The sequence below is a fragment of the Kaistia soli DSM 19436 genome (genome assembly GCF_900129325.1).
Lineage (GTDB): Bacteria > Pseudomonadota > Alphaproteobacteria > Rhizobiales > Kaistiaceae > Kaistia > Kaistia soli.
Genome location: NZ_FQUP01000009.1, coordinates 1 through 88,007 on the forward strand (window position 1 = coordinate 1; position 88,007 = coordinate 88,007).

The following is an 88,007-nucleotide window of genomic DNA, read 5'->3' on the forward strand; positions in this document are numbered from 1 at the left end:
GCTGCAGCAGGACCAACCGGACGATTATGTGCTGGCCACGGGCGAGACGCACACGGTTCGCTCCTTCGTCGAGAAGGCGTTCGCGGCGGTTGACGTGACGCTCGACTGGCAGGGCGAGGGTGTTGAGGAAAAGGGCATCGATACGAAGACCGGCAAGGTCCTCGTCGCGATCGACCCGCGTTACTTCCGCCCGACGGAAGTCGAACTTCTCATCGGCAACCCGGCCAAGGCCAAGGCCAAGCTCGGCTGGAGCCACGAGACCGGTCTCGATGCGCTCGTCGCCGAGATGATGGTCGAGGACCTCAAGGTCATGGCCCACGCCCCCGTCATGCACAACGCGTGAGGATAAGCCCAGCGCAGCCGCTTCGGAACGGGTGACCAGATGGCGATCTCCTGCAGCCTCATGCCTGGACCGACACGTCAAGAAGCGCCTGGACCTAGGGCCGCGCTGGCCAATGCTTCCGAGATCGCCGGCAAGGCCCTTGCCGGCGCTTTCGGCATTTTGAGTCGCGTCGTCCGCAGTTCGCTTCAAGCGAGCGGGCGCACGCGTCGATCGCCCCACGCCGGGGCATGGTTGTGAAACTGCCACAACTTGCCCATGTCGCCGCGGTCGGGCGGCTGGCGCAGCAGCAGTTCGGCAAGCGGTCCTCGCGGCTGGTCGCCGGCAATTTCATGCTGCTGCTGCTGGAGAAGTTCGTCCGCTTCGGCCTCAGCTTTGTCGTCGGCGCCTGGGTGCTGCGCTATCTCGGACCTACCCGCAGCGGTTCCATCACCTATGTCGCGGCCACCGTCGCGATCATGCTGCCGCTCGCCCGCCTCGGCCTCGATCCGCTGCTCTTGCGCGACAGCAACCAGAAGCCGGAGCAGCGCGGCACGATGTTCGGCTCGGCGATTGCCCTGCGCGCCATTGCCGGCATCGTCCTGTTCGCGATCTCGCTCGGTATCAGCGCCGTCGATGGCAATCTCGAGAGTAACGCGCTGCTCGTCGCCATCCTGTCGCTCGTGCTCATCTCGCAGCCCTACGAGGTGTTCGAGCTCTGGTTCCAGGCAAGCGGCCAGGTGCGCAAGCCGGTTACGGCGCGGCTGACGGCGCTGTTCATCCTCGCCGGGCTCCGCGTCGCCTCGATCCTCAGCGGCGCCGGCATCCTCGTCTTTGCCTTTCTCCAGACTCTTGAGAGCTGGATCACCAGCGCCATCAATTACGCCTTCTACCGCTCGTCGCGGCCGTTTCCCCTGACCCCACGGGCGAAAACCGGCCTCGCGATGCTGCAGGAAGGCTGGCCCTACATGCTCTCGGGCCTGATGATCATCGTCTATATGCGCATCGACCAGATCATGCTCGGCAACATGATCGACAAGCGCGCGGTCGGCATCTTCTATGCCGCCACCTCGCTGCTCGAGGCGGCCTATTTCATCCCGACCATGCTGAACGTCGCGCTGGTGCCGACCTTCATGCAGGCCGCGGCAAAGGACCCGTTCCGCTACCGTGCGATGATGTCGCTGCACATCAATTTCGCGTTGTTCTATTCGATGATCGCGGCGGTCGCGCTGCACTTCCTCGCGCCGTATATCATCCTCTTCCTCTATCACGAGCGCTTCGCCGACAGCATTCCCGTGCTGCAGGTCTATGCCTTCGCCTATGTCTTCGTCTGCGTGGGCCTTGCCCAGAGCAACTGGTTCGTCGTCGAGCGCAAGGGCCGGATAACCCTGCTGAAGTCCTGCATCGGCGCCGCCGTCAACATCCTGCTCAATCTCTGGCTGATCCCGCGCTATGGGGTCGTTGGAGCCGCCTACAGCACGATCGCAGCGCAATTCGCCGCCACCTATGGCTCGGCGATCCTGTTCAACCGCCAACTGCTTCACATCCAGTTCGTCTTGCCTTTCAGCACCGAGATGCGACAGCGCCTGAGGCAGTCCCCTGGCCAAGGGGCGGCTGACGATGCGATCTGATCAAAAGGAGCCAGTATCTGATGACGGAAGCCACAAGTATGAATAGCCCGGTGCTGCTCCTGATCTTCCGGCGCCCCGAGACCACACAGGCGGTCATGAACGCGCTCGCACTCTCGAAGCCGAAGCGGCTCTATATCGCCGCAGACGGACCGCGCAATGCGGCGGAAGCGGCTATCTGCGAGGCGACTCGGGCGGTCGCGACCAATGTCAGCTGGGATTGTGAGGTGCACACGCTGTTCCGAGACGAGAATCTTGGCCTCCGCAGGTCGGTTCAATCGGGCCTCGACTGGTTCTTCGAACATGAGATGAGGGGCATCATTCTTGAAGATGACTGCGTCCCAGCCCCTGATTTCTTCCAATTCTGCGACGAACTCCTCGAATATTATGCTGACGATACACGGGTGGGTGCGATTGCCGGCACAACCTATACAAGACCAGGGGATGTCTCGGACAGCTATTACTTCTCCCGTAATCTCAATGTTTGGGGTTGGGCAACATGGAGAAGAGCGTGGAAGTTAAACGACCCCGACATGAAGGACTGGCCTCATCTCCGGAAGACCGAATTTCTGCGTCGGCTGGCTTTCGGCAGGTTCGGGTTCGAGACCTTCTGGCGGTCGATTTTCGACACCTGCTATGCTGGCGGCTATCCGCAGTCCTGGGCCTATCGTTGGGTCTTTTCCTGCTGGAGTCGGGGTCTGTTGACTTGTGCTCCTGCCGCAAATCTTGTTTCCAACGTCGGCGACGACGATGCGGCAACGCACACGACCATCCACGATGCCACTATCCACGGCCGTGAGGCGCTTGGCTTGTCATTCCCGCTCCGGCATCCCAGGGATGTAGCGGCTGACGGACGTTTTGAGGTCAATCAGGACCGCGAGGTCTACAAGCTCTGGAAGGCCCCCTTCCGCCGTGCACGCATGGCGATTGGCCTGCCCGCTCCGTCCACCATTCCTAAACTGGTAAAGTCAGCCATCAAATAGCGATTCCTCGGCCGGCGACGGGTAGGCTGCGCAGCAGATAGAGTCCGGTCTGTCGACGCGCCAAAGCTGAAAAGCGACCGCCCAGAGAAGTACAGGAAACAGAGACGGATTGTCGTCTGGAGTATTTATGAAAGTTCTCTACGACTCCCAGGCGTTCGCGCAATATAAGCGTGGCGGTGTTGCGAAGTATTTCGCCACCCTTGCGCAGGGCAGCCCGAGCGGATCGTTCGCGGCGGAATTTGATTTCTGGGCGTGCTATAATTCGCATTACTTCGAAATGGGTGGCCATCGCCTGCTCCATGTGCCACCGGTGCGCGGCGGGCAGCGCATAGCCAAATTCGTGAACACGCTCGTTCCGCGCCGGCGACCCCGTTGCGATGTCTGGCACGCGACGAACTACGATGCGGCCTGCCTAGATGGCCGCTACGGCGCCATTCCGATGATCTGCACAGTCCACGACATGATCCCCGAGCTTCTGCCTGAATACTTTGCCTCGAATCCTCACTCGGGAAAGAAAGCCTATGTCAATCAAGCAACCGTCATCATCGCCGTGTCGTCACAAACAAAGAGCGATCTGGTAGAGCTTTACGGGATCGAACCGGCAAAGATCCATGTCGTTCATCACGGCATCGACCTCAACCATCAGCATGTCACGCCGCTTCCCGTGCCGGACCGTTACGTCCTCTATGTTGGCAGCCGGCGCGAATACAAGAATTTTGACAACGCTCTGCGCGCCTTCCATACCGCAGCCAGAGCCGACCCGTCGCTCTCATTGGTATGCACCCCTGGGGGCGCTTTGTCCGAGAGCCAGCGCGCGGCGCTCGACCCCGATATCGCCCAGCGAATCCACTTCGTCAGTTCGACTGACTCGCAGCTTGCCTATCTCTATTCCAAGGCGCTGATGTTCCTCTATCCGTCATTGTACGAGGGTTTCGGCATCCCGATCCTTGAAGCAATGATAAATCTCTGCCCGGTCGTGTTGGCCGACGCGAGCTGCTTTCCGGAAGTCGCCGCTGACGCGGCTCTCTATTTCGATCCTAACAGCCATGTCGAAATGGCGGAAGCAATCCAGCGCGTCGCCGCCGATGCCGGCCTGCGGCACAGCATGGTGGAGCGGGGTCGCACCCGTGTCCGTGACTTCTCGATCGAGGCGATGCTCGAAGCGACGTCGACCGTCTATCGGTTGGCGGCGGACGGCGCAGGCGGAGCGAGTCAGGCATGAACACGAAACGACCGAAGACGGCCCGGCCGCAGTCCTCCGATGACGGAAGCGACATCGCCACGTACGAGCGCGCGCTTCCGCTTCCTCCATTGTGCGCGTTGCCTGATGCTGAGCACGAAGCGGCCGCTGTCGCTCACAACAGAGCCTTCGCCGCCTTCGGCACGACCTTCCAGTCGATCCTCCACGAGGCGGCAACATGAGCGTGTCGCCCGCCACCGTGAGACAGAGCGAATCGAAGAAGTTTCGCAGCGACATCAACGGATTGCGGGCGATTGCTGTCGCGGCGGTCGTCCTTTTCCACTTCGAGATTGCTGGCTTCTCAGGCGGGTTTGTGGGTGTCGACGTATTCTTCGTCATCTCAGGGTACCTGATGACGAAGATCATCTTCGATCGGATTGATCGCGGCACCTTCTCAATCCTCGGATTCTTCTACGATCGCGCGCGACGCATAGTCCCCGCGCTGATTGTCTTATGCGCGGTCCTGCTTGGTGTGGCGTGGTTCGTGCTGATTCCGAACGACCTTCTTGTGCTAGGCAAGCACAGCGCTTCGGCCGTAATGTTTCTTTCCAATTTGGTTTTCTGGAAGGAATCTGGCTATTTCGACCTAGCATCGCGCGAAAAGTGGCTGCTCCATACCTGGTCGCTGTCAGTCGAGTTCCAGTTCTATCTGGTTTATCCTATCCTCGCTGTGCTTCTGGCTCGGTTTACGCCTCGGAAGATTGCGGTCGCGATCCTGGGCTTGATTGGCGTTGCCTCTTTCGGATTGTCGATCTACCAGACCGCGGTCGCGCCTACTGCAGCGTTCTTCCTCCTGCCGGCACGCGCATGGGAGTTGCTGGCCGGAGCGATGGTCTATTTCCTGCCGCTGCGCGCGTCGGCTTCAAGTCGTCGGCTCATCGAACTTGCCGGCCTGTGCCTGATCTTAGCTGCTATCTTCGTCTTCGGGCCAGAGGCACCGTGGCCGGGCTGGCGAGCGATCGTGCCGGTTGCCGGCGCCGCTTTCGTCATTCTGGCCGATCAGCCGGGCTCCGTCTGGGCTGCCAATCCGGTGACGACATGGCTCGGGAAGTCGTCCTATTCGATCTATCTTTGGCACTGGCCCGTCGTGGTCGGTCTGAATTACTGGCTCGTCAGTCCTGAACTGATCTGGATCTTGGTGGGCGTCGGGGCGTCGCTAGCTCTCGGTAGCCTGTCCTATCTTTTTGTCGAGATTCCCTCGCAGCGTTGGCTTGCACGCGACGACAATGCGTCCACCTTCCGCCGATATGGGATGCTCGCGTCTTTCCTGGCGGTGCTCATTGTGGTCGCCGGCGCAGGTGCGGCGGTCTGGATCAAGCGCGGCGTGCCGAGCCGGTTTTCGCCATTGGTAGCGATTGCGGATGCGGCCGCGCGCGACTTCAACACACAGGACACACGCTGCTTTGTGCGCGCCGGTCAGCCAGCGCCCCCCTGCATCATCGGGGGAGACGGCAAGACCGGGGTCGTGGAGATGATCGGCGACAGCCACGCCTCAAGTACAGTGACGGCGCTCGCGGCGGCCGTTCCGAAAGAACTGCAAGGCGGAGTTCGCTATGAAGCCTACGCATCTTGCCCGACCCTTCTCCACGGCGTCAGCCCCAATCCGGAAAATCTCTGCTTCGCCTTCAACCGCAAATTCCTGGACCCGGTCGTGAATGGGCCGGCGTCAGAGATTCCAATCGTCGTGATCAACAACTGGCGAAGCTACGCGGAAGCGGCCAGTCTGAGTTTCGCGACTGACGATGGATCACTGACGCCATTCAGCTTTGTGGGCTATCGCGGCGACCTTCAGACTACGCTCTGCCAAATGGCCCGGAAGCGTCCGACCTACGTGGTTCTGCCCCTTCCGGATTATCCGGTCCGCATTGCCCAGACGCTCGCCCGGTCCTTGACCCGCGATCCGAAGGCGCCGGACATCACGATGCCGATCGGCGAGTATCGTCAAAGACAGGGCGAGATGGCCGAGGTCCTGAAGGAGACCGCCAAATGCGGCGTGCACCTCCTCGATCCGGCACCATTCCTCTGTCCCGACGGTAAATGCATGGGCTCGTTGAACGGCCACCCGCTGTATTTCGACAACCACCATCTCAACGAATACGGCAACAAGTTCTTGACGCCGATGTTCGCGGAGATTTTCGCGTCGTCCGCTTCAAAAGCAGGCGCCGCTCCACTGCAAAACGTTGACTCGAACGTCCCTGATCCCTCGAAGAAGATGTGATCGTGACGATGCGGGGCGGCGACGTTGGCGACTTGAACAGCTGGGATGTGATGTGATGCCGAGCGTCAAGCTTGTTGTCCTGATGACCTGTTTCAACAGGCGGGCGCTGACTCTCGCGGCGCTTGAAGCCTTCTTCGTTGCGGCGCGGACGGCGGATCTCGAGGCCGAAGTCGTTCTTGTCGACGACGCCTCCACCGATGGGACGGCGGCGGCGGTCGCCGCGGCGATGCCTAAGGTTCGCATCGAGACCGGGACCGGCTCGCTGTTCTGGAACGGCGGCATGCGGCGGGCCTGGGAGACGGCACGGACGCTGCCGCATGACTATGTGCTCTGGCTCAATGACGACGTTCATCTCGAGCCGGACAGCCTCGTCCGCCTCCTCGCCTTCCAGAAGGAGCAGGAGGCGCAGCGCGGGCCGCGCGTGATCTCCGTCGGCAAGCTGCTCGACCCGGCGACCGGCGCGCTCACCTATGGCGGATACCGGATCGCGCCGGGGCTGTCGCGGCTGCGCTTCGTGCGCCTGCCCGCGGGCACGATCGAATGCGACACAATGAATGGCAACTGCGTCCTCATCCCGGCGATCGCCGAGGCCGAGGTCGGCATCTCCTCGCCGCACTTCACCCACGCCGTCGGCGATATCGACTATGGCCTGCGGGCCCGCGAGAAGGGCTACGCGATCCTGGAATGTCCCGAGCCTGTGGCGCGGCTGGAGAAGAACGCCGACTATGTGAAGAAGACGGCGGCGCTGACGCTTTCCAACTGGCGCTTCATTCTCTTCCACCCCAAGGGTGTTCCGGTGCGCGAGTGGTACCATTTCTGCCGCGCCTATGGTGGACCGTTCTGGCCGGTCAATTTCGGCGTCCGCTATCTGAAGATGATCGCGCGAGGCCTTTCGGGCGGCAATGGCAGCGCTGCGCGGCGCGGCGGTTGACCGTTGCCTGCGCGATTTGATGCGCCGCAGCATAGCGAGTACGATGCACCCTGCGGCGCGGTGGAAGCGCACAGGCTGCTGTTCGGCATACTGGGCGCGGCAGGGCCGCGGCGTCCTTCGACAGGCCGCGTGACAACAGGCAAGAGCACACTGATGCGGATATTGCGGGTCATAGCTTCAGTCGATCCCGAGCATGGCGGCCCCATCGAGGGCCTGAAGCGGAGCAGCGCCGTGCTGGCGGAGACCGGGCATGTCACGGAAGTCGCGTCCTGCGACGATCCCGCCGCGCGCTACGTCGCTGAATTTCCCTTTAGCGTGCATGCGCTCGGTCCGTCGCCGAGCCGGTATGGCTATACGCCGAGGCTGACGCCCTGGATCCGCGACAATGCCCACCGTTTCGATGCAGCCGTGGTGCACGGGCTCTGGAATTATGCGTCGATCGGCGCCTGGCGCGCGCTGCGCAACAGCCCCCTGCCCTATGTGATCTTCACGCATGGCATGCTCGATCCGTGGTTCAACACCGCCCAACCGGTCAAGCGCTGGGCGAAGCAGGCCTATTGGCTCGCCGGCCAGAGCTGGGTCCTGGCAAGAGCCCGCTCGGTGCTGTTCACCTCCGAAGAAGAGCGGCGGCTGGCACGAACGGCCTTCTGGGGACCGTCCTACACGGAGCGAGTCGTTTCCTATGGCGCCGCCGAGCCGCCGGAAGGGTCGGAGGCGCAACAGGCGGCGTTTCGGGACCGCGTTCCCGAACTCGGCGACCGCCCCTATCTGCTCTTTCTCAGCCGAATCCATCCCAAGAAGGGCTGCGACCTGCTGGTGACAGCCTTCGCGCGCGTGGCCGCCCTGCAGCCCGATCTGCAGTTGGTGCTCGCCGGTCCCGATCCGGTCGGCCTCAAGGCCGAACTGATCGCTGCCGCCCGGTCTGCGGGCATTGCCGACCGGCTGCATTTTCCGGGCATGCTCCGCGACGCGGCGAAATGGGGAGCTTTCCGCGGCGCGCTGGCCTTCGTACTCCCTTCGCATCAGGAGAATTTCGGCATCGTCGTCGCCGAGGCGATGTCCTGCGGCGTGCCGGTCCTCATTACCAACAAGGTCAACATCTGGCGTGAAGTCGCAGCGGCGGGAGCCGGGCTAGTCGCCGACGACACGGCAGAGGGCATCGAGGCTATGCTGCGCGACTTCCTTGGCGCGTCCGACACGCGCCGCGCCGCGCTTCGGAGCGCAGCGCGGCGCGGATACGAGGCACATTTCAGCATCGGCAGCGCCGCCGCCGATCTTGAGGCCGTGCTGGCTGGCCTGTCCGTTCGATGATGCACGGCCGCGTCACATGAAAGAGACCGCCGTGCCGTCCGCGTCCCTGACAACCAAGCATCGCGATCGGCTGAACCCGGGTCGCGCTTTCGCCGCATTGCGTTGCCAATTGGCGCTGCAGAGTGGCATCTTTCCGCCCAGCCGTCAGCGTGGCTTGCTTCTGGAAACGACCGATGCGCCCATTGTTCCGTAACCAGCCTGTCGTCCAAGCGCCCAGCCGCCCGCAGACGTCACCGCTGGTCTATTGGTTGGCCATCCTCATTGCAGCTGCCGCATTCCAGTATTTCGTCCCGGCGTTTCAATCTACGCGCGCCGGCAATGTGAACTATTGGGCGATCGATTCGGCCGATCTGGGCTTAGCCGGACCGTTCCGCTACCTGAAAGATATCACGGTCGTCCTGTTCGGCATCGCTTGGGTGGTGACGATCGGAAAAGGTGTGCACGGCCTCGGCCTTTATTTCCTGTGGATCCTGAGCATCGTCGCGATCGGCTTTGTCGGCTATGTCACAGGCGCCGGCTATTCAGGTTTCTTCAGCGCGGGCCTGCGATGGATCCTTCTCGTCCACGCCGGCTTCGGCATCTACCAGTTCCTGCAGCTCCGGCCCTGGACGGCGCGAGACGAACAGCTGCTGTTCCGGATGATCGCCGCCGTCTGCATTGTCGACGCCGCGCTCACCGCCTATCAGGTGCTTCTCCTCGCACGCTCGCTCGGCGCACTGGGTGCCTTACGACTGCCGGGCATGTTCAGCCTCGCCGCGACTTCCGGCTACTTCGCCGCCGGGATCGCGCTGATCTTCTCTGCCTTGAAGCGGGTTCCCGCGTCGCGCCGCCTGTTCATGATGGGGCTCTGCTTCTTCATCGCGCTTCTGTCCGGAACCCGCTTTGCCCTGTTCCTCACTCTGGCGCTGCTGGCACCGCTCTCGCTGCAGGTCATGCGGACGATGAAGTTCCCGGAAGTTTTCATCAGCTTCTACAAATTCTTCTTCATGCCCTTTGTGATGGTCGCCGCGGTCATCGCCGTTACGAGCTTCGTTGCCCGAGGCGACATGACAGAGCAGTTCGGAAGCAACGGGCGCTTCTCGAACTTCACCGACTACTGGAGCGACATCGCCGATTCAGACATCTCTGAACTGCTGTTTGGCTACGGTCTGGGTACGGGAACGAATACGGCTGTGACGATCGCCTATAGCAACAATGTCAGCTATGCGATGAATGTCACGACCGACAATTCGCTGCTGACGACGTTCTCGCAGGTGGGCGCCATCGGCAGCCTGATCTTCTGGTTGGGCATCCTCCTGGCGATCTATCCCGGGATGAGGCGCGCGCCCCTTTCCGTCGCGGCGATGTTCCTGCTCTGCCTGTTCGTTCAGAACATCGCTGAGCAGAACTTCCTGATCTTCGGCTTCGGATTCGTCTGGGGCAACGCAATGCGCGAGGCCACGGCCGCTTCAAGGGCCATCGCCGCCACCGGCGTCCTCGGACGCCGGCCGGTGGTCGCGCGGCGCTTGCCGCAACGTCCCTTCGCATGAGCAGGCTTGCAAAATCGGGCAGGCCGTCCGGGCGGATGTCGGCAACAGCGTGGTAGGACAATGAGTGCACAGCGCATTTCGCCTTTCTTGATCAGCCTGATCGCCGGCCCTGCTCTCCTGACGATGACCGGAGCGGCTGTCGCGGCGGGCCCTTGTGATCAGGCGACCGCCGATATCTATGTCGCACCCGATGGCAACGACGCGTGGTCCGGTCGGACCCCGTCCCGGCAAGGTAAGGATGGGCCTGTCGCTACCGTCGCGGCAGCGCAGCGGCTCCTCCATTCCGTCAAGCCCATTGCCGGCAAGCCGCGGATCGCCATGCTGCGGGGCGGCCGCTACGAACTGCCGGCCACCTTGAGCTTTGGTCCGGAGGACTCCGGTTCGCCCGAGAGCCCCGTCGTCTATTGCAGCTATCCTGCCGAAACGGCCGTGCTGAGCGGAGGCATCGTCCTCAAGGACTGGAACGTCCAGAGCGATGGCGCATGGTCGGCCACCGTTCCCCAGTTGGCGGATGGCGGCGGCTACGTGGCGCAGCTCATGGTTGACGGACAACGGCGTTATCGGGCCCGGCTGCCAAAGGAAGGAGTCTATCGCATTGTCGACGCGGCGCCGTCGGTCGGCACCGGCAAGTCGGTGCGCGATGCGTTCCAGTCCCGCCCCGGAGAACTCAATCCCGCCTGGGTTGCCGGCGGCGATGCAGAGGTTCTGACGCTCAATGTCTGGTCGGCGAGCCGCTACAAGCTCCTGGCAGTCGATACCAGCGATGTCGCGACCGTCGATGGCCATGCGCCGCTGCGCCCGCCGCATCAGCTCAACAAGAACCGCCGCTATTATCTCGAGAACGTGCCGGGCAGCGCCACCGATCCAGGCGAATGGGAGTTTGCGCATTTCAACGGTCGCCTGCGGTATCACCCGATGCCGGGCGAGACGCCCGCAACAACCAAGGTTGTCGTGCCGCGGCTGACGAGGCTCATGGAAATCGGCAACGGCGACGAAACCACGGCGAGGGTTCATGACCTCGTCTTCACGAACCTTACATTCTCGGACACCAACTGGGTGCTGCCACCGGGCGGCGCGCTCGTCAATCAGAGTGCGGCTTCGATCGACGCTGCCATCCTGGTACGGAATGCTGATCGCGTTACCTTCGACGGCGTCCGCGTCATGCACACCGCGGGCGCCGGTTTGGAGTTCGGGCCAGGAACAAAGGCCGGCCTCATCACCAACAGTGTCTTCTTCGATCTCGGAGCTGGCGCAATCAAGCTTGGAACCGGATCGGGCGCTGCGCCCGGCGATCCGCCGGGACCTGACCGTGTCCCGGCAGAGGCCGCCGACGGCAATCGCGTCATCAACAACCTGATCAGAAGTGGCGGCCGCGTCCATCCGGCAGCAGGCGGCATCTGGATGGGGCGCACCAGCGGTAATGTGGTCGCCAACAACACGATCGAGGACTTCTACTACACCGGCATTTCCGTCGGCTGGACCTGGAACAACAAGAACATCGATTCCAGCGACAACATCGTTATCGCGAACCGGCTCTACCGGATCGGCCAGGGACTGCTGTCTGACATGGGCGCCATCTACACCCTGGGCGCATCGCCGGGCACGATCGTTCGCGGCAACTGGATCAGCGATGTCCGTGGCAATACCTATGGCGGCACCGGCATAGGTCTCGACGAAGGCAGCTCCTATCTCACGATCGAAGACAATCTCGTCGTCGACACCAGCGGACCGAGCCTTTCGATCAATTATGGCAAAGACAATGCAGTCCGCAACAACATCTTTGCCCGCAGCAGCGAACACAATGTCACCGAAGGACCGCCGAAGGGCGGGCGGCCGCTGTTGCTTTCCCAGAATATCATGCTGGCCGAGGCCGGAAAGTCGATCTTCGACGAGAAATGGCCTCGCTCGATGTCGTGGTCCGATCGCAACCTCTATTGGTCTGCAAGCGGCGACCAGACCGAGATTGCACCCGGCGTGCTGCTTTCGCCATGGCGATCGAACTCGCCCAAGGACAGCAGTTCAGCCGTCGCGGATCCGCTGCTGGATGGCCTGGAGACCGGCAAAATCCACGTCGCACCCGCCTCGCCGGCCCTTGTGCTCGGCTTTGCCCCGTTTGATGTGAGCGGCGCCGGTGCGCATCTCGATACAGACGCCATTGCCAAGCTACCCGCTGCGCCGCCGTTCTTTCGTGACGCTGTCCTGACGCCGGGCTCGAGCGCCTCGCAATGATCCCGGCGCGGGACAACAAATACGGGGTGATCATGCCATAGAGGGCTTCCGAGCGACAGGCAGGCGCGCTGGGCGTGCGGATGACGACTACTTGATTGCAGTCTAGTTGCTTTTAGGCAAGTGCAGCTCTTTTTGGATGGTCAATAGTGAAACTGAACCCCCGTCTTGTCGCTGCATTGAACTGGGCGCGCTCTTTAGCTGCATTATACGTTGTGGTCCATCATGTTGCCAATGCAGGCGGATGGTCCCACGGCGCCGGAGCGGCACTTCGCTTTGGCCAAGAAGCAGTTATAGTTTTCTTCCTGCTAAGTGGATTTGTAATATTTGCCAACGAGCAAGAACGGGCCATTCGACCGGCGGGCTACTATCTCAGAAGGCTTCGACGCATCTATCCACCGCTGATAGCCGCCATGCTGATCTCTACCGCTGTCGCACTATTGAATGGCGACTTCCTAGCCAGGTTTCGTTGGGAGCAGTTGTTCGGAACCGTCTTCGCGCTCCAAGATATTTCATTCCTGAAGCCGGGAGTTATAGTAGACCCTTATTTGGGTAACGACCCGCTGTGGTCGTTATCCTACGAGATATTGTTCTATCTCATATTTCCGCCCATCCTCATGGCATGGCGCTGGAATGCGAGCGTTACGAACCATGCAATTGGAGCTGGCTGTGCTGCTTTGCTGGTGCTGTTCGCGATCGCTCCCAATCATTTTTCGCTCGTCGGCGCTTACTTCATGATCTGGTGGTCCGGTGCCATGGCCGCCTACACCTATACTCGCGGTGGCCGCAGTGTTCTTGCGCTGGGATCAAATTACGTGTGGCTCCTCGTGATCACTGTTTTGTCTGCAATCATCGTATATGTGAGGGGATTTGAAGGCCTCGGCTTTTATCCTTTCCTAATATTCCGCCACTTCGCTGTTGCGCTTTTGATGCTCACGCTTCTCTACGGACCGATCGGCAGGCTACTGAGTTTCCCTGCACTCCGGTTTTCGCGACTTGGCGGGGCGATCGCATCCATCTCTTACGGGCTGTACGTATTCCATTATCCGCTGCTGGTTCAGTGGAATATCGACGCGACTCCTTATGGCTTTGTTTTTGCCGCGCTTCTGCTTGTCGCGGTGGCGTATGCGACCGAGCATCTGCTTCCCCGCATATTGCCCGCCGCCCCCAGATCCTGACTACGCGCTCCTTTCCGAGCTTGGGATAGGGCTGTCGCACCTGCAACGGAGTTGCCGAGTTGAGCATCCGAGCCACGACCATCGCCGTGACCATCGCCCTCACCTCTGCCGGCGGTTTCGCCGCCCCGGCGTTCGGTGCCGCTGCCGATCCAGCCGCCGCCACGGCGGCGAAGGCAGAATGCGTCTGGCGCGTGGGCGACAGCCTGGTGGCGTCGTCGATCTTCAAGCGCCAGCTGATGCCGCGGCTACCTGGATGGTCCGATATCAATGACGGCCTCGGCAGCCAGACGAGCACGGAGGTCGCCGGGCGGGTCGGCGCCCGCAAGGTGACCGTCAGCGTTCCCGGCAACGAACTGCCCGGGACGGGGCGACCGGTTCCGGTAACATCAATCGATCCGCCCATTCTTACGTCCGTCGTGCGGCCGAATTCCATCAAGGGCAAGATCGGTGCGATCGACGTCAAGCTGCTCTGGGACGGCGAAGCCTATTCGATCCTGCCCCTCGTTCCCCTCGAAACCGATGCGCCGCTCACGATACCGGCAAACGCCGAGTTTCGCCCGCAGCCACGTCCCGGTCGTGAGAATTGCACCGTCCTCATCTGGATGGGCCGCAACAATCTCGGCCAGACGGACACGATTCTGGCCGACATTGCATCGGTGGTGGCGCTCGCCCGGTCAGGCGGCCAACCCTTCCTCATCATCAGCGTGACTAATGGCGAAGGTGAGGGAACGGGAACGTCGGGCTATGCCGCCGCGGTCAGGCTGAACACCGCGCTCGCCAAGATCTACGGTGATCACTTCGTCGATGTGCGGGCGCGCCTTGTGGCCGCCGACCCGGCCAGCAACGGTACGGTGACGAAGACTTTCCGCGGTGTCGATCGCATCCACCTGAACGACGCCGGGAACGCGATCGCCGCCGAAGCCGTTGCCGATGCCATCCTCTCCGGAAAGGCCCGCTAGGTCGGCCAACGCTCGGCAAGGCCGAGACAGCACATAGCACGAACCCGCCTGCGAGGCAGGGGCGCTCACGCCTCCGCGGGAACGAGATTGTGTCCCGTCAGCGCCGAGATGCGTGCGAGCTTGGCCGCCTTGCCGTCGAGAGCGACGATCTCATTCTCGAGTTCCTCGATCTTTGCGCCAACCAGGAAGCGGTACCAGTAGCCCTGAAGGAAATGATAGGCGAGGCCGGGGCCACCGTCGAGAAATCCCAACTGGATGAAATAGCGGTAGAGGAAATAGCCGAGGGTACTCAGCTGATACGGGAGCTGGTTGTAAACCCGCTCCTTGACGAAGCGCTTGACCTGAGCCTGGCGCGTTGAACTGTGCTGCAGCAGCGCGTCGTCGCGCGACAGCAGGTCGTATTTCCTGATCAGGACGTCGATGGCTTCGCGCGTCGCATATTTGTTGTGCTTGTCGGTGAAGAAGGTCAGGTCGTTGAGATTGTGATCGGCGAAGCCGCCATCGAAGACGACCGTCGTGCCGCCATCAACGACCATGTGCTCGTCCATCCAGCGATCCTCGATCCGGCCGCGACCACGGCGCCAGAGCCGGAGCAGCACGAGCGGATAGCGGCCGCCATGCCGGATCCAGCGGCCGAGAAAGATGTGCTTCCGCTTGAGGCTGATGCCCGTGACGTCGGCACCGAGCATCGGCAGCTTTGCATTGATTTCAGCCGCGAGGTCGGGCTCGATCACCTCGTCGGCATCGAGCCGCATCTGCCAGGCGGCCTCGGCAGGAACATTGTCGAGCGCCCATTGAAACTGCTTGGCATAGTTGACGAAGCGGTTCTGCAACACCGTCACGCCCATCTTCGTCGCCAGTTCCACAGTCCTGTCTTTCGAGAACGAGTCGACCACATAGATCGCTGACGAAATCTGCCGTGCCGACCGGATGCAGCGCTCGATATGGCGCTCTTCGTTGTAGGTCAGGATGATGACTGCGACGTCCGACACAAGTTCCCCCGTTGGGTCTGTCAGCTTCACGATGGCGGTTGTCGCCGGCTAGGATTTTCGCGGCGCTGCGGGCTGGTCACGCAGGACACGCTTCTTCAGGGGCTTTGCCGGGTTGCCGACATAGACCGTCCACGGATCGAGATCGCGGAAGGCGCAGCCACGCGCCCCGAGCACAGCCCCCTCGCCCACCGTGACGCCGGGGCCGACAAAGGCCTGGGCGGCCAGCCAGGCCCGCGCGCCGACGCGGATCGGCTTGGCCAGAATCTGGAAATCGGGGTCGGAGATGTCGTGTGTCCCTGCCGCGAGATAGACGCCCTGCGAAACGATCGAATACGGGCCGAGCGAGATCAGAGCCATCGAATAGGCCGTCGCCTTCGGCCCGATGCAGGCATAGTCCTCGAGTTCGAGATTCCATGGCGCCCAGATGCGGGCGCTGCTGTAGACCCTCGCCGTGGGCGCCATGCGCGCGCCGAAGAGGCGGAGAATCAGGCGCCTCCATCTATGCAGGAAGGGCGGCGTCCACGAGGCCAGCAGCAACCAGACGATCTGGAATACCGCGCGCGCCAGCCGGTTGGAGAAGGTGGTGCTGGGCCCTCCCTCCCAAGTCCTGTGTTCGGATGCGCGGACAAACCGCGTCCCCTGAACAGCCTTGTCTCCGGACGTGTCGCTCATGTCTGCCGCGCCTCGCTCCTGCCGACGAAGCGGCCCTTCGCCTGCATAGCCCGTCGCCCTAGCTATCCCTCGGGAGAGCCGATTTATATTGCTCCGCATCATAACAAGATTCTGATTTGGCGGTAGTGCGAGCCCTGGTCAATTCGGCGTTTTTGTCCGATTAGCGCCGGAAATAACAGCGGCCACGCCGATAAGTCATATTGACCCACACGAGATAATATCTATGCCTATAGCGGTCTATTTATAGTATATTATAATATACTTCATTCAATTTATTCGGCTTTGTCACCGGATAAATCATAGATTATACAGATTATTCATAATTATGTCGAGTGATATGACGTTGATTGCGACTCTCAATTCATACTCTTGGCACAATGAAACGTGAGCTCTGTGAACTGGTTATTATGAACAACGCGGACCACAATCATCCCATGAAGTCGCGACCGCCGCCCGTTGGGCTGACAAATCGCTTGCTCGGAACACTCACGCCATGCTGTAGAACCGGCACTTATGCTGCAGCGCACAGACGGTCTTCCCGCAAGCCCGGCCGGAGGCTCGGGCGGCACGAAGCGCTGCCCGCCGGTCACCGGCCGGACTAACGGCTGCTATGCCTGGGGTGGGAACCCGATGAGCCGCGCGCTGTCCTGGGAGCATCGCAAACGAGTGCGCAGAGCAACGCAAAAATCGAGGCGAGCGCCGTCGTTCGCAGCGGATAGTCCATCGTCGAGTGCAGCAGCACGGCAACGATCGATATCGTGGCGGCCTCGGCCAGTACATTCTGATAGCCGTCTCCGGTTGGGACTTTCCATGCGCTGTAGATCCGCCGGGCGAGCCATACCACGCCGGCAATGATGATGATCGCCACCGGCAGGCCGCCCTCGACCAGCATTTCCAGCCAGTCGTTGTGCGCGTGGTTGATATAATAATAGCGGATCGTCTCCGGCGCCTCGCCGATCTGGTAGACCTTGGCGAACGTGCCGAAACCCGAGCCAAAGCCGGGGTAGCGCGTGATGAGGTCGATGGTGTTGCTGAGCATCAGCACGCGCGCGTCGTCGACTAGGCCGCGCTCACCGAGAAGATCGAACGCATTGAGGACGAGCATGCCGACAACGGCGACCGCGGCAATCGCGCCGCCGATCAGCATCGGGCGGCTGAGATGCTGTCCCGAGCGCTCCCGTCGGACGATAATCAGGCACGCCATAATCGCGACCGTTCCGATGCCGATGCCAGCGCGCGAGAAGCTGATCAGCAGCCCCAACAGGAAGAAGACGAAGGACACGGCGCCGATGACGAAGAAACGCATTCGGCCATGCGTATGACGACGCGCGTCCAGCATCAGGGCGATGCTGAGCGGTGCCAGCATGTAGATCATCGCGGAAAAATGGTTCCGATTGGAAAACGATCCAATCGCATAACCGATATTGCCTAGCTGGTGAATGCTGATCGAGATCGCGCTCAGGGACACGATCTGCAACTGCGCCCAGATGACATTGAGCAGACCGCCGACCAGAACCACCGATATGACATACTGCCTTTGCTTCGAGCCCAGCGTGACTATCGACAGGAACACCGCGGCCGGCGCCAGCAGCGAGAGCAGCGAATAGACCGTCAGATGATATGACAGGCTGAGGCTCTGCCAGGTGGCCGGCACTCCCGCGAGTTCGAGGCTTTGGAGCGCGATAGCGCGCCCTGGCAGTCGCGTCCAGATCCAGGGTGGCAAGGGCACCAGTTGGAGAATCATGACAGCTGCCGTCGCCAGCATCAGGACGATAGGCAGTCGCGCCTGCGGCAGCGCGAATACACCGGACGACGGGCGGAGAGCCAGCATCAGAACCGGTATGCTTAGCAGTTGCAGAAGCATGTCGGATCGCAGTCCGACGGTCGCAGTGCCGCCGAGAACCATCGCCGCCGCGAGAAGAAGCGAAACCGGAAGGACCCGCATGTCCGCGACACCGTGAATGGCCTGCGTCGGCGAGGCTGCGCTGCGTACGCTCATGGGGATCGCCCGATCTTGAGATCGTCAAACCAGATCTTTCCACGCAGCTCCAGTTCGCTGCGAATGCGCGCAGGAACGACCAGTTGGAGCAGCTGGTAGTCGCAGCCGGCCTCGGGAATCACGACCGGAAAGCTGAAGTCGGACCAGTCGCTCGATCCGAGGAAAGCAGCCGACGATCCATTCGGCGTCAGCGCGCTTCCGCTGACGCAGACGAGCTGCCATTGGACGCCTCGTGCACCTTTTAGTTCCGACATCCGGACCTTTCCGGAGACCTGATAGGCACCGGGATCGAGGATCAGAACCTGCTGGACGTTCTGGAACTCCGCCGGAGCCACGAACGTCACCTCGAGCGATGTCGCGCCGCTAGCGCTCGTCGACGTGTCAAAGGCGATATCGGCGCCGGACGTTCCCTTGATCTGCCACCCAAAGGGCGGCAACAGCGCCGGATCCTCGAAATCGCCATTGTTCAGATACCCGAGCCGCTCCATAGCGTCGGCGGGTAGAAGGCTCGCCCATGTCGCAAAGGCTGCACGGCTCTGGCCGCTGCCGATCAGGCGCTGCAGATAGGCCTGCCAGGCCGAGCCTGCTGGGGGAACATCGCCCAGTCTGTCCGCGAGGTCGGGAAACGCCGTTCCGGGCCCCTTCTGGGCGAGCGCAGTGAGGAACGATCCGCGCCAAAGCGGGCGCCGCTGAAGACCGGCGACGATCAGATCGGCGTTGTCGGCCTCTCCCGAGAGGGAGACCAGATGGTCGATCAATGCGGCACGCAGCGGGATATAGGTGTTCAGGCTGTTGTCCGGTCCGACGATGATATTCAGGATCAGCGTGGCCGTCCGAATGGTCGCCTTCTGGTCGTTGTTCCGTATATAGCCGTCCAGGTCGTGGTACAGCGTCGTCAGGTTGCGGTTCGTTAAGTCCCTGACGTGCCGGTAGATCGCGTCGACTTCGGCGGTGCCGCCGCTCTGTGCCTTGATGGATGCGGTGTTCACCAGCGCGTCGACATTCAACGGACTGACGACCAGCGCCTGGCGGAGAAGATCGAGAGCGCCGGCCGGATCCGACTCCTTGAGATCCTGCGCGCCGTCGAGAAAATGCGCCGTTCCGTCGGCAGCGAAATAGGGACGATCCGGATCGGCCGGGACATCGCTGGCGTATTGGCGCGTGATTGCGAAGGCGGCGACAATCGTGAGCAGACCTGCGAGCAACGGCCAGATGAATCCGGCGGACCGGGTTCCTGAGGATCGCGATTTTCTGGACGACGAAGAACGGCGACGGCGGCTTGTGCCCGTCGCGCTGTGGTCGTTCAGTTCCGATGATGACATGGCACCGTTGCCAGCTAGACCGTCAAGGATCGCGGGTGCCGTGGCACCGGCATCATGAGTCCGACGAAATCAGTCTGCAGTGCGGCCGCACCCGCAACGCGCGCTCGCGCGGCGACAGCACGCATGGACGCCCAGCTGGCGAACCTCGAAATCAAAACCACCCGACCGCGACCGAACGAGAGAACTGCTGAAGTGCCGTCCAAATTAGTCATCCAGCGGCCTTTTTAGCTTCGAGCCTCGACGATGCGCCATGTTCGCATGCTGCGGTTTCAAGTTCAACGAAGCCCCGCCCGCCCACCGGCCTCGCTGCCGATGAATGCGCTCCAGGTAAGACCATCGCCGGTCCTGACGCGAGGAGCCGCTTCGAATTCCACAATCGCGCAACGCCCGATTCAGCGTTGCAAGGCCGCTGCATAATCGGCGCTCACCAGATCCTGCCGGGCGCGGACCATGCCAGCAATCAGGAATACATCGCGCAGGATGAAGACGAAGCCGAATTGGCGATGCGGGCATCAATCAGCAGTTTCTGCTCGGTTGCACGGCTCACAATTCCACCACCTTGCCGGCCTGAAGCGTGATCCGGCGGTCCATGCGTTCCGCCAGCTCCATATTGTGCGTCACAATGAGCGCCGCGAGGCCGGAGGCTCGCACCAGCGCCGCCAGCGCATCGAACACATAGTGCGCAGTCGTCGGATCGAGATTGCCGGTCGGCTCGTCGGCGAGCAACAGGCGCGGTGCATTGGCAACGGCGCGCGCGATCGCGACGCGCTGCTGCTCACCGCCCGAGAGTTCGGACGGTCGATGCTGGATACGGTCCCCAAGGCGCATATAGGACAACAGTTCCTTCGCGCGCCTGGCGGCCTCCGGTTTCGATAGGCCGCGGATCAGCTGCGGCATCATCACATTCTCAAGGGCCGAGAATTCGGGCAGCAGGTGATGGAACTGGTAGACAAAGCCGATCTTCATGCGCCGGATCGCCGTGCGCTCTGCGTCGCTGGCAACGCTCACCGGCACCTCGTCGATCAGCACCTCGCCCTTGTCGGGCTTTTCGAGCAGCCCCGCGATGTGGAGAAGCGTCGACTTGCCGGCTCCCGAGGGCGCCGCAAGCGCGACCAGTTCTCCTGGCGCGACGGCAAGCTCCGCGCCATCGAGAATGCTGAGACGGCCCGCGCCTTCGCGAAAATGGCGCTCGATGCCCTTGAGGCGCAGGACCGGCGGCGGGGCGGCGCGACGCTCGATGCGCCTGTCCGTGGTGGTCGTTGGCTGGCTCATTCGTATCGCAGTGCCTCAACGGGATCGAGCCGGGCGGCGCGCCAGGCGGGATAGATAGTGGCGAGATAGGAAAGGATCAGCGCCATCAGCACGATGCTGGTGACCTCGGTCCCGTCCATCTTCGCCGGCAGGCGCGAAAGGAAATAAAGCTCGGGCGAGAAAATCTCCGTCCGCGTCAGCCAGGACACGAACTGGCGGATGGATTCGACATTCCAGCAGACGATGGTCCCGAGAATGACGCCGAACAGCGTGCCAAAGGTGCCGATCGCCGCGCCTGTGATGAAGAACACTCTGAGGATTGCCCCGCGCGTCGCGCCCATCGTCCTCAGAATCGCGATGTCATGCCCCTTGTCCTTCACCAGCATGGTGAGGCCGGAAATGATGTTGAGCGCCGCGACGAGGACGATCAGCGTCAGGATCATGAACATCATGTTCCGCTCGACCTCGAGCGCCGAGAAGAACGTCATGTTGCGCTCGCGCCAGTCCGTCACGAGGACCGGCCGTCCCGCGGCGGTCTCGATTGCCGATCGCAGCGCGCCGGTCTGCTCCGGATCATCGAGATAGATCTCGACCGCCGTCGCCTTGTCGTCCTGGTTGAAATAGAGCTGTGCCTCGGAAAACGGCATGAAGACAAACGAGGAGTCGTATTCCGACATGCCGATCTCGAAGATGGCATTGATCGGGTAGGCCTTGACGCGCGGGGTCACGCCCATCGGCGTCACCGCGCCGCGCGGCGAGACCAGCGTGATCTTGTCGCCGATCGTCAGCCCGAGTGCTGTCGCGAGCCGCGTGCCGATCGCGACGCCGCCGGCGGTGTCAAAATTGTCCAGCGTTCCCTGCCGGATATTGGACGACATGCCGGGCAGGCTCGGCAGATCCTGCGCGCGCACGCCGCGCACCAGGGCGCCGCTCGAATTGCTGGCGCCGGATGCGAGCACTTGGCCCTCGACGAATGGAATCGCCGCCTTGACGCCTTTCACCATCGCGATGCGGCTGGCGACATCGGCGAAGTCAGTAAACGGCGTATCCGTCGGCTGGACGATCATGTGACCGTTGACGCCGAGAATCTTGCCGATCAGTTCGCCGCGAAATCCGTTCATCACCGCCATCACGATGATCAGCGTCGCAACGCCGAGCATGATGCCGATGAACGAGAAGCCGGCGATGATCGAGATGAACGTCTCGCGGCGACGGGCGCGCAGATAGCGCCCGGCGAGCATCCATTCAAACGGTGAAAACGGCCTCGTGCCTGTCGGCTCCGCCATCGCAATCCTGTCCAGAGGGGCGCGGGAATCGCACCTTGCAGCCGACGGATGCCCGTCGCGGATCAGCCCGCGACCAGCCGATTCACCGCAGCGTCGAGTGTAAGCGTTTCACGCTCGCCCGTCGCGCGCCGTTTCAGCTCGACCTCGCCATTCGCGAGACCTTTTGGACCGACGATCAGCTGCCAGGGCAGTCCGATCAGATCCATGGTCGCGAATTTGGCTCCAGCCCTGCCGTCGACATCATCGTAAAGGACTTCGATTCCGGCATTCATGAGGCGCTGATAAAGACCATCGCACGCCGCATCGGTATTGGCGTCGCCCGCCTTCAGATTGATGAGCCCGACCTGGTAAGGCGCGATGCTCGAAGGCCAGATGATACCGGCATCGTCATGGCTCGCCTCGATCACGGCAGCCACGAGCCGCGACACGCCGATTCCGTACGATCCCATATGGACGTCATGGTCGGCACCGTCGGGTCCGCTCACCTTGGCGCCGAGCGGCGTCGAATATTTGGTGCCGAAATAGAAGACCTGGCCGACCTCGATGCCGCGGGCCTCGAGCCGGCGATCTTCGGGGATCGCTTCGAACGCAGACTTGTCGTGCATCTCCTCGGTCGCGGCATATTTCGTCGTCCAAGCCGAGACGATCGGCGTCAGGTCGCCCGAGAAGTCCGTATCGGCGCCGGGGACGGGCGCGTCGAGCGCCTCCTTGTCGAGGAACACAGCGCTTTCACCGGTCGCGGCCAGCACGATGAACTCATGCGTTGCATCGCCGCCGATCGGGCCTGAATCGGCGCGCATCGGAATCGCCTTGACGCCGAGCCGGTCGAACGTGCGCAGATACGCAACGAACATGCGGTTATAGGAGCGGCGGGCGGCGGCCTCGTCGATGTCGAAGGAATAGGCATCCTTCATCAGGAATTCGCGGCCGCGCATCACGCCGAAGCGGGGGCGTACCTCGTCCCGAAACTTCCACTGGATATGGTAGAGATTGAGCGGCAGCTCCTTGTAGGAGCGCACATAGCTGCGGAAGATGTCGGTGATCATCTCCTCATTGGTCGGGCCGTAGAGCATTTCGCGCTCGTGACGGTCCTTGATGCGCAGCATCTCCTTGCCATAGTCGTCGTAACGCCCACTTTCGCGCCACAGGTCCGCCGACTGCAGCGTCGGCATCAGAACCTCGATCGCGCCGGCGCGATCCTGCTCTTCACGAACGATACGCTCGATATTCGCAAGCACCCGCTTGCCGAGCGGCAGCCAGGAATAGATGCCCGCGGCCTGCTGGCGAATGAGACCGGCGCGCAGCATCAGGCGGTGGGAGACGATCTCCGCTTCCTTGGGCGTGTCGCGCAGCGTGGGCAGGAAAGAGCGGGAAAGGCGCATCAGGAAAAGGCTCCGGGCGAGTCGAACGGCCGACATCAAGCAATAAACGACGGCGATTACAAGGAGAACCGGGCAAATGCGAAGGGTAACTGGCAAGGAATGCAGCAGTCTCCGCAGCTTGCCGCGACGCACTGGAATGAAGGCGCCGCACCATCCGAAAGCATGTTTTACTAAGGTCAGTCATGCTGTCGCAAAAAAAGTGGGCGACGGTTGCACAAATTGATGACAAGGCCTTCGGCATTGGATAACGTCCCGGACCATAAGAAAGGGATCGGCAAGTTTAAGCACGGTCCCACCAACAGGCATCGCGGTCTAAGTCTTGGGAGGAAGCTCCCCTTCTGGCGCGCCGTAAGGCTGCAGCCGCCGGGTTCGAATAATCAATTCGAATGCCCTCGGGCACAAAGCCCGGCACGGAAGGGGTAGAACGCGAACTATATAAAGCAAGGCTCGCGAGGGCCTTGCTTTTTTTATTGTCCGTTCGATGGCCCATCAACTTAACCTATCCTTCGGACTTGCTTGCGAGCCGCCGTCCGGGGCGCCCTGATCGTTCAGGAATCAGCCGGTTGTATCATCGGCGGAAGCCCGCCAGCCTTGCGCGCTCGATGGCCGCGGAAGGCCGGTTCGGACGACGGCTTCTTTCGAGGCAAACGCTGCCGAATATCTGGCCTTTGCAGCCTCTCGCCGCCATTCCATCCTCGCGATGCGACACGATGCGAATGGGATCCTTGAGACATGGCGGGTAATCGTTTTCACCTCGGCTGGTTCACGACCTTTGGGATCGACGAATGGAACGACCCATTCGCCTCCGGCGGGAAACCCTGGGACGGTGCCTTCTATGTCGAGATGGCGAAGGCGCTGGAGCGCGCCTGCTTCGACTACATCATGTTCGAAGACACCCTGATGCTGCCCGAAGCCTGGGGCGGGACCACGGAGGCCTATCTCAAATCCGCGATCATGGTGCCGAAGCACGATCCCCTGCCCCTCGCGGCGCTGATCTCGGCTGCGACCAAGCAGCTCGGCGTCGTCACGACAATGTCGACGCTCGCCTATCCGCCCTTTCTTCTCGCCCGCCTCGCGGCGACGATGGATCATATCTCCGGCGGACGCTTTGGCTGGAACATTGTCACGTCGGGCGAGGACACGGCGGCGCAGAATTTCGGGCTCGAAAAGCTCCCGCCGCGCGAACTGCGGTACGACATGGCCGACGAATATATGCAGCTGGTCGGCCAGCTCTTTGGTTCGTGGGATCCCGATTCGATCGTCATGGATCGCGAAACCGACACCTATGCGGATTTCAGCAAGGTGCGGCCGATCCATTTCAAGGGCCAGTATTTCTCATCGCGCGGGCCGCTGAACACCGCGCCCATGCCGCAGGGACGTCCGACTTATGTCCAGGCTGGCGGCTCTCCGAAGGGGCGGGCCTTCGCGGCGAAATATGCCGATTCTATCATCGCCACGGCTAACGGCATCGAGGGGATGAAGGCCTATCGCGATGATGTCCGCGCGCGGGCGGCTGCGATCGGGCGTAACCCGGACGAGATCAAGATCCTGTTCCTCGCCGCACCGATCCTCGCCGACACAGTCGAGGAAGCGCGAGCGAAAACAGAGCGGGCCGTGAACGCGCCTGGATTCGTCCAGCGGGTCCTGGCTCTTTTTGGTTCCTTCACGGACATCGACTTTTCGACCTACGACCTCGACAAGCCGCTGCCGGAAAAGCTGGTGACGAATGGCGAGCAGGGCTCGCTCGACAAGTTTCAGCAATGGGGGTCGGGCAAGACGCTGCGCCAGCTTGCCATCGATGGCGGTATGTCCGGATCGGTCGAACTGATCGGCACGCCCGAAACGGCGGCCGAACGCATGGGCGAGGTCATGGAGGCCGTCGGCGGCGATGGCTTCCTCATCACGGCACCGTTTCATCGCATAAGCCGCCGCTACATCACCGAAGTGACCGAGGGTCTCGTCCCCGCCCTACAGCGGCGTGGACTCGTCCGGACGGCCTATACGCAGCCGACATTGCGCACGACCTTGAAGGAATTCTGAGAGCGCGGCCGTGGATCGACCACGGCCGCCACACGCCCTGCCCTAGACGTCGCGGAAGCGGAACGCCGGAACGCCTGCGACAAATGCGCGGCCCTTGAAGACAGTGCCCGACAACGGATAGCGCGCGAGCTGCTCCTCCGAACGGCCGTCCCTGAGGCTTGTGACGAACAGCGACTGTCCATCCGCGCCGCCGAAGCACGGCATCGTCGGCGCGGCGGGCACGTCGAAGCTTTCGACGAGCTTGCCATCCGGCTGATAGCGGTTGAGCTTCCCGGCCGAGATTCCTGCGCTCCAGAAATACCCGTCCATGTCTGCGGCGCCGCCATCCGGCCGCCCGATGGAATCATCGGGCTCGGCGATGCGCGTGCGCTCGGAGATTGCACCGGTCGCCGGATCGAACCGCCAGCGATCGATCCAGGGGCCCCTGGTGTCGGTGTGAAACATCGTGCGTCCGTCAGCCGTGAAGGCGAGGCCATTCGACGCCTTGATGCCGTCCACCTTGGCCTCGACCGCACCCTGCGCATCGACCCGGTACAACACCGCGATCGCTGCGCGATCCGCCGCCTCGTTGATGCCGCCGACCCAGAAGGCACCGTCAGGGCCGACCTTGCCGTCATTGAGACGCACCGACGGCGTGTCAGCACCCACGGACGCCAGCGGCTGGCTCTGGCCGGTCGCCGGATCAAACAGCACCACGCTATGCTTCAACGCGACAACAAACCGTCCGCTCTCGCATAGCCCGTATGAGGCGACGAGCTCGGGAAAGCGCCAGATATGCTCTTCGCCAGCCTTGAGGTCGACGCCGTGGATCTCGCCCTCCGGGATGTTGCAGAAGAGGATACGGTCGGTGCGGTCGTCATAGACGGGGCATTCCGCCAGCCTGTGAAGCGTGGGAATCAGCGGGCTGAGGCCGAGATCGTGCATGGATCGGTTTCCTTGCGGGACAGGGGACGGACCATGCCATTTTGTCAGCCGGGCGTCGACCGCGGGCCACATTCTGCCCACGCACATATCGTTCGCCCGATTGACGCCGGACCATGCGAAGCCGCAAGCTCGGGAAGCCAAAGGCAGGGGAGAGGCGCCATGAAAACCGATCCGGTCGAGCCCGCCGATCTGGCGCGGTCCGTCATCAGCGTGCCGCCGCTGCCGCGCCTGGCCAGCGGATCACTATCCGCTGATGAGACGGCACGCCTCATCGACTGGCTCGTGGCCGGCGGTGTCTCGACATTCCTCTTCGGCGGCAACGCCAATCTCTACAATATGGGCGTTCGCGAGTTCGGCGCGCTGCTCGATCTGCTCGAATATGTCACGCCGGATGACGGCTGGACGATTCCCTCAATCGGCGCCGACTATGGCAAGGCGAGCGACCAGCTCGACGCACTCCGCGAGCGCGACTTTCCGACCGCGATGTTGCTGCCAGCTAGCGCGGCAACCACTCCGGCCGGTGTCGCGACGGGGCTGCGCCGCCTCGCCGATCGCTATGGGCGGCCGCTCGTCGCGTATGTGCGAAATGAGGGTTATCTCGCCCCGCGTGATCTCGCGGCGCTGTTCGAGGATGGCGCAATCTGCGCGCTGAAATATGCGATCGTACACACCAACCCGGCCGTCGATGCAACTTTGTCGGCGATGCTCGACGCCGTCGGCTCGGCGGAGCGGATCGTCAGCGGCATCGGCGAGCGGCCGGTGATCGCCCATCTTGGCGAGTTCGGCCTTGCAGGCTTCACGTCAGGATCGGTGTGCATCGCCCCGCACCTGTCGACCGCGATCCTGCATGCGCTGAAAGGCGGCGACAGTCACGCGGCGGCGGAACTCCGCGCCCATTTCCTGCCGCTCGAAGATCTGCGTGATGCTTATTCGCCGATCCGGGTGCTGCATGAGGCCGTCCGCCTCGCCGAGATCGCCGAAACCGGGCCGCTGGCACCGTTCCTCGCCAATATCGATGATGCATCGACGTTGGCCGAGATCGAGACGGCATCGAAGCGTCTTCGCGCTGTCAGCAAGCGGCACAGCGGCTGAACTCTTCGATCGTTCTGCCGCGCCGCACAAGTTCTTCTCAAGACTGTGTGCGTCCGCACAGCAAAAATCCTGCAGCGCAAAAGATACCCGCGCCAAATGGGTAGTTTATCATACGAATAACACCTTGGAATTTCTTGACCTCAACCGGAACGGCCGTTGCGGCACGCCAAACCCTTCAATATGCTGCGCCATCTCGGACGGGGAGGAAACGTCCGGGGATCTTTCGGGAGGAAAAGAATGACCAGGCTCATGAAGACGCTCGCGCTCGGCGCGGCCGTCTCGCTCGTCGGCACATACGCCTATGCCCAGTCCGGCTCGTTGGACAAGGCCGTGGGCGGCTACAGCTTCCAGGACGCGGCCAAGGAAGCGCCAGCCACAAAGGACTTTCATTCGAAGGACGGCAAGCTGACCTTCGCGATCATTACCCACACCGCCGGCAACGGCTTCTTCGACCCGACCTATGTCGGCGCCCAGGTTGCCGCCGATGCCTTCGGCATCAACCTCATCAAGCTCGGCTCGGAGGCGCCGGTCGATGATATTCCGCGCGAGATCGAGATCCTCAACCAGGTGATCAACGATCCGACGATCGACGGCCTGATCATGACGACGCCGCAGTCGGGCGCGTATGACGACATCGTCAAGAAGGCCTTCGCCAACGGCATTCCGGTCGCGACGACGAACTCGTTCGATCCGAAGATCCTGAACCGCTCGCAGATCAGCCACACCGGCCAGCTTTCGGCTGCGGCCGCGATCGGCGGCGAGGCGCTCGCCAAATGCGTGCTCGACAGCGGCGCCAAGGGCGGCTCGATCATCTTCCCGTCGACGACGACGCTCGGCAATGAGGAGGTCAACCGCCGCGTTACCGCCGCCTTCGAGGCAGCCGTGAAGGTGTTGAACGACGCCGGCCGGCTGAACGACTTCAAGGTTGACGCCGGCCCTGAAAATATCGGCATCGACGTCAACAAGGACGACATCACCAATTCCGTCGTCTCACTGATCGAGTCGCGCGGCGATGTCGTCGGCGGCTTCGCGGCCAACGGCTTCGTGACGCCGGCGCTCGGCGACGCGGTTGCGCAGCTGAAGCTCAATGGCAAGATCTGCGCCTTCGGCTTCGACCTTGGCCCCAAGCAGCAGGAGCAGATCCGGACGGGCGCCCTCACCGGCTCGCTCGGCCAGCAGCCGTTCCTGCAGGGCTTCTGGCCCGTGGCCCAGCTCTATCTGCAGATCGACCGCGGTGTCTCCGCCGCCAATCTCGACACGAGCGCGCAGCTTGTGACGAAGGACACGGTCGACCTGGTCGGCAAGCGCTTCGAGAACTGAGCATCGCCTTGGCGGCCCGCGTGCAGCGCGGGTCGCCACTGACTGCAACAGTCTTGTCATTGCTGGGCCTGGCCTGGCGATCCAGCCTATTCGCGCCAGCTCGGCCTCAATCGACACTTCCGGCTCGAGCCAGGGGATGCCGGGGAACCTGCCAGCGCATTCGAGACCGACAGATTCATGACAGCGATCAGCACCGCCCCGCCCCTTCGCCGACGCCTGCCGCTTGAACTGATCGGCGGCTGGGAGGTCGGGCTGCTCGCCTTCATGGTGCTGCTCTATGTGGCTGGCGTCTTCATCAATCCGAAATTCTTCGGCCAGGCCGACGCCTTTTCGGCGATCCTGCGCGACGCGGCCCGCTTCGGCGTGATGGCCGCCGGAATGACCTTCGTCATCGTCAACAAGGATCTCGATCTCTCGGTCGGCTCGACCTTCGGCCTCGTGGCCACGGTCTTTTCGCTCGCCTTCTCGCAGTCCTATTACGACCTCGGTGTCTGGCCGTCCCTGATCGCGGCGATCCTTGCAGGCCTTGCGGTTGGGCTGATCAACGGCTTCTTCGTCACCGTGCTGAGGGTGCCGTCCTTCATCACGACCCTGACAATGCTGTTCATCGGCCGCGGCCTCGTTCTCGGTCTGACTGGCGGCAAGACCGTCTCCTATAGCGAGAAGGCGGCGAGCCAGGCGGCGTGGTTCGTGCAGATCGGCGAAACCAACGCGCTCGGCTTCAACAATCAGATCCTGATCTTCATCCTCGTGACGATCGTCGGCATGGTGGTCCTCGCCAAGACCCGCTGGGGCTATGAGACCTATGCGACCGGCGGCAATGAACTGGCCGCGACCTATGCCGGCATTCCAACCCGGCGCGTGCGCATGCGCGGCTATGTGCTCTCGGCGCTGGCGGCGACGCTTGCCGGCCTGATGAGCGTCGCGCAGGACAAGGGCATCACCTCGCAATACGGCCAGGGCGCAGAGCTCATCGTGATCGCGGCGGTCATCGTGGGCGGCGCATCGATCCTCGGCGGGCGGGGACGATTGCTCGGCGGCGCCCTCGGCGCGATCCTAGTCACGCTGATCGATAAGGTGCTGCGCGAGGGCATTCCGATGACGCGCACCGTCAAGGTGGGCAATATCGACATGCAGGTGCAGGGCATGGCGCAGTTGCCGCCCGGCGCCGTGCCGGCCTTTCTCGGCCTGATCCTGCTCCTCTCGGTGCTAATCGAGCCGTGGATCATCCGCCGCAACGTCTTTCCGCGCCTCTTTGCCCGCATGACGGGCCGGCCCCTGCCCCCGATCATCGAGGTCGGCGGCGTCGCCATTGAGGGCGCGCAGACCAAGGGCTCGTCGGCATCCGATCGGTCGATGCGAGCCCGAGGCCCGATTGGCCGCTTCCTATCGCGCCGGGATGCCGCCGCCATCCTGCTCGCCATCGCGCTCTGGTGCGTCGGGCTTTATCTGAGGCCCGACTTCTGGGGCTCGATCGACAATTCTTTCAACCTGATGCTGTCCTTCACCGAGGTCGGACTGCTCTCGATCGGCATGACCTATGTCATCGCCAATGGCGACATCGACCTGTCGGTGGGCTCGGTGCTCGCCCTATCGGCGGCGACCTGCGCTTTCCTGATGAAGCAACTCGGCTTCGATCCCGCCACCGCGGTCTTCATCGCGCTCGTCGCTGGCGCGGCGGCGGGCCTCGTCAATGCCCTGCTGACGGTCGGGTTTGGCCTGCCCGCCTTCGTCGCGACGCTCGGCATGTTCTACATGGCGCGTGGCATCGGCGCCTGGCTGACGGCGGGGCGGCAGCTATCGTCCTTCCCCGAGGTCTTCAATCTGCTCGGACGCAAGCTGATCGACGCGCTGACCTATTTCGGCATCGCGCCAGCCAAGGGCACGCTCGTCTACGATGTCGCGGCGGCGCTCAGCGTCCAGACCATCTTCATGGTCGTCGTCGCGATCATCGCTGGCGTCGTGCTCGGCAAAACGCCGTTCGGTCAAATGATCTATGCGACCGGCGGCAATCGCCGCGCCGCCGAATATGCCGGCATCAGCACCGGACGGGTACGCGCCATCAGCCTCGTCTTCTCCGCGCTCTGCGCCGCCTGCGCCGGCGTCATTTATGTCGCCTTCCTCAGGAGCTTCAATCCTTCGGCTGGACAGCTCCGGGAACTAGACGCCATCGCGGCGGTCATCATCGGCGGCGGCTCGATCTTCGGTGGCTATGGCACGGTGCTCGGCGCGTTGGCCGGCGCTGCTGTGATCGCCCTGATCCGGGCCCTGCTCTCGCTGCAGTTGATCCTTGGCAATGGCCAATCCTTCGTGATGCCGCAGCACTGGGTCAATGTCTTCATCGGCCTGATCCTGATGGTCGCCGTCGTTGGCGATGTCTGGATCCGCCAGGGCGACCTCATCGGCTCGATCAGGCGACGCCTCGCGGCGCGCCGCGCCATCCATCCTCACGCCGCGTCCTGACGCCGGGAGCCTGCCATGTCAGACCGAAACTCCGCCCCGCTTCTCATCGAAATGCGCAATATCTCCAAGGCCTTCGGGCCGGTGCAGGCGCTGCGCAATATCAATCTGACGCTGGCGCCTGGCGAGATCCTCGGCCTCGTCGGCGATAATTCGGCCGGCAAGTCGACGCTGATGAAGGTGATGACCGGTGCCTATCAGCGCGATTCCGGCGAGGTGCTGGTCGACGGCCGCGAGACCCATTTCAAGAGCCCGCATGAAAGCCGTGAGGGCGGCATCGAGATGATTTACCAGGACTTCGCTTTATGCGGAAACATGGACATCGCGCAGAACATCTTCCTTGGCCGCTGGCCGAGAAAAGGCCTCTTCGTCGATCGTAAGCGCATGTATGCCGAGGCCGACGAGGTGCTGAAGCGGCTCAAGGTCGACGTCAATTCGGTGTTCCAGAAGGTAGAGAGCCTTTCGGGCGGCCGGCAGCAATCGGTTGCGATTGCCCGTGCCATCTCGTTCAATCCGCGCGTGGTGGTGCTTGATGAGCCGACGGCGAACCTTTCCGTCATGGCAACCGAACGCTTGCTGGAGACGATGGCGGAGTTGAAGCGCCACGGCGTCGCGCAGATCATCATCTCGCATCGCCTGACAGACATCTTCGAGGTCGGCGACCGCATCATGGTGATGAAGCGCGGCCAAAATGTCGGCGACCGCTACATTGCCCACACAGACGAGGCCGAAGTGCTGGAGTTGATCGTCTCAGGCACCCCGGAAACGGCGCTGACAGCCGATCAGGCGCTCGCGGCCCGCGCCGCCTGAAGGTTCGCGGCGAAGGTTCGACAGCGGCGGCTTGCCAAGCGCCCCAGGCCGCGCAATGGTCGGAGCTTCACCGCATCGCAGGAATCTATTTCCATGGCTCATCATGGCGCCCCGCCTCTGGCCGCGGCTCCGATCGAGGTCGGCTCCCTCGAACTCGCGACGTCGGAGGTCATGCTGGCGAAGCTCGAAACGCGGCGTTCGGTGCCGCTGCGGAGTTTCACGGATGACGCGGTCCCCGATCGCGATCTCGAGCGAATGCTGACGCTGGCCGCCCGCACGCCGGATCACGGACGCCTCGTGCCCTGGCGCTTCATCGTCGTCGCCGGCGCGGCGCGCGAGACGGTCGGTCGGCGGCTTGATGCACTTTATGCGGCGCGAAATCCCGATCTTGCACCGGCGAAGCAGGATATGTGGACCCTCTACATGCTGCGGGCGCCTGTGACAGTGATTGTCGTCAGCCGCGCCGACCCCGCCGCCAAGATCCCCGTCTGGGACCAGGAACTCTCTGCCGGCGCCGCCGGCATGAACCTCATCACAGCCGCCGCCGCGCTCGGCTATGCCGCGCAGTGGCTGCTCAAATGGCCCGGCCGCGATGGCGAGGCAGCCGCAATCTTCGGTGTCGTTGCCTCGGAGCGGGTCGCAGGCTTCATCCATCTTGGGCGGCAGAGCGAAAAGCCCGCCGACCGGCCGCGCCCTGCCCTTGCCGACGTCGTCACGCGCTGGACGGGCTGACCACGGCGACGCGCCGCTCGCGATGAATGCTGTAGAGGCCGGTCGCAACCACAATCAGAGTCCCGATGATCGTGTAGCTGTCGGGGATATCGCCCCAGACGAGATAGCCGATCGTGATCGCATAGAGGATCACGACGTAGCGGAACGGCGCGATCACCGCCAAAGAGCCGCCGCGCATCGCCAGAATCATGGTCCCATAGCCGATCAGCAGCAGGCAGGCGGCCCCTGACAGGATCACCCACTCATACGTTGAAGGGATGAGCCATGTCTCTCCAAGCGCGATCACGCCGCCGGTCAGCGTCACGGCGGCGGCGGTCACCGCCGTCACCAGCAGCGTCGGCATGCCCACCGGAAAGCTCCGCGTGACAAGATCGCGCATCGTGATGAACGCCATCGAGCCAAGCGCGGCCAGCGCATAGGCGTCGAAACCGGCGACGCCCGGCCGCATGACGATCATCACGCCAACGAAGCCGACCGCTATCGCCGACCAGCGCCGCCAGCCGACGACCTCGCCGAGAAACACCGCCGCTGCCGCCGTGGTCATCAGCGGCACGATCTGGTTGACGGCCGAGATGTTGGCGATCGGCATGTGGAAAAGGGCGTAAAGATAGAGCACCGTCGCGACGACCTCACCGACCGTCCGCCAGAAAACCAGCGGATTGAGCGCATGGCGCCAGTAGCGATGCGTGCCTGTCGCGAAGAGCACGACGAGGATCAGAACCAGTCCGACACCGCCGCGCATGACCAGAATCTGCCCTGTCGGCAGGCGAGCGCTCGCGAGCTTGATGAGCGTGTCATTGAGGATGAAGACGAGGCTCGACAGCAAAATCATGCTGATGCCCCGAATATTGGCCTGGAAGGAGGTCATGTCAGGTGGGTGCAGGGCGGCGTGCGGCGCCGCGGAGAATCCGGGCCGGACAGAATGGTCGCGGCAGAGGCAGCATGACCAATTACGTGGCAACGTGCAATGACGCCGCTTGATGAAGGATGCCTATCGGATGCCGGCTAGGCGGCCAGCCAGAGCCGCCCGAGGCCTCCTGCCTGACCCAGCACAGGATCGCTGTCCGGCCGTGGAACCGACGCGATCCGCTTACGCAGCGTGACCGCATCCCCCTCACCGGCCCTGACGAGGTCGTAGTCGGCGTCTGGCGGATAGGCGCCGACCACGAGGAGATCCGCGCCGGCTTCGATCAGCCTGTGGCCGGTGCCCGCTGGCAGGAGTACCGCATCACCGGCGACAACGGAGACGATCGGCCCGCTTTCGCCGCCGAACTGCACATCAGCCCTGCCCCGCGCGATGCCGAGCACTTCATGCGTCACAGAATGAAAGTGGGTGAACCGATAGATTCCGTTGCGAAAACCAACCGGCCAGCCATTCGCCTCGAACAGCGTGTCGAAGGCGTGGTCATCATCGGCCAGCGCCTCCACCGTCAGGGCGCCGCGATAGGCCAGCAAGGGCCAGTGAGGATGGTTGGGCGTCGCGCCTTCGTCGGCAAAAGCAAGAGGTTCGATCAGCATCGTCATGTCCCGGCCCGACCGGGACGGCTTCAGCCGCCGGTCATGCTCATATGTCGGCCAAGCGCCGGCCGATTGTGGTCCCTATCGATAATGAAATCGTGGCCCTTCGGTTTCCGGGCAATCGCCTCGTCGATGGCGGCAGCGATCAGGTCATTGCCCTCCGAGGCGCGCAGCGGCGTCCTCAGGTCGCGTGCATCTTCCTGGCCGAGGCACATGAACAGCGTGCCCGTGCAGGTGACGCGGACGCGATTGCAGGTTTCGCAGAAATTATGCGTCAGCGGCGTGATGAAGCCGATGCGGCCGCCGGTCTCCGCAACCGTGACATAGCGCGCGGGTCCGCCCGTCCGATAAGCGCTCTCGGTGAGTGTCCAGCGCTCGGAGAGGTCGCGTCGCACCTGCGACAGCGGCAGATACTGATCCGTCCGGTCACCATCGATCTCGCCGAGCGGCATTGTCTCGATCAGCGTCAGGTCCATGTCGCGGCCATGCGCCCAGCGGATCATCGCGTCATATTCATGCTCGTTGACGCCCTTCAGCGCCACGGCATTGATCTTGACCTTGATACCGGCAGCGAGCGCCGCATCGATACCCTCCTGAACCACCCGTAGGTCGCCGCGCCGCGTGATGGCCCGGAAGCGATCGGGATCGAGCGTATCGACCGAGACATTGATGCGCCGGACACCCGCGGCGGCGAGATCCTTTGCGTAGCGCGACAGCTGCGATCCATTGGTGGTCAGCGTCAATTCATCGAGACGCCCCGCCTCGATATGGCGCGAAAGGGACTGGATCAGGCTCATGATGTTGCGGCGGACAAGCGGCTCGCCGCCGGTCAGCCGGAGCCGCCGGACACCCTTCTCGATGAAAACCGAGCAGAGCCGGTCGAGCTCCTCGAGAGTGAGCACTTCCCGCTTGGGCAGAAAGGTCATGTCCTCGGCCATGCAATAGACACAGCGGAAATCGCAACGATCCGTCACGGAAACCCGCAGATAGCGGATTGATCGGCCGAACGGATCGACCATCGGGGCCGCGGCGCCCGTCGTGGACAGGATGGTGGTCATTGTCGTTTCCGATGGCGACTTGGCGGACGTCTCTGCAAACATGATGTAGAGGATGAACGGCGCGGATCAAAGTCCGAACGACCGCGCTCTCAGTCCCGTGACCGGAATCCGCATCCATGCCCGACACCGCGCAGACGCCCTGGCCGACCGAAATCCGGCTGTCGCCTGACAAGCATAGTCTTTCTGTCGCCTTCGACGATGGCAGCGCGTTCACCTTCAGCGCAGAATTCCTGCGGGTCACCAGCCCTTCGGCCGAAGTGCAGGGCCATGCGCCATCGCAGCGCCAGACCGTGCCGGGCAAGATTGACGTCAGCATCCGGTCGATCGACCCAGTGGGAAACTATGCCGTCCGGCTCAATTTCGACGACGGGCATCACACGGGTCTGTTCTCGTGGAAATACCTTGCCGAACTCGGCCGCGACCATGATTCGCTCTGGGCGCGCTATCTGGAGGAGATCGCGGCGAAAGGGCTCAGCCGAAGCCGCTGACGCGTCAGAGCCGCGCGAAGGGCTGGATCAGACGCCCGAGCAGGCCGCTCAGCCGGATCTGCCCGTCGAGCGCGACGACACAAAGACATGGTAAGTCCGAATCGACCATTGGGCGATGGTCCGTCGCTTCGTCCGCCTCCTCGAAGTCGCCAGGCCCGAACCGTCCGGCCTCATCGCGATAGGAACCGCTGAGGACGCAGGTCAATTCCACGCCTTCGTGGCTGTGCTGCGGCATGCGCCGGCCAGGATCGATCTTGAAGAGCAGCACCCGGCAATCGCCATCCTTGGGGACGCCGACGCTGCGCACACGCGTTCCTGGACCGAGCCAGCGCCACGGCCCGAGCGGAAAGCGGCGCAGCGGCTCCGGCAAGTCGGTCATTTCGTTGAGAGCGGTCTCGACGACGGATTCGCCCCCATCCGCATCGATCCGGGCCATGAGGTTGCGAAACGCATTCTCTCCAAGCCGTGTCGGCGGTAGCCGCTCGATCAGATGGCCGCCGACGCGCTGTAGCGTCTCGACGAGCCGCCCGGAGTCGGGACAAAGCGAGATATGGGCAGCAACGACGGCTGCCTCGGGTCCGCGCAGCGTCCCTGCGGCGTAGGCGAGAAGCGTTTCTTCGCTCGGTTTGTAGGTAATCGTGCTCATTGCGTCTCGCTCAGCAGGCCGCGCAGCCGGATGATGGCCAGCCGCAGGCGCGACTTGACCGTTCCGAGCGGGATGCCGAGTTCTCGTGCGATCTCGGCATGGGCCTTCTCGTGAAAATAGGACAGTGTGACGATACGGGACTGCTCGGCAGTCAGGGCCGCGAGCGCCGAACTGACCCGCGCGGCATCGTCCGCACCGGTGAGGATCGTGTCGGGCTGCTCGGGGTCATCGGGCAGTTCAGTCAGATCCGGCTCGCGCTGACCGAGCTTCTCGCGCCGCGCGGCATCGATGCGCAGATTGCGGGCGATGGTGAAAATCCACGTCGAGGCGCCGGCCCGGGCAGGATCAAACAGCGCCGCCTTACGCCAGACAGTCAGCATGGCCTCCTGGGCAAAGTCTTCGGCTGCGCCAGGATTAGCGCCGGCGCGCATCAGATAGGTTTTCAGCCGCGGCGCGAAATGGTCGAACAGCCGTGCAAAAGCCTCACGGTCTCGGTTCTGCCCGACCGCTTCGATAAGGCGGCCGAGTTCGGAAGGGTGGGAAGGCTGCATCAGCAACGCCCCCGCTGCCTTACCCGACCGGCCATGGCTGACATTTGGCTTCATGCTCCCTGATACGCGCGACAATCCTATCCGGATCACGCATCCAATTCTGCTGCCGATCCGTATCCATCTCCAGTGACCCGCAAATGAGCAGCGCGGCAGACCCCGCCGGACCAAGGATGCGCAGTGGTGAATGGAGAACGTCTGAGGATCGCAGTGATCGGTTCCGGCATTTCGGGCCTTTCGGCGGCCTGGCTGCTGTCGGGACGCCACGAGGTCACTCTCTATGAACGGGCTGAGCGGCTCGGCGGACATTCGAACACTGTGACGGCTAGGCTACACGATGCGTCCGTTGCCGTTGATACAGGCTTCATCGTCTACAATGAGCCGGCCTATCCGAACCTCACGGCGCTCTTCGCCCATCTCGGCGTCGCGACGAAGCCGTCCGACATGTCATTCGCGGTTTCTCTGCGTGGGGGTGAGCTGGAATATTCGGGTACTGGCCTCAGTGGCCTTTTCGCTCAGAAGCGCAATCTAGGCCGCCCGCGTTTCTGGTCGATGCTGCGCGACCTCACGCGCTTCTACCGCGAGGCGCCGCGCGATCTGGCGTTGATGAGCGAGCAAAGCCTGTCGCTCGGACAATATCTCGCCGAGCGCGGCTATGGCGCCGCCTTTCGCGACGATCACCTGCTGCCGATGGCGGCCGCCGTTTGGTCCGCGCCCGCCAGCGACATGCTGGACTATCCGGCCGCCGGCTTCATCCGCTTCTGCGCCAATCACGGCCTGCTGAAGCTCACCGATCGCCCCGTCTGGCGAACCGTCACGGGCGGCAGTCGCTCTTATGTCGAAGTGTTCGCTGCCGCGCTCGCCAACTCCATCCGTCTGTCGCGTGGCGCCGCGAACGTCACCCGGCATGGCTCGACGGTCAGTGTGCGCGACGACACCGGCGCTTCGGCCGATTTCGACCATGTCGTGATCGCGACCCATGCCGACCAGGCCTTGTCGCTGATCGAGCGTCCGACGGCGGACGAAGTGCGGCTTCTCGGCGCCTTCCGCTACAGCCGCAACCTGACGGTTCTGCATTCCGACGAGAGCCTGATGCCGAAGCGCCGCTCGGTCTGGTCCAGCTGGAACTATCTCGACAATGGCGACGGACTCTGCGTCACCTATTGGATGAACCGCCTGCAAGGTCTTCCCGGGCGCAATCTCTTCGTGACGCTCAATCCGCCGCGGCCGCCGCGCGCCGGCACGCTGCTGCACAGCGAGATTTACGAACACCCAGTCTTCGATGGCCCTGCATCGGCGGCGCAGTCCTCGCTTTGGTCACTGCAGGGCAAGCAACGCCTCTGGTTCTGCGGCGCCCATTTCGGTGCCGGGTTCCATGAGGATGGCCTGCAATCGGGCCTTGCCGTCGCCGAACAGCTCGGCGGCGTCCGCCGCCCATGGACCGTCGCCAATGAGAACGGGCGCATCCAGATCGAGGACCAGCCGCGCGGCAGGGAGCCGGTTCGTTGAATCCCGCATCCGGTCTCTTCAGCGGAACCGTCGTCCATCGACGCCTCAGACCCAAGCGCCACCAGTTGCGCTACCGCGTCTTCTGGCTGCTGCTCGATCTCGACGAACTCGACGCGTTGGACGGGCGGCTGCGGCTTTTCTCGCGTGGCCGCTTCAACATGTTGTCCTTCTACGACGGCGATCACGGCGCGAGCGATACGATGACGCTCCGCCAGCTCGTGACTGGCCAGTTGCACGCGGCCGGCATCACGCAGCCGATCGCCGCGATCCGCCTGCTGACCATGCCCCGCATGTTCGGCTACGCCTTCAATCCGATCAGCCTGTTCTTCTGTCACGCTCCTGACGGGCAACTCGCGGCGATCGTCTACGAGGTGCACAACACGTTCGGCCAGCGCCACAGCTATATCGCCGCGATCGACGGCCCTGCCGACTCTGACAACCTTTTCCGCCATGCCTGCCAAAAGCAGTTCTACGTCTCGCCGTTCCTCGGCATGGACCTCGACTACGACTTTGCGGTGCGCCCACCGGCAGACGCCGTGTCGCTTGCGGTTAACGGCTCGGACGAGGCTGGCATTGTCATCGCAACGTCGATGACCGGTGAGCGACATGCGATCACCGACCGATCGCTGCTCGGCGCGGTGTTCTCCCATCCCCTGCTGACATTGAAGGTCATCGCAGGGATCCATTGGGAGGCTTTGAAGCTTTGGCGAAAGGGCGTCCCGCTGACGCGGCGACCACCACCGCCCTCAATTGCCGTAACCCTGATAACCGAGAGACAGCGTGAGGAAGTCCATGTCGGCGCGTGATCCATCCATAACCTCGGGAGCCGGCCGAACCTTCCGCCTTGTGCCGGATGTCGGTGCGATCATCGTCCGTATGCTGCTGAAGCGTATCCGGCGCGGGCGCCTTGTCGTCGTGACACCGTCTGGGCGCCACATCGTCCAGATCGGCGCAGAAGCCGGGCCCGAAGCCATGCTGATCCTGCACAGTTGGCGGGCGCTTCGCCGCGTGATCACGGGCGGCGCAACGGGCTTTGCCGAGGGCTGCATGGCTGGCGACTGGACTGCGCCGAACCTGCCAGCGCTCATCGAGCTGCTGGCGCTCAACGGCGATCATCTCGGGCAGCTCGACGATGGCACGCCACTGAAACGGTTGCTTGACAGGCTGACGCATCGCGGCAATCGCAACACTCGCGACGGCAGCCGCCGCAACATCGCCTTCCACTACGATCTCGGCAACACGTTCTACAGGCGCTGGCTGGATAGTGGCATGCAGTACTCGTCCGCGATCCGATGCGGTCACGAGACGCTTGAGGAAGCGCAGCAGCACAAGCTCGACCGCATCGTCGAACTCCTCAAGCTGAACGGGGGCGAACGCGTGCTCGAGATCGGTTGCGGCTGGGGCGCCGTCGCTGAGAGACTGGCGATGAACGGCTGCGCCGTCACCGGCGTGACGCTGTCGGCCGAGCAACTGGACTATGCAACCGAAAGACTCGCGAGCGCCGGCCTTTCCGCCGATCTGCGGCTGGAGGACTATCGCGACGTCACCGGCGCCTTCGACCGGATCGTGTCGATCGAGATGATCGAGGCCGTCGGCGAGGAATACTGGCCAGCCTATTTCAAGACGGTGCATGATCGGTTGCAGCCGGGCGGCCGCGCGGTCATCCAGGCGATCCTGATCGCCGAAAACCGCTTCGAGAATTACCGTCGCAATCCCGATTTCATCCAGACCCACATCTTCCCCGGCGGCATGCTGCCGACGCGCGGCCTGATGCGCGAGCAGGCGGCAGCAGCAGGACTGGTGTTCCGACACGAGGAATTGCACGGCGACAGCTATGCCTGGACGCTCAACGAGTGGCGGAGCCGCTTCCACACCGCCTGGACCGCGATCGAGGCGCAAGGCTTCGACGACCGCTTCCGCCGCATGTGGGACTATTATCTCGCATATTGCGAAGGCGGCTTCCGCGCCGGCACGATCGATGTCGGGCTGTATGTGCTGGAGCGTCCGCGCAATCCATAAGGCTCAAGGGGCCGTTGCCATCCTGCAACGACGATCGTCAAACATTAAAACTCGGACAGTTGGATGCTTGCCTGCGGCACCCGACCTGATCTATCTCGCTCCTGTCTGACAGGAGTTTGGATGTCACGTTCGTCACAGTCCCGGTGATCCCCTGCCGTTAAGGCAGGGAACGAAGCCCGAGAGCGCTGCGCTCCCGGCCCGCTGAAATGCGGCTTCGATCACCCGATTCAGACGATCATTCCCATGAATATTTCCAAACGCGAGCAACGCGTGTTGCACGCGCTCGCCCAGGGCGGACTGATCCGCCATGTCAAAGACGAGACCGGCCGTATTGTTGCCGCCGACTGCCTCAACCGCGATGGTTGGGCGCTCACGGACTGCTCGATGAAGCTTTTCCAGCGGCTGCGACGGCGGCGCTTCGTCGCCTCGAGCGGCGGTGGGCCTTATCGGATCACGCGCCTCGGCCTTGATGCGGTGCGCGCGCAGCTCGACAACAGGTAAAGAGACGACCGGCGGCGACGCTTCAGTTGCCGCCGGTTCGCTCCGCGATTGCCTTACGTTCGAACGCAATGTTCCAATCGATCAGCTTCGACCACAAGCTGCGGGCAAGATCGGGATCAAGCCCCGCAGTGCCCGCACGCGCCGCGACATGGGACAACACTTCGTCAATCCGTGCCGGCACCACGGCCTCCTCGGGCGAAGCTTTCAGTTCCGCCATGCGGCGGACATAACCGAAGCGACTGGCCAGAAGCCCTATCAGTTCGCCGTCGAGCCGGTCGATCTCGGCCCGGATATCTTCCTTGGTCGCGCAGTCTGCGGGAGCCTTGGACATGCCGGACCTCACCACCAGCGAGCGGGTGTGAAGCTGCCCGCCGCGTCTTCGACGACATGGGCGAGACGAAACAGCGTCTCCTCTTCGAAGGGTCGGCCGATGAGTTGCAAACCGAGCGGCAGGCCGGTGCTGTCGAGCCCTCCCGGCACGGCGATCCCCGGCAGACCGGCCATGTTGACCGTGACCGTGAACACGTCGTTCAGATACATTTCGACCGGCGAGGCGAGCGCCATCTCCTGCAGCCCGAACGCCGCCGACGGTGTCGCGGGGGTCAGGACGGCGTCGACGCCGGCCTCGAAGGCGATGTCGAAATCGCGCTTGATCAAGGTGCGGATCTTCTGCGCACGCACGTAATAGGCATCGTAATAGCCGGCCGAGAGCACATAGGTGCCGATCAGGATGCGGCGCTTCACCTCGCGGCCGAAACCAGCAGCGCGGCTGTTCTCATACATCGAGACGATGTCATCTCCGGGAACGCGGAGCCCATAGCGGACACCGTCATAGCGGGCGAGATTCGACGAGGCCTCGGCGGGCGCCACGATGTAGTAGGCCGGAAGCGCATATTTCGTGTGTGGCAGCGAGATGTCGACGATCTCGGCACCGGCCGCCTTTAGCCATTCAATGCCCTGCTGCCACAGCGCCTCGATCTCAGCCGGCATGCCGTCGAGCCGATATTCGCGCGGGATGCCGATACGCAGCCCCTTGACCGACTGGCCGATCGCGGCCTCGTAGTCGCCAACGGGCAGGTCGACCGAGGTCGTGTCCTTCGGATCGACGGAAGCCATCGACTTCAAGAGGATGGCCGCGTCGCGCACGGTGCGGGCAATCGGGCCAGCCTGGTCAAGCGACGAGGCAAAGGCGGCGATGCCCCAGCGCGAGCAGCGGCCATAGGTCGGTTTGATGCCGACCGTGCCCGTGAACGCGGCAGGCTGGCGGATCGAGCCGCCGGTATCGGTCGCCGTGGCACCCGCGCAGAGCCTTGCCGCGACGGCCGCAGCGGACCCGCCCGACGAGCCGCCGGGCACCAGCGGCATGTTGGAGCCTTCGCGGCGCCATGGATTGGTGACCGGACCGTAATAGGAGGTCTCGTTCGACGAGCCCATCGCGAACTCGTCCATGTTGAGCTTGCCGAGCATCACCGCCCCATCGGCCCAAAGATTGGCCGTGACGGTCGATTCATAGGTCGGCTTGAAGCCGGCAAGCACGTTGGACGCCGCCTGCGTGTGGACGCCTTCCGTAGCGAAGAGGTCTTTGACGCCGATCGGTACGCCTTCAAGCGGTCGCTGCTCGCCGCTGGCAAGGCGGGCATCCGATGCTTCGGCCATGGCAAGCGCCTGCTCCGGCGTCTCGACAATATAGGCGTTGAGCGAACGTGCCGCCTCTATCGCCGCGAGATAGGACTTGGTCAGCTCGACTGCGGAAAATGCCTTGGTGGCAAGGCCGTCGCGGATCTCGGCGATGGAAAGGCTGGTCAGGTCGTCGGCACGGGTCATCGGATTCTCGCGTCAGAAGGCGGCGGATGCAGGGATCGAAGCGGCGCGCGGAATGAGCGCTGCCGGCGTTTTCACTCGATGACCTTGGGCACCATGAAGAAATCATCGTCGGAAGCCGGCGCGTTGGCGACGACCTTGTCGGCATAGAAACCGTCCGTCACCACGTCGTCGCGCATCTTCATCACCTGCGCCACCACGGAGGTGAGCGGCTCAACGGCGCTGACATCGACCTCATTCAGTTGTTCCGCAAAACCGAGGATCGCATTGATCTCGGACTGGAAGGCGACTGTCTCTTCGTCCGATATGGCGATGCGGGCGAGACGGGCGACGCGCTTCACGGTGGCGATGTCGACGGACATGGCGGAATCCTTCGGAACAACAGGCGGATCGGGCGGCAGGCGGCCGCCGCTCGCTATATCATCGTGCCTCGGCGCGCCGCAACCAAGCGCGGCAAAAGCCGGACGATTGTCGCGCCGTCGCCGTTTGGATAGGCTGGATCACATCCGATGAACCCCCTCGCCGCCCCATCACCGGGTTTTTGTCGCGACTGCCTCACCGGGGCCGCCGGCCTTGCGCGCTGCCGCGCCTGCGGCAGCCCGCGCATCGCCAGCCATCCGGAACTCTCCACGCTTTCGATCGCCCATGTCGACTGCGACGCATTCTATGCCTCGATCGAGAAACGCGACGATCCGAGCCTTCGCGACAAGCCGCTGATCATCGGCGGCGCGCGGCGCGGCGTTGTCTCCACCGCCTGCTATATCGCGCGCATCCGCGGCGTCCGCTCGGCGATGCCGATGTTTCAGGCTCTGAAGCTCTGTCCCGATGCGGTCGTCATCCGCCCGAACATGGAAAAATACGTCGCGGTCGGCCGGGAAATCCGCGAGCGCATGCTGGCGATGACCCCATTGGTCGAGCCGATCTCCATCGACGAGGCCTTTCTTGACCTCACCGGCACCGAAAGGCTGCATGGGGCGTCGCCGGCCCTGCAGCTCGCCCGCTTCGCCCGCAGCATCGAGAAGGAGGTCGGCATCACGATCTCAGTCGGCCTCTCCTTCAACAAATTCCTCGCCAAGATCGCATCCGACCAGGATAAGCCCCGCGGCTATTCCGTTATCGGCCGCGCCGAGGCGGTCAGCTTCCTGGCGCCGCAGAAGGTCGGCCTGATCTGGGGCGTCGGCAAGGCATTTGAGCAGAAGCTCGCCGCCGACGGCATCCGCACCATCGGCCAGATCCAGGCGATGGAGGAAGCGGAGCTCGCGCGCCGCTATGGCTCGATGGGCCTTCGCCTCGCGCGGCTGTCGCACGCCGACGATCGCCGCGCCGTCGATCCGCGCCATGATGCGAAGTCGATCGGTGCCGAGACGACCTTCAACACCGACATAGCCGCCCTGGCCGACCTCCGCCCGGTCCTTCGCCATCTGTGCGAGAAGGCCGCAGGCCGGTTGAAGCGCGCCAATCTTGCCGCGCATACCGTGACGCTCAAGCTGAAGACGGCCGACTTCCGCCTGCGCACCCGGGCGCGCCAACTCGCAGATCCCTCGCGTCTGGCCGACCGCATCTTCCGTGCCGCCGAGGAGCTTCTGGCCAAGGAGATCGACGGAACGCCGTTCCGCCTCATCGGGGTCTCGCTTTCGCATTTCGAGGATCCGGCGCTCGCGGATCCCGATGATCTCCTCGACCCGGCCGCCGCCAAGCGCGCCGCCGCGGAAGCCGCGATCGACAAAGTGCGCGAGCGTTTCGGCAAGACGGCGCTCGAACACGGGATCACGTTCCGCCGCGACGACTGATCGCCCTCTCCGCCGTCGGCCGGCGCGCGGCTAATCCAACACGTTGATATGCTGGGAAATCCGATGGTAGTCGTCGACGACCTGCTGCGTGCTCAGCACGAGAATCTCGGCCGTCGAATCGCTCGGCGTGGCGACCCAGTGTGGTTTTGAAGTCGAAAAATGCAGCGAGTCGCCGGATTGAAGCTCGTAGATGACGCCCTCGATCACATATCGGATCGTTCCACCTAGCACGTAGACAATGAGCTCGCCGTCATAGGAAAAGACCTTGGACCGCAATGCGGAAGGCAAATAGAGCTTCACGGCACTTAGCAGTTGCGTGGGGAAGCTGGTTGAGAGCCGTTCATAGGAGCCGGCTTCGTCCTTGATCTGGTAGGCGATCCGGCCCTCGCGACGCGAAACGGAGATCGGCAGGTCCGATTCCTGCAGCAGGCCGCTGACAGTCATTTCGAGAGACTGGGCTATGAGGGCGAGTGACGCCAGCGACGGCTTGGTGATGTTGCGCTCGACCTGGCTGAGAAAGCCAACCGACAGTCCAGTCATCGACGCCACTCGCTCCAGGGTCAGACGCCGCTGGCGGCGGGCATCGCGAATGCGTTTGCCGAGCTTCATATGATCCGTCATGCAACCGCGCCTTTGGTGGCACCGGCTGAATGACCAACGGCCGTCACGAACCCCTGCGGCATCGATCACCTTGTCGAGGGTCGGGAACTACCCACGGCAGCCCATCATTCGCTGCCATCCAGCGGGATTAAAGGCGGCGACCCCCGTAAACCCCGGCCCGACTCCCACTGAATCGCTCTCGACAGTAAGGATCGCCTACTAACTTGTCACCCATCGAACAATCGCGGTGCGGTTGTGCCGCGGGCTATACGCCCGCGGCCCCGGCAGGGATGATCAGCTCTTTAGGATGCTGCGGCCGGCATACTGACCCTGAATGCCGAGCTGCTCCTCGATGCGGATGAGCTGGTTGTACTTGGCGGTCCGGTCCGAACGAGCGAGTGAGCCGGTCTTGATCTGCCCGCAATTCGTCGCGACGGCGAGATCGGCGATCGTCGAATCCTCGGTCTCTCCCGAACGATGCGACATGACGGCGGTGTAAGCGGCCTTGTGTGCCATCGCCACGGCGTCGAGCGTTTCGGTCAGCGAGCCGATCTGGTTGACCTTGACGAGGATCGAGTTGGCGGTCCCCGACTTAATGCCGCGCGAAAGGCGCTCGGTGTTCGTCACGAAAAGGTCGTCGCCGACGAGCTGGACCTTCTTGCCGATCGAATCCGTCAGGCCCTTCCAGCCGGTCCAGTCGTCCTCGCTCATGCCGTCCTCGATCGAGATGATCGGGAACTTGGACGAGAGGTCGGCGAGGTAGGCGATCTGCTCGTCGATGGTACGGACGACGCCTTCGCCCTCGTAATTATACTTGCCGTCCTTGAAGAACTCGGTCGCCGCGCAGTCGAGGCCGAGATAGATGTCCTCGCCGAGCTTGTAGCCGGCCTTCTCGATCGCCTTGGCGACGAAATCGAGCGCAGCGACAGCCGACGGAAGATTCGGTGCGAAGCCGCCCTCGTCGCCGACATTGGTGTTGTGGCCCGCGTCCTTCAGCGCCTTCTTCAGCGTGTGGAACACTTCGGAGCCCCAGCGGACCGCTTCAGCCAGCGACGGCGCGCCGACGGGCAGGATCATGAATTCCTGGAAATCGATCGGATTGTCAGCATGCACGCCGCCGTTGATGATGTTCATCATCGGAACCGGCAGCACCTTGGCATTGACGCCGCCGACATAGCGGTAGAGCGGCTGGCCGGCGGCCTGTGCTGCGGCCTTGGCGAGCGCCAGGCTGACGCCGAGGATGGCATTGGCGCCGAGACGCGCCTTGTTCGGCGTGCCGTCGAGCTCAATCATCGTTGTATCGATGAGGCTCTGATCCTCAGCCTCCATACCGCCGATTGCGTCGAAAATCTCGGTATTGACGGCTTCGACGGCCTTCAGGACACCCTTGCCCTGATAAACCGACTTCTCGCCATCACGCAGCTCCACCGCCTCGTGCGCGCCCGTCGACGCGCCCGAGGGGACGGCGGCGCGGCCGAGCGAGCCGTCTTCGAGCAGGATGTCGACCTCGACGGTCGGATTGCCGCGGCTGTCGAGGATCTGGCGGGCGGTGATGTCGATGATGGCGGTCATGCAAAGGTCCTTCTTGAGCGCGGCGGAGGCTGAGGATCAGCTTCTAGCGCGGGAGGTCGGCCCGCGAAAGTCATCGCACGATAAAAGGGCCGGCTGCGCTGCCGCTAACACCGCAGCATGGCGGCGCCGTGACGCCGCCCGCGGGCTGGCTCAAAGATCGGCCGGCTCGCTGTGGCGTCCGGCGGCGCGGTCGCGCGCCTCGAGGCGACGGAACTGCCGCCAGCCAAGGGGAAGCGCGATAAGATAGGCGGTCGCCCCAGCCGCCAGCACGTGCCACGGATAGCTCAGCAACGAGGCAGCCGCGACAACCACCAGCACGAACAGCGGCAGCACCACCTCGCGCGGGATTCGCGCACCCATCTTCTTGCCCGACCATGTCGGCAGCCGGCTCACCATCAGCAAGCCGACGGCGACCGTGTAGAGAAAGACGATCGGCACGCCGACCGAAGCGATGGGTATGTCGAGATTCTCTAGATAGACCGGTAGCATCACGATCAGCGCGCCGGCCGGGGCCGGCACGCCTGTGAAGAAATTGCCATGCCAATCGGGTTTGGTCGGCCCGTCGATCGCCACGTTGAAGCGCGCCAGACGCAAGGCCGCACAGATCGAAAACACCAGCGCTGCGATCCAGCCCAGCGAATGGACCTGATCGAGCGCCCAGACATAGAGAATGATCGCGGGCGCCACGCCGAAATTGACGAAATCGGCCAGCGAATCGAGCTCGGCGCCGAAGCGCGAGGTCGAACGCAACAGACGCGCCACCCGCCCATCCACCGCGTCGAGCACGGCTGCGATGACGATCATGGCGATCGCCTCGCCATAGCGGCTTTCGATCGCCATGCGGATAGCCGTCAACCCCGCGCAGAGCCCAAGCAGCGTCACCAAATTGGGCAGGATCATCCGGATCGGCACCTGCCGAACCTGCCTGAGGCGCGGCCTGTTGGAGCTTTCGTCCGGATCAAACGGCGGAAAGATCGTTTCCATCAGTCGACCCTGACCGTGCGGTCAGCAGCGGCGCCAAAACGGGCGAGCACCGTCTCGCCGCCGACGGCGATCTGCCCTTCCGCCACCAAGGGCGCATAGCCCTCGGGCAGATAGACATCGAGCCGCGACCCGAAACGGATGAGGCCGAAGCGCTGGCCCGCCGAGAGAACTTCGCTTTCGCGGCTGAAACAGACGATGCGCCGCGCGACGAGCCCCGCGATCTGGACAACGCCGACCGTGCCGTGCTCGCCCTCGATCACCAGCCCGTTGCGCTCATTGTCCTCGCTCGCCTTGTCGAGCTCGGCATTGAGGAAGCGGCCCGGCTTATAAGCGATCTTGCGCACCCGACCCGAGACCGGCGCGCGGTTGATGTGGCAGTTGAAGACATTCATGAACACGGAAATGCGCATGCGCGGCAGCGGGCCAAGCTCGAGCTCGGGCGGCGGCAGCGCGAGGCCGACCTGCGACACGCGGCCGTCTGCCGGGCTGATGACGAGCCCAGGTCCAAGCGGCGTCACGCGCGGAGGATCGCGGAAGAAATAGATGCACCAGGCCGTCGCGATCAGGCCGATCCAGAACAAAGGCCCCCAGAGCCAGCCAAGGAACAGCGCCAGGAAGGCCAGAATCGCGATGAACGGATAGCCCTCGCGATGGATCGGCACCAGGGATGCCCGGATCGATTTCAGCACAGAATCCATGCTCACCCTGTCTCTCGCCGCGTGGTGCCCCGATAAAACACGGATCGGCGGGGCTGTGAAGCCGCCGCCGCCGATCAGGCCACAGGCTCGAGCCCGGCCTTCGGACCGCGCACGACGAGGCCAAGCGTATCGCTTTCCTCGACCTGGCGCAGCCGCTCGGCAGCCTCGGCAGCCTCGCGCTGCCGATTCCACATCGACGCATAGAGCCCGTCGGCGCGGATCAGCGCCTCGTGCCGGCCGCGCTCGATGATCCTGCCGCCTTCGAGCACGATGATCTCGTCGGCATTGACGACCGTGGAGAGTCGGTGCGCGATGACAAGCGTGGTGCGGCCCCTGGAAACGCGGTCGAGCGCGCCCTGAATCTCACGCTCGGTGTGGGTATCGAGCGCCGACGTAGCCTCATCCAACACCAGAATCGGCGGGGCCTTCAGGATGGTGCGGGCGATGGCAATGCGCTGCTTCTCGCCGCCCGATAGCTTCAGCCCGCGCTCGCCGACTTCCGTATCGTAGCCCTTCGGCAGCGTTTCGATGAAAGGCCCGATCTGCGCCATCGCGGCCGCTTCCTGAACCTCCGCCTCGGAGGCCGCAGGGCGGCCGTAGCGGATATTGTAGGCGATCGTGTCGTTGAACAGCACCGTGTCCTGCGGAACCATGCCTATGGCTGCACGGACGCTTTTTTGCGTCACGTCGCGGATGTCGGTGCCATCGATGGTGATGCGGCCGCCGGTGACATCATAAAAGCGGAACAGCAGGCGCGAGATCGTGGACTTGCCTGCCCCCGAAGGGCCGACGATCGCCACGGTCTTACCGGCCGGCACCTCGAAGCTGATGCCCTTAAGGATCGGCCGATTGGCGTCATAATGAAAGACGACGTCCTCGAAACGGACAGCACCCTCCGAAACGACGAGCACCGGCGCTCCCGGCTTATCCTGCACTTCCTCCGGAACTTCGAGGAGGTCGAACATCGCCTCGACATCGGCGAGGCCCTGCTTCAGTTCCCGATAGATCGTCCCGATGAAGTTCAGCGGGAAGGAGAGTTGGATCAAAAGGGCATTGATCATGACGAAATCGCCGAGCGACTGCGTCCCGTTCATGATCGCAAGGCCCGACAGCACCATGCAGGTCGTCATGCCGATGGTGAAAATCACCGTCTGGCCGATATTGAGCCAGGCAAGAGACGTCCAGGTCTTGACCGAGGCCGCCTCGTACCGCGCCAGCGATACGTCGTAGCGGTTCGACTCCATCTCCTCATTGCCGAAATACTTGACCGTCTCGTAGTTCAGCAGCGAGTCGACCGCCTTCGAATTCGCCTCTGTGTCCGACGCGTTCATGTCGCGCCGGAGAGCGATGCGCCAGTTGGAGGCGACGACCGTGAACCAGACATAGGCGCCGATCGTCGCAACGATGACGCCGAGATAGGTCAGGTTGAACTGCCACGCGATGATGATCGCCGCGAGCAGGAATTCGAGCAACGTCGGCAGCGTATTGAGGATGATGTGGTCGACAATGGCGTCGACACCCTTCATGCCGTGATCCATCGTGCGCGACAGCCCGCCGGTATGCCGCTGCAGGTGGAAGCGCAGGGACAGGCGGTGCATATGCACGAAGGAGCGGTGGCCGAGCTTGCGGATCGCGTGTTCGCTGACACGCGCGAACAGCGCATCGCGCAACTGATTGAAGAGATTGAGCAGAACGCGGCCGGCGCCATAGGCAATCACCAGCATGATCGGAACGGTCACGAGCGCCGCGACACCAGCAACGGCTGCGCCGGCCGGCTGGGAGCCGGACAGGGCATTGGTCGCCCATTTGTAGAAGAACGGCACGAAGACCGTGATGATCTTGGCGATTGCCAGCACCACCAGCGCTCCGACGACCCGGAGCTTGAGATCGGGCCGATCGTCCGGCCAGATATAGGGCCACAGCTGGCGAACCGTGTGGATCGCCGAACGCTCGTCGGCCTGCTTTTTCGTGGGTACCGTCGGCGTGGCACTCGTGCTTGCGGTCGTGGTCACGCCCGTCTCCTTGTTGCGCGCATGATGAAACGCACAAATGACCGTGCGCATCGCCTGACAAGAAGGTGATGCGACGGTCGTTTGGGCGCCTAGCGCGATGTCTTCACTTTAGATGGTGTCACGCCGTCACTGCGTCCAGCGGGCATCCCCGGCCGGCAGTACGAAAACCTGCCCCGGATAAATCCGGTTCGGGTCACGGATCTGGTCGTTGTTGGCCTCATAGATCGTCGAGAAACGGATTCCATGGCCGTAAAGCCGCTTTGAAATCGTCCACAGATTATCGCCGCGGCGGATGATGACGCTCTTCGGCGCCGGCACGTTGCTGGCGCTCTCGACACCGTCAGAGCCACCGCCTTCGGTCGTGACCGTCATCAGCGTCGCAACATCGCCATTCTGCTCGAAGGGCACCTCGGCGCGAGCGAGCACATTGCCGCTCGCCTTGTCGATACCGTCGGCGCGGATTGTGTGCTTGCCGGTTCCCGCGGCGCCCTTGGCCTCGATCTGCCAGCGTCCGTTCTCGTCAGCCGTCGCATCGCCGACAACGACACCATCAACATAGATACGAACCGTGCCCCCGATCGCGGCGGAGCCGGAAATGAACAGCTTGCCATCCTGAAACTCGACGGCATCCACGGTCACTGCCGGCTTTCCAGCCGCCGCGCTGCCATCAGCGGGCTCTGCGGCAGCGGGAACCTGAATAACCTTGCTAGCGGCGTCCGGCGAGTTGAGGACGACGAGCGGCCCGGCTTTCGGATTGGCCGGGACATCGACGGCGACGCTTTGCTCGGACAGCGTCTCGGTCTTTTTGTCAGACGACGTGGTACGGATCGAGAGATCATGCGAACCGGGCGCCAATGGTTTGTCCACCGTCAGGGCCCATTCACCACGATCATTGGCGGTGCCCTTGGCGATGGCGGTCGCACCATCCATCACCTCGACGGTTGAATTGGGCGGCGCCAAACCGGCAACGACGGCCTCGCCGGACGGCTCGACGCGCACGACGTCGAAACTCGGCGCCGCGGGCGTCGTTGGCGAAGCAGCCGACGCTGAGGGCGCGCTTCCGGCCGGGGCGGCGGCTTGTCCACCTGGAGCCGGACTGGCTGGCGGCGATGATCCGCCGGAAGCCGGCGCGGCATCCTTGGCGGCGGGAGGAACCACAGCGACGTTGACAGCCTGCTCAGGCTTTGGCCCCGGGCGTGTCGTCAGCGCGAAATAACCGCCGATGATCAGGATCATGACGACGATAACCGCTGCGATGCGGCCCGCCCAGCTTTGCCCCGCCCTACCCTGTTCAGCCATCGACGATCGGACCTGCTTCCTGCACGGCGAAGCCGCAGCCCCGCCCCCTACCCGTGCCGCGCTCCTTTGCCGGCGCCCCAATGCGCCTGCGAAACACAGCCATTCAAGGCTTGTTATACGCGCTTTCGCCCCGCTCACAAGGCCGTGAAATGGCGGGATTCCCTCGCCCATATGCGTCGCCCGCGCAGCTTGACGCCCCTCATTGCGGATGCGAGGAAGGTCGACATGACATCGCTTTCATCGATTTGCGTCTATTGCGGCTCCTCCGAGGGCGGCGATCCGGTTTATGCCGCGGCCGCGGCGGCGCTTGGCCGCTCCATGGGTTCAGCGGGCATCGGCCTCGTCTATGGCGGGGGCTCGATCGGCCTCATGGGCATCGTCGCGCGGTCGGTCATGGCCGCGGGTGGCCATGTCACCGGCATCATCCCGCAGTTCCTGCGCGAACGGGAGGTCATGCTCGAGACGGCGCATGATCTGGTGGTCACCGGCGACATGCATGAGCGCAAGCGCACCATGTTCGAGCGCGCCGACGCGTTTGTCGCGCTGCCGGGTGGCATCGGCACGCTGGAGGAACTGGTCGAGATCATGACCTGGGCCCAGCTCGGCCAGCACAAGAAGCCTGTGCTGATCGCCAATATCAACGGGTTCTGGGATCCGCTCGTCGTCCTGCTGCGCCACATGTCGGACGAGGGTTTTATCCGCAACGGCTTCGAGGTGAACTACCTCGTCGCCGACCGCGTCGAGGACATCGTTCCGAAGCTGCAGGCGGCCGCGTCGGCCTCGGCCACGCGGCAGAAGCCCGCCGCGCCGGCCCCGATCCCGCTCGCCGATCTCTAGGCCGGCTGCACGCCGGCCCGGATCAGCTTGTAGATGATCGAATCGATCAGCGCCTCGAACGACGCATCGACGACGTTCTCGGACACGCCGATGGTCATCCAGCTGTCGCCGCTGTCGTCGCGGCTCTCGATGAGCACGCGCGTCACCGCTTCGGTGCCGCCATTCAGGATGCGGACCTTGTAGTCGACGAGTTCGAGATCAGCGATCGCGTCTTGATAGACGCCCAGATCCTTGCGTAGCGCCCGGTCGAGCGCGTTGACCGGACCGTTGCCCTCGGCGACCGTCAAAAGGCGCTGGCCGCCGACCTCGAGCTTCACGACGGCTTCGGAAACCGAGACCAGCTTGCCGAGCGCGTTGTGACGGCGTTCCACGGTGACGTGGAAGCTCTCGACGGTGAAATAGTCCGGCACGGAGCCGAGCGTTCGCCGCGCCAGAAGCTCGAACGAAGCGTCGGCGCCTTCATAGGAATAGCCGACCGCTTCGCGCTCCTTCACCTCGGACAGGAGCGTGTCGAGCCGGCGATCGCCCTTCTCGACCGCAATGCCGAGCCTTGCGAGTTCCGCCAACAGATTGGAGCGACCCGCCTGGTCCGAGACGAGCACGCGGCGATGATTGCCGACCTGTTCGGGCCGAACATGCTCATAGGTGCTCGGGTCCTTGACGATCGCTGAGGCGTGGATGCCGGCCTTCGTCGCAAAGGCGGAGGCCCCGACATAGGGCGCCTGGCGATTGGGCGCGCGATTGACGATCTCGTCGAAGCGGTGCGAGAGATGGGTCAGGCCCTGCAGCGCTTCCTCGGTCACGCCGATCTCGAAACGGTCGGCATAAAACGGCTTCAGCAACAGCGTCGGGATGATCGAGGTCAGGTTGGCGTTGCCACAGCGCTCGCCGATGCCGTTGAGCGTGCCCTGGATCTGTCGGGCACCGCCACGCAGCGCCGCCAGAGAATTGGCGACAGCTTGTTCGGTGTCGTTGTGAGCGTGAATCCCGAGATGATCGCCCGGCACCACGGCTGACGCCGCGCGGACGATCGCCTCGATCTCCTCCGGCTGGCTGCCGCCATTGGTGTCGCAAAGCACCACCCAGCGCGCGCCGGCCTCATAGGCGGCCTTGGCGCAAGACAGCGCGTAGGTCGGATTGGCCTTGTAGCCGTCGAAGAAGTGCTCGCAGTCGACCAGCGCTTCCTTACCGGCTGCGACAGCGGCAGCAACCGACTGCCGGATACCGTCGAGATTCTCTTCCTCGCTGGCGCCGAGTGCCACGCGCACCTGGTAGTCCCAGGTCTTGGCGACAAAGCAGATCGCGTCCGACTTCGCCTCGATCAGCGCTGCGACACCAGGATCGTTCGAGAGGCTAACACCCGCGCGCTTGGTCATGCCAAAGGCGGTGAACTGGGCGCGCTTGGTGCGCTTTTCGGCAAAGAAGCGATTGTCGGTCGGATTGGCGCCTGGATAGCCACCCTCGACATAGTCGAGCCCGAACGCATCGAGCATCCCGGCGATAAGGACCTTGTCCTCGACCGAGAAGTCGACGCCATTGGTCTGCGCGCCGTCGCGCAGTGTCGTATCGAAGAGTGTGACGCGCTCGCGGCTCGTGTTTCCTCCGCTCATGGCGCCTCGCCTTCCGCCGCGTCAGGTTCATCCCCGCCCGCGCCGCGCACGTCCCATGTCGTCCAGAAAGCGCCCGTCTCCTCGTCCTTGCCGTCGATAATGATGAGCCCCATGCCGTCCAGCGTCTTGCGAATCTGGTCCGCCTTCGCGAAGTCGCGGGCACGGCGGGCGTCGATACGCTCCTCGATCAACTGTTCGATCAGCGCTTCATCGAGCGGCGAGGTGGTCATGGTGTCGTCTTTCGTAGTGCCGGCTTCATCGGGAAGCACGGCGGGAAGTCCGGATAGCCGCGGTTGCGGGAGGGTGACGGTCATACTCTCGCCATCCGCCGCGGCCAAACGAAATCTCGCGCCCCGGAACCGCCTGCACGCGATCACGACTTCGTTCCCGGCCTCGCGCGCCCTTGCTTTGTCATAAGGGTCCATTAGTTTCCGGCGAACGACGACCCGCCTGCCCCTGCCTCCGGCCGTCACCCTCCGGGGGATGCACCGAGCCTCGATCGCATCCCGCCCCCCACGCCCGGATGTTTCGCGATGCCCACCCGCCTGCTGCCCGACCGCATCCTGCTGCCTCTCATCGTCGCCTGCGCGCTGTTCATGGAGAACCTCGACTCAACGGTTCTGTCGACCGCGCTGCCGACGATCGCGCGTGACTTCGGGGTTAGCCCGATCAACCTGAAACTCGCCCTCACCTCCTATCTACTGACGATCGCGATCTTCATTCCGGCCTCCGGCTGGCTCGCCGACCGCTTCGGAGCGCGGACCATCTTCCGCCTCGCCATCGTCACTTTCACCGCCGGGTCGATCTGCTGCGGGCTCTCCCACTCCATCGGGGAGATCGTCGCCTCGCGCATCCTGCAAGGCATCGGCGGCGCGATGATGGTGCCGGTCGGGCGGCTGGTGATCCTGAAATCGGTCGAAAAGTCGGAACTGGTCGGCGCCCTCGCTTGGCTCACGGTTCCCGCGCTGATCGGGCCGGTGATCGGGCCGCCACTCGGCGGCTTCATCACTACCTATTTCGAATGGCGCTGGATCTTCTGGATCAATGTCCCGATCGGCGTTCTCGGCCTCATCCTCGCGACGCTGTACATCCCCGATATTAGGGGCGAGGAGCGGGTCGGCTTCGATTATCCCGGCTTCGTGCTGTCGAGCTTCGGCATTGCCGGCTTCGTCACCGGATCGACGTCGCTCGGCCTCAACCTGATGCCGTGGCCCTATGTCATCGGTCTCCTGCTGACCGGCGGCGCGCTGCTCGTCGCCTATGTCCTCTACAGCCGGCGGATCGCCAACCCGATCCTCGACCTCTCGCTCTTCGCCATCCCGAGCTTCCGCGCCAGCGTCATCGGTGGGTTGCTGTTCCGAATTGGCATCGGCGCCATGCCGTTCCTGCTGCCGCTGATGCTGCAACTCGGGTTTGGGCTGAGCCCATTCCAGTCTGGTTCGATTACCTTCGTCTCGGCCATCGGCGCCATCGCGATGAAATTCGTCGCGCCGCCGCTGCTGCGCCGCTTCGGCTTCCGCACCGTCCTCATCGCCAATTCGGTCATTGCCGCCATCTTTATCGGCATGCCCGCAATTTTCGATCTGGCAACACCGATGCATATGATCACGGGATTGCTGTTCGTCGGCGGTTTCTTCCGCTCGCTGCAGTTCACCAGCGCGAATGCCCTCTCATTCGCCGACGTGCCGCAGGCGCGGATGAGCCGCGCGACAAGCCTCACCAGCGTGTTCCAGCAATTGTCCATGTCGATCGGCGTCTCGGTCGGCGCCATCGCACTCGAACTCTCGCTCGCCCATACCGGCGGCAAGATCACGGTCGAGACCTTCCACCCCGCTTTCATCGCAATCGGCTTGATCTCAATGAGCTCGGTGTTCTTCTTCATGAAGATGCCGCGCAACGCCGGCGAGGAAATGTCTGGCCGCCGGTTGAAGCCGAAGCCGCTGGCCCCCGACCCGGTCACCGCTATGCGCGAGCGCGCCTAACCGGGCGGAGCGATTTGGCGCATCGGGCGAGGATTGGCCCCGATCGACGGCTTTCTGCACATGGATTGACCATCGCGGGAACGCAGCGCACAGCTTGCCCCACGGCGATCGGTCGTTTCGCGGACTGGCACAGCACTTGCAATTTTTAGTGCCACTAAAGTGGAGATTGCAATGCGCGTGACCCAGGAACCGCTGCTGCGGAAGTTCTGGTATTGTGTGATGCCGATGTCGGCGCTGGGCGACAAGCCGGTCGGCATGAAACTGCTCGGCGAGCCGATCGTGCTGTGGAAGGATGCCACCGGAGCGCCGCGCGCGGTCAAGGACCGCTGCCTGCACCGGACCGCGAAACTGTCGCTCGGCACTGTCGAGCACGGCAACATCGTTTGCCCCTATCATGGCTGGGCGTTCGACGGCGGCGGTCATTGCGTCAAGGTTCCGCAGGACGTCGTGGAGAAGCCGCATCCGTTCGGCGTGCCGGGCTATCGCTGCGCCGAGCGCTACAATCATGTCTGGGTCGCGCTGGAAGACCCCTATTACGACATCCCCGAAATCCCCGAGTTCGGGATGCCCGGCTACCGCCAGGTGATTGAGTTCTGCGACGATTGGGGCTGCGCGCCGTTGCGCATCATGGAGAACGCGTTCGACAACGCGCATTTCGCCTTCGTGCACAAAGGCAGCTTCGGCGACACCGATCCCATCCCGCCGCCCTTCACGCTGGAGGATACGGCCGATGGCTTCATCATGCGCACCGAGGTTCCGGTCCGTAATCCCGAGGGGATGCGCGACGCCATCGGCATCGCGAGCGACCGGACGGTAAGGCGAACGGCGAACCGCTTCTTCACGCCGTTCTTCCGCGCCGGAAAGATCACCTACCCGAACGGGCTCGAGAACATTCTCTGCACGGCGGCGACGCCGATGGGCGAAAATCTCACCCGCTTCGTGCAATGGGTCATCCGCAACGATACCGAAGAGCAGGTGCCGGCGGAGAAGGTGATCGCCTTCGACAAGCGGGTCAGCCTCGAAGACCGCGACGTACTGGAATCAACGGACGAGAATGTGCCGCTCGATGCCGGCGAGGGGCGCGAGCTGCATATGGTCTGCGACAAGCCGGGCATCACGATGCGCAAGAAAATCCGCGACATCTTGCGGGCAGCGCCGAGAACAAGCGCTGCCTGAGGCACCACGACTAGGGCCGCCAGGCGGCCTCGTCGTCGCCGCTCTCTTCGTCCTCGGGCGCCGCGTCCTGCCGCTTGCCCTTGAAGCCCTTGGCCAGGATGAAGAGCTCGACCGAGCCTGCCCGGCTTGCCGGCGGCTTCAGGTGGTGCACTGTGGCGAAATTCTGCTTCAGCGTCGTCAGCAGCGAGCTCTCGGCACCGCCGCGAAACACCTTCGAGAGGAACGAGCCGCCGGGCTTGAGCACATCGAGTGCGAAGTCGGCCGCGACCTCGCAGAGATAGGTGGTGCGCAGGTGGTCCGTCTGCTGGTGGCCCGTGGTCGGCGCCGCCATGTCGGAGAGCACGACATCGGCCCGCCCGCCGATCGCCTCTTGCAACAGCGCCGGTGCGTCCTCGTCGAGGAAGTTCCTCTGGAAAAGGATGACGCCGGGAAGCTCATCCATCTCCAGATAGTCGATCGCCACCACGAGCTTGTTGAGATCGGTCGAGCCGACCCGCTCGATCGCGACCTGCGACCAGCCGCCCGGCGCAGCGCCGAGATCAACGACCTTCATGCCGGGGGCGAGGATGTGATGCTTGTCGTCGATCTCGATGAGCTTATAGGCCGCGCGTGAGCGATAGCCCTCTCGCTTGGACCGGGCGACATAGGGATCGTTGAGCTGACGCTCGAGCCAGCGCGTCGAGGATGCGGTCCGTCCCCGCGCCGTCTTGACGCGAACAGTCAGCTCGCGCCCGCCCGGCCCCTTGCTCTTGCTGTCCTTCATGACGTACGTCCGTTCTGTCGGGGATTGCGGCGCCAAACACCGTCCTCCGCCATCATTTCTACGAGGATACCCTCGCGCAACCCGCGATCGGCAACACGCAGCCTCTGGCACGGCCAGCGCCGGCGGATCGCTTCCAGGATGGCGCACCCGGCCAGAACGAGATCGGCACGTTCCCGCCCGATGCAGGGATTGGCGACACGGGCGGCATAGTCCATGCCGGTGATCACCGCCATCATCTGGTTGACCTCTTCGGCGCTGAGCCAGGTGCCGTCGACCTTTCGCCGATCATAGCGGGCAAGGCCAAGATGCACGCCGGCCAGCGTCGTCACCGTGCCCGACGTGCCGAGCATGTGCAGATTGCCGCTTGCCACAGCCCGGTCAAGAGCGGCGCCATCCGGGAATGAGGCCAGCATCGCGGCGACTTCGGCCACCATCGCCTCGAACACCGTGGCATCGACCAGTTCGCCGCCATGCCGCTCGCTAAGCGTCACCACGCCGACCGGCAGCGACGCCCAGGTGCGGATCCTGTCCGACATGCGGCGCCGATGACGATCGGCCGGCCGCGTCAGATCGATCCAGACGAGTTCCGATGACCCGCCGCCGATGTCGAACAGCAGCGCGCCGCTCGTCTGCGGATCGATGAGCGAGGCACAGCCGGAGACCGCAAGCCTCGCCTCCGTCTCGCGTGAGACGATTTCGAGATCGAGGCCGGTTTCGGCGAGAACACGTTCAAGGAACGCGGCGCCGTTTTCCGCCGCGCGACAGGCTTCCGTCGCGATCAGCCGTGCGCGCACGACGCCGCGATCCCTGAGCTTCGCCTGGCAGATGCGCAGCGCCTCGACGGCGCGATCCATCGCTGCATCGCCCAACCGGCCGCTGCGACCGACGCCCTCGCCGAGCCGGACGATCCGCGAAAACGCGTCCACGACGTGAAAGCCACGCTCACGCGGCCGCGCAATCAGCAGGCGGCAATTGTTGGTGCCGAGATCGAGCGCAGCATAAAGACCGTCGCCCTGCCCCCGCGGCGCTGCTTCCGCGACGACATGCGGCGCGGGCTGAGCAATGGTCTGCTGGGGCGCGGAACCCGGCTGCGGCCGCCGCTCCGCAGGGCGCGAAGCTGCTGCCGCCGGCGGCACGCGCGATTCTCCACCAGCCGCATAGACCGGACGACGCCTCTTGCGCCGTCGGCCCTTCTTCTTCGACGCCTGCGAACCGCCATGCGGTCCTTGGGCGTCGGCGGGCCCGACAAGGTCACGGACAACGGCCGGACCATTGGCGGGCACCTCGGAATCCGCTCGCCGCGGATCCTCGCCCATAATCGCCACTTCGAAATCCTCGGCCGCGACAGCACGGACATGAAGTCCGGCGCGCAGCTCTTTGAGTGCCTAGTTGTCCTCAGTGTAAGCAGCGACGACCAACCTTACAAGCGAGCGGCGCAGGCGACGGCCGGGTCACCCGAAGGGTCGATTGACAGGCGACGTCCGCAGGGCGGACAATTCAAACAACTTTGCACGCGGCCTAAAGAAGGCGCGGCAAGCGATTGAGAATGCTAGGGGGAGACTGTGGCGGATCAACCGCATTTCGTGATTGTGGGCGGGGGAACCGCCGGTTGGCTCGCTGCCTTCATCCTCAGTGACAAGGCTCGCCGGCTGAAGCTCGACGCACGCGTCACCGTCGTCGAGTCCTCGAAAATCCCAACCGTTGGGGTCGGCGAAGGCAGCACGGCCGCGCTCCGCGTGCTGATGCAGTATTTTAACCTGAACGAACTCGAATTCTTCCGTGAGACCGGGGCGACCTTCAAGCTCGGTATCCGGCACAAAGACTGGCGCCGCATCGGCCATAGCTATGACGGCCCGATCGACGATCCGCATCAAGTCGTCAAGGCGCCTGCCGGTGCGCCGTCCGACTATCTCAACGTCTTCTGCGTTGCTGCCGGCCGCAAGCTGCAGGACATGCATCTTTTCGGACCGCTTCTCGAAAAGAAGAAATCGCCCTATGCCCTGAAGGATGACGGGACCCTGGTTCCGCTCGGTCCGTTCCACCATGCTTTCCATTTCGACCAGGCACGGGTCGGCAAGTTCCTGAAGGCCCGCGCCGGAAACGTCAACACGATCGATGCGACGCTCTCCGGGATCGAGCGCGACCCCGAAACCGGCTATATCCGCGCCGTGGTTCTCGACGACGGCACCCGCCTCGCCGGCGACTTCTTTGTCGACGCGACCGGCTTCCGCAAGCGTATTATCGTGCAGGAACTCGCGGCGCCCTGGATCTCCTACGCGAACGAACTGCCGGTCAACCGAGCCTTGCCCTTCTGGCTCGACATCAAACCGGGCGAGGAGATTGCCAACTACACGCTCGCCTGGGCGCTGGAAGCGGGTTGGATGTGGCAGATCCCGACGCAGGAGCGTTATGGCTGCGGCTATGTCTATTCGGACGCGTTCAAGACCCCCGACGAGGCCAAGCTCGAGGTCGAGCGGGTGCTCGGACATCCGATCGAGGTTCGCGACGACATCCGGTTCCAGATCGGCCGCCTTGCGACCCCCTGGCTCGGCAACTGCCTCGCCGTCGGCCTCTCGTCGAGCTTCCTCGAGCCGCTGGAGGCAACTTCAATCCACGGCTCGGTCGTGCAGCTGCTGCTCTTTGCCGACAACTACCTGAAGCACCCGTCCGAGATGACCGAAGCGGATCGCGTGGATTACAACCGCCGCTTCGGACGTCAGGTCGACGACTTCCGCACCTTCATCAACACGCACTATGTCACCGAGCGCGACGACACGCCGTTCTGGCGTAATGTCCGGGAGGAGCGGCTGCACGAAGAGACGAGGCAGCGGCTGGCGCTCTGGCGAAAGGAAATGCCGCGGCGGGAGCATTTCCCGTCCTTTCTCGGCGGCCTCCCGCATGTCGAGACCCAGCTTCATTATCCCGTCCTGGACGGTCTCGGCTTGCTCGATCCCGCCGTCGCGCGGGCCGAGATGGCGCGTGATCCGAAGCTGCGCCAGTTCGCCCGCGAGACCTATGAAAGCCTCGTTCGCGAGTATCGCGCCGCAGCGACAAAGGCGCTCGGCCATGCTGAGTTTCTGCGCTATGTGAACGGCATCGCATGAGTCTCGAATGACCGATCCTTTCGCCTTTGCCCTCGCGGTCTTCGCGCTCCTCGCAGTGCCTGGACCGACGAATACGCTGCTCGCCGCCTCGGGCGCATCGGTGGGCTTCCGGCGGTCGCTGCGCATCATTCCAGCCGAGATCGGCGGCTACGCTATTGCCATCGCGTTTCTGCTCGCTGTCTTCGGGCCTCTCGCCTCTGCCCATCCCGCGCTGACTGTCGCCTCGCGCCTCGTGGCCAGCCTGTATCTCGCCTGGTCTGCGCTGACGCTCTGGCGGGGCGCCGCGACGGCAGGGCGCGGCGTCCACGGTGCCATCACTGTTCGCCGCGTCTTCGTCACGACACTGCTGAACCCGAAGGCGCTGCTTTTTGCCTTCGTGATCTTCCCGCCGCCGGGCGACCCGCATCTCGCGCTACAGGCGCCGCTCTTTGCCGGGCTCATGATCGGGATCGCATCGTGCTGGATCGGCTTCGGCAGGCTGCTGGCGCGCTCGGCGAGCGGTATCGCCACGCCGGCGCGCATCAGTCAGGGGGCGGCGGTGGCGATGTCGATCTTCGCGGTGCTGATCGGAAGCTCGGCGATCGCCGCCGTGCTCGCCTGATTGGCGGACCTCAGAAGGTCGTTCCCGTCGATAGCAGCCAGCGCAGCATGCGCGCCGTGTCCCGCGCGATCCAGCCGGAATTGACGCCCGTCGACGCGGCAAGGTCGAGCCCGTCAAAGAAGCAGACGACACGGCGTTCATCGACCGTGTGAAATGTCCAGCCAAGCCGCTTCGCACCCACGGTCGTCGTCGCGATCCGTTCAGCGAACACGGCATGAGGCGCGTCAGGCGCGAGCACGATGACGACATTGCAGCGATTGGTGTTGAGATAGACCTGCAGCAGCGCCGCCATCGCATCGGCCGCGCGCACCGCAAACCAGCGTTCGTCCCGTGCGACATCATTGACATCAGGCGGCGGCGCGCTCGGCGCGACCGGAAGTCCGGCATCGGCCAGGGCGCGCGGAAAGACCTGATCGAGCCATGTCTCGATCAGTCGGTATTCGGCTTCATAGGCTGAAACGAGATCCATTCCGCCCCCTGCCCGGCACGAACTCTTGCAGTTCCAGTCATGGCTTGATGAAGCGACATGATCAAGACGGCCCGAGTGGCCATCAGAAACGAAGAAGCCCGGCCGCCGGGAGGGCGCGGCCGGGCTCCTTGAAAGACACGCCTGAAAGGATCAGGCGGCGGCCCTCTGCTTCGGTCCGCGCGCCCAGGCCGGCAGCCAGTCGCCATGAGCGGCGATGAGGTCGTCGACGAGGTGCCAGATCTGGTCGAGGTCCAGCTCGGCCGCCGTGTGCGGATCAAGCATCGCAGCGTGATAGATGTGGTCCTTGTTTTCCGTCATCAGCGCAGCGACGGTCAGCTCCTGCACGTTGACATTCGTGCGCATGAGCGCGGCGAGCTGCGGCGGCAGCTTGCCGATATGTGTCGGCTGGATGCCCGAACGATCGACGAGGCACGGCACCTCGACCGCACAGCCCTCGGGCAGCGAGGTGATGAGGCCGGTGTTGCGAACATTGCCGTAGATCACCGCCGGCTCGCCGGTCCAGACTGCATTGACGATCTGCGAGGCGTATTCCTTGGATTCCTTGACCTCGACCCGGTTGGCCGTGCGGTACTCATTGGCCGTGTCGTTCCAGCGCGCGATCTGCTCGACGCAACGCTTCGGATATTCGTCGAGCGGCACGCCGAACTTCTCGATGAGGTCCTCGCGGCCCTCCTTGATGAAATAGGGGGTGTATTCGGCGAAGTGCTCCGAGCTCTCGGTGACGAAATAGCCGAGACGCGTCATCATCTCGTAGCGCACCTTGTTGGGGCAGCGCGGATTCCAGGTCGGCTTGGGCGCCTTGCCCTCGCGGTAGGCACGAAGAAGATCGGGATAGAGATCGCGATAGCTGCCATCCGGCTGGATGTGCTCGAACTTCAGGTAGAACGCCATGTGGTTGATGCCGGCCGAGCGATAGCGGATTTCCTCGTAGGGAATGCCGAGGTCTTCAGCCAGTTCGTGCGCGGTGCCCTGAACCGAGTGGCACAGGCCCACCTGCTTGATCGACGGGTACTTCTCGCTGATCGCCCAGGTGTTGATCGCCATGGGGTTCACATACTGAAGCATGATCGCCTCGGGGCAGACCGCGAGCATGTCCTCGCAGATCTTCCACAGATGCGGCACGGTCCTGAGGCCGCGCATGATGCCGCCGACGCCCAGCGTATCGGCGATGGTCTGGCGGAGGCCATACTTCTTCGGGATCTCGAAATCGACGACCGTCGACGGCTCATAGCCGCCGATCTGGAAACAGACGACGACGAAATCCGCGCCCTCGAGCGCCCGGCGCTGGTCGGTATAGCTCGTGACAGTGGCTGGAACGTCGAGCGTCTGGACCAGCTTCTTGGCGATGATCTCGCTCATCTCCAGACGCTCGGGATTGATATCCATCAGCGCGATCTCAGCCTCGGCCAGAGCAGGCCGGTGCAGAATGTCGCCGACGATGTTCTTCATGAACACCGACGAACCGGCGCCGATAAAGGTGATCTTGGGACGTGCCATGTTCTCAACTCCGATCGAAAGGCCTTCGCCGCCCTGGCGTCAGGCAGCGATTTCAAAAGCGGCGCGGACGAGCCGAGCCGTGTAGTCGTTCTTGGGATTGGTCAGGACCTCGGCGACTGGGCCCTGTTCGACGATCTTGCCATGCTGCATGACGATCACGCGATGGCAAAGCGCGCGCACCACCTTGAGGTCGTGCGAAATGAAGAGATAGGAGAGCCCCTTCTCGTCCTGCAGCTTGCGCAGCAGATCGATGATCTGGGCCTGGACCGAAAGATCCAGCGCCGAGGTCGGCTCGTCCAGCAGGATGAATTCCGGTTCAAGGGCGATCGCCCGGGCGATCGCGATGCGCTGGCGTTGCCCGCCAGAAAACTCATGCGGAAAGCGCGACAGGATCGTATCCGGCATCCCGGCATCGCGCAGCGCCTTGCGGACCCGCTCGAGCCGGTCGCGTCGATCCGAGCCGATGTCATTGACGATCAGGCCTTCCTCGATGATCTGGCCAATCGACATGCGCGGGTTGAGAGATGAGAACGGATCCTGGAAGACGATCTGCATGCGCGAACGCAACGGACGCATTTCCTGCCGCGTCTTCATCTGGATCGGCTCGCCGTCGAAGCTGATCTCGCCGCCATTGTTCGGGATGAGCCTAAGCAGCGCCTGGCCGAACGTCGTCTTGCCCGAGCCACTCTCGCCGACGAGACCGAGCGTCTCGTGTCGCCGCAGATCGAGACTGAGATCATCCACCGCGATGAGGGGGAAATATTGCGGCCGGAAAAAGCCGCCCCGCTTCAGCGTGAAGGCGACGCGCACCTTCTTGCCTTCGAGGATGATCGGGGTCTTCTCCGGCAGCGGATTGGCGATTCCCTTCGGCTCGGATGCAAGGAGATGGCGCGTATAGGAGTGCTGCGGATTGGCGAACACGTCCTCGGTACGGTTGTGCTCCTTCACCTCGCCATTCTGCATCACATACACATAGTCCGAAAACTGCCGGACGATGGTGAGATCATGGGTGATCAGGATCACCGCCATGCCATGGACGCGCTGCAGGTCCTTGATCAGATTAAGGATCTGCGCCTGGACCGTGACGTCAAGCGCGGTCGTTGGCTCGTCGGCGATCAGCACGTCCGGGCGGTTGGCGAGCGCCATGGCGATCATGACGCGCTGGCGCTGGCCACCTGAGAGCTGGTGCGGAAACTGCTTCAGTCGCGAGGCGGGCTCCGGGATTTGGACTTCGCGCAGAAGCTCCTCGGCGCGCTTCATCGCCTCGGCGCGGCTCACCTTGTTGTGCAGGTGGATGACCTCGCAGATCTGCTGGCCGATCGTATAGACCGGGTTCAGCGAGCTCATCGGCTCCTGGAAGATCATCGAGAAGCGATTGCCGCGCAGTTGCCGACGCTTCGCCGCGTTGAAGGCAAGGATGTTCTTGCCCTCGAACATGATCCGCGCGCCGGGCACAACGGTCGCCCGCTTGGTCAGCAGGCCCATGATCGTGCGGGCCGTCACGGACTTGCCTGAACCGGACTCGCCGACGATCGCGATCGTCTCGCCGCGATGCAGCTGGAACGACACGTCGCGCACCGCCTTGACGGTGCCGCCCTCGACCTTGAAATCGACGCCGATATTGCGCGCGTCGAGGATCAGCTCGCGGCCATGCTGGTTCAGGTCGGTGCGCTCGGGCGGGCAGAAGCTTTCAGTCGCCGCGGTCATGTCCGTCATCCCTAATATGGGTCGATGGCGTCGCGGAGACCGTCGCCGAGCGCGTTGAACGCGAACACGGTGACGAGCACGAAGGCGACGGGCGAGAGGATCCACGGATAGGAGCCGATGACCGAGAAGGCGCCCGTATCCTGGAGCATCAGGCCCCAGGAGATCAGCGGCGGCTTCACGGCGAAACCGAGGAAACCGAGGAAGGACTCGAGCAGCACGATCGCCGGGATGGCGAGCGTCACCGAGACGATCACGTGGCTCAGAACATTGGGCAGTATGTGACGCATGATGATGCGTCCATCGCCTGCTCCAACCGCCATCGCCGCGCGGACATATTCGATCCGCGCCAGCGCCAGCGTCTTGCCGCGCACTTCGCGCGAGAGCTGCGCCCAGCCGAGCGCCGCCATGACCGCGATGACGAAGGCGAGAAACACGTTGGACGGTGCCGTGATCGGGATCAGTGACGTCAGCGCGAGATAGAGCGGCAATTGTGGAAAGGCGAGCACGAGGTCGACGAAGCGCTGCACCCAGCCGTCAAACCGTCCGCCGAGATAACCGGAGGTGATGCCGATCCCCGTCCCCACCGTCGTCGTGATGAACACGACGATCAGCGCGATCGTGAGCGAGATGCGCGAGCCGACGATCGCCCGGGAAAGAATGTCACGGCCGAATTTGTCGGTGCCAAGGAGATGGACCGAGGCGCCGTTCGTCGCGCCGAAGAAGTGCCGGTTGGCCGGAATGAGCCAGAGCAACTTGTAGTCGTAGCCCTTCACGAAGAAGCCGAGATCGAGCGGATTGTTGAGGTCCGGCCCGGTCAGCGGCTGGAATGTGACCGGATCGAACTCGCCTGTCTCGACGATCGGGTAGATCCGCGGGATCAGGCTGAACGAACCGTCAGGCGCGCGGAAGGACAGCGTCTCCGGCGGCGCAAACCCGACGCCGTTCTCCTTCGGATTGACCGGGGCGAAAAAGTCGGCGAACAGCGCCATGATGAGCAGGCCAAGCACCATCACGAGCCCGATCATGCCGATGACCGAACGGCGGAACCGCCGCCAGACCAGCGCGAGATAGGTCTCGTTGCCATGGGCGAACCGGCCGCCCTGCGGATTGATCGCGGCTTCCTTGGCAGCTTCCCGGGCCTTGGCCTCGGCGGCGGCGACATGAGCCGCCACGTCCGTCGCGGAGTTGATCTCGGTCATTCTTTACCTCCACCGAGCCGGACGCGCGGATCGAGCAGGGCCAGCAGCATGTCCGCGATGATGTTGCCGACGATCAGCGTCGCGGCTAGGACCATCATGAAGGTCGCGGTGACGTAGACATCGCCGACGGCCATGGAGGACACGATGGCCGGTCCGACGGTCGCGAGAGAGAACACGATCGCCACCTCGATCTCGCCGGTGAGCATGTAAGGCAGCACGACGCCCTGATACATGATCAGCGGATGCAGCGCGTTAGGCACTGCGTGGCGCATGATGACCGCGCCCTCGGACATGCCCTTGGCACGTGCCGTCTCGACATATTGCGCATTGAGCGTGTCGAGCAGATTGGCCCGCATGACGCGCATGTTGTAGGCGAGGCCGCCGAACGTTGCGATCGCGACGACGGGCCATACATGCTTCACGAGATCGACGAATTTGGCCCATGACCAGGGCGCCCCGCCATATTGCGGCGAGAAGAAGCTGCCGATCTCCTGGACGTTCAACCGGAAGGCCAGGATGTAGACGAGAACGATCGCGATCAGGAAGCGCGGGATCGTCGTGCCCAGGAACGAGAAGAAGGAGAGCACGGAATCGACCCAGCTATACTGCCGCGTCGCCGCCAGGATGCCGAAGGTGATGCCGATGAACGACGCCAGGATATGGCAGACCAGCGCCAGCAGCAGCGTGCGCGGCAGCCGCTCGGCCACAACCGTGGAAACGGGCTTGTTGTAGAAGAAGCTGTCGCCGAAATCGCCGCGGGTGACGATGCCGCCGAGCCAGTTGAAATACTGGACGATGATCGGCTTATCGAGACCATGCGCCTTGCGATAGGCGTCGGCCTGCGCCTCGGCGACGACGGCCGACGCGCCACCCTGATTCATCAGCTGGGAGCGGATGAAATCGCCGTAGTCGCCGGGCGGCGCCTGGATGATGGCGAAAGTCACGATGCTCAGGACGAGGAGGACCGGAATGGCAGAGAGAATTCTGATCGCTAGGAAGCGCAGCATGGGGGCTTCGAGCTCCGTCTCCGGTGCCTCGGGAAAGCAAGGGGGCCATCAGGCCTCCTTGCTTCGCGATGGTGAGGGCTAGGACTACTTCACGGCGCCGGCCGAGCCGGGCGCACCCGGCAGCGTCTCGGCATGGAGCTCATAGTTGCCCTGCTTTTCAGCCGGGACGAACATGCGCTCACGGATGACGCTGTCCTCAGCCCAGTTGAAGAGATTGATGGGCGTGCCCTTCGGAACGTTGGCGAAACGCTTGTTGATGATCAGCGCGCCAGGATACTGGGTCAGCCCGATGCCATAGACGTTATCGGTATAGACCTTCTGGAACTGCTTCATCAGATCCTTGCGTTCCGCGCCATCGCTCGTCGCGATGAACTTGTTGGTGATGTCAACAAGCTGCTGCTCGAACGGAAGCAGGTCGAGCTGACCATCCTTGCCCGCGCGATGGTAGTAGCTGGTCTGCGGACCAACAGGCGCCAGATTGACCGTCTTCTGCACCACCGACGTCAATTCTTCGGTGTTGCGGAAGATCATCCAGTCGAACTTGCCGGCCTGCTGCAGCGCGTCACGCTGCTTGCCCTCGACCGTATTGAGGATGACGCGGATGCCAAGCGGCTCCATCATCGCCACAATGCCGTCGGCGAGGCTCTTGTCGGTCTGGTAGTCGGCATTGACGAGGAGCGTGACCTCGACATTCTTGCCGCCTGCCGTTCCGGCCGGGAAGTTCACGATGCCGTCGCCGTCCGTATCCTTGAGACCGGCCAGTTCCAGTTCGGCCTTGGCGCTCGCGAGGTCGTACGGATAGTAGGCCGTCGAGTCCTTGTCGTAATAGACGGTGCCGGAATAGATGCCGCCCGGATAGATCGTCGTGAACGGACCCTTGACCAGCGACTCGCCGAGCCGCTTGCGGTCCACCGCTTCGGTGATCGCCTTGCGGAAATGGTCGTTGCGATTGAGATCGCGCACGGCCTGGCCGCGCTCGTCCGGCTCGCCCCAGCCATTGGCCGAGTAGTTCGGATAAAGCGAATAGCCGATGAGCCGCGGGCCGAACTCGAGACGCGCCGGCGCGTCCTTGCTGGCCGACCGCTTCAGGGCCTCGACGAAGCTTTCGGGCTGCTCGAGATTGGCGAAATCGCCTGAGCCCGCCACAGCCTGAACGTCACGATCTGCCCAGGTCGAGAGCTTGTAGTGCATCTCGTTGAGGTAGGGGAGCTGATTACCCGCCTCATCGACCTTCCAGTAATAGGGATTGCGGCGAAGAACGACGATGTCGTCGGGACGATACTCGACGGGCACCCAGGCGCCCATGACCGGAATATTCATGTATTCCGGCGGGAAGGCGTTCTTGTACTGCTCGTATGTGTTCTTCGAATATTTGGGATGCTGCGGCTTCAGGATATGAGCCGGGCCGGGGCAGAACGTGCCATAGGCCATCTGGTAGAGATACTGCTTGGCGAAGGGCTGCTTGAACGTCCAGACGACCGTATAGTCGTCCTTGGCCTCGAGCGTGGTGCCCTCGCCGAAGGTCGCCGGCGTCGCGCCGTTCAGCGGCGTCACGTTCGGATCGTTGACGTTGTCGTTCCAGTAGAACATCAAGTCTTCAGAGGTGAACGGCACGCCATCCGACCACTTTGCGCCCTCAATGAGGTGCATGGTCAGTTGCTTGCCGTCCGCCGACCATTCCCAGCTCTTGGCAAGGTTGGGCAGCGGCTCCAGCTCGTCGGCCTTGATCTCGAACAGCGGACCCGAGCGCGTCAGGCATTCCGACATGCCGATATCGATGCCGCCCCAACCCTGTGACTGGCCACCGATATAGTTCCAGCCTTCGGGACGGCCGCCGATGACATGGCGCAGCGTGTCGCCATAGACGCCGATGCCGTCGACCATATTGGCCTTCTTGTAGACCAACGGCTCCTTCGGGAGACGATCCTTGACCGGCGGCAGCTTGCCGGTGTCGACGAAGTTCTTCGTGACCCAATCCGGCTCATGATATTCCGGCAGGGCCTTGAACTCGAAGATATCCTTGACGCCGACATAGTCGACCTGTCCCTGCGCTTCGAACTTCGGCGGATCAGGCGGCAGGGTCGGCTTTTCGGTCTGAGCGAGCGCCGCCACTGCGGAGACGCTGAGGAGCAGGCCTGCTCCTCCGAGGGCCATCAAATAGGTCTTCATGTTTCCTCCCTTGAGCGCGGCGACGGCAGAGCCCTGCCCTCGCCCCATAGTCCCCAACCTGCCACCGACGCCACTCGTCCCCGCGGCGGCGGCCATCTGCAAAACGGCATGGCCCGATGGGGCCATACCGGATCCTCCAAGACGTCTAGAGCGACGGGCGCGCGGCCTCGTCCAGCTCCAGAGCGCGCTTCTTGGCGCTCTCGGCGCGAACGACATCCACCGTCCGCACGTCGCGCCGCGCGGCACCCTGCCAGTCGCGCGTCTTGACCGTCGCCTTGGCGAGTCGCGACTTGGCGTCGTCGATCACATGCGCAAACTGCGGCAGCCACTTCGCCTGGGCGACGACCATCTCGTCGACCATCTGCCAGACTTCGTCCGGCGAGCAGATCGCGCCGACCAGCGGATCATGCAGCACGGCGAGCTTCAGCAGGTCGAGATCGCCGGTGACGGCGGCATGCACCGACATGCGCTGGACGTTGATCGAGGCGAGGCAGGTCGCGGCGCAGGCCTCGGGCAGCGTAATGCCGGAGGCCATGTTGATGCCGAAGCGATCGACGAAGCCGGGCGACTCGATGATGGCGTCATCAGGCAGATTGGTGATGACGCCGTTGTTCTTGACGTTGAAATGGCCGCGATAGACGCGCCCGGTCTCGAGCGCCTCGAGGATATGGCTCGCATGCTCGCTCGAGCGCTTTGAATGATCGAGCGGCTTGCCGGCTTCCTCGACAAAGCGCGGGAAGTCTGTTTCGAACCAGTTCCGCGATTCCGTCGAATAGCGGAGATAGCCGCCGGTCTCGCCATGGATCCAGTCGGACATGTCGATCCAGCGCTCGATCTCGTCCGGACGCTTGCGATACCAGGGCAGGTATTCGGACAAGTGGCCGTTCGATTCCGTCGAGTAGACGCCGAAGCGCTTCAGGACGTCGATGCGGACCTTTTCCTGGCTCGAATAGACCGGATGCGCCTCGAAGGCCGCGAGCAGTTCGTCCTTGCCGACCTTGCGCCCCTTGAAACGGACATCGATGAACCAGGTCTGGTGATTGATGCCGGAGCAGATGAAGTCGAGTTCGCCGGGCTTCGCGCCGAGGACGGTCGCGATCTGCTCGCCACCATGCTGGACGCCGTGGCAGAGGCCGACCGTGTTGACCTTGCCATATTCGATGGCGGCCCACGTGTTCATCGCCATCGGGTTGGCGTAGTTGAGGAACATGGCGTCGGGCGCCGCAACCTCGCGTATATCCTTGCAGAAGTCGAGAATAGCCGGAATGTTGCGCTGGCCGTAGAGAATGCCGCCGGCGCAGATCGTATCGCCGACGCACTGGTCGACGCCGTATTTCAGGGGAATACGGATATCGTCGGCATAGGCTTCGAGGCCGCCGACGCGCACGCAACTGATGATATATTTCGCACCCTCGACCGCGCGCCGCCGATCGGTCGTCGCGGTGATGCGGGTCGGAAGATTGTTCGCCTCGACGATCTTGTCGAGGATCTGCTGGATCATCGAAAGATTGTGCTCACTGACGTCCGTCAGCGCGAATTCTACATCCCTGAGTTCGGGAACCGACACGATGTCGGTCATGAGCTTCTTGGTGAAGCCGACGCTGCCTGCGCCGATGATAGCGATTTTCAGTCCGGCCATTCGCTCCCTCAATCGTCCCGGCCGCGCGCGGCCTCATCTCCGCTGGCTCGGCCCTGTCGCGGTCATCGACGCCGACAAGGCAGCAAGCCACCGCCTGGCGAGATTTCATGGTCCTCGCCGGCTGTCCGTGGCATTAGTTATTCCCAAGCCCCGATCGTCGACCAGAGAGATTTTGTGCTTTCATGGGTAATTCTGTGCTCTCGACACTGCAGGCTTATGCGCCGGCAATGAAGACCCTGTCGCTGCCGCGCGGCCGTCGCCATCTCCATTCGATGCCGACATCGAGCGGCTACGAGATCCGCGACCAGCCGCCTTATGCATGGGACGGCATGCAGCGGGGGCAGACGCCGTTCACCGTCCTGCAGCACACGATCTCGGGCGTCGGCCAGCTTCGCTACGAGCGACGAAGGTACAGGCTCAAGGCCGGCGACACGATGCTGGTGATCATCCCGCACAACCACCGCTACTGGCTCGATCCCGGCGACCGGTGGGAGTATTTCTGGATTTCCATGCATGGGCGCGAAGCGCTGCGCATCCATCGCGAGATCCTGGCCGCGAATGGTCCGGTCCTTCGCCTACGCCCAGAGACGATCGAGCACCTCGCCCGCTGCACGCTGCGCTTCGTCGAAGGCGAGGGCGAGACACCCGGCGCCGCCTCGGCGATCGCCTATGAGGCGGCGATGGCCTTGTTCGACGATGTCTTCGGCTCGCATCCGATGACCCCGACGGAAGACGACGCGATGAGCCGTGCCGTTCGCTTCATATTGGAGAACCTCGACAAGCCGATTGCAGTGCCGGACCTTGCCGACGTCGCCGGCCTCAGTCGTGCCCATTTCACCCGTGTCTTCACCGAGAGCGAAGGCCTTCCCCCGGCGGAATACGTACTGCAGCAACGCATGCGCCGCGCAGCGTCTCTGCTCGCGAGCGATGCGGCGATCACGGTCAAGGAGGCCGCGGTGCTGATCGGCTTCGAGGATCCCAACTACTTCGCCAAGGTGTTCCGCCGCGTCTTCGGCACCAGCCCGACGGAATTCCGGACGACGGGCATGTATGCGACCGTGTCAGGCCCAGACCGCCCCGGCTCGTGATTAAGTCCTGACCACAGCCCCCGTGCAACGCACACGAAATGAGCACCCCAACTCTGATTGCATACAGTTCGCCGCGCCTTTCGTGCTGGCACAGGCTTTGCTTTCCCTATGTCATTGAGTTGGTGGCTAGGGTTCCGGTTCCCGCGAGGGAGCGCTGGTCCGAGAGCTGCCGCCGGCGCGGGAGACATCCGCGCCGGGCACGGCGGGATAAAATCCCGGGAGACCTCAGTGGCCAGGCGTTGGCGACGGGTAGGTCTTTGCCAATTCCAGGTTCCAGTGAAACCCTGACCGGAGTTGGCAATGCACGTCTCGAATCCCCTGAAGCGCAGCCTCGCCGCCGGCCTGATCGCCGCCGCGGTCACCGCCCTTTCGTTCACTGGCGCCGCGGAAGCCGCGCCCAAGAAGGACTTCAAGCTCGCCTGGTCGATCTATGTCGGCTGGATGCCATGGCAGTGGGCCGCCGATCAGGGCATCGTCAAGAAGTGGGCCGACAAATACGGCATCACGATCGACGTCGTGCAGATCAACGACTATGTCGAATCGATCAACCAATACACGGCCGGCGGCTTCGATGCGGTGACGCTGACCAATATGGACGGCCTGTCGATCCCAGCTGCCGGCGGCGTCGATACGACGGCCGTGCTGGTCGGCGACTTCTCCAACGGCAATGATGCCGTCATCCTCAAGGACAAGAAGACTCTGGCCGATATCAAGGGCCAGAAGGTCAATCTCGTTGAGTTCTCGGTCTCGCACTACCTGCTGGCCCGCGCACTTTCCACCATCGGCCTGACCGAAAAGGATCTCAGCGTTGTCTCGACCTCGGATGCCGACATGGTCGCCGCCTGGTCGACGCCCGATGTCACATCGGTAGTGACTTGGAATCCGATCGTCGCCGAGATCATGGCGACGCCGGGCGCCAACAAGGTGTTCGATTCCTCGCAGATCCCCGGCGAAATCATCGACCTGACGGCGGCCAACACCGCGACGCTCAAGGACAATCCGGACTTCGGCAAGGCGCTCGCCGGCGCCTGGTACGAGACGATGGCGATCATGTCGTCCGACACGCCGGAAGGGAAGGCAGCCCGAGAGGCGATGGGCAAAGCCTCCGGTACCGATCTCGCCGGCTATGAGGCCCAGCTCAAGGCGACGCGCATGTTCTTCAAGCCGGACGAGGCCGCTGCCTTCGCCAAGAGCCCAGAGATCAGTGCCACCATGGACCATGTCCGAGGCTTCCTCTTCGAACACGGCCTGCTCGGCAACGGCGCCGCCTCGCCTGACGTGGTCGGCATCGAGCTTGCCGATGGCAAGGTCCTCGGCGACGCCGGCAATGTGAAGTTCCGCTTCACCGACGCCTATATGGCGGACGCTGCTGCCGGAAAGCTCTGATGCGGGCGGCCCCCCTCACGCGGTCCCCGGGCTTTGCCCGGGGAACCGATCGGGAACCCACGCGATGCGGCTGATCAATCGACGTCCCGCTCCGGGCGTGGCACGGCTGCTGGCGCTGGTGCCGTTCGTGCTGGTGATGGTTGCCTATCTCATCGGATCGGGCATCCGCCTCTCGGAGAATCCCTCCGACAAGCTGCTGCCTTCCTTTGCAAGCTTTGCCGCGGCCATCGACCGGATGGCGTTCCAGGTCGACCAGCGCACCGGCGATATCCTGCTGCTGGTCGATACGGAGGCCAGCCTCTATCGCCTCTTTGCTGCGCTCGCCATCGCGGTCGCCATCGGCCTGGTGCTCGGGATCGTCATCGGGCTCCTGCCCTATTTCCGCGCCGGGCTCGGCAGCTTCGTCGCGGTCGTCTCCATGGTACCGCCGCTGGCGCTCCTGCCGATCCTCTTCATCACCATGGGCCTCGGCGAAGCCTCGAAGATTGCGCTGATCGTCATCGGCGTCGCGCCATGCCTCGTCCGCGATGTCGCGCTGAGGGTCGGGGATCTGCCGCCGCAGCAATCGATCAAGGCCCAGACGCTCGGCGCCTCGACCTGGCAGATCGTGCTGCGCGTCGTGCTGCCCCAAACGCTGCCGCGCCTGATCGATTCCCTGCGCCTGCAGATCGGACCGGCCTGGCTGTTCCTGATCGCAGCCGAAGCCATCGCCTCGGAATCCGGTCTCGGCTACCGCATCTTCCTCGTCCGCCGCTATCTCGCGATGGACGTGATCCTGCCCTATGTCGCCTGGATCACGCTGCTCGCCTTCTTGATGGACCGGGCGCTCGCGATCCTGCAACGCCGCGCCTTCCCCTGGTTCGAAGCCGCACGGGCATCGGGATGAGGGGCGCGCCATGAACGCCATCAGCGTCAAGGATGTCTGGAAGGAATATGACGGCCGCGTCATCCTCGAAAACATCAACCTGGAAATCGCGCCCCGCGCCTTCGTCGCGCTGGTCGGTCCTTCCGGCTGCGGCAAGACGACCTTCCTCCGCATGCTTCTCTCCGAGGAGCGGCCGGATCGCGGTTCGATCACCATTGCCCGCCAGCCATTGCCCGCCGAGCCCGGCGCCGACCGCGGCGTCGTGTTCCAGCGCTATTCGGTGTTTCCGCATCTGACGGTGCTTGGCAATGTCGTCCTGGGGCTCGAATTGAAGGCGGCCCCTCTCCTCGGGCGCCTGTTCGGATCCAGCCGGCGCGCCGCCGAGGATGAGGCGCGCGGCATGCTCGCCGCGGTCGGCCTCGCCGGCTCGGAGGAAAAGTACCCAGCGCAGCTCTCAGGCGGGATGCAGCAGCGTCTGGCCCTCGCGCAGGCGCTGATCGCAAAGCCGAAAGTCCTGCTGCTCGACGAGCCATTCGGCGCGCTCGATCCCGGCATTCGCGCCGAGATCCACGTGCTCATGCAGAAGCTCTGGCATGAGCGCCCGTTGACCGTCGTCATGGTGACGCATGACCTCTCCGAGGCGTTCTCGCTCGGAACCCGCGTCATTGCCTTCGAGCGGCGGCGCAACGAGCCGTCCGATGGCGGTCGCTACGGCGCCACCATCACCCGCGATTTCGCGGTCTGGCCGAAGCGGATTGCCGGCGAGCCGAGACCGCCCAAGAAGAAATCCATGCCCGGCCGGGACGACCCGGTGCCGTTGACGGGACCACTCCGGGACGACCCGGCCCTCCAAGGAGACGCGCCGTGAACGAGGCGATGCACCCGGCTTTGGACAAGGCCGCCGAAATCGAGGCCAACCGCAAGCGTTATGAGGAGCTGAAGGCGGCCGGCGATACCGCCGCGCCCCGCGCCCTGCCCCCGCCAACGCCGCGTGACACCGCACCGATCGCCGAAAGCGCGGTGATCCATCGCGAGACGATCCCGGGCGGCTGGTACACGACGCTGCGCCTGAAGGCCGGCACCGCACTGCGCCTCGTCAACACATCCGGTACATCAGGCGTTTCGTTGTTCGCCTGGAACGCAAACGACCCCAGCGAGCGTTACAACAGCGCCGACACGGTCAAGATCCAGTGGACGTCCGAACTCCGCAAGGGCCGCGTACTGTTCTCCGACATGGGACGCGTGCTGTTCTCGATCATCGAGGACACGACCGGCGCGCATGACACCATCGTCGGCGGATCTACGCCGGCCTCGAATGCCCGCAAATATGGCGACGCCGCCCTCCGCTCGACCCGCGAGAACATGCTGCTCGCCGCCGGCAAGCACGGCCTCGGCCTTCGCGACCTCGCACCGGTGATCACATTCTTCGCGCCTGTCATCGTCGATGCGTCGGGGCGCCTAGTCTGGCGTGACGGTGTCGTCGGCACCGGCGATTTCGTCGATCTCCGTGCCGAGATGGACGTCATCATCGCACTCTCCAACTGCCCACACCCGCTGGCGCCGGATGCGCGTTTCGCGCCGGGCCCCATCGAGGCGATCGTCCACGCGCCGCCAGTTGCTGCCGAGGATGACCTCTGCCGAACCGCGACAGCCGAAGCCCGCCGCGGCTTCGATAACAACGCCCGCCAAGCGCGCATCTGAGGGAGGAACCGCCATGAACCAGACCCAAGCGGGCTTCCTCGCCCTCCCCGCCGGCCTTGACCCAGCCAAGGCGATCTATGACTTCACCATTCCCGCCAACAAGCCCTGGACAGGCGTGGTTCGGCGCGGCCAGATCCTGCGCATCATCGATCTCGAGGGACAGCAGGCGGTCGACACGCTGTTCTACAGCCTTGCCGACACCAGCGAGCGCTACAGCGCGCAGGACACCATCCTCGAACAGGGCGCGCCTTACGTCACCACTGGAACGCGGCTCATCTCCAATATCGGCAACGTCATGGCGACCGTCGTCGCCGACACCTGCGGCCGGCACGACACGTCGGCCGGCGCCTGCTCCTGCGAGGCGAACACCGTCCGCTTCGGGCATCACACGCGCTACATGCATGCCTGCCGCGAAAACTTCATCATCGCCATGGCCGCGCATGACATGACCAAGCGCGACATCGTGCCGAACATCAACTTCTTCATGAACGTCCCGATCGAACCCGATGGAAAGCTTGCCATTGTCGATGGTGTCTCGCAGCCGGGCGACCATGTCGACATCCTCGCCGCAATGGACATCATCTGCGCGATCTCCAACTGCCCGCAGGTCAACAATCCCTGCAACGGCTTCAATCCGACGCCGGTGCGCGTGATGATTTTCGATCCGGCGGTCGCATAACACCATGTTCCAGAAGGTTCTCATCGCAAACCGGGGCGAGATCGCCAGCCGGATCATCCGCACTTTGCGCCGGATGGGCATCGCGTCCGTCGCCGTCTATTCGGCGGCCGACCGCTTTTCCCGCGCCGCGCTCGACGCCGACGAGGCCGTCGCCATCGGGCCGGCGGCACCGAAGGAAAGCTATCTCGACATCGACGCCATCATCGCCGCCTGCAAGGCGACGGGCGCCGAGGCCGTACATCCGGGCTATGGTTTCCTGTCGGAAAACGCCGTCTTCGCCGAACGTCTGGCCGAGGCCGGCATTCGCTTCATCGGCCCGCGGCCGGCGCATCTCCGCGATTTCGGACTGAAGCATACGGCGCGCGCGCTGGCCGAGGCCTCCGGCGTGCCGCTGCTCCCCGGCAGCGGGCTGCTCGGCTCCGTCGAGGAAGCGATCTCGGCCGCCGAGCGCGTCGGCTACCCGGTGATGCTGAAGAGCACGGCCGGCGGCGGCGGCATCGGCATGCAGCTCTGCCACGACGTCACGGAACTCGCCGCGCGCTTCGAGGCCGTGCAGCGCATGGCGACCTCCAGCTTCGGCGACGCCCGCGTCTATCTGGAGCGTTATGTCGCCGTCGCCCGTCATGTCGAGGTGCAAATCTTCGGCGACGGCAAGGGCCGCGTCGTGGCGCTCGGCGAGCGCGACTGCTCGCTGCAGCGGCGCAACCAGAAGGTCGTCGAGGAGACCCCGGCGCCGAACCTTTCGGACGCCATCCGCGCGCGGCTCCAAGCTGCCGCAATCGCCCTCGGCGAGAGCGTCGCGTATGAGTCCGCCGGCACGGTCGAGTTCATCTATGACGTCGCGCGAGATGACGTCTCCTTCCTCGAGGTCAATACCCGCCTCCAGGTCGAGCATCCGGTCACCGAGGCGGTGTTCGGCGTCGACCTCGTCGAATGGATGATCCGTCAGGCGGCCGGCGAACTGGACCTGCCTGCGCAGGCATCGCTGGTCCCGACCGGCGCGGCCATGGAAGTCCGCGTCTATGCCGAGAACCCGCAGGCCGATTTCCGGCCGCAGGCGGGCCTCCTGACCGAAGTCCGCTGGCCTGAGGGCGTGCGCGTCGACGGCTGGATTGAAACGGGCACCGAGGTGACCGCCTGGTATGACCCGCTGCTCGCCAAGGTCATCGTGCACGGCGCCGACCGGGTCGAGGCTCTGGACCGGCTGAAGGCAGCGCTGCATGACGCCTCCGTCCAGGGCATCGAGACCAATCTCGACTACCTCCGCGCCATCGCCGGCTCCGAACTCTTCGCAACCGGCGACGTCTCGACTGCCGCGCTGAAAACGCTGCCCTTCGTGCCGCGCGCTATCGAGGTTCTGGCGCCCGGTGCGCAGTCTAGCGTGCAGGACTTTCCGGGCCGTGTCGGCCTGTGGAATGTCGGCGTGCCGCCGTCGGGTCCGATGGACAGCCGCTCGCACCGCCTCGCCAACCGTATCGTCGGCAATGCGGAGGACGCCGCCGCGCTGGAGCTGACCGTTTCCGGACCGATGCTGCGCTTCCATCGCGACGCCGTCATCGCCATCACCGGAGCCGATATGGCGCCGAAGCTGGATGGCCAGCCGATCCAGTCCTTCGTGCCGGTCGCCGTTCCGGCTGGCGCGCTGCTCGCCTTCGGCGCCGTCTCGGGTCCCGGGCAGCGCAGCTATCTCGCCGTTCGCGGCGGCATCGATGCCCCGCTTTTCCTCGGCTCGCGCGCCAATTTCAGCCTCGGCCGCTTCGGCGGCCATGCGACCGGCACGCTGCGGGCCGGCGACGTGCTGAAGATCGGTGATCTCGTCGCGTCCGAGCCGATGACGCCCGCCGAAGACGAGCGGCCGGAACTGACCCGCGACTGGACCATCGGCGTCCGCTCAGGGCCGCATGGCGCACCGGACTTCTTCACCGAAGGCGACATCTCCGCGCTGTTCTCGGCCCGCTATGAGGTGCATTTCAATTCCTCGCGCACCGGCGTCCGTCTGATCGGCCCGCAGCCCGCATGGGCACGCGCCGATGGCGGCGAGGCGGGGCTGCACCCCTCCAACATCCACGACAACGCCTATGCGATCGGCTCGATCGATTTTACCGGCGACATGCCGATCATCCTCGGCCCAGACGGCCCGAGCCTCGGCGGCTTCGTCTGCCCGGCGGTGATCAGCCGCGAAGAGCTTTGGAAGATTGGCCAGTTGAAACCAGGCGACGGTGTCAGGTTCGTCGAAGCCGTCGACCCGGCACCCAAAATCGCGGCGCCCATCCACCGCCGCCCGGCCTCGCCGATCCTGCGGGCGAGCGATGCCGGTCCGGTCAGCGTCGTCTATCGCCGCGCCGGCGATGACAATCTACTCGTCGAATATGGGCCAATGATGCTCGACATCGCGCTGCGCCTGCGCGTCCATCTCCTGATGGAAGCCGTGGCGGCGGCGCGGCTGGCGGGGCTTATCGAAATGACGCCCGGCATCCGCTCGCTGCAGCTGCATTTCGACAGCAAGGTGCTGCCGGTGGGCCGGTTGATCGACGCGCTGGAAGAGATCGAGGCCGCCTTGCCGGCCGCCGAAGACGTCAGCGTTCCCTCGCGCATCGTCCATCTGCCGCTGTCGTGGAACGACCCGTCCGTGCAGCTCGCGATGCGCAAATATCAGGAGCTGGTCCGGCCCGACGCGCCCTGGTGCCCGTCCAATATCGAGTTCATCCGCCGCATCAACGGCCTCGCCTCGATCGACGACGTCAAGCGGATCGTCTTCGACGCCGACTATCTCGTGCTCGGCCTCGGCGATGTCTATCTCGGCGCACCCGTGGCGACCCCGCTCGATCCGCGCCACCGCCTCGTGACGACCAAATACAATCCGGCCCGCACCTGGACGCCGGAAAACGCGGTCGGCATCGGCGGTGCCTATCTCTGCATCTATGGCATGGAGGGGCCGGGCGGCTACCAGCTCTTCGGCCGCACGATCCAGATGTGGAACGCCTGGCGCGAGACGCCGGAGTTCAAGCCGGGCCATCCCTGGCTGCTGCGTTTCTTCGACCGCGTCCGCTTCCACGAGGTCAGCGAAGCTGAGCTAGCCGAGGCACGCGAGGCCTTCCCGCATGGCCGTTATCCGCTGAAGATCGAGGAGACCAGCTTTTCCTATGCAGACTATGCCGCATCGCTCGAAGCCAATGACGCCGGCATAAGGGCGTTCAAGGCGACGCAGCAGGCGGCGTTCGAAGCCGAGCGGCTCGATTGGAAGGCGCGTGGGCTCGACAGCTTCGTCAGCGACGAGGGCGGCCGCGTCGATGGTGCCGATGACGCCATCCCCGAGGGCATGCAGCCGGTTTCGGCCCAGATGACCGGCAATGTCTGGAAGATATTGGTGGAAGAAGGTTCGATGGTCGAAGCCGGACAGCCGGTGGTGATCGTCGAATCGATGAAGATGGAAATGGAAATCACGACACCGGTCGCTGGCCGCATTACGGGCCTCCGCTGCCAGCCGGGGCGCACCGTTCGCGCCGGCGATGTCGTCGCTTTGATTGAAGGAACCCTGTGATGCTGCCGACCTTCCTCGATATCGCAACCCTCTCCGAGGGTTACCGCAGCGGCCGCTTCAGCCCGGTCGACGTGATCCGCGAGGTGATCGCGCGCATCGAAGCCTGGCCCGACAAGGCCGTCTGGATCAGCCGCTTCGATGATGCAGCGCTCATCGCTACCGCCGAGGCACTCGTCGCCGCCGGCCCCGCCCGCGCCGACCAGCCGCTCTGGGGCGTGCCGTTCGCGGTCAAGGACAATATCGACTGCGCGGGCCTTCCGACCACCGCCGCCTGCCCCGCCTTCGCCTACAGACCCGACGCCGACGCCTTCGTCGTCGCCAAGCTGAAGGCGGCCGGCGCGCTCGTCGTCGGCAAGACCAATCTCGACCAGTTCGCGACGGGCCTCAACGGCACGCGCTCGCCCTATGGCGCGCCCCGCTCCGTGTTCGACCCGGCCTATATCTCCGGTGGCTCATCGTCCGGCTCGGCCGTTGCCGTCGCCTCGGGGCAGGTCGCCTTCGCGCTTGGCACCGATACGGCTGGCTCGGGCCGCATTCCCGCCGCCTTCAACAATCTCGTCGGCGTCAAGCCATCCCGCGGCATGCTCTCGGGCACTGGCCTCGTCCCCGCCTGCCGCAGCCTCGACTGCATCACCGTCATGGCGGGAACGGTCGGCGATGCCGATCTCGTCCGCAGTGTCGCGAGCGGCTGCGACGCCGCCGATCCCTATTCGCGCGCCCTGCCCCCGGCGGTGCTGCCGCAATCTGGCTTCCGCTTCGGCGTTCTGGCCAAGGCTGAGCGCGAGTTCTTCGGCGACGCCGAGACCGAGGCGCTCTACAACGCGGCCATCGGCAGGCTCGCGATGCTCGGCGGCGTCGCTGTCGAGATAGACTATGCGCCGTTCCGCGAGTGCGCCGCGCTGCTCTATGGCGGCCCATGGGTCGCCGAGAGGCTCGCGGCGATCGAGAGTTTCGTCGCCGACCACGCCGATGCCATGGATCCGACCGTGCGCACCATCGTCGAGGGCGCGCGCGGCTATTCGGCCGTTGATGCCTTCCGCGGCCAGTACCAGCTCGAGACGCTGCGCAAGCGCACCGACGTCGAATGGGCCCGGATGGACGTGCTGCTGCTGCCGACGGCACCGACGACCTACACCGTCGAGGCCATGCAGTCGGATCCGATCCGCCTCAACTCCAATCTCGGTCGCTACACCAATTTCGTGAATCTCCTGGACTGCAGCGCCATCGCCGTGCCGGCCGGATTCCGCTCCGACGGGCTGCCGGCCGGCGTCACGCTGGTCGGTCCGGCTTTTGCCGATCGCGCGCTCGCCGCGCTCGGCGACCGGCTGCATCGGCTTGAGGCCTATGGCATGGGCCGCGACCGCGAGACCGCTTTGCCGGAGGCCAGCGCTCTGCCTGCTGCCCCCTCCGACCTGATCCCGATCGTCGTGGTCGGCGCGCATCTGACGGGGATGCCGCTCAACCATCAACTGACCGGCGCCGGCGGCGTCCATCTCAAGACCTGCCGCACGGCCGGCGACTATCGTCTCTATGCCTTGCCGAACACCACGCCGCCGAAGCCAGGGCTCATCCGCGAGCCCGGTCTTGCAGGCGATGGCCTGATTGTCGAGGTCTGGGCGCTGCCGCCAGCGGCGTTCGGCGCCTTCGTCAACGCCATTCCCGCGCCGCTTGGCGTCGGCAAGGTGACGCTCGACGACGGCTCCGAGGCGACCGGTTTCCTCTGCGAGGCGCACGCGATCGAGGGCGCCCGCGAAATCACCGCGCTCGGCGGCTGGCGGGCCTATATCGCGGAGCGGGCGGCGGCTCCGGCATAGACTGCGCTGGATCAAGCGCGGCCTTCGCATCTCGGCTAGACTGAACCCGTCTGGTCAAGCGGGGCGCGCATGGACACGGATCTGGCGCTGAGACTGACACTCGCGCTCGCTATCGGTCTGGTAGTGGGGCTCGAACGCGGCTGGCGCGAACGGGAAGCCGCGCCGGGCAGCCGCACCGCGGGGCTCAGAACCTATGCGCTGTCGGGTCTGCTCGGCGGCATATTCGCGGCCCTCGCCCGCGCGTTCGATGCGCCGATCCTGATCGGCTTCGGCTTTCTTGGCTTCATCGCGGTGTTCGCCTTGTTCAAGCGCGACGAAAGCCGCGCCGACCATGACTACAGCGTCACCGGGACGGTCGCGGCGATGCTCGTCTTCGCGCTCGGGGCGCTGGCTGTCATCGGCGACAGGAACATTGCCGCCGCTGCTGGGATCGCCACCGCCACCTTGCTCGCCGCGCGCGAATGGCTGCACAGCCTGGTCGCCCGCATCACCTGGCAGGAGATGCGCTCGACCCTGCTGCTCCTGGCCATGACCGCGATCGTATTGCCGATCCTGCCCGACCGCGCCCTCGACCCGCTTGGGGCCATCAATCTTCGCGAAATCTGGGGCTTCACCATCCTGCTCGCCGGGCTCTCCTATGCCGGCTATCTCGGCATGCGCATTCTCGGACCCTCGCGCGGCATCCTCGTCACGGCACTGACGGGCGGCTTGGTCTCTTCGACAGCGGTCACGATCACCTTCGCAAGACGGGCGGCGACAGGCGAGGACGCCGGAACGCTCGCCGCCGGCGCCGCGGCCGCAGGGGCCGTTTCGCTCTTGCGGGTCGTGGTCGTCAGCACGCTGATCGAGCCGCGCCTGTTCGCGCCCCTGGCGGCGGCGGCTGTTCCGGCCGCCCTCATCTTCCTGCTCCCATCGGTGAAGTCAGCCCTTCGCTCCCATGCCACCGCCCCGGGCGCCATGACGCTCGGAAATCCGTTCGAGTTGCTGCCGGTGATCGGATTCGCCGCCCTCCTCGCCGTGATCGGTCTCGCTGCGGCCTTCGTCAATCAGCGCTTCGGAAGCGCAGGACTCTATCCGCTCGGCGCAATCGCAGGCCTTGCCGATGTCGACGCTTTTTCGGTATCGACCGCCCGGCTCGCCAGCGGATCGATTGCACTGCAGGAGGCGGCGACCGCAATCCTGATCTGCCTCGGCGTCAACGCTGCGGCGCGCGCCGCCTATGGTGCGCTGCTTGGGGACGGCCGATTTCGCATTCGACTTTTGCTCACGACAGCTGCAGCGATCATCGTGGGATCAGCGTTGGGAACCATCGCACAGCTCGCGGCGCTGCCCTGAGCGCCGCAACCGATCGACCGAAAGGAACCCGATGAGCATGGACAGCGAGACGGCCGCCGCCCCCACGGAGATCGAACTGAAATTCACGATCGATCCGACCGATCTCGCAGTCTTCAGGAATCTCGCTTTTCTGACCGACCTACCGTCAAAGCGATCGTCGCTCTCGGCGACCTATTTCGATACCGAGGATCAAGCCCTTCGCCGCGCCGGATACGCCCTCCGCCTGCGCCGCTCGGCAGACGGCACCATCCAGACGCTGAAGGGCGCCTCGGAGGGGGCAGCGGGGCTATTTTCGCGATCGGAACGCGAATGTGCTGTCCCAGGCGATACGCTCGATGACGCCATGCTGGCAGCGGCTCTTCCGGTGGACGTGCGCGCGGCCACGGCGGGCCGCCTGGCTCCTTTGTTCACAGTGGACGTCGAGCGTACCGAATGGCGGGTCGCAGTCCCAGGCGCCGTCATTGCCGTCAGCGTCGACCAAGGCGCGATCCAGGCAGGCGATCACCAGGCGCCGATCAGCGAGGTTGAATTCGAACTCCGCAGCGGAACCGTCGAGGCCGTATTCGCGCTTGCCGGCTCTGCCGTCGAGAACGTGGCGCTGCACCTGCAGCCGCTCGGAAAGTCGGAACGGGGCTATCAGCTCCTCGGCGCGTACGCGCCTCGACCCCGCTCGGTCGCCAGCGCGATCACGTCTCCTACGCTCGCCGCTGCCATCCGCCCGATCATGGCCGAGCTGATCGAAGGGATCGCGCTTGAGCGTGCAGCCGTCCTGGCTACCGGCGATCCGGAGGCCGTGCACCGGCTGCGTGTGCTGCTGCGCCGGCTGCGCTGCCTGCTCGAGGTGGCCGCCGAAACGATCTCCGGGGCCAAACTCGGCACGTCCGCGAGAACCATTCGTCGCGCCTTCCGGCGCCTCGGAACGGTTCGTGATCTCGATATCCTCACGGCCGCGGTTCCGCAGAACGCCGAGAGCGCGGATGGAGCGATGAGCGTGATCGCCGCCGACCGCCAACACGCATTCGCGAAAGTACGTCGCCTTCTCGGGTCGCGTGGCTTCGCGGTAGCCATGCTGGACCTGCTCTCCTTCTCCACGATCGATCGATCGGCAGATGAACCGCAGGCCGACAATGAGGCGACGCTGGACGAGGAACTCCGCCGCGTGTTGACGCGCCGCTGGCACAGCGTTCGCCAGTCGCGCCGGCCGTCGAAACTCTCCGTCCGCGCGCGGCATCACCTGCGAATCGACGTCAAGACCTTTCGATACACGACGGATTTCTTTGGAGAACTATTCCTCGAGGCCAAGGCAGCCAAGCGTCGTCAAAGATCAGATGATGCCGTCCGCGATCTGCAGACATCCCTCGGTAAACTGAACGATCGCCGCAATGTCGAGCGTCTGGCGCGCGACCATTTAGGCGACCCTGTCACCACGGCGCTTGGTCTGACGGCATCGGCGCCCGATGAGTCAGATCTCCGGGGCGCCGACAAAGCCTTCAAGCGCCTGATGGGCGGCAAGCCCTTCTGGGCATAGGCGAGGGTCTATTGGCCGTCTGACGACCGCGCTATTGCGCGAGAGCTCGGTGCAGACGCGGAGAGGATGCGCGCCAAGCCATAGGGAACCCAAAGAGGCAGCCATCGATATGGATGTCCCTTGGGGAGCGCCGAACCATTACGCCTTGCCTTGCCTGCCTCGTGTCGTGCCCGCTCTGCACTGAGCGGCAAGGGGTAGCGGCTGACGAGCGGATCAATCGGACGAACATCTTCCATTCCGGTCTCCAATATGCGGAAACGAGGCGGCGTCGAACAGGCGCTGCTATGGTGCAACGCAGTATAACATATGGCGTTGCAGCACTCCATATGACGAGGCGCAGACATTCATGCAGCCCGTTTGGCGGAGCCGCATCGTCCTTATGGGGGGTGATCAAAAAGATGGCAGGCAGAAGCAAGCTGCGCCGTCGCGCATCTCAAAGGCTTATGGTTGGGCAACAAGACTTGATGACCACTTGATCCATGGCAACGATCAGGCCTGACAATTGTGCATCAGACTTCAGCCAACTGAAGGCTCTCCACCATTTTGTCGCCCGGCGACATGGAATAAAAGCAGAAATGCCGCTAGAATTCGAGATCTACAACCTTGACTGGTGGCGGTTTTGCTTCACGAGACTGATCATTTCGAATCCTACTCCAAAAGTGGTATTCCCATCATATTGTGCCGCGACTTGGCATTGAGGCAGGATGAGCTGTAGAGGCGAGATCGTAGATTCGCTTTCCAAAGAAGATCGCGTTGCAGGCGCGGCGAAAAAAGGACAAAACGATGTCGGACCCCACCAGCGCGACGAGGCGCCGACATAGTAGTCGCTCTTCGAAAACTTCGAGTGGCAAGACCCTTGTGCCCAGCGATCCTATCGTCAGCGTATATCCGTTGCCGATGGATGCTAAGCGTGCGAAGGACGAGGCGGTGCGGGCGCGCCGGCTTGGCAAGAGGTTGCCTGTCGGCCACCCTTATCGGCGCCTGCCCCTCTGGGTGCCTTACTGGCTCGCGCGCCTGATCAACAATTCAGCTCCGAGTTCGAAGCCGCTGCCGCCCGAGAAGGGCGACGGCTGATCGCGTCAGAACTCGATTGCTTCCGCGAAGCGCTTCAGGCCGTCGGTGCGGGAGAGCTGCGATGACAGCTTACGCTGCAGCGCGCGATCCGTCGTCATCTTGCGGGCGGCGACGTCGAGGATCGCCTCGGAAAGCCGCTCGGAATCGCCGGGCGGCGTGATGAACGCGGCCTGTCCCAGGAATTCGAAGATCTCGGTTCCAGACGCGGCTGTGACGACGATCGGCCGGCCGGACGCGAGCATGCCGCCGAGCTTCGACGGCAATACGAGGTCAGCGGCATTGCCATCCTGCGGCAAGGCGTGCAGGTCGGCCATGTTCAGGAATGCATTCAGCCGGGAGTAAGGCTGGAACGGCAGAAACCTGACGGTTTCCAAATGGCCATAGCGCGCAATCAGATCGTCCTTCGCCGGCCCCTCGCCCGCGATGATGAAACGGATCGAACGATTGTCCTTCAGCGCAGCCGCAGCATCGAGCAGCACGTGCAGGCCCTGCTTGGCGCCGATATTGCCGGAATAGAGGACGACGAACGCTTCGTCGTCATAGCCAAGTTCATCGCGATAGGGACTGCGCCCATCGACGGGAAAGATCTGGTCGAGATCGACCCAATTCCGGATCACGCTGATATTGGTTTCAGCCACGCCCTTCTCGGCGATCTTCTCAGCCATGCGGTTTGAGATCGTAACGACGCGATCAAAAGCGCGCATCACGAGCCGCTCGAAGCCATAGCCAAGCCGGCGCAGCCACGGCTTGCCGCCGATATGACCGACCGCGAAAGCGGCATCCACTTCGAGATCCTGAACATGGAGGATCGTCTTCGCGCCCGTCAGCTTGGCGGCGAGCACCGCGATCGGCGCTGCGATCAATGTCGGCTCGATGCAGAGGACGGTATCCGGCCGATGCCGGATGAACTGCCACAGCACAGCCGGCAGCGATGTCGCCGCAAAGCTGATCGGCGCGATCAGCCGCCAGACGCCTTCCATCTGCTTGCGCAGAAGGAGCGGACACCGCACGACGGTGACGCCGTTCAGCCGCTCCGTCTCGTAGCTATTCCGATATGGCGCCTGGACCACCCAGCCCGGATAATGGGCCGGCGTGGTCACGACGACGACATCCTTGCCGGCAGCGGCGAGATGCTCAGCGATCTCGCCCGTATACCGGCCGACACCGGCCATCTCTGGCGCATAGTTCATGGCATAGACAAGAACGCGTCCGGTCATGCCATGAACTCCGCGTCGAAATCAGCCATACGCGTCATCCTCACGCGTTGTGCATGACGGGGGCGTGGGCCATGACCTTGAGGTCCTCGACCATCATCTCGGCGACGAGCGCATCGAGACCGGTCTCGTGG

The 88,007-nt window shown here is 63.8% G+C and carries 72 protein-coding genes and 1 riboswitch; of the genes, 38 read left to right on the forward strand and 34 right to left on the reverse strand.

Translation table 11 applies throughout. From position 1 onward, the window contains the following. From BUB39_RS23205 to BUB39_RS23260, 11 genes are all read left to right on the forward strand, one after another. Positions 1-343 (forward strand): GDP-mannose 4,6-dehydratase (locus tag BUB39_RS23205; protein ID WP_175561934.1); only part of this gene is annotated, 343 nt, incomplete at its 5' end. A 233-nt stretch (positions 344-576) separates the two neighbouring features. Next, complete coding sequence (locus BUB39_RS23210) at positions 577-1,950, forward strand: flippase (RefSeq protein WP_175561935.1); 1,374 nt, start codon at positions 577-579, stop codon at positions 1,948-1,950. A 20-nt stretch (positions 1,951-1,970) separates the two neighbouring features. Continuing rightward, on the forward strand, positions 1,971-2,930 hold the full coding sequence (locus BUB39_RS23215) for a hypothetical protein (RefSeq protein WP_073058451.1): 960 nt from the start codon (positions 1,971-1,973) through the stop codon (positions 2,928-2,930). Between the two features lie 127 nt (positions 2,931-3,057). Further along, on the forward strand, positions 3,058-4,152 hold the full coding sequence (locus BUB39_RS23220; RefSeq protein ID WP_073058452.1) for a glycosyltransferase family 4 protein: 1,095 nt from the start codon (positions 3,058-3,060) through the stop codon (positions 4,150-4,152). Positions 4,153-4,348: 196 nt separating this feature from the next. Further along, positions 4,349-6,388, forward strand: coding sequence for an acyltransferase family protein (locus BUB39_RS23230; protein ID WP_073058454.1), 2,040 nt, complete (start codon positions 4,349-4,351; stop codon positions 6,386-6,388). Positions 6,389-6,443: 55 nt separating this feature from the next. Further along, on the forward strand, positions 6,444-7,319 hold the full coding sequence (locus tag BUB39_RS23235) for a glycosyltransferase family 2 protein (protein ID WP_073058455.1): 876 nt from the start codon (positions 6,444-6,446) through the stop codon (positions 7,317-7,319). 153 nt (positions 7,320-7,472) lie between these two features. Next, complete coding sequence (locus BUB39_RS23240) at positions 7,473-8,630, forward strand: glycosyltransferase (protein WP_073058513.1); 1,158 nt, start codon at positions 7,473-7,475, stop codon at positions 8,628-8,630. 173 nt (positions 8,631-8,803) lie between these two features. Next, entirely contained in the window at positions 8,804-10,159 is a 1,356-nt protein-coding gene (locus tag BUB39_RS23245) for a hypothetical protein (protein WP_073058456.1), read from the forward strand. A gap of 60 nt (positions 10,160-10,219) precedes the next feature. Next, complete coding sequence (locus tag BUB39_RS23250) at positions 10,220-12,388, forward strand: NosD domain-containing protein (RefSeq protein ID WP_073058457.1); 2,169 nt, start codon at positions 10,220-10,222, stop codon at positions 12,386-12,388. A gap of 146 nt (positions 12,389-12,534) precedes the next feature. Further along, entirely contained in the window at positions 12,535-13,563 is a 1,029-nt protein-coding gene (locus BUB39_RS23255; RefSeq protein WP_210187127.1) for an acyltransferase family protein, read from the forward strand. A 59-nt stretch (positions 13,564-13,622) separates the two neighbouring features. Then, entirely contained in the window at positions 13,623-14,522 is a 900-nt protein-coding gene (locus tag BUB39_RS23260) for an SGNH/GDSL hydrolase family protein (protein ID WP_073058459.1), read from the forward strand. A 65-nt stretch (positions 14,523-14,587) separates the two neighbouring features. Here BUB39_RS23260 and BUB39_RS23265 read toward each other — a convergent pair whose 3' ends face one another. The 7 genes from BUB39_RS23265 to proS form a co-directional block, all read right to left on the reverse strand. Continuing rightward, positions 14,588-15,514, reverse strand: a complete 927-nt coding sequence (locus BUB39_RS23265; RefSeq protein ID WP_073058460.1) for a glycosyltransferase family 2 protein — start codon at positions 15,512-15,514, stop codon at positions 14,588-14,590. A 48-nt stretch (positions 15,515-15,562) separates the two neighbouring features. Beyond that, on the reverse strand, positions 15,563-16,186 hold the full coding sequence (locus BUB39_RS23270; RefSeq protein WP_073058461.1) for an LbetaH domain-containing protein: 624 nt from the start codon (positions 16,184-16,186) through the stop codon (positions 15,563-15,565). 598 nt (positions 16,187-16,784) lie between these two features. Then, the gene (locus BUB39_RS23275) at positions 16,785-18,185 is read right to left on the reverse strand and encodes an O-antigen ligase family protein (RefSeq protein ID WP_073058462.1); all 1,401 of its coding nucleotides are present in this window, start codon (positions 18,183-18,185) and stop codon (positions 16,785-16,787) included. Further along, positions 18,182-19,390 (reverse strand): carbohydrate binding domain-containing protein, encoded by a 1,209-nt coding sequence (locus BUB39_RS23280; protein ID WP_073058463.1) that lies wholly within the window; start codon positions 19,388-19,390, stop codon positions 18,182-18,184. The genes BUB39_RS23275 and BUB39_RS23280 overlap by 4 nt, the downstream gene beginning before the upstream one ends. A gap of 660 nt (positions 19,391-20,050) precedes the next feature. Then, entirely contained in the window at positions 20,051-20,779 is a 729-nt protein-coding gene (locus BUB39_RS23285) for an ABC transporter ATP-binding protein (protein WP_073058464.1), read from the reverse strand. Next, positions 20,776-22,044, reverse strand: a complete 1,269-nt coding sequence (locus BUB39_RS23290; protein ID WP_139251600.1) for a lipoprotein-releasing ABC transporter permease subunit — start codon at positions 22,042-22,044, stop codon at positions 20,776-20,778. Before BUB39_RS23290 ends, BUB39_RS23285 begins: the two co-directional genes overlap by 4 nt. A 62-nt stretch (positions 22,045-22,106) precedes the next feature. Beyond that, a complete protein-coding gene (gene proS / locus BUB39_RS23295; protein WP_073058466.1) occupies positions 22,107-23,426 on the reverse strand; it encodes a proline--tRNA ligase in 1,320 nt (439 codons plus the stop codon). A 732-nt stretch (positions 23,427-24,158) separates the two neighbouring features. Between proS and BUB39_RS23300 the strand changes: the two genes are divergently transcribed. Then, on the forward strand, positions 24,159-25,466 hold the full coding sequence (locus BUB39_RS23300) for an NtaA/DmoA family FMN-dependent monooxygenase (protein WP_073058467.1): 1,308 nt from the start codon (positions 24,159-24,161) through the stop codon (positions 25,464-25,466). A 42-nt stretch (positions 25,467-25,508) separates the two neighbouring features. On the opposite strand, the gene BUB39_RS23305 is transcribed toward BUB39_RS23300, so the two are convergent. Continuing rightward, complete coding sequence (locus tag BUB39_RS23305) at positions 25,509-26,390, reverse strand: SMP-30/gluconolactonase/LRE family protein (protein WP_073058468.1); 882 nt, start codon at positions 26,388-26,390, stop codon at positions 25,509-25,511. 159 nt (positions 26,391-26,549) lie between these two features. Between BUB39_RS23305 and BUB39_RS23310 the strand changes: the two genes are divergently transcribed. The 5 genes from BUB39_RS23310 to BUB39_RS23330 all read left to right on the forward strand — a co-directional run bounded on the left by BUB39_RS23310 (position 26,550) and on the right by BUB39_RS23330 (position 32,804). Next, positions 26,550-27,482, forward strand: coding sequence for a dihydrodipicolinate synthase family protein (locus BUB39_RS23310; RefSeq protein ID WP_073058469.1), 933 nt, complete (start codon positions 26,550-26,552; stop codon positions 27,480-27,482). 237 nt (positions 27,483-27,719) lie between these two features. Further along, the gene (locus tag BUB39_RS23315) at positions 27,720-28,802 is read left to right on the forward strand and encodes a substrate-binding domain-containing protein (protein WP_073058470.1); all 1,083 of its coding nucleotides are present in this window, start codon (positions 27,720-27,722) and stop codon (positions 28,800-28,802) included. A 177-nt stretch (positions 28,803-28,979) separates the two neighbouring features. Continuing rightward, complete coding sequence (locus BUB39_RS23320; protein WP_073058471.1) at positions 28,980-31,265, forward strand: ABC transporter permease; 2,286 nt, start codon at positions 28,980-28,982, stop codon at positions 31,263-31,265. A 15-nt stretch (positions 31,266-31,280) separates the two neighbouring features. Beyond that, the gene (locus BUB39_RS23325) at positions 31,281-32,072 is read left to right on the forward strand and encodes an ATP-binding cassette domain-containing protein (RefSeq protein WP_073058472.1); all 792 of its coding nucleotides are present in this window, start codon (positions 31,281-31,283) and stop codon (positions 32,070-32,072) included. Between the two features lie 93 nt (positions 32,073-32,165). Continuing rightward, positions 32,166-32,804: a nitroreductase family protein gene (locus tag BUB39_RS23330; RefSeq protein ID WP_084527903.1), complete on the forward strand. Its 639-nt coding sequence runs from the start codon at positions 32,166-32,168 to the stop codon at positions 32,802-32,804. Here BUB39_RS23330 and BUB39_RS23335 read toward each other — a convergent pair. The 3 genes from BUB39_RS23335 to moaA form a co-directional block, all read right to left on the reverse strand. Next, on the reverse strand, positions 32,785-33,672 hold the full coding sequence (locus BUB39_RS23335) for a DMT family transporter (RefSeq protein ID WP_073058473.1): 888 nt from the start codon (positions 33,670-33,672) through the stop codon (positions 32,785-32,787). The two genes, BUB39_RS23330 and BUB39_RS23335, sit on opposite strands and share 20 nt — an antisense overlap. Before the next feature lie 137 nt (positions 33,673-33,809). Further along, positions 33,810-34,322 (reverse strand): hypothetical protein, encoded by a 513-nt coding sequence (locus BUB39_RS23340; RefSeq protein ID WP_073058515.1) that lies wholly within the window; start codon positions 34,320-34,322, stop codon positions 33,810-33,812. 29 nt (positions 34,323-34,351) lie between these two features. Further along, positions 34,352-35,380 carry a GTP 3',8-cyclase MoaA gene (gene moaA / locus BUB39_RS23345; protein WP_073058474.1) on the reverse strand — a complete coding sequence of 343 codons (1,029 nt, stop codon included), beginning with the start codon at positions 35,378-35,380 and terminating at the stop codon, positions 34,352-34,354. A 116-nt stretch (positions 35,381-35,496) separates the two neighbouring features. Here moaA and BUB39_RS23350 point away from each other — a divergent pair, with 116 nt between their 5' ends. Next, entirely contained in the window at positions 35,497-35,868 is a 372-nt protein-coding gene (locus tag BUB39_RS23350; RefSeq protein ID WP_073058475.1) for a gamma-butyrobetaine hydroxylase family protein, read from the forward strand. A 4-nt stretch (positions 35,869-35,872) separates the two neighbouring features. Here the strand turns inward: BUB39_RS23350 and chrR are convergent, their stop codons facing one another. Together chrR and BUB39_RS23360 are read right to left on the reverse strand one after the other, a co-directional pair. Continuing rightward, positions 35,873-36,514 carry a cadmium/peroxide/UV radiation responsive anti-sigma factor ChrR gene (gene chrR / locus BUB39_RS23355; RefSeq protein WP_073058476.1) on the reverse strand — a complete coding sequence of 214 codons (642 nt, stop codon included), beginning with the start codon at positions 36,512-36,514 and terminating at the stop codon, positions 35,873-35,875. Then, positions 36,511-37,065 (reverse strand): sigma-70 family RNA polymerase sigma factor, encoded by a 555-nt coding sequence (locus BUB39_RS23360; protein ID WP_073058516.1) that lies wholly within the window; start codon positions 37,063-37,065, stop codon positions 36,511-36,513. The genes chrR and BUB39_RS23360 overlap by 4 nt, the downstream gene beginning before the upstream one ends. 177 nt (positions 37,066-37,242) lie before the next feature. Between BUB39_RS23360 and BUB39_RS23365 the strand changes: the two genes are divergently transcribed. The 4 genes from BUB39_RS23365 to BUB39_RS23380 all read left to right on the forward strand — a co-directional run bounded on the left by BUB39_RS23365 (position 37,243) and on the right by BUB39_RS23380 (position 41,091). Next, positions 37,243-38,571 (forward strand): NAD(P)/FAD-dependent oxidoreductase, encoded by a 1,329-nt coding sequence (locus BUB39_RS23365; RefSeq protein ID WP_425292934.1) that lies wholly within the window; start codon positions 37,243-37,245, stop codon positions 38,569-38,571. Further along, entirely contained in the window at positions 38,568-39,377 is an 810-nt protein-coding gene (locus BUB39_RS23370; RefSeq protein ID WP_073058478.1) for a DUF1365 domain-containing protein, read from the forward strand. Before BUB39_RS23365 ends, BUB39_RS23370 begins: the two co-directional genes overlap by 4 nt. Next, the gene (locus tag BUB39_RS23375) at positions 39,364-40,590 is read left to right on the forward strand and encodes an SAM-dependent methyltransferase (RefSeq protein ID WP_084527905.1); all 1,227 of its coding nucleotides are present in this window, start codon (positions 39,364-39,366) and stop codon (positions 40,588-40,590) included. Before BUB39_RS23370 ends, BUB39_RS23375 begins: the two co-directional genes overlap by 14 nt. A 243-nt stretch (positions 40,591-40,833) precedes the next feature. Then, positions 40,834-41,091, forward strand: coding sequence for a YjhX family toxin (locus BUB39_RS23380; RefSeq protein WP_073058479.1), 258 nt, complete (start codon positions 40,834-40,836; stop codon positions 41,089-41,091). 22 nt (positions 41,092-41,113) lie between these two features. On the opposite strand, the gene BUB39_RS23385 is transcribed toward BUB39_RS23380, so the two are convergent. From BUB39_RS23385 to gatC, 3 genes are all read right to left on the reverse strand, one after another. Further along, positions 41,114-41,422: a chorismate mutase gene (locus BUB39_RS23385; RefSeq protein WP_073058480.1), complete on the reverse strand. Its 309-nt coding sequence runs from the start codon at positions 41,420-41,422 to the stop codon at positions 41,114-41,116. Between the two features lie 8 nt (positions 41,423-41,430). Continuing rightward, positions 41,431-42,915 carry an Asp-tRNA(Asn)/Glu-tRNA(Gln) amidotransferase subunit GatA gene (gatA, locus tag BUB39_RS23390; protein WP_073058481.1) on the reverse strand — a complete coding sequence of 495 codons (1,485 nt, stop codon included), beginning with the start codon at positions 42,913-42,915 and terminating at the stop codon, positions 41,431-41,433. A gap of 71 nt (positions 42,916-42,986) precedes the next feature. Beyond that, entirely contained in the window at positions 42,987-43,274 is a 288-nt protein-coding gene (gene gatC / locus BUB39_RS23395) for an Asp-tRNA(Asn)/Glu-tRNA(Gln) amidotransferase subunit GatC (RefSeq protein ID WP_073058482.1), read from the reverse strand. A 147-nt stretch (positions 43,275-43,421) separates the two neighbouring features. On the opposite strand from gatC, the gene BUB39_RS23400 reads away from it, so the two are divergent. Next, a complete protein-coding gene (locus BUB39_RS23400) occupies positions 43,422-44,702 on the forward strand; it encodes a DNA polymerase IV (RefSeq protein WP_073058483.1) in 1,281 nt (426 codons plus the stop codon). A 30-nt stretch (positions 44,703-44,732) separates the two neighbouring features. Here BUB39_RS23400 and BUB39_RS23405 read toward each other — a convergent pair whose 3' ends face one another. The 6 genes from BUB39_RS23405 to BUB39_RS23430 all read right to left on the reverse strand — a co-directional run bounded on the left by BUB39_RS23405 (position 44,733) and on the right by BUB39_RS23430 (position 51,867). Beyond that, on the reverse strand, positions 44,733-45,311 hold the full coding sequence (locus BUB39_RS23405; RefSeq protein ID WP_175561936.1) for a helix-turn-helix domain-containing protein: 579 nt from the start codon (positions 45,309-45,311) through the stop codon (positions 44,733-44,735). A 285-nt stretch (positions 45,312-45,596) separates the two neighbouring features. Further along, the gene (gene eno, locus BUB39_RS23410) at positions 45,597-46,874 is read right to left on the reverse strand and encodes a phosphopyruvate hydratase (RefSeq protein WP_073058485.1); all 1,278 of its coding nucleotides are present in this window, start codon (positions 46,872-46,874) and stop codon (positions 45,597-45,599) included. Positions 46,875-47,024: 150 nt separating this feature from the next. Continuing rightward, positions 47,025-47,858 carry a CDP-diacylglycerol--serine O-phosphatidyltransferase gene (gene pssA / locus BUB39_RS23415; protein ID WP_073058486.1) on the reverse strand — a complete coding sequence of 278 codons (834 nt, stop codon included), beginning with the start codon at positions 47,856-47,858 and terminating at the stop codon, positions 47,025-47,027. Further along, positions 47,858-48,556 (reverse strand): phosphatidylserine decarboxylase, encoded by a 699-nt coding sequence (locus tag BUB39_RS23420; RefSeq protein ID WP_073058487.1) that lies wholly within the window; start codon positions 48,554-48,556, stop codon positions 47,858-47,860. Before BUB39_RS23420 ends, pssA begins: the two co-directional genes overlap by 1 nt. Positions 48,557-48,630: 74 nt before the next feature. After that, positions 48,631-50,619 carry an ABCB family ABC transporter ATP-binding protein/permease gene (locus BUB39_RS23425; RefSeq protein WP_084527907.1) on the reverse strand — a complete coding sequence of 663 codons (1,989 nt, stop codon included), beginning with the start codon at positions 50,617-50,619 and terminating at the stop codon, positions 48,631-48,633. A gap of 75 nt (positions 50,620-50,694) precedes the next feature. Further along, positions 50,695-51,867: a LysM peptidoglycan-binding domain-containing protein gene (locus BUB39_RS23430; RefSeq protein ID WP_073058488.1), complete on the reverse strand. Its 1,173-nt coding sequence runs from the start codon at positions 51,865-51,867 to the stop codon at positions 50,695-50,697. A 225-nt stretch (positions 51,868-52,092) separates the two neighbouring features. Here BUB39_RS23430 and BUB39_RS23435 point away from each other — a divergent pair, with 225 nt between their 5' ends. Next, the gene (locus BUB39_RS23435; protein WP_073058519.1) at positions 52,093-52,704 is read left to right on the forward strand and encodes an LOG family protein; all 612 of its coding nucleotides are present in this window, start codon (positions 52,093-52,095) and stop codon (positions 52,702-52,704) included. Here BUB39_RS23435 and cimA read toward each other — a convergent pair. Both cimA and BUB39_RS23445 read right to left on the reverse strand, forming a co-directional pair. Further along, the gene (gene cimA, locus BUB39_RS23440) at positions 52,701-54,314 is read right to left on the reverse strand and encodes a citramalate synthase (protein WP_073058489.1); all 1,614 of its coding nucleotides are present in this window, start codon (positions 54,312-54,314) and stop codon (positions 52,701-52,703) included. The two genes, BUB39_RS23435 and cimA, sit on opposite strands and share 4 nt — an antisense overlap. Continuing rightward, positions 54,311-54,739, reverse strand: a complete 429-nt coding sequence (locus BUB39_RS23445) for a hypothetical protein (RefSeq protein WP_139251602.1) — start codon at positions 54,737-54,739, stop codon at positions 54,311-54,313. The genes cimA and BUB39_RS23445 overlap by 4 nt, the downstream gene beginning before the upstream one ends. 108 nt (positions 54,740-54,847) lie before the next feature. Between BUB39_RS23445 and BUB39_RS23450 the strand changes: the two genes are divergently transcribed. After that, positions 54,848-56,296 carry a DHA2 family efflux MFS transporter permease subunit gene (locus BUB39_RS23450; protein WP_073058491.1) on the forward strand — a complete coding sequence of 483 codons (1,449 nt, stop codon included), beginning with the start codon at positions 54,848-54,850 and terminating at the stop codon, positions 56,294-56,296. Positions 56,297-56,467: 171 nt separating this feature from the next. Next, positions 56,468-57,472: an aromatic ring-hydroxylating oxygenase subunit alpha gene (locus BUB39_RS23455; RefSeq protein ID WP_073058492.1), complete on the forward strand. Its 1,005-nt coding sequence runs from the start codon at positions 56,468-56,470 to the stop codon at positions 57,470-57,472. A gap of 10 nt (positions 57,473-57,482) precedes the next feature. Here the strand turns inward: BUB39_RS23455 and BUB39_RS23460 are convergent, their stop codons facing one another. Together BUB39_RS23460 and BUB39_RS23465 are read right to left on the reverse strand one after the other, a co-directional pair. Further along, the gene (locus BUB39_RS23460) at positions 57,483-58,235 is read right to left on the reverse strand and encodes an RlmE family RNA methyltransferase (RefSeq protein WP_073058493.1); all 753 of its coding nucleotides are present in this window, start codon (positions 58,233-58,235) and stop codon (positions 57,483-57,485) included. Then, positions 58,232-59,551 carry a Ppx/GppA phosphatase family protein gene (locus BUB39_RS23465; RefSeq protein ID WP_084527911.1) on the reverse strand — a complete coding sequence of 440 codons (1,320 nt, stop codon included), beginning with the start codon at positions 59,549-59,551 and terminating at the stop codon, positions 58,232-58,234. Before BUB39_RS23465 ends, BUB39_RS23460 begins: the two co-directional genes overlap by 4 nt. Positions 59,552-59,797: 246 nt before the next feature. Between BUB39_RS23465 and BUB39_RS23470 the strand changes: the two genes are divergently transcribed. Beyond that, the gene (locus tag BUB39_RS23470; protein WP_073058495.1) at positions 59,798-61,339 is read left to right on the forward strand and encodes a tryptophan halogenase family protein; all 1,542 of its coding nucleotides are present in this window, start codon (positions 59,798-59,800) and stop codon (positions 61,337-61,339) included. A 7-nt stretch (positions 61,340-61,346) separates the two neighbouring features. Next, on the forward strand, positions 61,347-61,940 hold the full coding sequence (locus BUB39_RS23475; RefSeq protein WP_073058496.1) for a LysE family translocator: 594 nt from the start codon (positions 61,347-61,349) through the stop codon (positions 61,938-61,940). 10 nt (positions 61,941-61,950) lie between these two features. On the opposite strand, the gene BUB39_RS23480 is transcribed toward BUB39_RS23475, so the two are convergent. From BUB39_RS23480 to melA (BUB39_RS23510), 7 genes are all read right to left on the reverse strand, one after another. Next, on the reverse strand, positions 61,951-62,409 hold the full coding sequence (locus BUB39_RS23480) for a hypothetical protein (protein ID WP_073058497.1): 459 nt from the start codon (positions 62,407-62,409) through the stop codon (positions 61,951-61,953). 150 nt (positions 62,410-62,559) lie between these two features. Then, entirely contained in the window at positions 62,560-63,927 is a 1,368-nt protein-coding gene (gene melA, locus BUB39_RS23485; protein ID WP_073058498.1) for an alpha-glucosidase/alpha-galactosidase, read from the reverse strand. A gap of 39 nt (positions 63,928-63,966) precedes the next feature. Then, entirely contained in the window at positions 63,967-65,634 is a 1,668-nt protein-coding gene (locus BUB39_RS23490; RefSeq protein WP_084527918.1) for an ABC transporter ATP-binding protein, read from the reverse strand. 11 nt (positions 65,635-65,645) lie between these two features. Beyond that, a complete protein-coding gene (locus BUB39_RS23495) occupies positions 65,646-66,833 on the reverse strand; it encodes an ABC transporter permease (protein ID WP_084527913.1) in 1,188 nt (395 codons plus the stop codon). Beyond that, the gene (locus BUB39_RS23500; protein WP_073058499.1) at positions 66,830-67,840 is read right to left on the reverse strand and encodes an ABC transporter permease; all 1,011 of its coding nucleotides are present in this window, start codon (positions 67,838-67,840) and stop codon (positions 66,830-66,832) included. Before BUB39_RS23500 ends, BUB39_RS23495 begins: the two co-directional genes overlap by 4 nt. An 84-nt stretch (positions 67,841-67,924) precedes the next feature. Beyond that, positions 67,925-70,009, reverse strand: a complete 2,085-nt coding sequence (locus BUB39_RS23505; RefSeq protein ID WP_073058500.1) for an ABC transporter substrate-binding protein — start codon at positions 70,007-70,009, stop codon at positions 67,925-67,927. 145 nt (positions 70,010-70,154) lie between these two features. Continuing rightward, complete coding sequence (gene melA, locus BUB39_RS23510) at positions 70,155-71,648, reverse strand: alpha-glucosidase/alpha-galactosidase (RefSeq protein WP_073058501.1); 1,494 nt, start codon at positions 71,646-71,648, stop codon at positions 70,155-70,157. A gap of 182 nt (positions 71,649-71,830) precedes the next feature. Here melA (BUB39_RS23510) and BUB39_RS23515 point away from each other — a divergent pair, with 182 nt between their 5' ends. The 10 genes from BUB39_RS23515 to BUB39_RS23560 all read left to right on the forward strand — a co-directional run bounded on the left by BUB39_RS23515 (position 71,831) and on the right by BUB39_RS23560 (position 85,585). Then, positions 71,831-72,736 carry an AraC family transcriptional regulator gene (locus tag BUB39_RS23515; protein WP_073058502.1) on the forward strand — a complete coding sequence of 302 codons (906 nt, stop codon included), beginning with the start codon at positions 71,831-71,833 and terminating at the stop codon, positions 72,734-72,736. A gap of 115 nt (positions 72,737-72,851) precedes the next feature. Beyond that, positions 72,852-72,960: riboswitch (guanidine-I (ykkC/yxkD leader) on the forward strand. Between the two features lie 76 nt (positions 72,961-73,036). Beyond that, a complete protein-coding gene (locus BUB39_RS23520; RefSeq protein WP_073058503.1) occupies positions 73,037-74,122 on the forward strand; it encodes a putative urea ABC transporter substrate-binding protein in 1,086 nt (361 codons plus the stop codon). 64 nt (positions 74,123-74,186) lie between these two features. After that, positions 74,187-75,008 carry an ABC transporter permease gene (locus tag BUB39_RS23525; protein ID WP_073058504.1) on the forward strand — a complete coding sequence of 274 codons (822 nt, stop codon included), beginning with the start codon at positions 74,187-74,189 and terminating at the stop codon, positions 75,006-75,008. A gap of 10 nt (positions 75,009-75,018) precedes the next feature. Next, complete coding sequence (locus BUB39_RS23530) at positions 75,019-75,855, forward strand: ABC transporter ATP-binding protein (RefSeq protein WP_073058505.1); 837 nt, start codon at positions 75,019-75,021, stop codon at positions 75,853-75,855. An 8-nt stretch (positions 75,856-75,863) separates the two neighbouring features. After that, entirely contained in the window at positions 75,864-76,688 is an 825-nt protein-coding gene (locus tag BUB39_RS23535) for an urea amidolyase associated protein UAAP1 (RefSeq protein WP_073058522.1), read from the forward strand. Positions 76,689-76,701: 13 nt separating this feature from the next. Continuing rightward, positions 76,702-77,367, forward strand: coding sequence for an urea amidolyase associated protein UAAP2 (locus BUB39_RS23540; RefSeq protein ID WP_073058506.1), 666 nt, complete (start codon positions 76,702-76,704; stop codon positions 77,365-77,367). 4 nt (positions 77,368-77,371) lie between these two features. Then, positions 77,372-80,908, forward strand: a complete 3,537-nt coding sequence (locus BUB39_RS23545) for a 5-oxoprolinase/urea amidolyase family protein (protein ID WP_073058507.1) — start codon at positions 77,372-77,374, stop codon at positions 80,906-80,908. Continuing rightward, a complete protein-coding gene (gene atzF / locus BUB39_RS23550) occupies positions 80,908-82,722 on the forward strand; it encodes an allophanate hydrolase (protein WP_073058508.1) in 1,815 nt (604 codons plus the stop codon). Before BUB39_RS23545 ends, atzF begins: the two co-directional genes overlap by 1 nt. A 69-nt stretch (positions 82,723-82,791) precedes the next feature. Next, positions 82,792-84,057, forward strand: a complete 1,266-nt coding sequence (locus BUB39_RS23555) for an MgtC/SapB family protein (RefSeq protein WP_073058509.1) — start codon at positions 82,792-82,794, stop codon at positions 84,055-84,057. 37 nt (positions 84,058-84,094) lie between these two features. Then, positions 84,095-85,585 (forward strand): CYTH and CHAD domain-containing protein, encoded by a 1,491-nt coding sequence (locus BUB39_RS23560; RefSeq protein ID WP_175561938.1) that lies wholly within the window; start codon positions 84,095-84,097, stop codon positions 85,583-85,585. 1,079 nt (positions 85,586-86,664) lie between these two features. Here BUB39_RS23560 and BUB39_RS23570 read toward each other — a convergent pair. Continuing rightward, complete coding sequence (locus BUB39_RS23570; RefSeq protein WP_073058512.1) at positions 86,665-87,876, reverse strand: WcaI family glycosyltransferase; 1,212 nt, start codon at positions 87,874-87,876, stop codon at positions 86,665-86,667. Positions 87,877-88,007: the final 131 nt, after the last annotated feature.

Bases quoted from the DNA above. Each gene is read 5' to 3' on its own strand.
- BUB39_RS23215 (WP_073058451.1), top strand. From the start codon at position 1,971: ATGACGGAAGCCACAAGTATGAATAGCCCGGTGCTGCTCCTGATCTTC.
- BUB39_RS23220 (WP_073058452.1), top strand. From the start codon at position 3,058: ATGAAAGTTCTCTACGACTCCCAGGCGTTCGCGCAATATAAGCGTGGC.
- BUB39_RS23230 (WP_073058454.1), top strand. From the start codon at position 4,349: ATGAGCGTGTCGCCCGCCACCGTGAGACAGAGCGAATCGAAGAAGTTT.
- BUB39_RS23235 (WP_073058455.1), top strand. From the start codon at position 6,444: ATGCCGAGCGTCAAGCTTGTTGTCCTGATGACCTGTTTCAACAGGCGG.
- BUB39_RS23240 (WP_073058513.1), top strand. From the start codon at position 7,473: ATGCGGATATTGCGGGTCATAGCTTCAGTCGATCCCGAGCATGGCGGC.
- BUB39_RS23245 (WP_073058456.1), top strand. From the start codon at position 8,804: ATGCGCCCATTGTTCCGTAACCAGCCTGTCGTCCAAGCGCCCAGCCGC.
- BUB39_RS23250 (WP_073058457.1), top strand. From the start codon at position 10,220: ATGAGTGCACAGCGCATTTCGCCTTTCTTGATCAGCCTGATCGCCGGC.
- BUB39_RS23270 (WP_073058461.1), bottom strand. From the start codon at position 16,186: ATGAGCGACACGTCCGGAGACAAGGCTGTTCAGGGGACGCGGTTTGTC.
- BUB39_RS23275 (WP_073058462.1), bottom strand. From the start codon at position 18,185: ATGAGCGTACGCAGCGCAGCCTCGCCGACGCAGGCCATTCACGGTGTC.
- BUB39_RS23285 (WP_073058464.1), bottom strand. From the start codon at position 20,779: ATGAGCCAGCCAACGACCACCACGGACAGGCGCATCGAGCGTCGCGCC.
- BUB39_RS23290 (WP_139251600.1), bottom strand. From the start codon at position 22,044: ATGGCGGAGCCGACAGGCACGAGGCCGTTTTCACCGTTTGAATGGATG.
- proS (WP_073058466.1), bottom strand. From the start codon at position 23,426: ATGCGCCTTTCCCGCTCTTTCCTGCCCACGCTGCGCGACACGCCCAAG.
- BUB39_RS23300 (WP_073058467.1), top strand. From the start codon at position 24,159: ATGGCGGGTAATCGTTTTCACCTCGGCTGGTTCACGACCTTTGGGATC.
- BUB39_RS23305 (WP_073058468.1), bottom strand. From the start codon at position 26,390: ATGCACGATCTCGGCCTCAGCCCGCTGATTCCCACGCTTCACAGGCTG.
- BUB39_RS23310 (WP_073058469.1), top strand. From the start codon at position 26,550: ATGAAAACCGATCCGGTCGAGCCCGCCGATCTGGCGCGGTCCGTCATC.
- BUB39_RS23315 (WP_073058470.1), top strand. From the start codon at position 27,720: ATGACCAGGCTCATGAAGACGCTCGCGCTCGGCGCGGCCGTCTCGCTC.
- BUB39_RS23320 (WP_073058471.1), top strand. From the start codon at position 28,980: ATGACAGCGATCAGCACCGCCCCGCCCCTTCGCCGACGCCTGCCGCTT.
- BUB39_RS23325 (WP_073058472.1), top strand. From the start codon at position 31,281: ATGTCAGACCGAAACTCCGCCCCGCTTCTCATCGAAATGCGCAATATC.
- BUB39_RS23330 (WP_084527903.1), top strand. From the start codon at position 32,166: ATGGCTCATCATGGCGCCCCGCCTCTGGCCGCGGCTCCGATCGAGGTC.
- BUB39_RS23335 (WP_073058473.1), bottom strand. From the start codon at position 33,672: ATGACCTCCTTCCAGGCCAATATTCGGGGCATCAGCATGATTTTGCTG.
- BUB39_RS23340 (WP_073058515.1), bottom strand. From the start codon at position 34,322: ATGCTGATCGAACCTCTTGCTTTTGCCGACGAAGGCGCGACGCCCAAC.
- moaA (WP_073058474.1), bottom strand. From the start codon at position 35,380: ATGACCACCATCCTGTCCACGACGGGCGCCGCGGCCCCGATGGTCGAT.
- BUB39_RS23350 (WP_073058475.1), top strand. From the start codon at position 35,497: ATGCCCGACACCGCGCAGACGCCCTGGCCGACCGAAATCCGGCTGTCG.
- chrR (WP_073058476.1), bottom strand. From the start codon at position 36,514: ATGAGCACGATTACCTACAAACCGAGCGAAGAAACGCTTCTCGCCTAC.
- BUB39_RS23360 (WP_073058516.1), bottom strand. From the start codon at position 37,065: ATGCAGCCTTCCCACCCTTCCGAACTCGGCCGCCTTATCGAAGCGGTC.
- BUB39_RS23375 (WP_084527905.1), top strand. From the start codon at position 39,364: ATGTCGGCGCGTGATCCATCCATAACCTCGGGAGCCGGCCGAACCTTC.
- BUB39_RS23380 (WP_073058479.1), top strand. From the start codon at position 40,834: ATGAATATTTCCAAACGCGAGCAACGCGTGTTGCACGCGCTCGCCCAG.
- BUB39_RS23385 (WP_073058480.1), bottom strand. From the start codon at position 41,422: ATGTCCAAGGCTCCCGCAGACTGCGCGACCAAGGAAGATATCCGGGCC.
- gatA (WP_073058481.1), bottom strand. From the start codon at position 42,915: ATGACCCGTGCCGACGACCTGACCAGCCTTTCCATCGCCGAGATCCGC.
- gatC (WP_073058482.1), bottom strand. From the start codon at position 43,274: ATGTCCGTCGACATCGCCACCGTGAAGCGCGTCGCCCGTCTCGCCCGC.
- BUB39_RS23400 (WP_073058483.1), top strand. From the start codon at position 43,422: ATGAACCCCCTCGCCGCCCCATCACCGGGTTTTTGTCGCGACTGCCTC.
- BUB39_RS23405 (WP_175561936.1), bottom strand. From the start codon at position 45,311: ATGAAGCTCGGCAAACGCATTCGCGATGCCCGCCGCCAGCGGCGTCTG.
- eno (WP_073058485.1), bottom strand. From the start codon at position 46,874: ATGACCGCCATCATCGACATCACCGCCCGCCAGATCCTCGACAGCCGC.
- pssA (WP_073058486.1), bottom strand. From the start codon at position 47,858: ATGGAAACGATCTTTCCGCCGTTTGATCCGGACGAAAGCTCCAACAGG.
- BUB39_RS23420 (WP_073058487.1), bottom strand. From the start codon at position 48,556: ATGGATTCTGTGCTGAAATCGATCCGGGCATCCCTGGTGCCGATCCAT.
- BUB39_RS23425 (WP_084527907.1), bottom strand. From the start codon at position 50,619: ATGCGCACGGTCATTTGTGCGTTTCATCATGCGCGCAACAAGGAGACG.
- BUB39_RS23430 (WP_073058488.1), bottom strand. From the start codon at position 51,867: ATGGCTGAACAGGGTAGGGCGGGGCAAAGCTGGGCGGGCCGCATCGCA.
- BUB39_RS23435 (WP_073058519.1), top strand. From the start codon at position 52,093: ATGACATCGCTTTCATCGATTTGCGTCTATTGCGGCTCCTCCGAGGGC.
- cimA (WP_073058489.1), bottom strand. From the start codon at position 54,314: ATGAGCGGAGGAAACACGAGCCGCGAGCGCGTCACACTCTTCGATACG.
- BUB39_RS23445 (WP_139251602.1), bottom strand. From the start codon at position 54,739: ATGGACCCTTATGACAAAGCAAGGGCGCGCGAGGCCGGGAACGAAGTC.
- BUB39_RS23450 (WP_073058491.1), top strand. From the start codon at position 54,848: ATGCCCACCCGCCTGCTGCCCGACCGCATCCTGCTGCCTCTCATCGTC.
- BUB39_RS23455 (WP_073058492.1), top strand. From the start codon at position 56,468: ATGCGCGTGACCCAGGAACCGCTGCTGCGGAAGTTCTGGTATTGTGTG.
- BUB39_RS23460 (WP_073058493.1), bottom strand. From the start codon at position 58,235: ATGAAGGACAGCAAGAGCAAGGGGCCGGGCGGGCGCGAGCTGACTGTT.
- BUB39_RS23465 (WP_084527911.1), bottom strand. From the start codon at position 59,551: ATGGGCGAGGATCCGCGGCGAGCGGATTCCGAGGTGCCCGCCAATGGT.
- BUB39_RS23475 (WP_073058496.1), top strand. From the start codon at position 61,347: ATGACCGATCCTTTCGCCTTTGCCCTCGCGGTCTTCGCGCTCCTCGCA.
- BUB39_RS23480 (WP_073058497.1), bottom strand. From the start codon at position 62,409: ATGGATCTCGTTTCAGCCTATGAAGCCGAATACCGACTGATCGAGACA.
- melA (WP_073058498.1), bottom strand. From the start codon at position 63,927: ATGGCACGTCCCAAGATCACCTTTATCGGCGCCGGTTCGTCGGTGTTC.
- BUB39_RS23490 (WP_084527918.1), bottom strand. From the start codon at position 65,634: ATGACCGCGGCGACTGAAAGCTTCTGCCCGCCCGAGCGCACCGACCTG.
- BUB39_RS23495 (WP_084527913.1), bottom strand. From the start codon at position 66,833: ATGACCGAGATCAACTCCGCGACGGACGTGGCGGCTCATGTCGCCGCC.
- BUB39_RS23500 (WP_073058499.1), bottom strand. From the start codon at position 67,840: ATGCTGCGCTTCCTAGCGATCAGAATTCTCTCTGCCATTCCGGTCCTC.
- BUB39_RS23505 (WP_073058500.1), bottom strand. From the start codon at position 70,009: ATGAAGACCTATTTGATGGCCCTCGGAGGAGCAGGCCTGCTCCTCAGC.
- melA (WP_073058501.1), bottom strand. From the start codon at position 71,648: ATGGCCGGACTGAAAATCGCTATCATCGGCGCAGGCAGCGTCGGCTTC.
- BUB39_RS23515 (WP_073058502.1), top strand. From the start codon at position 71,831: ATGGGTAATTCTGTGCTCTCGACACTGCAGGCTTATGCGCCGGCAATG.
- BUB39_RS23520 (WP_073058503.1), top strand. From the start codon at position 73,037: ATGCACGTCTCGAATCCCCTGAAGCGCAGCCTCGCCGCCGGCCTGATC.
- BUB39_RS23525 (WP_073058504.1), top strand. From the start codon at position 74,187: ATGCGGCTGATCAATCGACGTCCCGCTCCGGGCGTGGCACGGCTGCTG.
- BUB39_RS23530 (WP_073058505.1), top strand. From the start codon at position 75,019: ATGAACGCCATCAGCGTCAAGGATGTCTGGAAGGAATATGACGGCCGC.
- BUB39_RS23535 (WP_073058522.1), top strand. From the start codon at position 75,864: ATGCACCCGGCTTTGGACAAGGCCGCCGAAATCGAGGCCAACCGCAAG.
- BUB39_RS23540 (WP_073058506.1), top strand. From the start codon at position 76,702: ATGAACCAGACCCAAGCGGGCTTCCTCGCCCTCCCCGCCGGCCTTGAC.
- BUB39_RS23545 (WP_073058507.1), top strand. From the start codon at position 77,372: ATGTTCCAGAAGGTTCTCATCGCAAACCGGGGCGAGATCGCCAGCCGG.
- atzF (WP_073058508.1), top strand. From the start codon at position 80,908: ATGCTGCCGACCTTCCTCGATATCGCAACCCTCTCCGAGGGTTACCGC.
- BUB39_RS23555 (WP_073058509.1), top strand. From the start codon at position 82,792: ATGGACACGGATCTGGCGCTGAGACTGACACTCGCGCTCGCTATCGGT.
- BUB39_RS23560 (WP_175561938.1), top strand. From the start codon at position 84,095: ATGGACAGCGAGACGGCCGCCGCCCCCACGGAGATCGAACTGAAATTC.
- BUB39_RS23570 (WP_073058512.1), bottom strand. From the start codon at position 87,876: ATGACCGGACGCGTTCTTGTCTATGCCATGAACTATGCGCCAGAGATG.